Source organism: Shewanella sediminis HAW-EB3 (assembly GCF_000018025.1).
GTDB classification, from domain to species: Bacteria; Pseudomonadota; Gammaproteobacteria; order Enterobacterales; family Shewanellaceae; genus Shewanella; species Shewanella sediminis.
Genome location: NC_009831.1, coordinates 2,422,200 through 2,537,542, shown reverse-complemented (window position 1 = coordinate 2,537,542; position 115,343 = coordinate 2,422,200). Strand labels below are relative to the sequence as shown.

At 45.6% G+C, this 115,343-nt stretch carries 97 protein-coding genes, 11 tRNA genes and 3 riboswitches (2 of these 111 cut by a window edge); of the genes, 49 read left to right on the top strand and 59 right to left on the bottom strand.

Annotated features, from left to right (window positions below; genetic code table 11):
- The 17 genes from SSED_RS10920 to SSED_RS10840 form a co-directional block, all read right to left on the bottom strand.
- On the bottom strand, positions 1-624 hold the 5' portion of the coding sequence (locus SSED_RS10920; RefSeq protein ID WP_012142440.1) for an energy-coupling factor ABC transporter ATP-binding protein. It extends 42 nt beyond the left edge of the window; only the first 624 of its 666 coding nucleotides appear in the window; it begins with the start codon at positions 622-624; its stop codon lies beyond the left edge, outside the window.
- Positions 625-670: 46 nt separating this feature from the next.
- Positions 671-1,438 carry a cobalt ECF transporter T component CbiQ gene (gene cbiQ, locus SSED_RS10915; RefSeq protein ID WP_012142439.1) on the bottom strand — a complete coding sequence of 256 codons (768 nt, stop codon included), beginning with the start codon at positions 1,436-1,438 and terminating at the stop codon, positions 671-673.
- Positions 1,435-1,995, bottom strand: a complete 561-nt coding sequence (locus SSED_RS10910; RefSeq protein WP_012142438.1) for a NikL family nickel/cobalt ECF transporter subunit — start codon at positions 1,993-1,995, stop codon at positions 1,435-1,437. The genes cbiQ and SSED_RS10910 overlap by 4 nt, the downstream gene beginning before the upstream one ends.
- A complete protein-coding gene (gene cbiM, locus SSED_RS10905) occupies positions 1,988-2,593 on the bottom strand; it encodes a cobalt transporter CbiM (protein WP_012142437.1) in 606 nt (201 codons plus the stop codon). The genes SSED_RS10910 and cbiM overlap by 8 nt, the downstream gene beginning before the upstream one ends.
- Positions 2,594-2,602: 9 nt before the next feature.
- Complete coding sequence (locus SSED_RS10900; RefSeq protein ID WP_012142436.1) at positions 2,603-3,373, bottom strand: DUF4198 domain-containing protein; 771 nt, start codon at positions 3,371-3,373, stop codon at positions 2,603-2,605.
- Positions 3,374-3,470: 97 nt separating this feature from the next.
- A riboswitch (cobalamin riboswitch) is annotated at positions 3,471-3,650 on the bottom strand.
- 209 nt (positions 3,651-3,859) lie between these two features.
- Entirely contained in the window at positions 3,860-4,597 is a 738-nt protein-coding gene (locus SSED_RS10895) for a LuxR C-terminal-related transcriptional regulator (protein WP_012142435.1), read from the bottom strand.
- A gap of 350 nt (positions 4,598-4,947) precedes the next feature.
- On the bottom strand, positions 4,948-6,066 hold the full coding sequence (cobD, locus tag SSED_RS10890) for a threonine-phosphate decarboxylase CobD (RefSeq protein WP_012142434.1): 1,119 nt from the start codon (positions 6,064-6,066) through the stop codon (positions 4,948-4,950).
- On the bottom strand, positions 6,063-6,968 hold the full coding sequence (gene cbiB / locus SSED_RS10885) for an adenosylcobinamide-phosphate synthase CbiB (RefSeq protein WP_012142433.1): 906 nt from the start codon (positions 6,966-6,968) through the stop codon (positions 6,063-6,065). The genes cobD and cbiB overlap by 4 nt, the downstream gene beginning before the upstream one ends.
- Positions 6,958-8,325, bottom strand: a complete 1,368-nt coding sequence (gene cobA / locus SSED_RS23635; protein ID WP_012142432.1) for a uroporphyrinogen-III C-methyltransferase — start codon at positions 8,323-8,325, stop codon at positions 6,958-6,960. Before cobA ends, cbiB begins: the two co-directional genes overlap by 11 nt.
- On the bottom strand, positions 8,322-9,095 hold the full coding sequence (gene cobM / locus SSED_RS10875; RefSeq protein WP_012142431.1) for a precorrin-4 C(11)-methyltransferase: 774 nt from the start codon (positions 9,093-9,095) through the stop codon (positions 8,322-8,324). Before cobM ends, cobA begins: the two co-directional genes overlap by 4 nt.
- Entirely contained in the window at positions 9,092-9,955 is an 864-nt protein-coding gene (gene cobJ / locus SSED_RS10870; protein ID WP_012142430.1) for a precorrin-3B C(17)-methyltransferase, read from the bottom strand. The genes cobM and cobJ overlap by 4 nt, the downstream gene beginning before the upstream one ends.
- Positions 9,952-10,767 carry a sirohydrochlorin cobaltochelatase gene (locus tag SSED_RS10865; RefSeq protein ID WP_012142429.1) on the bottom strand — a complete coding sequence of 272 codons (816 nt, stop codon included), beginning with the start codon at positions 10,765-10,767 and terminating at the stop codon, positions 9,952-9,954. Before SSED_RS10865 ends, cobJ begins: the two co-directional genes overlap by 4 nt.
- A 110-nt stretch (positions 10,768-10,877) precedes the next feature.
- On the bottom strand, positions 10,878-12,404 hold the full coding sequence (locus SSED_RS10860) for a cobalamin biosynthesis protein (RefSeq protein ID WP_012142428.1): 1,527 nt from the start codon (positions 12,402-12,404) through the stop codon (positions 10,878-10,880).
- Positions 12,404-13,162 (bottom strand): precorrin-2 C(20)-methyltransferase, encoded by a 759-nt coding sequence (gene cobI, locus SSED_RS10855; protein ID WP_012142427.1) that lies wholly within the window; start codon positions 13,160-13,162, stop codon positions 12,404-12,406. Before cobI ends, SSED_RS10860 begins: the two co-directional genes overlap by 1 nt.
- The gene (locus SSED_RS10850) at positions 13,159-14,415 is read right to left on the bottom strand and encodes a bifunctional cobalt-precorrin-7 (C(5))-methyltransferase/cobalt-precorrin-6B (C(15))-methyltransferase (protein WP_012142426.1); all 1,257 of its coding nucleotides are present in this window, start codon (positions 14,413-14,415) and stop codon (positions 13,159-13,161) included. Before SSED_RS10850 ends, cobI begins: the two co-directional genes overlap by 4 nt.
- The gene (locus SSED_RS10845) at positions 14,412-15,068 is read right to left on the bottom strand and encodes a precorrin-8X methylmutase (protein ID WP_012142425.1); all 657 of its coding nucleotides are present in this window, start codon (positions 15,066-15,068) and stop codon (positions 14,412-14,414) included. Before SSED_RS10845 ends, SSED_RS10850 begins: the two co-directional genes overlap by 4 nt.
- Positions 15,068-16,183, bottom strand: coding sequence for a cobalt-precorrin-5B (C(1))-methyltransferase (locus tag SSED_RS10840; protein ID WP_012142424.1), 1,116 nt, complete (start codon positions 16,181-16,183; stop codon positions 15,068-15,070). Before SSED_RS10840 ends, SSED_RS10845 begins: the two co-directional genes overlap by 1 nt.
- Before the next feature lie 161 nt (positions 16,184-16,344).
- Positions 16,345-16,518, bottom strand: a riboswitch (cobalamin riboswitch).
- 264 nt (positions 16,519-16,782) lie between these two features.
- On the opposite strand from SSED_RS10840, the gene yegS reads away from it, so the two are divergent.
- Together yegS and SSED_RS10830 are read left to right on the top strand one after the other, a co-directional pair.
- Entirely contained in the window at positions 16,783-17,724 is a 942-nt protein-coding gene (gene yegS / locus SSED_RS10835; protein WP_012142423.1) for a lipid kinase YegS, read from the top strand.
- Positions 17,725-18,155: 431 nt separating this feature from the next.
- Positions 18,156-20,846, top strand: coding sequence for a bifunctional acetate--CoA ligase family protein/GNAT family N-acetyltransferase (locus SSED_RS10830; protein WP_012142422.1), 2,691 nt, complete (start codon positions 18,156-18,158; stop codon positions 20,844-20,846).
- 78 nt (positions 20,847-20,924) lie between these two features.
- On the opposite strand, the gene SSED_RS10825 is transcribed toward SSED_RS10830, so the two are convergent.
- From SSED_RS10825 to dmeF, 3 genes are all read right to left on the bottom strand, one after another.
- Positions 20,925-21,956: a diguanylate cyclase gene (locus tag SSED_RS10825; RefSeq protein ID WP_012142421.1), complete on the bottom strand. Its 1,032-nt coding sequence runs from the start codon at positions 21,954-21,956 to the stop codon at positions 20,925-20,927.
- A 380-nt stretch (positions 21,957-22,336) separates the two neighbouring features.
- A complete protein-coding gene (locus SSED_RS10820; RefSeq protein ID WP_012142420.1) occupies positions 22,337-22,756 on the bottom strand; it encodes a MarR family winged helix-turn-helix transcriptional regulator in 420 nt (139 codons plus the stop codon).
- A 30-nt stretch (positions 22,757-22,786) separates the two neighbouring features.
- A complete protein-coding gene (dmeF, locus tag SSED_RS10815; RefSeq protein ID WP_012142419.1) occupies positions 22,787-23,812 on the bottom strand; it encodes a CDF family Co(II)/Ni(II) efflux transporter DmeF in 1,026 nt (341 codons plus the stop codon).
- Positions 23,813-24,178: 366 nt separating this feature from the next.
- On the opposite strand from dmeF, the gene eco reads away from it, so the two are divergent.
- Positions 24,179-24,748: a serine protease inhibitor ecotin gene (eco, locus tag SSED_RS10810; RefSeq protein ID WP_012142418.1), complete on the top strand. Its 570-nt coding sequence runs from the start codon at positions 24,179-24,181 to the stop codon at positions 24,746-24,748.
- Positions 24,749-24,838: 90 nt separating this feature from the next.
- Here the strand turns inward: eco and SSED_RS10805 are convergent, their stop codons facing one another.
- The 4 genes from SSED_RS10805 to zwf are packed head-to-tail and all read right to left on the bottom strand — an operon-like array spanning position 24,839 to position 29,517.
- Positions 24,839-25,480: a bifunctional 4-hydroxy-2-oxoglutarate aldolase/2-dehydro-3-deoxy-phosphogluconate aldolase gene (locus SSED_RS10805; RefSeq protein WP_012142417.1), complete on the bottom strand. Its 642-nt coding sequence runs from the start codon at positions 25,478-25,480 to the stop codon at positions 24,839-24,841.
- 17 nt (positions 25,481-25,497) lie between these two features.
- On the bottom strand, positions 25,498-27,324 hold the full coding sequence (edd, locus tag SSED_RS10800; protein WP_012142416.1) for a phosphogluconate dehydratase: 1,827 nt from the start codon (positions 27,322-27,324) through the stop codon (positions 25,498-25,500).
- 9 nt (positions 27,325-27,333) lie between these two features.
- The gene (pgl, locus tag SSED_RS10795) at positions 27,334-28,032 is read right to left on the bottom strand and encodes a 6-phosphogluconolactonase (RefSeq protein WP_012142415.1); all 699 of its coding nucleotides are present in this window, start codon (positions 28,030-28,032) and stop codon (positions 27,334-27,336) included.
- Positions 28,033-28,044: 12 nt separating this feature from the next.
- The gene (zwf, locus tag SSED_RS10790; protein WP_012142414.1) at positions 28,045-29,517 is read right to left on the bottom strand and encodes a glucose-6-phosphate dehydrogenase; all 1,473 of its coding nucleotides are present in this window, start codon (positions 29,515-29,517) and stop codon (positions 28,045-28,047) included.
- Positions 29,518-29,826: 309 nt separating this feature from the next.
- Between zwf and SSED_RS10785 the strand changes: the two genes are divergently transcribed.
- Both SSED_RS10785 and pyk read left to right on the top strand, forming a co-directional pair.
- Positions 29,827-30,681, top strand: coding sequence for a MurR/RpiR family transcriptional regulator (locus SSED_RS10785; RefSeq protein ID WP_012142413.1), 855 nt, complete (start codon positions 29,827-29,829; stop codon positions 30,679-30,681).
- A 184-nt stretch (positions 30,682-30,865) separates the two neighbouring features.
- A complete protein-coding gene (gene pyk / locus SSED_RS10780; RefSeq protein WP_012142412.1) occupies positions 30,866-32,305 on the top strand; it encodes a pyruvate kinase in 1,440 nt (479 codons plus the stop codon).
- Positions 32,306-32,638: 333 nt separating this feature from the next.
- Here the strand turns inward: pyk and SSED_RS10775 are convergent, their stop codons facing one another.
- Complete coding sequence (locus SSED_RS10775; protein ID WP_012142411.1) at positions 32,639-34,915, bottom strand: acyl-CoA dehydrogenase; 2,277 nt, start codon at positions 34,913-34,915, stop codon at positions 32,639-32,641.
- A 23-nt stretch (positions 34,916-34,938) separates the two neighbouring features.
- Positions 34,939-35,574: a TetR family transcriptional repressor PsrA gene (psrA, locus tag SSED_RS10770; RefSeq protein ID WP_012142410.1), complete on the bottom strand. Its 636-nt coding sequence runs from the start codon at positions 35,572-35,574 to the stop codon at positions 34,939-34,941.
- A 746-nt stretch (positions 35,575-36,320) separates the two neighbouring features.
- Between psrA and SSED_RS10765 the strand changes: the two genes are divergently transcribed.
- Positions 36,321-37,694: an SLC13 family permease gene (locus tag SSED_RS10765; RefSeq protein ID WP_012142409.1), complete on the top strand. Its 1,374-nt coding sequence runs from the start codon at positions 36,321-36,323 to the stop codon at positions 37,692-37,694.
- 108 nt (positions 37,695-37,802) lie between these two features.
- On the opposite strand, the gene SSED_RS10760 is transcribed toward SSED_RS10765, so the two are convergent.
- From SSED_RS10760 to SSED_RS10740, 5 genes are all read right to left on the bottom strand, one after another.
- A complete protein-coding gene (locus SSED_RS10760; RefSeq protein ID WP_012142408.1) occupies positions 37,803-38,654 on the bottom strand; it encodes an alpha/beta hydrolase in 852 nt (283 codons plus the stop codon).
- Positions 38,654-39,121, bottom strand: a complete 468-nt coding sequence (locus SSED_RS10755; protein WP_012142407.1) for an OsmC family protein — start codon at positions 39,119-39,121, stop codon at positions 38,654-38,656. The genes SSED_RS10760 and SSED_RS10755 overlap by 1 nt, the downstream gene beginning before the upstream one ends.
- A gap of 69 nt (positions 39,122-39,190) precedes the next feature.
- Positions 39,191-40,111 (bottom strand): cation transporter, encoded by a 921-nt coding sequence (locus tag SSED_RS10750; protein ID WP_223295973.1) that lies wholly within the window; start codon positions 40,109-40,111, stop codon positions 39,191-39,193.
- Positions 40,112-40,217: 106 nt separating this feature from the next.
- Positions 40,218-40,442 (bottom strand): hypothetical protein, encoded by a 225-nt coding sequence (locus tag SSED_RS10745; RefSeq protein WP_012142405.1) that lies wholly within the window; start codon positions 40,440-40,442, stop codon positions 40,218-40,220.
- A gap of 326 nt (positions 40,443-40,768) precedes the next feature.
- Positions 40,769-41,368 carry a protein disulfide-isomerase gene (locus tag SSED_RS10740; protein WP_012142404.1) on the bottom strand — a complete coding sequence of 200 codons (600 nt, stop codon included), beginning with the start codon at positions 41,366-41,368 and terminating at the stop codon, positions 40,769-40,771.
- Between the two features lie 289 nt (positions 41,369-41,657).
- On the opposite strand from SSED_RS10740, the gene SSED_RS10735 reads away from it, so the two are divergent.
- The 3 genes from SSED_RS10735 to SSED_RS10725 all read left to right on the top strand — a co-directional run bounded on the left by SSED_RS10735 (position 41,658) and on the right by SSED_RS10725 (position 46,472).
- Positions 41,658-43,187 carry a phytoene desaturase family protein gene (locus tag SSED_RS10735; RefSeq protein ID WP_012142403.1) on the top strand — a complete coding sequence of 510 codons (1,530 nt, stop codon included), beginning with the start codon at positions 41,658-41,660 and terminating at the stop codon, positions 43,185-43,187.
- A gap of 37 nt (positions 43,188-43,224) precedes the next feature.
- The gene (locus SSED_RS10730; protein ID WP_012142402.1) at positions 43,225-44,451 is read left to right on the top strand and encodes an FAD-dependent oxidoreductase; all 1,227 of its coding nucleotides are present in this window, start codon (positions 43,225-43,227) and stop codon (positions 44,449-44,451) included.
- A gap of 185 nt (positions 44,452-44,636) precedes the next feature.
- On the top strand, positions 44,637-46,472 hold the full coding sequence (locus SSED_RS10725) for a M2 family metallopeptidase (RefSeq protein WP_012142401.1): 1,836 nt from the start codon (positions 44,637-44,639) through the stop codon (positions 46,470-46,472).
- A 100-nt stretch (positions 46,473-46,572) separates the two neighbouring features.
- On the opposite strand, the gene smrA is transcribed toward SSED_RS10725, so the two are convergent.
- The gene (gene smrA, locus SSED_RS10720; protein ID WP_012142400.1) at positions 46,573-47,163 is read right to left on the bottom strand and encodes a DNA endonuclease SmrA; all 591 of its coding nucleotides are present in this window, start codon (positions 47,161-47,163) and stop codon (positions 46,573-46,575) included.
- A gap of 100 nt (positions 47,164-47,263) precedes the next feature.
- Here smrA and SSED_RS10715 point away from each other — a divergent pair, with 100 nt between their 5' ends.
- On the top strand, positions 47,264-47,833 hold the full coding sequence (locus tag SSED_RS10715) for a YybH family protein (protein WP_012142399.1): 570 nt from the start codon (positions 47,264-47,266) through the stop codon (positions 47,831-47,833).
- A complete protein-coding gene (locus SSED_RS10710; protein ID WP_012142398.1) occupies positions 47,823-48,308 on the top strand; it encodes a YchJ family protein in 486 nt (161 codons plus the stop codon). Before SSED_RS10715 ends, SSED_RS10710 begins: the two co-directional genes overlap by 11 nt.
- A gap of 54 nt (positions 48,309-48,362) precedes the next feature.
- Here the strand turns inward: SSED_RS10710 and SSED_RS10705 are convergent, their stop codons facing one another.
- The 3 genes from SSED_RS10705 to SSED_RS10695 all read right to left on the bottom strand — a co-directional run bounded on the left by SSED_RS10705 (position 48,363) and on the right by SSED_RS10695 (position 51,774).
- Entirely contained in the window at positions 48,363-50,531 is a 2,169-nt protein-coding gene (locus tag SSED_RS10705) for a sensor domain-containing phosphodiesterase (protein WP_012142397.1), read from the bottom strand.
- A gap of 173 nt (positions 50,532-50,704) precedes the next feature.
- Positions 50,705-50,992 carry a DUF406 family protein gene (locus SSED_RS10700; RefSeq protein ID WP_012142396.1) on the bottom strand — a complete coding sequence of 96 codons (288 nt, stop codon included), beginning with the start codon at positions 50,990-50,992 and terminating at the stop codon, positions 50,705-50,707.
- Between the two features lie 278 nt (positions 50,993-51,270).
- Complete coding sequence (locus SSED_RS10695; RefSeq protein ID WP_012142395.1) at positions 51,271-51,774, bottom strand: VC2046/SO_2500 family protein; 504 nt, start codon at positions 51,772-51,774, stop codon at positions 51,271-51,273.
- 124 nt (positions 51,775-51,898) lie between these two features.
- Between SSED_RS10695 and SSED_RS10690 the strand changes: the two genes are divergently transcribed.
- The 5 genes from SSED_RS10690 (at position 51,899) to SSED_RS10670 (ending at position 54,057) form a co-directional block, all read left to right on the top strand.
- Positions 51,899-51,983 (top strand) — tRNA-Tyr (locus SSED_RS10690).
- Between the two features lie 60 nt (positions 51,984-52,043).
- A tRNA-Tyr gene (locus tag SSED_RS10685) sits at positions 52,044-52,128 on the top strand.
- Between the two features lie 70 nt (positions 52,129-52,198).
- A tRNA-Tyr gene (locus SSED_RS10680) sits at positions 52,199-52,283 on the top strand.
- 67 nt (positions 52,284-52,350) lie between these two features.
- Positions 52,351-52,435: transfer RNA gene (locus tag SSED_RS10675), tRNA-Tyr, on the top strand.
- A gap of 560 nt (positions 52,436-52,995) precedes the next feature.
- Positions 52,996-54,057 (top strand): PLP-dependent cysteine synthase family protein, encoded by a 1,062-nt coding sequence (locus tag SSED_RS10670; RefSeq protein WP_012142394.1) that lies wholly within the window; start codon positions 52,996-52,998, stop codon positions 54,055-54,057.
- Here the strand turns inward: SSED_RS10670 and queE are convergent.
- On the bottom strand, positions 54,054-54,722 hold the full coding sequence (queE, locus tag SSED_RS10665; protein ID WP_012142393.1) for a 7-carboxy-7-deazaguanine synthase QueE: 669 nt from the start codon (positions 54,720-54,722) through the stop codon (positions 54,054-54,056). The two genes, SSED_RS10670 and queE, sit on opposite strands and share 4 nt — an antisense overlap.
- Before the next feature lie 187 nt (positions 54,723-54,909).
- On the opposite strand from queE, the gene queC reads away from it, so the two are divergent.
- Entirely contained in the window at positions 54,910-55,608 is a 699-nt protein-coding gene (gene queC, locus SSED_RS10660; RefSeq protein ID WP_012142392.1) for a 7-cyano-7-deazaguanine synthase QueC, read from the top strand.
- Positions 55,609-55,623: 15 nt separating this feature from the next.
- Positions 55,624-56,220, top strand: coding sequence for a rhombosortase (gene rrtA, locus SSED_RS10655; RefSeq protein WP_223295971.1), 597 nt, complete (start codon positions 55,624-55,626; stop codon positions 56,218-56,220).
- 39 nt (positions 56,221-56,259) lie between these two features.
- Here rrtA and uvrB read toward each other — a convergent pair whose 3' ends face one another.
- Positions 56,260-58,272 (bottom strand): excinuclease ABC subunit UvrB, encoded by a 2,013-nt coding sequence (gene uvrB, locus SSED_RS10650; RefSeq protein WP_041422101.1) that lies wholly within the window; start codon positions 58,270-58,272, stop codon positions 56,260-56,262.
- Between the two features lie 1,262 nt (positions 58,273-59,534).
- Here uvrB and SSED_RS10645 point away from each other — a divergent pair.
- The 16 genes from SSED_RS10645 to gloA all read left to right on the top strand — a co-directional run bounded on the left by SSED_RS10645 (position 59,535) and on the right by gloA (position 70,256).
- Positions 59,535-59,610 (top strand) — tRNA-Asn (locus SSED_RS10645).
- Positions 59,611-59,662: 52 nt separating this feature from the next.
- Positions 59,663-59,738 (top strand) — tRNA-Asn (locus tag SSED_RS10640).
- Positions 59,739-59,778: 40 nt separating this feature from the next.
- Positions 59,779-59,854: transfer RNA gene (locus SSED_RS10635), tRNA-Asn, on the top strand.
- Positions 59,855-59,891: 37 nt separating this feature from the next.
- Positions 59,892-59,967 (top strand) — tRNA-Asn (locus SSED_RS10630).
- A 24-nt stretch (positions 59,968-59,991) separates the two neighbouring features.
- Positions 59,992-60,067: transfer RNA gene (locus tag SSED_RS10625), tRNA-Asn, on the top strand.
- Between the two features lie 28 nt (positions 60,068-60,095).
- Positions 60,096-60,171, top strand: a tRNA-Asn gene (locus SSED_RS10620).
- A gap of 35 nt (positions 60,172-60,206) precedes the next feature.
- A tRNA-Asn gene (locus SSED_RS10615) sits at positions 60,207-60,282 on the top strand.
- 132 nt (positions 60,283-60,414) lie between these two features.
- On the top strand, positions 60,415-62,313 hold the full coding sequence (locus SSED_RS10610; protein WP_012142389.1) for an EAL domain-containing protein: 1,899 nt from the start codon (positions 60,415-60,417) through the stop codon (positions 62,311-62,313).
- A 108-nt stretch (positions 62,314-62,421) separates the two neighbouring features.
- The gene (gene rsxA / locus SSED_RS10605) at positions 62,422-63,000 is read left to right on the top strand and encodes an electron transport complex subunit RsxA (RefSeq protein ID WP_012142388.1); all 579 of its coding nucleotides are present in this window, start codon (positions 62,422-62,424) and stop codon (positions 62,998-63,000) included.
- A gap of 2 nt (positions 63,001-63,002) precedes the next feature.
- Positions 63,003-63,572 (top strand): electron transport complex subunit RsxB, encoded by a 570-nt coding sequence (gene rsxB / locus SSED_RS10600; RefSeq protein WP_012142387.1) that lies wholly within the window; start codon positions 63,003-63,005, stop codon positions 63,570-63,572.
- Positions 63,566-66,094: an electron transport complex subunit RsxC gene (gene rsxC, locus SSED_RS10595; protein ID WP_012142386.1), complete on the top strand. Its 2,529-nt coding sequence runs from the start codon at positions 63,566-63,568 to the stop codon at positions 66,092-66,094. Before rsxB ends, rsxC begins: the two co-directional genes overlap by 7 nt.
- A gap of 3 nt (positions 66,095-66,097) precedes the next feature.
- On the top strand, positions 66,098-67,150 hold the full coding sequence (gene rsxD, locus SSED_RS10590) for an electron transport complex subunit RsxD (RefSeq protein WP_012142385.1): 1,053 nt from the start codon (positions 66,098-66,100) through the stop codon (positions 67,148-67,150).
- 17 nt (positions 67,151-67,167) lie between these two features.
- Positions 67,168-67,806, top strand: coding sequence for an electron transport complex subunit RsxG (gene rsxG, locus SSED_RS10585; protein WP_190273201.1), 639 nt, complete (start codon positions 67,168-67,170; stop codon positions 67,804-67,806).
- Entirely contained in the window at positions 67,803-68,513 is a 711-nt protein-coding gene (locus SSED_RS10580) for an electron transport complex subunit E (protein WP_012142383.1), read from the top strand. Before rsxG ends, SSED_RS10580 begins: the two co-directional genes overlap by 4 nt.
- Before the next feature lie 32 nt (positions 68,514-68,545).
- Positions 68,546-69,184, top strand: coding sequence for an endonuclease III (gene nth / locus SSED_RS10575; RefSeq protein ID WP_012142382.1), 639 nt, complete (start codon positions 68,546-68,548; stop codon positions 69,182-69,184).
- Positions 69,185-69,845: 661 nt separating this feature from the next.
- Entirely contained in the window at positions 69,846-70,256 is a 411-nt protein-coding gene (gene gloA, locus SSED_RS10570) for a lactoylglutathione lyase (RefSeq protein ID WP_012142381.1), read from the top strand.
- A 342-nt stretch (positions 70,257-70,598) separates the two neighbouring features.
- On the opposite strand, the gene SSED_RS10565 is transcribed toward gloA, so the two are convergent.
- From SSED_RS10565 to SSED_RS10530, 8 genes are all read right to left on the bottom strand, one after another.
- Entirely contained in the window at positions 70,599-73,124 is a 2,526-nt protein-coding gene (locus SSED_RS10565; protein WP_012142380.1) for a TonB-dependent receptor, read from the bottom strand.
- Positions 73,125-73,932: 808 nt separating this feature from the next.
- Positions 73,933-74,949 carry a formylglycine-generating enzyme family protein gene (locus tag SSED_RS10560; RefSeq protein ID WP_012142379.1) on the bottom strand — a complete coding sequence of 339 codons (1,017 nt, stop codon included), beginning with the start codon at positions 74,947-74,949 and terminating at the stop codon, positions 73,933-73,935.
- Positions 74,950-75,188: 239 nt separating this feature from the next.
- The gene (gene ruvB / locus SSED_RS10555; protein WP_012142378.1) at positions 75,189-76,205 is read right to left on the bottom strand and encodes a Holliday junction branch migration DNA helicase RuvB; all 1,017 of its coding nucleotides are present in this window, start codon (positions 76,203-76,205) and stop codon (positions 75,189-75,191) included.
- A 23-nt stretch (positions 76,206-76,228) separates the two neighbouring features.
- A complete protein-coding gene (gene ruvA / locus SSED_RS10550) occupies positions 76,229-76,846 on the bottom strand; it encodes a Holliday junction branch migration protein RuvA (RefSeq protein WP_012142377.1) in 618 nt (205 codons plus the stop codon).
- Entirely contained in the window at positions 76,843-77,364 is a 522-nt protein-coding gene (ruvC, locus tag SSED_RS10545; protein ID WP_012142376.1) for a crossover junction endodeoxyribonuclease RuvC, read from the bottom strand. The genes ruvA and ruvC overlap by 4 nt, the downstream gene beginning before the upstream one ends.
- A gap of 3 nt (positions 77,365-77,367) precedes the next feature.
- Positions 77,368-78,114 carry a YebC/PmpR family DNA-binding transcriptional regulator gene (locus SSED_RS10540; protein WP_012142375.1) on the bottom strand — a complete coding sequence of 249 codons (747 nt, stop codon included), beginning with the start codon at positions 78,112-78,114 and terminating at the stop codon, positions 77,368-77,370.
- An 87-nt stretch (positions 78,115-78,201) separates the two neighbouring features.
- Positions 78,202-79,989, bottom strand: a complete 1,788-nt coding sequence (gene aspS / locus SSED_RS10535) for an aspartate--tRNA ligase (protein ID WP_012142374.1) — start codon at positions 79,987-79,989, stop codon at positions 78,202-78,204.
- Between the two features lie 171 nt (positions 79,990-80,160).
- The gene (locus SSED_RS10530) at positions 80,161-82,959 is read right to left on the bottom strand and encodes a transporter substrate-binding domain-containing protein (protein ID WP_012142373.1); all 2,799 of its coding nucleotides are present in this window, start codon (positions 82,957-82,959) and stop codon (positions 80,161-80,163) included.
- 146 nt (positions 82,960-83,105) lie between these two features.
- On the opposite strand from SSED_RS10530, the gene cmoA reads away from it, so the two are divergent.
- The 8 genes from cmoA to SSED_RS10490 all read left to right on the top strand — a co-directional run bounded on the left by cmoA (position 83,106) and on the right by SSED_RS10490 (position 92,229).
- Positions 83,106-83,837, top strand: a complete 732-nt coding sequence (gene cmoA, locus SSED_RS10525; RefSeq protein WP_012142372.1) for a carboxy-S-adenosyl-L-methionine synthase CmoA — start codon at positions 83,106-83,108, stop codon at positions 83,835-83,837.
- 103 nt (positions 83,838-83,940) lie between these two features.
- The gene (gene cmoB, locus SSED_RS10520) at positions 83,941-84,933 is read left to right on the top strand and encodes a tRNA 5-methoxyuridine(34)/uridine 5-oxyacetic acid(34) synthase CmoB (RefSeq protein WP_012142371.1); all 993 of its coding nucleotides are present in this window, start codon (positions 83,941-83,943) and stop codon (positions 84,931-84,933) included.
- 98 nt (positions 84,934-85,031) lie between these two features.
- Positions 85,032-85,775, top strand: coding sequence for an ATP-dependent zinc protease family protein (locus SSED_RS10515; protein WP_012142370.1), 744 nt, complete (start codon positions 85,032-85,034; stop codon positions 85,773-85,775).
- An 11-nt stretch (positions 85,776-85,786) separates the two neighbouring features.
- A complete protein-coding gene (locus SSED_RS10510) occupies positions 85,787-87,298 on the top strand; it encodes a UUP1 family membrane protein (protein ID WP_012142369.1) in 1,512 nt (503 codons plus the stop codon).
- A 2-nt stretch (positions 87,299-87,300) separates the two neighbouring features.
- On the top strand, positions 87,301-88,263 hold the full coding sequence (locus tag SSED_RS10505; RefSeq protein ID WP_012142368.1) for an alpha-L-glutamate ligase-like protein: 963 nt from the start codon (positions 87,301-87,303) through the stop codon (positions 88,261-88,263).
- A complete protein-coding gene (locus tag SSED_RS10500; protein WP_012142367.1) occupies positions 88,226-89,974 on the top strand; it encodes a transcriptional regulator in 1,749 nt (582 codons plus the stop codon). The genes SSED_RS10505 and SSED_RS10500 overlap by 38 nt, the downstream gene beginning before the upstream one ends.
- Positions 89,928-91,022, top strand: a complete 1,095-nt coding sequence (locus SSED_RS10495; protein WP_012142366.1) for a DUF3541 domain-containing protein — start codon at positions 89,928-89,930, stop codon at positions 91,020-91,022. The genes SSED_RS10500 and SSED_RS10495 overlap by 47 nt, the downstream gene beginning before the upstream one ends.
- Positions 91,023-91,329: 307 nt before the next feature.
- Positions 91,330-92,229 (top strand): LysR family transcriptional regulator, encoded by a 900-nt coding sequence (locus tag SSED_RS10490; RefSeq protein WP_012142365.1) that lies wholly within the window; start codon positions 91,330-91,332, stop codon positions 92,227-92,229.
- A gap of 27 nt (positions 92,230-92,256) precedes the next feature.
- On the opposite strand, the gene SSED_RS23630 is transcribed toward SSED_RS10490, so the two are convergent.
- The 8 genes from SSED_RS23630 to thiC form a co-directional block, all read right to left on the bottom strand.
- Positions 92,257-93,696, bottom strand: a complete 1,440-nt coding sequence (locus tag SSED_RS23630) for a putative metalloprotease CJM1_0395 family protein (protein WP_012142364.1) — start codon at positions 93,694-93,696, stop codon at positions 92,257-92,259.
- Positions 93,697-93,701: 5 nt separating this feature from the next.
- Positions 93,702-93,971 carry a flagellar basal body rod C-terminal domain-containing protein gene (locus SSED_RS10480; RefSeq protein WP_012142363.1) on the bottom strand — a complete coding sequence of 90 codons (270 nt, stop codon included), beginning with the start codon at positions 93,969-93,971 and terminating at the stop codon, positions 93,702-93,704.
- 224 nt (positions 93,972-94,195) lie between these two features.
- Complete coding sequence (gene thiH / locus SSED_RS10475; protein ID WP_012142362.1) at positions 94,196-95,320, bottom strand: 2-iminoacetate synthase ThiH; 1,125 nt, start codon at positions 95,318-95,320, stop codon at positions 94,196-94,198.
- A gap of 36 nt (positions 95,321-95,356) precedes the next feature.
- Complete coding sequence (locus tag SSED_RS10470) at positions 95,357-96,121, bottom strand: thiazole synthase (protein WP_012142361.1); 765 nt, start codon at positions 96,119-96,121, stop codon at positions 95,357-95,359.
- Position 96,122: 1 nt separating this feature from the next.
- Positions 96,123-96,368, bottom strand: coding sequence for a sulfur carrier protein ThiS (gene thiS, locus SSED_RS10465; protein ID WP_012142360.1), 246 nt, complete (start codon positions 96,366-96,368; stop codon positions 96,123-96,125).
- Positions 96,355-97,233 (bottom strand): HesA/MoeB/ThiF family protein, encoded by an 879-nt coding sequence (locus SSED_RS10460; protein ID WP_012142359.1) that lies wholly within the window; start codon positions 97,231-97,233, stop codon positions 96,355-96,357. Before SSED_RS10460 ends, thiS begins: the two co-directional genes overlap by 14 nt.
- Positions 97,226-98,899, bottom strand: a complete 1,674-nt coding sequence (thiE, locus tag SSED_RS10455; protein WP_012142358.1) for a thiamine phosphate synthase — start codon at positions 98,897-98,899, stop codon at positions 97,226-97,228. Before thiE ends, SSED_RS10460 begins: the two co-directional genes overlap by 8 nt.
- Before the next feature lie 3 nt (positions 98,900-98,902).
- Complete coding sequence (gene thiC / locus SSED_RS10450) at positions 98,903-100,861, bottom strand: phosphomethylpyrimidine synthase ThiC (RefSeq protein ID WP_012142357.1); 1,959 nt, start codon at positions 100,859-100,861, stop codon at positions 98,903-98,905.
- Between the two features lie 200 nt (positions 100,862-101,061).
- Positions 101,062-101,160, bottom strand: a riboswitch (TPP riboswitch).
- 466 nt (positions 101,161-101,626) lie between these two features.
- Between thiC and trhA the strand changes: the two genes are divergently transcribed.
- Complete coding sequence (trhA, locus tag SSED_RS10445) at positions 101,627-102,307, top strand: PAQR family membrane homeostasis protein TrhA (protein ID WP_012142356.1); 681 nt, start codon at positions 101,627-101,629, stop codon at positions 102,305-102,307.
- A gap of 212 nt (positions 102,308-102,519) precedes the next feature.
- Here the strand turns inward: trhA and SSED_RS24830 are convergent, their stop codons facing one another.
- Positions 102,520-102,657, bottom strand: coding sequence for a hypothetical protein (locus SSED_RS24830; protein ID WP_190273200.1), 138 nt, complete (start codon positions 102,655-102,657; stop codon positions 102,520-102,522).
- 747 nt (positions 102,658-103,404) lie between these two features.
- On the opposite strand from SSED_RS24830, the gene SSED_RS10440 reads away from it, so the two are divergent.
- A complete protein-coding gene (locus SSED_RS10440) occupies positions 103,405-104,274 on the top strand; it encodes a hypothetical protein (RefSeq protein WP_041421637.1) in 870 nt (289 codons plus the stop codon).
- 26 nt (positions 104,275-104,300) lie between these two features.
- Complete coding sequence (locus SSED_RS10435) at positions 104,301-107,765, top strand: zinc-dependent metalloprotease (protein WP_012142353.1); 3,465 nt, start codon at positions 104,301-104,303, stop codon at positions 107,763-107,765.
- Positions 107,766-107,929: 164 nt separating this feature from the next.
- Here the strand turns inward: SSED_RS10435 and SSED_RS10430 are convergent, their stop codons facing one another.
- Complete coding sequence (locus tag SSED_RS10430; RefSeq protein WP_012142352.1) at positions 107,930-108,454, bottom strand: tRNA-uridine aminocarboxypropyltransferase; 525 nt, start codon at positions 108,452-108,454, stop codon at positions 107,930-107,932.
- Positions 108,455-108,620: 166 nt separating this feature from the next.
- Here SSED_RS10430 and SSED_RS10425 point away from each other — a divergent pair, with 166 nt between their 5' ends.
- Positions 108,621-110,027 carry a HAMP domain-containing sensor histidine kinase gene (locus SSED_RS10425; protein ID WP_223295970.1) on the top strand — a complete coding sequence of 469 codons (1,407 nt, stop codon included), beginning with the start codon at positions 108,621-108,623 and terminating at the stop codon, positions 110,025-110,027.
- 113 nt (positions 110,028-110,140) lie between these two features.
- On the opposite strand, the gene def is transcribed toward SSED_RS10425, so the two are convergent.
- The gene (gene def, locus SSED_RS10420; protein WP_012142350.1) at positions 110,141-110,632 is read right to left on the bottom strand and encodes a peptide deformylase; all 492 of its coding nucleotides are present in this window, start codon (positions 110,630-110,632) and stop codon (positions 110,141-110,143) included.
- Positions 110,633-110,871: 239 nt separating this feature from the next.
- On the opposite strand from def, the gene SSED_RS10415 reads away from it, so the two are divergent.
- The gene (locus tag SSED_RS10415) at positions 110,872-112,593 is read left to right on the top strand and encodes an MFS transporter (protein ID WP_012142349.1); all 1,722 of its coding nucleotides are present in this window, start codon (positions 110,872-110,874) and stop codon (positions 112,591-112,593) included.
- A 47-nt stretch (positions 112,594-112,640) separates the two neighbouring features.
- Here the strand turns inward: SSED_RS10415 and SSED_RS10410 are convergent, their stop codons facing one another.
- Positions 112,641-113,327 carry a hypothetical protein gene (locus SSED_RS10410; RefSeq protein ID WP_012142348.1) on the bottom strand — a complete coding sequence of 229 codons (687 nt, stop codon included), beginning with the start codon at positions 113,325-113,327 and terminating at the stop codon, positions 112,641-112,643.
- Positions 113,328-113,513: 186 nt separating this feature from the next.
- Here SSED_RS10410 and SSED_RS10405 point away from each other — a divergent pair, with 186 nt between their 5' ends.
- Positions 113,514-113,894 (top strand): MGMT family protein, encoded by a 381-nt coding sequence (locus SSED_RS10405; RefSeq protein ID WP_012142347.1) that lies wholly within the window; start codon positions 113,514-113,516, stop codon positions 113,892-113,894.
- 203 nt (positions 113,895-114,097) lie between these two features.
- Entirely contained in the window at positions 114,098-114,865 is a 768-nt protein-coding gene (locus SSED_RS10400; RefSeq protein WP_012142346.1) for a DUF3108 domain-containing protein, read from the top strand.
- Between the two features lie 89 nt (positions 114,866-114,954).
- Here the strand turns inward: SSED_RS10400 and SSED_RS10395 are convergent, their stop codons facing one another.
- The gene (locus tag SSED_RS10395; protein ID WP_012142345.1) at positions 114,955-115,197 is read right to left on the bottom strand and encodes a hypothetical protein; all 243 of its coding nucleotides are present in this window, start codon (positions 115,195-115,197) and stop codon (positions 114,955-114,957) included.
- Positions 115,198-115,234: 37 nt separating this feature from the next.
- A protein-coding gene (locus SSED_RS10390; protein WP_012142344.1) for a class II glutamine amidotransferase crosses the window boundary here: on the bottom strand, positions 115,235-115,343 show its 3' end. The gene runs 671 nt beyond the window's last position; only the last 109 of its 780 coding nucleotides appear in the window; its start codon lies beyond the right edge, outside the window — the gene reads right to left on this strand; its stop codon occupies positions 115,235-115,237.

Sequence of the window (115,343 nt, the reverse complement as noted above, 5' to 3'; positions counted from 1 at the left end):
TTTATTTACCAGTTGCGCACAAATATTGGCATCATGGCAGATCAAAATCATAGGCAGCGACAGCTCCCTTAAAATATCAATCAGCCGCCGTGTATTTTCCGGGTCTAAATCGTTTGTCGGCTCGTCTAACAACAATATCTCAGGTTTCATCGCGAGGACACTTGCCAACGCCACTACCCTTTTCTGGCCACCGGACAATTGATAAGTAATTTTGTTCTCAAGATGGCTAACATTAAGCTGCTTAAGTATTTTTCTGGCTCTAACTATTGCATCCGTTCGCGTTAACCCCTGATTGAGCGGGCCAAAGCAAACATCTTCAATTACGGTCGGACAAAAAAGCTGATCGTCAGGATCTTGAAAGACCATACCGATACGGGTTCTGAAGCGACTGAAATCAGCCTCTGTACGGCAAGAGTGGCCAAACAGGTACACTTCACCTGAACTGACGCTTCTCAGCCCCATAATAAGGGAGAGTAAGGTACTTTTTCCGCTACCATTTATTCCCGATATCGCCACACTCTGGCCACTGTAGAGCTCAAAATCCAGCTTGTTGGCAGTAACACTTTCATCCGCGTGTTGGAAACTGACGCCCTTAAGCGCGATAAGAGGTGTTGATGACGACATAGATACCTTATTTTAAGTGACTGATTTTATATTAAAACAAGTCACTTTATACGTTAAAAGAGCTAAGTGAGGTGCAAAAGATTAAACTGATAAGGGAGAGGTATGCGGCAAAGTGAGCATACTCACGTTTGGTTACCGGTAAGCGCTCATGAGAGAGAAAATGCCCCCGAAACCCTCTGCACTTCATCGCCTGTGAAATTCTATCGGCTCTGTCGAAGGATCGCACCAGCAGCATACCGAACAGATAACCATAGCTGCGCCAGGTATGCATGGAATTTCTGGCCTTAAACCCACGGACCCTCATTGATTGGCGTAATCGATGAAACTCCAGATACAAAAGCCCGATATACCGAACGGTAAATTGCATCAAGAGCGCGAAACGTCTCGACACTCCCAGTTCCACCAATGCCTTGCCTAAAGTGAGAGCATCGACTCCTTCACAGAGCGCCATGACAGTTACCATTACAATGTTGGCTTTTAATAAGATCATCATAGCCATCAGCCCACCTTCCTTAGTCGCCGTAAAACTCAAGATACTAAAGAGAGGCTCCCCCGGCACACTGAAAGGGATTAAGGCAACAGTGAATAATATCAAGCAGTCCATTGCCAACAAGCGTTTAATCGTTTGTTTCGCACTCAAGTCACTACGCCGCCACAGGTAAACCACCAATGCCATGAATAACCATAAGGTTAGCCAGCATGAGGTCAACACCGTTGCCATTGCCAGGCATACGATCAGCACGACCCTAAGCTTCGGGGGGATTGGTATAGACTTCTCACCGGTAATTTGAGGGGCTAGCAGGGTCTCAATCATCCGCGTCTGGCTCTCATCAGCGACCAGAGCCCAAACACCCCTAAGATATAGCCAATACCGCCCAAAATATCGTGCCAGCGAATATTAGCTTCATATTGATCCAACTGATTACGAAGCGGCTGAATGACTTTAACTAATGCGGCTTCATCTAACGCAGTACAAGTTTCACGATTCTTATACCCTGCCTCATCTTCCAGCTCCACCTCTTGCGTCTCAATAGTTCCGGCCGCAGACCCACTTAAACCTAGAAACTCATCCGCGCTAATGACGAAAGTCGCGACATGACCCTGTCCGGCATTAGCTTTGAGTTGATAATCGCCGGGCTGAGGTCTTTCGAATCTGAATTCGCCCTGTTCGTCTGCATTTGTGCTCTCCACAAGCTGTTCGCCCACCAATAATTCAACCTTTGATCCCTTGGCCCGATCCCCCCCACCGAAGTAGACTTCCCCGACGACGTTTGTGCCATCCACCCAGGCAAAGACCTTAGTACGATGCGCCTGCGCCGTATTAACCAGACAGCAAGAGAGGATAAAAGTTAAGCAAATATGTTTATACATTGGAGTGGACTCCCTTGAGAATTTCAGGCTTAACCTGATTAATGAGTACGATAATAAAACCGGATATCACGCCTTCCAGTAAAGACAGTGGAAGATTGCCCCAAAATACGACGTTTGCCGTTTTACTAAATGCCTCTCCAGAGAGATAAAGAGATGACGACACCATAATGCCGGTTAATAATACCGCCCCACTACCGGCCAAAAAACCCAGTAACTGAGCAGGGATATGATGTCTCATTGGCCTTAACAGAGCACCAACCATTACCGCCGGCAAGGCGATATTCAGGCAATTAACCCCAAGTACGACAATGCCTCCAAAACCGAAAAACATCGCCTGCAGTATCAGGGCGATCAGCATGACAGGAAAAGCCAGCCAGCCTAATAACAGTCCGATTAACCCATTGAATATCAAGTGCACACTCGAAGGCCCAAGGGGCAAATGAATAAGTGATGCGACAAAGAAGCAAGCCGAGAGTACGGCCGCAAAAGGAATTTTGTCATCATCGAGTTTTTTTAACCCCAGTGTCGTTCCGGCTAAGGTCATGGCGATTCCGGCCACTAATACCGGCGTTGCTAATACTCCGTCAGCTATATGCATCTTGTTTCCTTATTTCATATCCCGAACTTGCAACCAAATGACGCCTGCCTGCTCGTGCTGATATTGTTTACCTTCCAGCGTAAATGGCTCTTCATCGGATACAAGAGCTGCAATCCCCCACCAGCCTTCACGAGGTAAGGAGACGGAAAACTCTCCTGCGGCATTGGTACGAACCTCTATCGATGCCCATGCATCGGAAGGTAATGTCACGCCGGAGTCATTGTAATATTCCACTTCAACCGAGACATTTGCTGCCGGTCGACCTTCAGTCAATACCCGCCCCGTGAATACACTATTGGTCCACAATGCAAACGGACGCGTCAGGGGAATGATCTCAACCGGTGTGCCTAACCTATGCTGCCACTCGCCCAGCGCCGCAAATGCATCGACAATAACTTTGGCGAATAGGGTGATCACCACCCCTTCAGTCTTATCCAGATAGGGCGACTGATTGGTAAAGAAGGTGTATGTTCCTGGCCTCTGAAGCTTCATATTTAATTGCCAACTCGTTTCCCCCCCATAGGTAATGGCTTTGAGGCGTTCGGAGAGATCCACACGAGTCTCATTAACCATATAACCCGTCGATACCGGACGTGCTATCGACATGGTGGGTCCTAGGGTCGATGGGTGAGTAAAATGAATGGGAAAGTGAAGCTGACGCGAGTCTCCTGCATCAATCACCTGTTTTTCCGGGAACAAAGCCAGGAAATGTGCTGATACATTACACGAATAGAGGTAAATACTGATAAGAATGAAGCTTAAGGACAAGGTTGATTTCATCAATGATAACCATAACGTTAATCTAAAAAAATCTGAAATCTAACCTGAACATTCATCGATTGAATGTTAGCTGCCGACTGAGTGCTCCCGCCCAGATTCCAGTGTTGACATTAAGGTGGGTTTCCTGACTTCTGGATCATCGCTCACCACACCTTCCCAGCCTGAGCCAGTGGTTATGCGGTTTGCTCCTCAGTTACAGTTGCGGGTACAGTCCGAAAATTTCATCCGGTTCCCCCAATACCAAGTTCACCAGATAGCCCTCTTTCAAAGAGTAAAAACAGTTATCTGACAATGGTATAAGCCTTACGGCTCCTCAATGGGATCATTTTATGGCAGATGCATTTCTCCTTCACTGTGAGTTTTCACAGTAAATTTTGCGCCAAGTATAAAGTGAGAGCTGTATCACTGGTAAAGGGATAAGTACTATCATCTGATCCCGGAACGAACTGTTAGCCTTATTCAGACTTTAACAGTATGGAAGGTCATTCAGATAAGATAGCTGGTATTAGCCAGTTTTATCAGGTGGGCCATATTTCTTGCCGCGAGAGTCTCTTTTAACACATCGATATGATAGTCGATGCCACGCTCGGTAAGATGGCATGATTCGGCAATTTCGGCTCTGCTATATCCATTTGAGAGTAGTGAAAGGATATTTCTGGATACGGGTTTCACGATATTAAAATCAACCAGAGGGTTGATCTCTCTTCCATGAACACTCGCGATTTTCATATGCAGGTATTCCAACTCCTCCACCAGACTCGAGTGGTTGTTCAGTAATTCATCCTTTATCATGTCGCTGTCGAGTAACAGTGAAAAGCGCCCGATCATTTCAGGTGAAAATGGACAAGGGACCGTAAAGGTCAATCTATGCTGGTAGCCAAACTTAATCATATCGATCAGCGGAGATGGCTTGCCCTTGATGTCACAATCATATTCCCAAAGGTGACAATCATTTTCTAACACTTGTTCAAAATTTTTGTCTTTTACGATCCAACGATTTCCCCAACAGCGCCAGTAACTCAGCGCATTAGCGGAGCTTGCATAGATGTGTTTTCTGCCGGCGACTTTTTGATGAACAATGGTTTTAGAGCTGTAATGCGAAAATCGGGGTTTATGGTCAACCAAATCGATACAATAGGCGATATCTGATATGTGATATTTCTGACAAAAAAGCGTTAACCTGTCGGCAATATCTTCCCGGCAATGATCATCAAGTTTATTCAAGAGTTATCTCCTTAAAATACCCGGAAGATTAGACATAATGTAAAACTTCATGCCCCAGGCGGGATTGCCAAACATATCGAGAGTAACCATTTATTGTCACAAGATAGTCGAAAGCTCGAATAGATCCGTTTTAACGGCCTTAACCGTACACGATTATGACCTCAGTTATACAGATGTGAACTCTCGTAAAACAGTTATTAATAATATAAAGCACTCGTGTTAGAGATCATACTCATCACTGTGCATTTTGTGACTCATGGCGTCATATTTATCTTCGCCAGCCCCCGACAGGCATAGAGTTGGGGCTGGCGTGCTTTTATCGGGGATATAGTTAGAGGCAGCTATGAATATTATGCCTGTTCAAACTTGATTTCAGCTAAAACTGTTTGCAAAACATCGGTTAGCCTGACCCACTGTTTTTCATCTGCAGGAAGACCAAAGCGTAGGGCATCGCGCTCATCGGTTAACCGCGTCAATATCCCATGTTGACACAGTCGTTCGTGCCACAGAGGCGCCTTCGACAGATGGACGCATTGAAATAGCGAAGTACCGACAACCGGCGCCTCTAGACTTGATAACAACTGACACAAACGCTCACTCGATTGGTTTAGCCGATTAATCTGCATCTGCTGCCACTCTATATCGGTAAAAGCCCGGGTACAGACAAATCTGGCGGGGCCATTGAGGCACCAGGGACCTAATCGTTCCAGCATGGCTAGCCTCACCCTCTGTGATGCAAAGACGAATCCAGCTCTGATTCCCGCCAGGCCAAAAAACTTTCCTATCGATCGCAAGATGACCAAATTTGGGCTAACGACTGAGTTCAGGCTTGCGTCTGGTGTCATATCCATAAACGCCTCATCGACAACCAGAAAGCCACCTTTTTCCGACAACACCTCTAACCAGACCTTGAGTTGAGCTGCAGGGATTAGACCTGCGGCCGGATTATTGGGGTTAATAACCAGCAAGACATCACATCGGTCTATCTGCTTTGGCGTTGGCCGTTGGTCAGATTCAGGGACTCTCACATCATTACTCTCGCAAGTATTAACGCCACCATTCTCACCTGTATGACCCTTCTTGCATTCTCCATGCTCACAATTATTACCATAGTATTCTATCTGCCATCCCCGCAGTCGCCATGCCCTTTCATGTTCCTTATACCCCACCTTAGGCAGCAATACTCTGCCGGGACCTTCGCGCATGTCTGCAAGCACTTGGGGCAGACACTGAATTGCCGCCTGAGAGCCGGCGACAGGCAAGGCATTGTGGCCGCCATAATAACGGTCGGCCGCCGGAATTAAGCCATCTTCCTCCTCCGGTAATCGATTCCAGCACGACGGCGGAACATCCGGCACAGGGTAGTGCCATGGACTCACGCCGGTAGACAGGTCCAGCCAGTCTGACTCGTCGATTCCATACTTTTCAGCCACATCCCGAAGGCAGCCACCATGATGCAATAAGGTCATAACACTCTCTCAAATAAAGCCAATATCAATAACAGTGCAAGCCAATAGACAGCACTTAACCATACGAGACGACACGCTCGTGGAATATCGCCGGCTTGAACCGGTCTGCCTGAACCAAGCAGAGGTTTATCACAGCGATAACCATCATATTCGGCCGCGCCTCCCATAGTAATATTCAGGCTGCCAGCTCCGGCGGCCATCACGACACCACCGTTGGGACTGGCACATTGAGGTGCCTGCTCACGCCAGCAACTCAGTGCGAGTGTGACGTTACCTCCCAGTGCATAAGCCAATGCACATAGGCGTGCAGGGATATAATTTAACAGGTCGTCAAATTTTGCCGCTCCCCACCCAAAGTGAAGATAGGTCTGGTTTTTATAACCCCACATGGCGTCTAAGGTATTACTAAACCGATACACCAGCGCACCGGGTAATCCGGCGACACAAAACCAAAATAGTGCGCCGAACAGTGCATCGTTGCCATTTTCCAGTACCGATTCAAGGGTCGCATTGACAACCTGTTGTTCGGTCAAGTTTTCAGTCTTACGGCTGACAATCATACCGACCTTCTTCCTTGCCAAATCTAGATCGCCATGTTGTAGCGCCTGCCCCACGGCATTGCCATGCTCAGACAGGCTGCGACCACCGATAACCAGATAGAGGACAAGGGCATCGAGCCACCAAAGACGCGAAGCCCAGAGGAAAGGTAATATCGGTAATAACACCAATATCACCGCCAATACCCCCCTCACCTTTGTCGGACGCCAGAGAGTACGCTTAACCCATCCCGCATAACGCCCCAGCCCAACTAAAGGATGAAAACGAGTCATCTCACCCAATACTCTGTCGAGCACTAAAGCCAGTGCGACGATACCGGCACTATAGAGGGGATCAGGCCACATGGCGGTTCTGCTCCACCGTCAACATAGACAACTGCTGGCCGATATCATCGAATGCCACCAGATGATGCGCTATCCCTTGTTGGCGCAACACTTGCGCAAGCTCAGGCCTTGTCGTCACCAGATATCGCCAGTTAAAGAGATCGGGCCGCGCTAAAATCATCTCCATGACGGCACTATCATCCACCCAACAGATATCCAGCTGCCCCATAGAAAATTTGGGCGCCGTGACGTTCAGCTGACAGCCACATAATCCGGCATCCTGTTCACTGGATACTAAGGACAATGAGGAGCCAGGTGCCTCTTCATTTTCATCGATAAAAATGCCGTAGCGGGCCAAATAACACTGAGCGGATCGCTTACCCGATATTTGCCATGGCCAGAGGCGGATATCCATCTTATGCTCCCCTGCCGTGGCCATCAGAGCCTTGGCTGCATCTTCATCGGCAAGCCAGAGTGTCGTGGATGCCATAATGCGATTCCAATCGAAGGGATTAAAGCCGCATTCCATCTCGACTCCCGGCCCCCTTATCACCTCGGCGCCGATAACGCGCAAGGTTTCAGCCATCTCTTCGTGTTGACTTGGTACCATCACCGAACGCCCGGCCAAAAGTAACTTGCTGCGCCAATCCAGCTCCGATGAGAGCTCGACCACCTGGCCCATGATCACCAATACAGGACTGCCGTCGCTGTGAATATCGGCATCCATCACCTCATCGACCTTACCTAAGGTCGTGGTGAGTAACTTCTGTTTATAGCTGGTTGCCGATGAGACCAGCGCCACCGGCGTGTCCGGATCGCGTCCTTCGGCAATCAACTTCGCCGCATGAAGAGCCAACTTCTTAGCCCCCATATACAGCACTAAGGTGCCGGAGCTCTTGCCCATAGAGGCCCAACTGGTCAGAGTTTTAGAGGGCCTGTGACCACTCACGAACGTCACATCCGATGCCATACCATTGCTGGTCAACGGGAACCCTGCATAGGCGGCTGCCCCCAAGGCGGAAGTGATCCCGGGAACTATCTCATAATCGATACCGTGATGACTCAGACTACGACACTCTTCGGTAGCTCGCCCGAAGATAAAGGGATCGCCGGACTTAAGGCGCAATACCGTCTTACCCGCCAAAGCCTCGGCAACGACATCCGGGTGCATGCCATACTCGATGCTGCTGCCACAATACCCACGGTAGCCCACGGGCATCATCTCCTTTTCGGCTGGCACCAAAGATAGAATAGCCGGACTGACAAGCAGGTCATAACAGACCACATCACAGGAGGACATCAACTTTATCGCACGCCAGGTCAGAAGACCGGGATCTCCCGGGCCAGCTCCAACCAGAAACACTTTTCCTGGATTCATGAGTTCGCCTCCACATTTCTGGCACGACGAAAACCATGAGAAAATGTGTTGTCATAGAGTTTTGAATCGTTAAAGTCTTTTTCTTGCAAAACTTTACTGACAATGATCATGGCCGTCGCTTTTATACCCGCGGCCTCTACTTTCTCGGTAATATCATCTAAAGTGCCACGAATGATCCGCTGCTCAGGGTGAGAGGCTTTCTCGACGACGGCGATAGGCCAATCATCTGAATAGACCTCTTTTAGCTCACGTACCACTTTGCGGATAAGACTAATAGAGAGAAATAGGCATAGTGTCGCTTCATGTTTTGCTAATGACTTAAGATTCTCTTTGTCCGGCACGGGCGTTCGACCGGAGGCACGGCTCAAGATGATGGTTTGGCATACCTCTGGCAAGGTTAATTCCTGGCCCAATGCAGCGGCACTTGCCTGAAAGCTGCTGACCCCCGGAACGACTTGCCAGTCAATATCCAGATCATCGAGCCTGCGAGTGGTTTCGGCAAGGGAGCTATAGATAGAGAGATCGCCCGTCTGTACTCGTGCCACATCTTGATTATTATCATCTGCCTGCTTACATACAGAGACGATCTCATCGAGATCCATAGCTTCAGAGCTTAAAACCAGTGCATCTTCGTTTGCACGGGCCACGACCTCGGCCGGGACCAAAGATCCCGTATAAAGAACAACCGGACAGCGCTCGACTAATTTAGCCCCTTTAACTGTGATCAGATCTGGATCTCCTGGGCCTGCACCAATAAAGTATACGGTCATGCTAATTCTCCTACTTCTGTATTAAGGCTTCTGCCACGTTTCTGGCCCGGTTTTACGGATCCATTTTCGAAATCATATTTTCGGCTGTAGCCGCGAGGGGTGATGATCTTGTCACCAAATCGGTAACTTTGACTGTTGCCTATGATCACCGCAGCTGTCATACCAAATTCACACTCTATAAAGTCGCCAAGTGTCGAAATAGTGATAGTTTGTTCCTCACGATAAGCATCTTTCACAATGGCGACCGGCGTCGCGGCATCACGGTGCTTGAGTAAGATATCCCTAGCGATGCGAATGTGTTCCTGACGACGACGTGAACGAGGGTTATAAAAAGTGATCGCGAAATCCGCCACGGCGGCCGCGGCGACCCGACGCTCGATCAATTCCCAAGGGGTCAGTAGATCAGAAAGTGAAATAGTGCAGCTATCATGACCTAAAGGGGTGCCTACCAAAGATGCACAGGATGTAGCCGCCGTCACACCGGGGATCATATGAACCTTTAACGCAGCCCCTTCATTCCAACCATTATGCTGAAGCAGTTCATAAACCAAAGACCCCATGGCATAGATACCGGCATCTCCCGATGACACGACCGCAACTTTACGTCCGCTTAATGCTTGTTCCACGGCAACTCTTGCTCGTTCCACTTCACTGGTCATACCGTTAGCAGTGATATCTTGATCGGTAATCACAAAATGCAGAGAGTCGATATAGGGCTTATAACCCACGACGGAGTCCGCGGCCTCGATAGCTTCACGCGCCATCGGGGTCAGTAATTTTTCACTGCCGGGACCAATACCCACGATACTCAAGGTGCCGTTCATTATTGGCTTGTCGTTCATAGTTAACTTGTCGCTCATGCTCGAGAGGCTCCTAATTTAAGTAAACATTCAGAGGTTTGCTCTATGAGGGCCTCTTTAACTTCCGGTAGGTCTAACAGGCAGAACCTGTCTCCGCTTATGGCCTGAGCCGTCTCAACTTGTGTACATTGGCGCAGATCATCGGCGATATTCTTCACATCATTCTCGAAGTGATTGCCCGAGACCAGCAGCAGGGGAATGAGCCGGACTTTACCGGCACCGGTAAATTTAGCCTTGAGGGTATTGGCGATCAGCGGGTAGGGATTTGCCCCTTCCAGAGAGCAGGTCAAATTGCGCTCAGATAAGTTTTTCAATAAAGATTCGGCATACCAGATACTGCTATAACCCGGTGCATCCAGATTAGGCGCGCCATGGTAAATAAACAGGTTGTATTCGTCCTCCTTGGAGGGAAATCGGTCATTGAGCGCCGCTAATATCCGGTTGGCGTATTTGACTTGATTGATTATTGCCGAAGTGTGCTCGATTTTTGACAGACTGAAAGCCTTAAACCCTTCGATGGTTTTAGTCACCTGTTGGTGCTCTTCTGTCGGAAACAGGTAACAGGAGACTACGCAGATGCGTTGATACCCGGCGCGGTCGAGAGCGGCGAGTTGCTCTGGAAGCGTCTTAAGTTCAGGGCTTGCCAGTTTCTTTAGCACGCTGCGTGAGCTCAACGCCATAAACAGATCGGTATCGAGAAATTGAGCCGTATACAGCTTACGCAGTGCTTCATATTTTGCCTGCTGATTGACAGAGCCAAAGCAACACAAGACTATAGCCGTGCCCTTGTTATAATGTCGCAATCTTTTCATCTATTTCTTTATCCTTAAACATTAACGTAGTGCGCTTTGCACTTTGATCAGCCCGGCCTTACCTGCACCGATCACCAGTACTCGTAGTGGTGTCGTCAAAATAAGCGGCATCATGCTGCCACCTCTTGCTCACTCAGGTATTGGCTCGGCAACAATGTTTTTAGAGGCATGTTTGTGACTAATGCCTGAAACACCTCTTTCCACTGTTCATCCGTTAGCTTGTCGACTTTTTGCAGCCATAAGGCATGATTTACACTCAGCTCTGTCTGACTCTTGCCTTGATAAATCACCATAGGAACCAGCTTGCGACAACAACCCAAACAGTGACTACGGCTCACCTTTATTCGTTCGGCTCCCCTCGCGAATCCAAACTGCTTTAATAAGGTACGAAGGTGATGAGCTAACCCCGTCTGGCCTGGCACATCGCAGCGCCCCCCTTCACACACAATCAGATGATACAGATAGTGTTTTATGGGGCGATTAGGACAGGCCTTCATGGGTTTGTGGCTGGAATGGAGCTTGTCAGCTTGATGAGATTGCGACAGCGGGAAGTCACGGCGGCAGGCGGCTAAGGTCATATTGAAGCCATCGAATTTAAACTTACTCTTAGGGATCAAGAGCTCGCTTCGCCCGGATGCATGCAGGCACGCCGCCTCAGCAACCGAAGATACACCGATACATCGCTTAACAGTTTCAGACGGGGTCTCAACCCCCACCACCTTCTCAAGTGTCTGTGGATTAAAGGTATTGAAGGGACGATTTAATCGATTCGCCGCTGCAATTATCCCGGCTTCATCAGCTTTCAGATCGATAGAGGCCAGTTCGGCGATAGCATCGATCGCAAGCGAGTTGTCAGCCATAAATTTGGCCAGGCCTCGTTCAATCACGCTTTGTGGGGTGTTGCGATCACAGCCAATACCGATAAACAGCGACCTGGGACGCCATACCACCAGCGCCAGCTCGGCACTATCGGCTAACTTTGGCTCAAGATCAGTCTTGTCAGAGATAAGGATCCCAGCCTTCACATCTTCTTGTTGCAGGCGCTGCGGATCTTCGGTCAGTTCCAGATGCTCGGGTAAAGGCCGCGCCTGCCTCCACCAGCTGCGTTCACCGCTCAGCTGACAGATAAGGACGGGTTTAGCGTTGACGATGGCCGCACTGACTGAAGTAATCGATTTCTCGTAACTCGGGTCCAGGGTCCAACCAAGATGCGCTCCCATCATGTCTGCCGATAGGGTCTGCGCACAATCTGATGCAGTTGTGACAACCGACTCACCACCTAAGAGATATGCCACGCGCTCGCTTAGCACGTTAGCACCGCCGCGGTGGCCTCCACAAAATGCAACCGCGTGAAGCCCCCGCTCATCGACGCAGACGACGGCCGGATCGGTGCGTTTGTCGACCAGACGAGGAGCAATGCTCCTGGCGGCGATACCGACACTAAACAGGCAAATATGATGGCTATAGCGGTGAAATTGTCGGTCAAAGTGAGCTGACAACGGCAGGCTGAACCCGGTCTCAGAGTCCTCTATCGCAAATTGGTCGCCGATAAAGAGCTCTACCTCCGGCATCACTTCAGCCAGCTGACGGGCAAGCGCTACGCCATTTTTAGTAATGGCATGTACCGCAACTGACATTAGGCCAGCCCACCGTGGCGTAACACCCCTTTACGTACCCGAACCGATAGCTGCACGGTGGCGAAGTAGCAAAACTCTTCGGGAACCTCTCTCAAGTCCGTAAACACCCGCTGACGAGGGTCAGTCGCATAGGAGACATAGGTTGCACACTCCAGCAGTCCCAGTGGTTCCAATACCTTGATCAGCTCCGGCACCATGCGGCCACATTTAAGCAGCAAAATGGTATCGAACTCTTTGACCAGCTCAGTCAGGATGCTGACTCCATAAGTCGCCGGAACAACACAGAAACGCTCTTCCCCATCACAGAGCGGGATCTGAGTCGCCGCGGGTACCGCAGTTAATGAGGTGACACCCGGAACAATTTCAACCTCAAGTTCTTTGAAATGCTCGCTTAATTCCTCCTGCAGATAGGCCCAGGTGCTAAAAACAGATGGATCGCCCTCGGTGATGAAGGCCACATCTTTGCCCGCCTTGAGGTGCTCGGCAATGGTAGCCGCGCCCTCTCGCCAAGCCGGAACGGTGATCGTGTGGTCTTTACTCATCGGGAACCACAAATAGCTACGCTGTCCCTGCATTTGATCTTCATCGATGGCGCCGCGTACGATTGACCAGGCAAATGAGTCCTGCTGGCCCCGGTTCTTCTCGGGAATGGCGATAACATCGATGGTTTTCAATAACTCTACCGAACGAAGTGTCATCAATGAGCTGTCGCCAGGCCCAACACCTATGGCATAGAGTTTTCCGATTTTCTGGGTCATGTGTTATTGCCTTCTTTAGTGATCACAAACAGGTGAATAGGATTTTCAGCCTGATAACGCTGGTAATGCGCTAATGGCTGCGAGACTGAACTTTGCAACATCATGACTTCATACTGATATTGCTTCGATTTACATAGTTGAAAGAACTCGCTGACGCTGTCTAAAGTGATGGCAGAGAGGATCAATTTTCCGCCAATGCTCAGTCGACTCATGGCATGTTCGACTATGGCGTCAATCTGCCCGCGACTGCCGCCGACAAATACGGCATCTGGGGCGGGTAATTCATCTAACCCTAAAGGCGCCTTACTCTTAACTAGTGTGAGATTATCGACTCTGTGACGCTTCTGGTTTTGCCCGATCACGTCGAAACATTGGGGGTTACATTCCAGGGCATAGACATGGCCATTCCAGGCCTGCTTCGCTGCTTCTATGGCGATGGAGCCTGAGCCTGAACCTATATCCCAGACAACGCTGCAGGGGGTTAACCCTAAACGCGCCACAACTAGCGCACGAGTAATTGCCTTAGTTATCAAACCATTTAATGGGGTAAGCACCTGATAAGCACTATCCGGGCAATGCGTTGCCAAGCCCCCCCAATACGCTTGCCCCTGACGCTGCAGGAGTAATACGTTGAGAGACTCAATATCATCTGTAGATGTCGCGGCTAACTCCTGGACAGTGAACTCCCTGATACGCTCTTTACTGCCTCCCAGGTGCTCACACAGAACCAGACGCCAGAGGGTTTCATCATAGCTAAGCAGATGTCTGGCTATGGCCACTGGATTGTGATCATTGTCGGTAAGCAGCGCAAAATGATCTCCCTGCTGCATGCGGGCTACCATCCCCGTAATAGCGCGGCCATGCAGAGAGATAACCTTGACGTTATCCGATGGGATCAAGGCTTTGGCGCAGGCCAGTTGCACACTGCTGGGCGAGGTGATCACCTCTACATTTATCGCGGCATCTACAGCTGCAACCATGGCAAGTAGCCGTTTACCTATCCCGAAAAACAGGGGGTCTCCGGAGGCTAGCACGCAGATATCTTTATCTTTTGCCGCCTCTACGATTTGAGTAAGGTATCCATTGAGGCCACTGACAAACGATAATTTTTCACCACAGAACTGAGGGAAGAACTCAAGATGACGTGTGGCGCCGGCCAGTAACTCTGTTTGAGCTACCGCGTTAATGGCGCGACTGGTTAAACTAACGCAACCATCATCGCCGATTCCAATTAAGGTAATACTGCCCGTCATCTCGCCGCCTCAACCATGAGGGCATGCAAGCTGGATACGATTAACGGGCTGCCCCCCTTACGTCCCACTGACGCAATATATGGCACCTTGTCTTGTCCAACCAGGGCCTCTTTCGACTCGATGGCTTTCACGAACCCTACCGGTATACCGATAATCAGTGCGGGTTTGACCTCTCCGGCCTCGACCATTCTGAGCAGTTCAAATAGCGCAGTGGGCGCATTACCGACGCCAACGATCCCACCATCGAGCAAGCCCAGATCTCTGGCCTTACGCATGGCCTCCACGGCTCGGGTGCCACCGGATGCTATCGCGCGGGTAACCACATCTTCATCGCTGATAAAGCAGTGGGCCTGGTTACCAAATTGATCCATTCTTCGACCGCTCAAGCCGGCGGTGATCATCGAGACATCGGCCACGATAGGGCAGCCATTTTTAATCGCCTGCAATGCAGAATCGATAGCGTCAGCACTGAATTGAAACAGCTTGGCGAACTCGAAGTCTCCACTGGTATGAATGGCGCGCCGCACCACAGACCATTGCTGAGAGGTAAATTGATGACCGCTGTAGTGGTCGGCGATCTCGGCATCGATGATCGAGAATGAACTGGCTTCGATATCTCTGCCCTTCGTGGTTATCTGCTTCATAGGGTCCATCAGTAGTCTCCGTGTGTAGCCTGAGCTAATGTCGCGCCGTCAAAATCTATAAGACGTACAGATACGGCTAATTTTTTATGGGCATAATTGAAACTGTGAATTGCGGCTTGCTGACAGATGTCTGTCAGGAAAGCTTGTCTGAACTCTTGGTGCTCGACGATGGACAGAAGCTGGCGCCCTGTACGAGCCTGCGTTACCGACCGTAATAAAGATGAGTCATCACAATGCGTAGTCAGTAAACCGCCCAGCCTTTCAAAATCGACCTGCCTGCCCGTGACGTGGGTCATCATGGTTCCGCAGGCTAATTTACAAAGCTTGCCAATCATCACCACTAACTCGACGCGGTTCATGGCATATTTGGCACTGGCACGCAGTCCCACGCCGATAAAATCACCCGCCTGGATAAATGATGTTTGCGGCAGTTCTGAGTGAATAATCATCGCCTGCTTCTCGGTGCGACTTCCTGTCGTTAACACCATATGTCTCAGGTTCTGATTGGCTGCAACTTGAACTCCCTGTCGCACCGAGGCGGCGTAGGCAGAGGTCGAATAGGGATGAACCGTGCCTCGGGTACCCAAAATCGAAATACCACCTTTCAAGCCCAGCCTCTCACCTATTGTCTGTTTCGCGAGCGCTTCTCCACCGGGTACACTTATGGTGACGTCGGCCCCACTGAAGCCGTGATGAATAAGTAAGGGAATCAGGTGTGATTCGATCATCTGCCGTGGGATTGGGTTGATGGCAGGCTCTCCGACACCGAGTTCCAGGCCCGCTAAGGTGATGGTTGCAACCCCAGGCCCTGCAATGAAACGCACGCCGGGTCTATGGCTGACACAGACTCTGGCAATAATTTCTGCACCATGGGTACAATCGGGATCGTCGCCGGCATCTTTGACCACGCCGGCTGTGGCAAAGTCCTTCCCCGCCTGGTGATGCAATAACCTGAATTTAGCCCGCTCACCAATAGGTAACAGGATAGAAACCTCGGCAGCTGAAGTGGGATCGAATAATCGCGTTAAGGCTCCCAACGCTGCAGCAGTTGCGCAGGCGCCGGTGGTATAGCCCTTTCGAAGCTCACTGCCATGCTGACTACGACGAATTTTAGTTACCGTCACACCATGACTCCACCGATGGGATCGGCAGCAATATTAAGATTTAAAGTGTTAAGGTTTGAAATGTTCCACATCTTAATTTGTCCCAAAGGATAAAAGATGCTGAAAACCAGGTAGGTAAAAACACGAATGAATTCACAAAACCGAGAGCGCCCGCCCAGTTTTACAGCTGCAATATCAAGGCGGGTATCCTGACTCCTGGATCTATGCTTGCTGCGCCTTCCCGACTACCGTCAGTGGCTTTGCAGCTAGCTCCTCAGTTACAGTTGCGGGTACAGTCCGGAATTTACATCCGGTTCCCCTTTAAGCCGTGCGGCTCCCTGATAATGTTAAAATTTTATAATGAAACTGATCTGAGCTTCACTGTGACTTTTCACAGTAAAATCAGCAGAGGGAGTAAAGTGGGATCTTGCTCTAATTAATTGCAGCATCGATGAGTACGCTTATCAACCAAGTTATTCGATAGCAGCAAAGATAATCATCCAATAAACATAAGCTTATTAACAATTAAAGCATTTATCAGTTCAGAAGTAGTTCGCGACTGTAAAATCCCTTCGCTTGTAGTAGGCTTTAATACACCAGTTAAAAGTGATGAAACCACTATGAAAATGTTGATCTTGAACGGTAAGAAAGCCGGCCTTGCAGAGATCCGCCAATCTGTTTATCAGTTACGTTCACTGGGACACGATCTCTTAGTGCGCTGTACCTGGGAAGAGGGTGATGTCGCCAGGTTCGTCGATGAAGCGATAAACCTGAATGTGACTCGTATCATTGCCGGAGGCGGTGACGGTACGGTCAATGAGTTAGCCGATACACTCGCTAAACGTTCCAGGCGATTCGACAACGCCAACTCAGAGGACGTTCTACTTCCAGAAATAGCGATACTGCCTCTGGGGACCGCCAATGATTTTGCTACGGCGTGCGGGATCCCAACTCAAATTGATGCGGCACTGGAACTGGCTGTTAATGGCACGGCTCAGAGTATCGATCTGGCTATGGCCAACGGCAGGTATTTCATCAACGTCGCCTCGGCAGGCTTTGGTGCACAGATAACTGTTGAAACCCCTGTCGAGTTAAAAAACTTGTTAGGCGGACAAGCCTATTTCATCTCAGGTTTACTCCAGGCAATGAAGTTCACCCCTTACGAGGGAAAAGTCACCGCCAGGGGAGTGGATGGAAACTTGCTCTCTGTGCAGGGAGCAGGCTTGATGGGAGCGATTTGTAACGGTCGTATGGCCGGCGGCGGGCAGCAGCTAGCCCCTCATGCCTATCTCAATGATGGTCTGCTGGATGTATTACTGCTTGAGCACTTCCCGCCAACCGCGCTGAAACAGGTTGTCGATGAGTTATTGGACCCGACCCTGGATGGTGAGTATGTACAACGTTTTCAGGCAACGGAAGTGGAGATACAATCGACACAGCCTCTTCCCGTCAATCTGGACGGTGAACCTACCAGTGATATAAAACACAAATTTTCTATTCTGCCGGCGGCGATAAAGCTTGTCTTACCCGATGACACTCCAATCTTAATGACAAGCGTATAGTAATGCCAGGCCGTTAAGCTTAGCCCAGAGTTAGATAACTCGATGACTAATACACCCGGTACGCCCGGCGCCTGCCAAAGATAATGATTGTCTTGATGGCAATTATTATTTGCGGCCCACAGGCGCAACCGGACTGACACATTTGTAAAATCATTTTATTTCACACAAGAGTCATTAAGATGTCACTCAGTGACAGATCTTAACTCTAAGACCCCCCGCAAAATATAGGGCTCAGCCTTGATCTCGGCTATCAATTTATTTCAACACCCTGAATATTTGCGATTATACAGACCCGGTATGAGGGCTAGGCGATTCGGCGGCACTTAACGCGGCACATGAGTGTAAACAGTCTAATTATCCTACTAAATTTAAGGAGATTTATTCTACATATCAGGTACACTCATAGCTATGCCTATCGATGGGGAAAGTGAATGAGTCAACGTACACTGCATACTTTGTTTAAACCAAAATCTGTCGCCATTATCGGAGCCTCCAATACCGAAAAACGTGCAGGTAACGTGGTGATGAAAAACTTGCTTGCAGGTGGCTTTTCTGGCCCCATCATGCCGGTAACCCCTAAGTATGAAGCGGTACTCGGCGTACTCGCCTACCCCAATATCGAAGCCCTCCCCCTAAAACCCGATCTGGCCATCATCTGTACAGCCGCTTTTCGTGTACCCGGTGTCGTGGAAACCTTGGCTCAGTTTGGCTGTAAAGTGGCCATCATAATGGCCTCCGGCATGGCCAGCCATTTCAACGATGAAGGAGTAAGTTTCCTGGAGGAGGCGCGGCTCAATGCGAAGCGCTATGGCATGCGTATACTGGGTCCTAACAGCCTGGGAATGATGCTGCCAAACCTCGGCTTAAACGCGAGCCTAGCTCATGCCAGTGCCCTGCCCGGCAAAATTGCATTTGTGTCCCAATCGGCGGCGATATGCACAACCGTACTCGATTGGGCCAATAATAAGGGGATCGGCTTCTCTTCGTTTATCTCATTAGGCGATGCGACCGATATCGATTTCGACGAGCTGCTGGACTATCTGGGCCGGGACTCGAGAACCAACGCAATCATGCTCTATGTCGATTCCATTAATGAAAAACGTCACTTCCTGTCGGCGGCTCGGGCCGCCTCACGCAATAAACCCATCTTGGTGATCAAATCGGGTCGTAGCTTAGAGGGCACAAACGCCGCTAAACTCCACACAGGTGGTGTAACGGGTAACGATGCCGTTTATGAAGCCGCTTTCAGGCGTGCCGGAATGCTCAGAGTCAACGATCTTATCGAACTGTTTGCCGCCGTCGAAACCCTCGCCCACTCCTCCCCTCTGCTTGGTGAGCGACTCGCTATCGTCACCAACGGCGGCGGACCCGCAGTACTCGCCCTGGATCAACTCATGCTTGGTGGTGGAAAATCTGCCAGCCTCAACAGCAATACTTTAAACTTACTCGATGAGCTACTTCCCTCAACCTGGTCCGGTCAAAACCCGATAGATATTGGCGGGGATGCCGATGCTAAGCGCTACACCAAAGCGGTTGAGATAATGATGGACAGCGATGACGCCGATGCGATCCTGGTGCTACATTCCCCTTCGGCGCTGGGGGACAGTGTCGAAATAGCCAATGCACTCGTAGAGATGGTTGCCAAGCATCCTAAGAGGAACAAGGTCAACGTGCTCACCAACTGGAGTGGTGAAGATTCGGCGTATCCGGCCAGAAAACATTTTAACCGAACAGGGATCCCGACCTATAGAACACCCGAAGGTGCCGTCGGTGCATTTATGCATATGGTCGAGTACCGCAGAAACCAGAAATTACTGCAAGAGGTCCCCCAATCTATACCGGATAATATTCCTACCAATGCAGAACAAGCCAGAGCACGACTCGCTAAGGCGCTTGGACTAGGTAAGAGGATTCTTGAGACACATGAGTCTCAGGAGATCCTCAGTGCCTATGGACTCAATACTATCGACACCTATGTCGCCAACACCCCGGAAGATGCGGTGACTGTGGCCAATAAGATTGGCTATCCGGTGGCAGTCAAGGTTCAGTCGCCAGACATACACCATAAATCAGATGTGCATGGCGTAATGCTCAACCTGACGTGCGAAGATGAAGTGATCCAGGCGGCAACGGCTATCCGATCACGGGTACTATTAACCAACCCCGATGCCAAACTTGAGGGGCTGATAGTACAGAAGATGGCATTAACCGCGGGTGCACAGGAGATCCGGGTTGCAGTCATTAACGATCCCGTCTTTGGACCGGCGATCTTACTGGGTGAAGGCGGCTCAGAATGGGAACCGACTAAAGATGCGGTGGTAGCACTTCCCCCATTGAATATGACGCTTGCCCGCTATATGGTGATCCAGGCGCTAAAAACACAGAAGTTACGAGACCGACATCTTCCATTAGGGTTAAACATGCACGCCCTGTGTGTCATGTTAACTCAGATTTCTCATTTGATAATTGACTGTCCCGAAATTTCCAGTCTCGACCTTAACCCTGTGCTGTGCGCAGGTGAAAACGTCACGCTTCTCGATGTCAATATTCAGCTCCACGACACACCAGTGGACAATGCATCCAGGCTAGCGATATCGCCCTACCCCAAAGAGCTGGAGCAAGCAGCCACCCTAAAGAATGGTCGGGATGTCATGCTCAGACCCATTTTGCCTGAGGATGAACCTAAACATTTGGCCTTCGATAACTCCCTATCCGACGAAGACAGATACAAGCGTTACTTTGGCGTTCGCTCTAAGATGACCCATGAAGAGATGGCGGTACTGACACAGATTGACTATGCACGCGAGATGGCCTTTATTGCTACCGCTAAAGGTGATGACGGCGAAGAGATAACACTGGGGGCGATCAGAGCCTCTATCGATCCTGATAATACCGAGGCCGAGTTTGCCATGGCAGTCAGAAGCGATCATCAGGGACAAGGACTGGGCAAGCTGCTGCTTGAAAAGTTAATCACCTACTACAAAGGCAATGATACCCAGGTACTTACCGGATTTACCATGTTCGAAAATCGTAGCATGGCTAACTTAGCCAAACGGTTAGGTTTTACGGTCACATTCGATATGGAAGAACATCTGATCAAGATGGATATGAAATTGAGATAAGCAAACTCAAACGTTAAAGTTTATTTGTTACTGTTATCAAACGAAGGCTCCGATGGAGCCTTCGTCTTAAAAAAGATGCTACTCACTTCTTACACAGTTTCTACCGCATGATTTAGCACGGTACAGGGCTTCGTCGGCTCTGACAAAGTAACTCTCTCTGTCATCACTGATATTAAGCGTCGCTGCGCCTATAGACACAGTAATCGAGCCTAAGGAGAGCTTTTTATCTTTTCCTACCGTCAATTTTCGATCGGCAATTTTACTGCGCAACTGCTCGGCAACGATCAAGGCATCGGCCAATTCAGTATCGGGGAGCAGAACAACAAACTCTTCCCCCCCGTATCTGGCTACGAAGTCGCTTCCCTTAACAGCTTGATTTAAGGCTAAGGCGATATACGTCAACACCTTATCACCAATAACATGACCATGATTATCATTGAACTGCTTAAAGTGATCGATATCGATGACCAATAAACAGCTGGATTCTTGAGTCTTGGTTAAACGCTGCATGTGTATCAGCACTTCCTCTTCGAAAGCACGACGATTATGTAAAGAGGTCAGTTGATCTGTCAGAGCCAGGACATTGAGGCTTTCCATCTCAGATTTCAATGAGTTTACCTCACTGCTCATCGCATTAAGGCTCGCCTCCATCTGCTTGTTACTGCTAATGACATTGTCCATCTCATCGACCAGGCTATCGACAAGTTTCTGTAACACATCGGCGTCAGGGCTCTGTTTTAGATCTTGATGAAATTCGGAAAGAGTATCATTCAAACTGGCGGTGCCGCTGTTCATCTGACTGATTTTCGTCAATAGATTATTAATCAGGATCTGAGTTTCAATCTGAACATTTTCAATAATTTCAGACGACTGCTCTTGAATAAAATTCTTATATAACCCTGCATTAACCTCTGTGCTAAAGGAGATGCCGTTTGAGATCAAACCGTCTATCGCCCGCTTCAAGTCCAGATTAATTCCAAGGTAATATTCATACCATACGGCGTAATTATCTGGTGTTACGGGAATATTGTGTTCAGACATCTTAGGCACCGCATGCCTGAGAATTTTTGCCGATACTTCAGTATCTGAGAGATGTTTAGCTAAGTTCATGCTTCACCGCCAAAGGGATGTTGTTATTGTTTTAACTCACCGATAGGTAACTGCGCTGTTACCTGTTCACTATACCCATGAGTTTTTTGAATTAATTTCCTTTATTTACTCTTCTCACCCTGAATAAAAAATCGCCTCCACCACCCACATCAATCATATTTAGTTACAAATCAACCAACAATTCATAACAATATAGCACATTCTTTTGTATACCTATGATAGTAAAGTGGTTAAATCAAGAATTTTTCTTAAGCAAGAGGATGGCAGCCAAATTTAGCTTCTGCGGCAAAAAACTGGAGGAGTTATGGATGAACTGTCGGTAACCTATTTGAGTGAAGGCCGATACCTTTGGGGAGTATCGGCCCGAAAAATGAAACAGGTTAAAACTCAGCATTGACCCGTTGCAAAAAACTGAGAAACTGGGCACGTTCCTCATCGGAAAACTTAGCCGTCAGTTCGCCGGTAAGCTGAAGATGAAGCGCATCATGTTCCTCATACAGCTCATGGCCTTGACTCGTAAGTTCAACAAGAATTGAGCGCCTGTCTGACTCGTGAGGTTTTCGGGTAACAAGTTCCAACTTAACCATCTTGTCTATCTGCACGGTTAAAGTACCGGTTGTCACCCCGATCTTCTCTGCCAGCTCCTTCATTCTCATCGGACCGTGTCCTCCGAGAATTTCCACCGTATGCACCAAGGGTAATGAATAGCCTTTGTCTTTAACTACCGCCTGTTCCCAGGAAGATAGTTTTTCATAAAACTCAACCATCACATGGTTAAGTTTATCTTCTGTAGACTTCATCACACTCTCTTATTTCTAATGACATACTCGTTAAGTGCATTCTGCCTGACGACAGGTATTGAGTTCAATGGTCAAATGGCTCAAGCGATCAAATTTCTTAAGTTTAGACTTAAAATAGTCGGCGTCTTTAGGCTTATGGGACACTAACGATAACGCAACCGCATAATGATCTGCACTGACACGCCAGATGTGCAGATCGGCAATCTGATGATCCTCCACCGACTCTATCTCTGCCACTATCTTGTTTTTATACTTATCTTCGATGCTGGTGTCTAACAAGATAGGTGCAGTCTGCCTTAACAGGTTCCACGCCCAACGACTGATAATCACCGAACCGACTATACCCATCACGGGATCCAACCAATTCAAGCCGTAAAGTTTACCCAACAAGAGTGCACAGATCGCCAATATTGAGGTTAACGCATCGGCGAGGACATGAAAGTAAGCCGCACGCAAGTTATGATCATGATGCCCCTCTTTCGATGAATCATTCTCATGATCTGAGTGTGCTTCAGTATGCTCATGATGGCAGTGAGAATGCTCATGATGACTATGAGAGTGTCCATGATCGTGGCCATGTCCATGGTCGTGACTATGGTGATCTTTTAGCAGAAATACACTGATCACATTGACAGTCAATCCTATCAGGGCAACCATGATCGCTTCATTAAATTGGATCTGCTGCGGATTAAATATTCGTACACCAGACTCTACCAACATGATCAGAGCCACGAGTCCTAAGGCGATAGCGCTGGTAAAGCCACCGAGGACGCTGACCTTTCCGGTACCAAAAGTAAAATTCGGATTGTTGGCGTGTTTTTTGGCATAACGATACGCAAATAGCGTGATCATAAATGCCGCCGCATGTGTCCCCATATGCCAGCCGTCGGCCAGTAACGCCATTGAACCATAGATTGTACCGGCCGCGATCTCCGCAATCATAGTGATCAAGGTGAGGTACAGCACATAGCGGGTATTACGCTCGCCATCATTGTTGATATTGGCAAACTGGTGCTGGTGTTGCCAGGCCTGAATGGAGTGAGACTTGCTGTTCATATCATCCCTATAGATCTTTTAGTTAATTAGTTTTTTCGTCGCCAGGCTCAAATTGAGTCTGAAGTTGAGCCAGAAGTGGTATGTAAAACTTCGAACTCCAAATAGTCTCGAATCAATATATCTCGAACATCAAATAGTTTGAATGCCAAACTTAACTAATAGTAATATACTTTGATAATCAAAGTATATTGTTAAATAGAAATAATCCTCATTACGTGTCTGACTTCTCAAAAAAACTTAACCCTTTTCTCAAACTGAACCGTTTATAGGGTTAACTGATTCAATTTACCTGTAATCATTTTGGCTTAATGCTATTTTGGCTTAATGATACTTAAGCAGCTATCTGCTCTTTTGGAGAACTTAATAATGACAATAATCAGACAAACGATAAAACATGCAATCACCACTTCGGCCTTAGCTGTATCACTTCTCTCATTTAGCGTACTAGCGACGAGTCCGGCGCATCCGAGCGGTCTTAATCAAAATATGATCACGTCGCAAACCTATAACGCGGCCAATTATCAGGTTCACGAAGATTCTAAGATGTTCCCGGCTCCCGCTGAAGGCATGGAGCAACATATCCTCACGCTACCACCACTCGATGATGAAGAAAATTATATGGTAGAGATACAGATAGGGCAGACCAGAATGGTTGACTGCAATAAACATGGATTATCGGGAGAACTGACACAGGATTCAGTTAAGGGCTGGGGGTATCAATTCTATAGGGTCAATCAAATCACCGATGGACCTAGTACCATGATGGCATGCTTAGACATCGCGAAGAAAGAGGCTTTCTTACAGATCCCCGGTAACCTGAAAATAAGATATGACAGCCGTTTACCTGAGGTTTTTTATCTTCCACAGGGGAGTGAAATCAGATATAGAGTCTGGCGTGTTGAGTCTGGTTTCAACACCTCTAAGCTAATCGATTAGCAATAAGCAATAAAAAGGCTATCCGAATGGATAGCCTTTCTGTACGCAATGGAAACCGAAAGATGATTCCGGATCAAGACTGTGCGCTATTTAAATACCGCTGATCGCTTCTTTACACAACTGTGTAATGCGCTCCCAATCACCCTGCTCCATCGCATCCGATGGGGCTATCCAGCTGCCACCGATACAATCGACATTTTTAAGCGCCAGGTAATCTCTGTAACTGCTAGGTGTAATGCCACCCGTTGGACAGAAGCGAATATCCGCAAGAGGACCTGAGAATGCCTTAAGAGCATTTACGCCACCCGATGCTTCGGCCGGGAAAAACTTAAAATTGGTATACCCCAATGCCATACCAGTCATCACTTCAGATATACTGGCAACACCAGGAATCAAAGGGATTTTTCCCGCCATAGCGGCCTTCAATAGACTCGGTGTTGCACCAGGTGTGATAACAAATTGAGCGCCGGCTTCTTCCGCCTGCTTCAACTGTGTTTCATTCAGAATCGTACCGGCACCGACTAAGGCATCGGGCACCTCTTTGGCAATTTTGGTTATCGCTTCCAGAGCGCAAGGTGTACGCAGCGTCACCTCGAGTACGCTAATTCCACCTGCAACGAGTGCATTGGCTAATGGCACGGCATCTTCAATCTTATTGATAACCATAACAGGAACAATAGGGCTTCGATTAAAAATATCTTGTGGTTGTAACGACCAGTTATTCTCAAGCATTGCGTAATTCTTCCTTATTAATAGTTTTCATCGATAGCGCTGGTGCAGCGTGCACCAGTTTCCGGACTACTTAAGTTTGATCTTAATGCGCCAAACAACTCTCGACCCATTCCATAACTCGTACTTCTCAGGTCTACTTTCTCAGCTTCTCGTGCTGCAATTTCTTCATCGGCGACTAACAATGTCAGCTCACCGGTTAAGGCATCGACTCTGATTAAATCACCATTTTGAACCTTAGCGATTAAACCACCGTCCAGCGCTTCCGGCGTCAGATGGATAGCCGCAGGGACCTTTCCTGACGCACCAGACATACGTCCGTCGGTTAAAAGCGCGACCTTGAAACCGCGGTCTTGCAGGGTTCCCAAAATAGGGGTGAGCTTATGCAGTTCCGGCATACCAATGGCTTTCGGACCTTGGCCCTTGACCACAACGACACAATCTTTTTCTAAATCACCGGCTTGGAAGATAGCCTCAAGCTTATTTTGATCGTCGATGACAACCGCTGGGGCTTCGACAAAACGATGAGCCTCTTGAACCGCTGACACTTTGATCACTGCACGGCCTAAGTTACCTTTAAGTAACTTGAGACCCCCGTTCGCCTGAAATGGAGTCTCAACTTTAGTCAACACTTCACTGTCCAGACTTTCGCCCAGACCGTCGACCCATTTGATTTCGCCATCAATTAATCTTGGCTCTTGGGTATAACGTCTCAATCCGTAGCCCGCGACAGTGTTGACATCTTCATGTAGCAGCCCACCATCAAGCAGTTCTTTGACCAAAAACGCCATCCCGCCTGCGGCATGGAAATGGTTGATATCGGCATGTCCATTAGGATAAACCCGAGCCAGTAATGGCACAGCATCTGATAACTCAGAGAAATCATCCCAATTGACAATCACGCCTGCAGCGCGAGCAGCGGCAACAATATGCATAGTGAGATTTGTAGAACCACCGGTCGCAAGCAATGCCACGATACCGTTTACAATCGACTTTTCGTTAACCAGTTCACCGATAGGCGTATATTGGGTGCCCATCTCGGTTAAACGACAAACCTGTTTAGCGGCAGTTTTATTGAGTACTTCTCTGAGCGGATCATCAGGATTAACAAAGGATGAACCAGGCAGTTGCAGTCCCATCACTTCCAGCATTAGCTGGTTGCTGTTAGCTGTCCCATAGAAAGTACAAGTTCCGGCGCTGTGGTAAGACTGAGATTCAGCTTCGAGCAGGGCTTTACGATCGATCTTACCTTGCGCAAATTGCTGTCTGATCCTAGCCTTTTCCTTATTCGGGATCCCTGATTTCATCGGGCCCGCAGGAACAAACAACATCGGAAGATGACCAAAACTTAAGGCGCCAATCAATAGGCCTGGGACGATCTTGTCACAGATCCCCAGTAACAAGGCACCATCAAACATGTTATGAGATAAGCCCACCGCCGTAGACATGGCGATAACTTCACGACTTAACAGGCTGAGCTCCATGCCTGGCTGACCTTGTGTCACGCCATCACACATTGCGGGAACGCCACCGGCAACCTGAGCGACACTTCCCACTTCGGCGCAAGCCTGCTTAAGCAGTGCAGGATAAGCTTCATAAGGTTGATGAGCCGACAGCATGTCATTGAATGACGTCACAATGCCAATATTGGCTTTAGTCAGTGCTTTAATCGACTGTTTATCATCGGGCTGACAGGCTGCGAAACCATGGGCCAAATTTCCGCAACTCAGTGAACTACGGTGTACCCCATTAAGCTTAGCCTCATCGAGTGCGGCCAGGTATTTAGCCCGAGTTTCTTTACTGCGAGCGATAATTCTGTCGGTAACAGATTGTACGACTGCGTGCATAATATCTCCTTAAGCGCTCCAGTAAACGTCGACCGGTGTCTTATGCTGAGCTAAGACGGCTCTGATCGGCATGCTGTTAGCATCTTCATTTTCAAGCGCTTGACGATAAACAGAGAGTTTCTGCTCACCTACAATGTGTAAATAAATTTGACGACTGGCTAATATCGCGGTTTTCGATAACGACAATCGAGGGTTCGGAGCACTGACAGGATTGACCGCCACACACACATCTTCTGTATTTAAGGCTGTATCTATCTCTTCAGAGCAAGGGAACCAAGAACATGTGTGTCCGTCGTTGCCCATACCCAGAATCACTACGTCGAATGGACGTGGGAAATGGGCCAACTGTTCGCTAGCCATGAGGCATCCCTCTTCTGGAGAGGAAAACATATTTTTTAAGCCACGAAACTTGGCATTGGAAGCTCTGTTTTGTAACAGGTGCTCCCTGACTAACTTTTCATTTGAAGCATCTGCGTCATTATCAACCCAACGCTCATCGGCAAGGGTGATATAGACTTCAGACCAATCGATGCTTTTCTTACTCAGTAACTGAAACAGCTTAAGCGGTGTCGAACCGCCGGAGACAATCAGACTCGCCTTGCCGCGGGTATCAACGGCTTCCTGTAGTTGCTTAGCAATTCGCTCTGCAAGCTGGATTTCCAGTGATGATTTATCATCAAAAGATTTGAACACACTTTCTTTAATCATAGTCATGTTCCTCTACTCGTCCCACGAACGGCCGTCTTTGGCTATCAATGCAACTGATGCCACTGGTCCCCAACTTCCGGCAGGGTAAGCCTTTGGCTTCTCGTTGCTATCTTCCCAAGCTTCAATAATACCGTCGACCCATCTCCATGAATGTTCAACTTCATCACGACGAACAAACAAGGCTTGATTTCCTAACATGGCTTCGAGTAACAGACGCTCATAGGCATCGGCAATACGTTCGCTCTTGAAGGTATCGGAGAAACTTAAATCGAGTTTGGTTGTTTGCAGACGTTGTTTCTGCTCCAGACCCGGCACCTTGTTCATCATCTGAATTTCAACACCTTCATGTGGTTGAAGACGAATGGTGAGTTTATTCGGCGGCAAGTTACGATAGTTTGAGCGGTAAAGGTTATGAGGTGGGTTTTTGAAGTAAACCACAATCTCAGAACTCTTAGTCGGCATGCGTTTACCACTTCGAAGGTAAAAAGGTACGCCAGACCAACGCCAGTTATCGATGTCGACACGCAAGGCGACAAATGTTTCCGCATTAGACTGGGTATTGGCCCCCTCTTCTTCGAGGTAACCAGGAACCGGAGAGCCCTGTAGGAAACCTGAGGAGTATTGGCCTCTAACGGTATTTTCGTAAATATTATCTGAATTGATTGGACGCAGTGACTTAAGCACTTTTACTTTCTCGTCACGAATACTATCGGCATCCAGGTTAACTGGTGGATCCATTGCGACTAAAGTGAGTACTTGTAGCAGGTGGTTTTGGATCATGTCACGCATTTGACCCGCTTTATCGAAGTAACCCCAACGGCCCTCGATACCCACCTCTTCGGCCACCGTGATCTGTACATGATCGATGGTGCGATTATCCCATTTAGAAGCAAACAGTGAATTGGCAAAGCGAAGCGCAATAAGATTCTGTACAGTCTCTTTACCTAAATAGTGGTCGATACGGTATACCTGACTCTCTTTATAGTAAGCTGAGACTTGGTCATTAATCACTTTAGAAGATTCGAGATCGGAGCCGATTGGTTTTTCAAGAACAACACGTGAATCAGGATAGATAAGATTTTGTTCGTGGAGGCAGCGACAAATATCACCGAAGATGGCTGGAGGAGTGGCAAAGTAACTCACCATGACACGTTTACTGGGTTCTAAAATGTCATGAAAAGTCTTGTAACCTTCAGACTCAGTGAAATTAGTACCAACATAATGACAACGTGCTAAGAAGCGTTCGAGTGTCAGTTCACACAACTCCTCTTTTACAAACCCCCGCAAAGCTTTTACGACTAACTCTTGATACTCTTCTTGGGTGAATGCATCTTTTGCAACGCCGAGCACTTTTGTCTCTTCGTTTAAAAGACCAGCTTTGTCGAGTTGGTATAATGAGGGAAGTAACTTACGGCGAGCCAAGTCCCCTTTAGTACCAAACAATACAAAATCACAAGCTTTGGCTTCTGGTGTTGTTATGCCCATAGCTCCTAAATCTCCTTTTGTCACAGTGCCACATCGATTCGATGAATATTTCACATGTTTGTTGTAATATAACAACAGAATTTGTTAATTGCATCTAAATTTTGCAAAAAAGCGGGACTTAGTACCCTAGGCATTCACACACAAAATCTGATATGCTTTTCGTGATTAAATTACTATATATAGTAGAAAGTTTTACCAGTGCCTGAATTATAATTCTCCATAAAGGCCGGGTTTCTCAATTTTAGATACTCTCTAAAATGACGGAAAAGAATAAATATAATTACATTACTTTCGAGTGGACGTACGCATATGAATACCCTTGAAAAGGTTCAAAAAAGCCTTGCACATTTTAGTAAATCAGAGCGCAAAGTTGCTGAGGTTATTCTAGCCTCCCCCCAAACGGCGATCCACTCTAGTATCGCCACTTTGGCAAAGATGGCAGATGTCAGTGAACCTACCGTCAATCGCTTCTGCCGACGATTAGATACTAAAGGCTTTCCTGACTTTAAACTTCATCGAGCTCAAAGCTTAGCTAATGGCACGCCGTATGTCAGCCGACATGTAGAAGAAGATGACAGTCCTGATTCCTATACGACAAAAATCTTCGAATCTTCAATGGCTTCGCTCGATACTGCTCGTCAGAGTATGGATACCGCCGCGATAAATAAAGCCGTTGATATATTGACTCAAGCTAAGAAGATCTCTTTCTTCGGCCTTGGAGCCTCGGCTTCTGTGGCCCATGATGCGCAAAATAAATTTTTCCGCTTCAATGTACCTGTTATCTGTTTCGATGACGTTTTAATGCAGCGTATGAGCTGCATCAATAGTGGTGAGGGTGACGTTATCGTACTGATCTCCCATACAGGCCGAACTAAGTCTATGATAGATATCGCCCGTATTGCTCGCGAGAATGGTGCTGCAGTCATTGGTCTCACGGCAAGAAACTCGCCTCTATCTAGCGAATGTACCCTGCCCGTCACCATGGAAGTACCAGAAGATACCGACATGTACCTCCCTATGGCGTCCCGTCTGGCACAATTAGTGGTTATCGATGTGTTAGCTACCGGATTCACCTTGCGACGAGGACCACGCTTTAGAGAGAGTCTGAAGCGAGTTAAAGAGGTATTGAAGGAATCTAGAATTGATAAAGATCCCATACTGTAATTGACTTTCTACTCCATTCTGGCAGTACAACATTCACCGTACTGCCAAATTTAGACTAATATTTAGTGGCACTTCACAAAAATTAGAACTTGCGCTAGATCATTTTGTTTGTAATTTTCCTACAAAAGTAGGTATTGTCTGTTAATATAGTGTCAGAATTTTTTTAAACTTAACGGAGTATCTCATGTTCCGCAGAACCAAAATCGTAACAACTTTGGGTCCAGCTACCGATCGCGATGACAACCTACGCCGCATTATCAAGGCCGGCGCTAACGTTGTTCGTCTAAACTTCTCACACGGCTCTCCTGAAGACCACCTTAAGCGTGCTACCGATACACGCAATATAGCAAAAGAACTTGGTGTTCATGTTGCTATCTTAGGTGATCTACAGGGTCCTAAAATTCGTGTTTCTACTTTCAAAGACAACAAAAAAGTTCAGCTAGACCTAGGTCGAAGCTTTATCTTAGATGCTGATCTTCAGAAAGGTGAAGGCGATGAGAACCAGGTTGGTATTGACTATAAAGAGTTACCGAATGATGTAAGCATCGGTGATATCCTTATGCTGGATGACGGTCGCGTACAACTAAGAGTTGAAAGTGTAGACGGTAATAAAGTCCACACTACAGTTACTGTTGCCGGACCTCTGTCTAACAACAAGGGCATCAACAAGCAAGGTGGTGGCTTATCGGCTGCTGCATTGACTGAAAAAGATAAGCGTGACATCGTCACTGCCGCTGAAATTCAGGTCGACTACTTAGCCGTCTCTTTCCCTCGCAGTGGTGCAGATCTTGACTATGCACGTGAGCTTGCTCAACAAGCGGGAAGCAATGCACTAATCGTTGCTAAAGTAGAAAGAGCAGAAGCCGTTGCGACTGACGAAGCAATGGATGATGTGATCCGTGCTTCTGATGTTGTCATGGTTGCCCGTGGTGACTTAGGTGTTGAAATCGGCGACCCAGCGTTAGTTGCTGTTCAGAAGAAACTGATCAGTCGCTCACGTCAACTCAACAAGAGTGTCATCACTGCAACGCAGATGATGGAGTCTATGATAACAAGCCCGATGCCTACTCGTGCAGAAGTTATGGACGTTGCAAACGCAGTACTCGATGGTACTGACGCTGTAATGCTTTCAGCCGAAACCGCTGCCGGTGACTTCCCTGAAGAAACTGTACAGGCCATGTCAGGTGTTTGTCTTGGTGCTGAAGAGCATCCTAGTGTACAAGTATCTAAGCACAGACTAGATGAAAGTTTTGTTACTGCTGAAGAGACAATTGCACTTTCAACTATGTATGCAGCTAACCACTTGAAAAGTGTTAAAGCGATTGTTGCCTTGACTGAATCTGGTGCTACACCACAGTTAATGTCACGCATCAGTTCAGCACTGCCTATCTTTGCTTTGTCTCGTCATGACGTGACTCTGGCTAAAATGGCGCTTTACCGTGGTGTTCAGCCTGTACATTTTGATTCTACGCAGTTCGGTGCTGAAGAGCTTGCCTCAAAAGCATTAGAATCACTATCTCAAGCGGGTTACCTGAAGAGTGGTGATATGGTCTTGATGACTAAGGGTGACACTATGGAAACTATCGGCGGAACAAATACTTGTAAAGTATTAATCGTCGCTTAATTTCGATATTCATTCTAAGAAAGGTACGCTCAGGCGTACCTTTTTTTTTGCCTGCTTAACCCAGGCATCAATTACGCTTTTATCCCGACACAGAACCATCACCGTTAGCCAGCCCCTTGCTCAAGCTCAAGCATAATCCTTACATTTCAGCCACTATTAACAAACTGGCATATGAATCTGCTTTTTTAGTAGGTGTCGATACCATCTCTTGACCTATTTCAGTCAGTTCCAGTTATACCGTTCGGTATTAAATACAGATAAAAAAAAGGTACCCAACGGGTACCTTTCTCAATCTAGTCTGTGTGCTATAACATTATTGTTTTAGCTTAACTGTTACAGCGTTTCAAACTCATCAACATGAATCGCGATTAAACGTAATTTGTCTGCGTTCATAATAGCTTCAAACTCACCTTTATTGATGATTGATACCTCAAGAGCCATCTCAAAGAGTGCCATGTTGCTCATTTTCTTAGGTAAGGTTCCCGCACGCTGAGCTTTTTTGATCTTCTTATAAGTGTTGCGGCATTCAAATTGAGCAAGAAATGCATCTTCAACCTCGGCAATACCACCTTTATCACCGTCAAACTCGGGACAAAGGAATGTAAGCCTGTCTCTGGCAGGTCCAGGTTGCAACATTCCCTTAGCTAAATCTGTCGTCATTTTATCCGTAGGACCATTAAAATGATTACCTATAGGGAAAATCAAGGCTCTCATTACCCAAGCAACAGGGCGATTCGGGAAGTTACGCAACGCACCATCCAAGGCTTTTGCCGCTTTCTGTAATCGGGTTGCCATCACAAATCGTACGGCAGGGAGATCATCTTGCTGACGGCCATTATCTTCGAACAGCTTTAAGGTCGCAGAACCTAAGTATAATTCGCTGAGCACATCACCCAATCTTGCTGACAACATCTCTTTGCGCTTAAGGTCACCGCCCATGATCAACATAGAAAGATCTGTGATGAAGGCCAGACCCGACGAAAGCCTGGTCATATCCTTATAATATTGCTGTGTTTCACCGCTAACCGGCGATTGATTGAATCGGCTGCCGGTTAATGCGCAAAATAGCGAACTAAACGCATTTCGGGCACCGTAGCCAATATGGCCTAACAGTAGAGAATCAAACCTTTCCAATGCCGCGCTGGAATCTTCCATGGCGGCAGTTTCCATCTCAGCAAGTACATAAGGGTGACAACGTGTCGCGCCCTGGCCAAAGATCATCAAACTGCGGGTCAAAATATTTGCCCCTTCGACCGTAATCGAAATAGGGTTGGCCATATAAGGATGACCTAAATAGTTTTTCGGTCCAAGTTGGATCCCTTTGCCTGACTGAATATCCATCGCATCATTAAGCACATCACGGCTCATCTCTGTCATATGATACTTTGCGATCGCAGTGACAACCGATGGCTTCACCTTCAGGTCAATACCTGTAGTCGTCAGACGCCTTGCCGCTTCAAGCTGATAAGTATTGGCAACGATTCTGGCCAATGCCTCTTGAACACCTTCAAACTGACCAATTGATAAACCAAATTGATGACGTACATAGCTGTAGGCGGTAGTGGTCTTAGTGGCTGTGTGACCGCAAGCCGTTGCCAGTGCAGGCAATGAGATCCCTCGGCCGGCAGAGAGACACTCAACCAGCATTCTCCAACCTCTGCCCGCGTATTGTGGACCACCGATGATCCAATCCAGCGGGATAAAGACATCTTCTCCGTATGTGGTGCCATTCATAAATGCCATGCCCAGTGGGTTATGTCGCTGACCCACTTTCACACCCGGATGATCCGTTGGGATCAGGGCACATGTGATACCAAGGGCTTCTTTATCACCCAGTAGGCCGTCGGGATCGCGCATTTGAAAGGCGAGCCCCAATACTGTAGCAACCGGCGCCAGCGTAATGTAACGCTTATCCCAGTTAAGTTTTAATCCTAATACCTCTTCACCTTCAAACTCCTGTCGACAGACGATGCCTTCATCCGGAATCGCGCCAGCATCAGAGCCCGCTTCGGGACCCGTTAATGCAAAGCAAGGCACCGCTTCACCAGAGGCGAGTTTAGGTAACCAATTTTCGCGCTGCTCTTGTGTACCATAATGGGTAAGAAGTTCGCCCGGTCCTAAAGAATTAGGCACCATTACCGTCACGGCCGCACTTACACTTCGGCTGGCTAATTTAGCAACAATAGTTGAGTTAGCATAAGCCGAGAATGCCTTACCTCCATATTGCTTTGGGATGATAAGAGCAAAGAAGCCTTCTTTCTTAAAGTATTCCCAAAGCTCTGGTGGCAGGTCTTTACGGTTGTGAACAATATCGAAATCATCAATCATGGTCAGTGCCGTCATGACCTGATTGTCGATAAAATCTTGTTCCTCATTGGTCAGCTTAGGCTTACCGTAGCTATGTAGTGTTTCCCAGTTAGGCTTACCCCTGAAAAGTTCACCTTCCCACCAAACATCGCCGGCTTCCATCGCCTCTTTTTCTGTATCGGACAAAGGCGGAAGTAACTTCTTAAAAAATGAAAAAATCGGACGAGTGATAAACTGCATCCTGATGTTTTTGACACCAAAAAGCACAATGATTACGAGTAGTGCAAGTATGAGTAGAGTCATAGTATTACCTTTTGTTTTGCGCCTTAATTAACAGGAACTGACACACCGGCAGAGAGGTATGGGATCACTTTACGAATAACCGTTTCTATATTGTTTTGCTCACCAAAATCGGCTCCGGCTATCTCAATCAGAGCATCTGCCGAAGCCATAGTGAATACGACCGTACCTAAGGTAAAGTGTAAACGCCAAAACATCTCAGCGGGGGGAATATGGGGTGCGCTTGCGGCAACCGCTTTCACGAACTGATCTAAATGTTCGCCATAATGAGTCGTGATAAACCAGCGCAGATGGCCCTGACTCTCAATGTAGCCACGGCCCAAAAGCTGCAAGAAGGTGCTTGTACCTTCGGCTCTTACTTTATTCAGATCCAGAAGAGGCTCAACTAAGATAGAAAAGATATCATTGAGTGAGGCATTTTTATCCGATGCCTGCAGTCTGACGATTTCGGCCGAAGCAACCGGCATAAAGACATCGAGATACCGGGCCAATACGGCACGTATCAACTCTTTTTTTGAACCAAAATGGTAATTAACTGAAGCCAAATTGACCTCGGCTTTACTGGTAATCAGACGTAATGAGGTTTCAGAAAAGCCTCTTTCTGCAAATAACTTTTCTGCAGCATCCAGTATTCTTGTTTTAGTATCGGATCTATTTGCCATTCCGTGACCTTATCACTCTATTTTAAACACCCGTTTAAATTAAACATTGGTTCACTTTTTGTCAAATGAAATTAGCTATCAATTGCACTCTATGTGTACTATTTCATAGAAAGTCAGGTATTAATGCGACTATCGTTTGAAACTCACAGAAGTTTACACATGTTCGCCCAGATAGAACCTTTCCATATGAGATTAACATTTTTAACCATTTCTGAGTCAAGCAGTGGACCTATACCAATCGGTATAAAGGTGTGGTCACTCAGCGATAGTTTAGCGTTTGTGAGGCAAGGCAACGAGTGAGGAACATAGTTATTCTACGTTTAAGCTCGTTAACGCCGTATCACAAGTGCTAAAACTCGCCTTTCAGGAGTGTTTTTGGCTGCCTACTTCCGTGTTGAATGAGTTCAAAAGGGATCACCATTCCCTCACTCCTTCGCCTTGAATTATGCAGCCAAAAATAACTCTGAGTTGACCACTTTCTTATACCGATTGGTATTATTGGCTTTGCCATGAGGTAAATGACTGATAGACGACAGAGCGTAAACGGATATAACAATCAACGCCTACCGAATCTCTGCCCTCGTTAATTATTTATTTTAACCAACTGTTTTATGTCTATTAAATTACCAGTAAAAACGCTCAACTGTGCAATAATAGTACTATCCGTAAAATCTATACAGACGACCCTATGAGCTTCTCTCACGTAGGTCATTAGCCAAAGAAAAGACCGGTGCTAAGGAAAGCATATGAATAGTCTCTCTCTCGCCATAAAAGATTGGTTGTTACACCGCAAGAGTTTGATCTTTCTTGTCGATGCACTCCTGTTTTTGGTCATGTTAAATACACTGCCATTTCAAGACGATATAGTGATAGGTCTCAGCCTGCTCACCTTTATTGCCATATTATGGCTGACTGAGGCCATTCACGTATCGATCACCGCCATATTCGTTCCTCTGCTTGCTGCGGGACTCGGTGTCCTAGACACTCCTCAGGCCCTTAGCAACTTCGCCAACCCCATCATATTCCTGTTTCTTGGCGGCTTTGCTCTTGCAGCCGCCCTGCACCGACAGCGATTAGATAAAGTCATAGCCGACAAAGTGCTGCAACTCGCAAACGGACAGATGAATATTGCAGTCATGATGCTATTCGCAGTGACAGCCATTCTCTCTATGTGGATCAGTAACACGGCGACAACGGCTATGATGTTGCCATTAGTGCTGGGTATTCTCGCTAAAGTCGATGACAAGAGTGATCATAACACCTATGTTTTTGTACTGCTGGGAATCGCTTATTGTGCCAGTATCGGTGGAATTGCCACTATCGTTGGCAGTCCACCCAATGCAATCGCCGCTGCCGAGGTTGGACTGAGTTTCACCGAGTGGATGATGCTGGGCTTACCGATAACTTTGATTCTGCTCCCTATCGCAGTCAGCCTGCTTTACCTGATGTTAAAGCCAAATCTTCGTCACACCTTCAACATTCCCCGTGAACAGGTCAAATGGAGCAGTGCAAAAATTATCACTTTTATCATCTTCGGCATAACCGTAACTTTGTGGATATTCAGTAAGCCACTCAATGCCTACCTTGGTGGCTATAGCAGATTTGATAGTCTGGTCGCCCTCTTTGCTATCATCATGCTGAGCCTTGCCAGAGTCGTAAAATGGCAAGACATAGATAACACGACAGACTGGGGAGTATTACTGCTATTTGGTGGAGGGATCTGCCTCAGTAATGTACTAAAAGAGACCGGCACCAGTGTATTTCTGGCCCAAAGCTTAAGTGAATACCTGCAGCAGGCTGATCTGTTTGTGATCCTTTTAATGGTAGTGACCTTTGTCGTTTTCCTGACAGAATTTGCCAGCAACACCGCAAGTACGGCACTATTAGTCCCTATATTTGCCTCAATAGCGGAAGTGCTGGGGGTATCACCTGTGATCCTGTCGGCACTGATAGGTATCAGTGCCTCATGTGCCTTTATGCTACCGGTCGCCACGCCGCCGAACGCGATAGTATTTGGCTCAGGTCATATCAAACAGCGAGAGATGATGAGAGTGGGGGTTATTCTTAATCTTATCTGTATCGTGACCCTATCCACCTTTGTCTGGTTATTTTGGCAGTAACGCTTTTATTAACTAAGGGAGAATTAAACATGCCTCCTTTCGGCGCTTAGTTAAACTCTGGTCGAGATCTAATCAAGTGCCTAGCCATAGCTCCATATAAGCTGTTCATCATTTGCCGTATAACCAATCCAATCCTTGAATCACAGTAGTAGGAAAAGCAGTAGCATGCCTGGCACCTTCGATAACTGAAAATTTCAGGTCAAGATTTGGATACTTATGATCTTTAAGCTTATCTGCCAAGGCGTTGGCCCCGGCAACCAAGTCTTGGTTTTGACCGTATTCAGGCCTCTCCAGACTGCCTACAGACAAATATAACCGAACTGGGCTAGCGGGCGTTTTTACTGACTCTGACAATAGGTAACTATCGTTATACCAGAGCGAGGGGCTGCCAATAATGTAACTTGAAAACATATCAGGTTGTGTAAATAGAATATAGGTTCCAAGCAAACCACCCAGAGAGTTACCGACAAATGTCCTCTGTGTTGAGCTTGCTCTATAATGACTCTCAATGTGAGGGAAAACTGTATTTTTAAAGAACGATATATGCCCATCGGCATTACCCGTTTCAAGTTTCCAGCTATCGGCTTTTATCGGTGTGTAATCTCGTATTCGACTCGCAGATCCCCTTGAACCTTTAGCGTATGAAATTCCGACAATAATGGCCTCTTCCATTACACCACTATTCATCGGAAAACGAGTCGCTCCGGAAACGATTTGAAAACTGTACCAGGCATCGGTTAAATAGATAACCGGATACTTTCGCTTAACTTCTGAATAATAGGATCGTGGTAACTTGATAAACAGCGGATAAACTCTTTCAGTCTTAGTCTCTTGTAATTCAACAACTGTACTTCTTGGGATCTCAAAGACGGTATCGGCCAATAACGGCGTACTACATAGAAAAACAAAAACAAATGTGATTAGTTTCAATGCAACTTCCTTTGGTAAATAACAGATCATCAGACAATAATTTCAGTTGAAACCTCTGTCTTTACCGAATTCGCTATGAAGCAATTCTCGTGTGACATGTGATGCATTTTTTCCAACTGCTCCATCGTTGGCTTGCGTTCACCCGAAAACAAGATGTGAGGCCGTAACTTTACTTTGGTAACGGATGTTTTCCCATCGACATCCTTTTCCATTAGACCGATGGCATTATCAACATAGCTCTCTATGATGTACTTACGCTTGGAAGCAATAGAGAGAAACACCAGCATATGACAGCTGGACAAGGCAGCGATAAACGCTTCCTCAGGGTCAACGTTCGCCTCGACAGAATAAGGTAGTGGAACAACATGGGGAGAGGATGACGCCGGGACTGTAACGCCTCCGTCAAATTCCCATGTATGCCCTCGACTATATTGGTTATCACTAAAGCTCTCATCTTCACCACGGGTCCATCGAATTACGGCTGTATATTCAGACATCCTTGCTCCTAACTCTATAAGTTCTTATTGTTATTTACGGTGACACAATACCAACAAGCTTTGGGGCCGTTAAATCAGCACCAATTCGACATCGACAAAGGTGAGTTCACCTGCAAGCTCTGCTGTCAGTGATTCCTTAAACCCCATGATGGCACTGCTGTTATGCCCTGCCAACTTACTAAAAGACAGGCTGATAATCACCAGGTAACTGCTCCCCGTCTTACCTATATTCAGCGCCTCTGAGGTTATTCCTCGCAGCTCGAGTTGGCGGTTTACCGTATCTTCGATAACTTGATGTTGTACTTCATCCTGTAACTTGCCACCCGCCAATTCAATGAATGCGTCTTTAATGATGCCGAACGGCTGACCAAGCATCGCAATAGCGAGCAGTATCACTAACAAGGCATCGCCAATATAGAGCAGAAAATCGAGTTGAGTACCGGGTTGAACATAACCAATCACCACCAAGATCGTACCGGTGGAAGCGGAAAGCATGCCGTCGATAAATGAGGCCTTCTGGTCAACCTTAAGCATTGAGCTGCCCATCTTGATACGTCTGTTTTGCATTCGATAAAATGCCGATAATCCCCAACAGATCGATACCATGGCTATGGCATAGTAAACGATTGGTCCGGTTTTTATCATGTTAATCGGCTCTCCTTCCAGGTATTGGAAGATCTTACTGGCGTTAGAGGTGATAGCCGAGATGATAACGCCGAGCAGCAACAAGCCTTTCATCAGTGAATACAGCGCTTCGGTCACGTACAAACCAAAGGGGAATTTCTCCGAGCGAATAGTCTTAATTTTCGATATTTTCAGCGCCACTATCGAAGATAAAAACAGAATAAATGACATGTTACCGTCGAGCAGTAAAGCCTGAGAGCCAGAAAGATAAAAGGTAGCCCACCCACTCAATGCCATCACCAAGTTAGCCACAATACCGATAGAAATCGATTGGCGCTCAATAGATCCAATTTTATCTTTCATCATTCCCTACACATATATATGCCGATTAATTTCAACGGTTAATCAGATGGTTTATTAGATACCGGATTAAGAATTCACTTCTCGGTTCAATGGCTCGTTATATCGCTTATTAAAAGTTTGAACGGGCCCAGTCACTCAGCTCCGCAATTGGTTTGGGAAAACCAAGAGAATAAACAAAGCGATTTTCACTGTCTTCAAACACGCTAGAATTTACCCCCAGTAAAACAAACCCCTCCTCTAATAATGCACATGCATCCTGAGGGCACTCAGTTTCAACAATTTTTGTTATTTTAAGCAGGATCTCTTGAGATTTTGTAATTTCATCGTTATCCATGGTAATCCTTGTGTAGTGACTATAATGTGGATTCATAGGAGAGTTACTTCATTAATATGAGTAACTTATCACTAGTATAATCCAGAGATCAATCTAAGGCAGCGTTAAGAGAGCGAGAAAGGTGTTTAACGAGAATGATTAGGCGCAGTATCATAGCTTCACAGCCAAGAAATATAATCAGCCCTCATTCCAAGGCTACATACTTTGTGGGGAAAGCCATCTAATCCGAATTAAAAATTGAAATAAAAAGGTCGGTGCAACCTGCGCTGACCCCTTTACTCTTAACCAAGGAGTACCACTACATCTTAGTCTGTAAAGTACATCTCCTAGCTTAGCTCTTGTTTTACCGCTTCAACAACTGCTTGAGGTTTGCCTAAATACAAGGAGTGATCGATGAAGACGCCTTTGTCTTCGGTTGACAACAAGAGCACTGGAAATGCCACAGTTCCAATCATCTCTTGGATCTCACCGATATCTTCAAGAATATATTCTGCGTCACTGCTTAACTCATCTCTGAAGACTTTATTCGATGGTGACAATTTAAACTGTTCAAGAATATTAGTGAAATCATGCTTACAATCCAGAGGGTTACCTTCGATAAAATGTGCTTTTTGTAATGCATTGAGTACGGGTAACATTTTGTCAGGTTGCTTATTTTGCATCCAAGCCATTAAATTGGCAGTTTTAATGGCATTCTTGGGGCTATTTACATAGCGAATATGTTCTCTGCCAAACTTAACCGCACTCAATTTCAACACTGCGTCCACTTGCTCCTGACCCGCACTGTCACTGCCGTTGAAATGGGCACAATGAAGCGTGTGAATATTCATTTCAGGGTAAGCTTCACTGAGTGCATTAACCACAGGTGTGGCCGCGTAACTCCAAGGACAATGGGAGTCGTAGATAAAATATAGATCTGAAGTCATTAGCTTGATTCTTTATCGGAAAAATACTGAAGTGATCCTAAATAGTTTACGCCCAATATACAATTATCAATTGTCTTTAATACCATCATTTGAACCTGTTTTCAGACAAGGACAGATCAATCAACGACATTTTTTCTTCTTAGTGAGCGTTTCCTATTTTTTAAAGGGATTCTCCTCATTTGCTGGCTATCGCGTTGGGCACTACACTCAATATTACAGGGGATAAAAACTCAAAGAGATCAGGGCATCAGCCTCGAGTCTTGCCCTCACTAGCCAGACGGAGTCGATAATGGATGTGGACTACTTGATTGTCGGTAGTGGATTATCAGCATTAGTGTTCGGCGCACTCAGCGCAAAAGCAGGCAGTAAAGTGATAATGCTTGAAGCACATCAGTACCCCGGAGGTTTCGGCCATACCTTCCCAATGGGCAAGCATTACAAATTCAACGCACAGCTTCATTATGTCTGGAATTGTGGAGAGGGGGAAACGGTTAACAAGGTTCTCAAGAAACTCGAACTCGATAAACAGGTGACCTTCGAGTCATTCGATCCTCAAGGGTTCGATCATATGCGTATGCCTGGATACCAACTCGATATTCCCTATGACATAGATCTACTGCTCACTCGTCTATGGGCGCTGTTTCCTGAGCATGTTAAACAGTGCACCGCCTTTATCGATGAAGTCAGGCGTACTGCCGACGGATTAGAGGTGCTATCCGGCGATGAACGGTATAGGAATATCTTCAAAAACTTCGGTCAAACAGTCACTGCGTTTAACAACATCAGATCTACCCTGCAGGAGGTCTTTGACAAACATCAGTTACCTCTGGAGGCGCAAACACTGCTTGCTCTGCAATGGCCGGACTTTTTACTGCCACCCAATCAGCTTTCATTTTGTGCCTGGGTTCTGCTTTTCACCGGTTATCAAAGGGGCGCCTATTACCCTACCCTGCATTTCGAGCATGTCATTAACTCCTTGGCGAAGACCATTGAAGATAATGACGGGCAGATAATCTATGAGACTCATGTAGACAAATTTATCGTTGAAAACAATCGGGTGCTTGGGGTTGAAGCAAGAGATCTAAATAGCCAAGAGGCCGCACACTATGAGGCAAAATACACCATCTGTAATATGGATCCCAAGAAAGCCGCACACTTGATTGGCATCGAAAAGTTCTCTTTGAAGTTACGCAGGCAGTTGGACTATGCCTATTCGCCCTCGAATTTTATGGCTTACTGTTCGGTAAAGGATATCAATTTACAAGACTATGGTTTTGGTAGATGGAATATCTTCCATACCTGTGAGCCCGATCTTAACGTCGCGTTCGATGCCATGTATAACCAACATGATTACTCGGCCCCAAGTTTTGCCATCTCCACCCCAGGCTTTTTAACTGATGACCATTCAGACCGGCCTGAGGGCCAACAGATCATAGAATTTTTGACCGTCGCCGATTATCAATATTTTAAAGATCTGAAGGAGGACGATTCCAGAGCTTACCGGAAGAGAAAAAGAGGCATCTTAGATAAAATATTAGATATCGTCGAAGAGACTTACATCCCTGATTTCAGAGAACATTTAGCCTATAAGAATACAGGTAGCCCGACGACAAACGAAAATTTCTGTTGGTGCCCTCAAGGTAACTCATATGGTTCGGCGATGACGCCCAACTATTTCAATCTGTTCAGATTAAATCATAACAGCTCATTGAAAGGTCTCTATTTTTGTAATGCCTCATCCGGATTTGCAGGTTTCGCCGGTACATTTTGGACCGGGGCTAAGCTTTACCAGAATCTGACAGGAGAGCGCATTCTATAATCTGTCCAGTACGACGGATACTATTAGGAGGGAAGCGATGAGGTTTGCGATCATTGGTGGGGGTAGCAGTGGCATGGTGACAGCCTACTATCTGAGTAAGAAAGGCCACTCGGTTACCGTATATGAGAAGCAAGCCATCTTAGGCGGCCATATACGCACCGTAAACAAAAATGTCGAAATAGCCAGCATCGCTCCCGGCATGGTTTTGGAAGGTGGAGTCGTCGAGTTTTCGAGTAACTTTAAGCACTTCCTTGCACTGATGGATGAACTTGACGTTGAACTGGAACCCTTGAAAGTCGGTTCTGCCCTGTTCCGCCGTAATAAGAAGCGCTTTCTTTCACCTAGGGTGATCACGGGAAATATTCGGGGAATGAGCTTCATATTGGAGTTTATTAAGCTCGCTTTTGTTTACCTGTCTGCAAACTGGCTCTTGTTGCAGATATATTTAAAACCCTCCTCTTTGCTCAGGGATAAGCCTTTTTCAGACTACGTAAGTAAAAAACAGGTAAAAAATACCTGGTTAAAACTATTTACTATGTATTGTTTCTCTATTCCCTATAAAACCATCATGAAAATTCCAGCGGAATTGGCGTTTAATATTTTCCGGCGATATTTTTGGGCTGATTGGAAACGAATAGATGGCGGTGTCTACACCTACATCGAGAAAATTGAGCACCTGTTAAATGGTAAAGTGATACGCAATGCGGACATTGAGGGAATAAGCCGTTCAGATGCCGGGATAGTATTGAGGTTCAGGGATAACACTGAAGTAGATTTCGATAAACTGGTTTTAGCCGTCCCTCCTGATCAGGTTCTGGCACTTTTATCCGATCCTACTGAGCGCGAGTTACAATTTTTCGGTCCATGGAAAAAGAATATTGCCAGAACCGTCCTGCATAGGGATCCTCTGGTTTACCAACGCTATGGCATAGCCCATCCATCTGAGTTTGATTTTTTCCAGACCAAAGACGGATGGGGCTACAACGCCAGCCTAAGCCGGATCTGCGGCTTATCCTCACAGCAGCACTATAGCTTGGCCTACAATATTGATAGTTTGATCGCAAAAGAAAATATCATTCAATCCTTTGAACATCACACCCCTCTCTATAGCGTCGACGCGTTTCATTATCGTCGAAATATCATCGACAACAACGGCGATAATCACACTTTTCATGTCGGCGCTTACCTCTATGACGGTCTACAGGAAGGTGCCGTTCTCTCGGCAAAAAAAGTAGCCGAACTAGTAGGAAAAATTAACACTTAAAGAGGTGAATAAACTTAGCCGCTCACAAACCTCAAGCTCTGACGGCCCCTTCAAGACAGCCCCGAGTCAGGGAGAGGAAACCCTTTGGTTTTCAACAATTATTTCCACTTTTTTAATCTTGTGCTACTAAACAGATGATTTTGGGGTAAAATACGCAACACAAAAATAACAAGGGATATGATTCGATGACACGTTTATCTCCAAAGCTTTCAAAGCTTTCATTTCTAGTCGCTCTGTCTATCGGTGCCACGGCATGTAACAGCGCACAAACCTCTGATGCAGCTGCTCAATCTAAGACTGATGAAGCCAAGCAATTTATTCAGGGTTCAGAGAAACAACTTAGCGAACTTTCTATAGAAATAAATCGCGCAGAGTGGATCTACAGTAACTTCATTACCCAGGATACGGCAGCCCTTTCTGCTGCCGTAGGTGAGAAACAGACTGCCACAGCTGTAAAACTGGCCACCATGGCAGCCAACTATACTCAGCTTCCTCTAGATGAGGTAAGTCTGCGTAAACTTAATATTTTACGCAGCTCTTTGGTGCTACCGGCCCCTCTCGATCCTAAGAAAAATGCCGAACTTGCAAACATAAGCGCCGAGTTGAACGGACTTTACGGAAAAGGAAAGTACTGCTTTGACGATGGACGTTGTTTAACTCAACCCGAACTGTCAGCCATCATGGCTGAATCACAAAACCCGGCGGAGCTGCTAGAAGTCTGGAAAGGATGGCGAGAAATTGCCAAACCTATGCGCCCTCTGTTTAAACGTGAAGTCGAGCTGGCAAATGAAGGGGCAAAAGATCTTGGCTACGCCAACCTATCTGAGTTATGGCGTAGTCAGTACGACATGAAGCCCGACGAGTTTTCTAACGAACTCGACCGTCTATGGGGACAAGTTAAGCCACTTTATGACTCACTTCATTGTTATGTTCGTGGCGAGTTAAATGATGAGTACGGCGATGATGTTGTCTCGAAAGATGGACCCATACCTGCGCATCTGCTGGGTAATATGTGGGCACAGAGTTGGGGTAATATTTACGCTAAAGTCGCGCCACAGGATGCCGATCCCGGATATGACGTTACAGAGCTTCTCGCACAACATAACTATGATGAACTAAAGATGGTAAAACAGGCTGAAGGCTTCTTCAGCTCCCTGGGTTTTGCCGAGTTACCCGACACATTCTGGGAACGTTCTCTGTTTGTTCAACCTAAAGACAGAGATGTGGTCTGTCATGCCTCAGCCTGGGATCTCGATGATTTAGACGATATCCGCATCAAGATGTGTATTCAAAAAACGGCCGAAGATTTTACCGTTATTCATCACGAACTTGGCCATAACTATTATCAACGCGCCTACAAAGAGCAGCCGTTTATCTTTAAAAATAGTGCCAATGATGGCTTCCATGAAGCGATTGGTGACACCATCGCTCTATCCATCACCCCAAGCTATCTTAAACAGATAGGTTTACTGGACGAAGTACCCGACGCATCGAAAGATATCGGCCTGCTACTTAAACAGGCATTAGATAAAGTCGCCTTTATGCCATTTGGCTTGATGATCGACCAATGGCGCTGGAAGGTATTCAGTGGTGAGATCACGCCGGAACAATATAATCAGGCATGGTGGGATCTAAGGGAGCAATACCAAGGCGTGAAGGCGCCAATTGCGCGAGGTGAAGAGAACTTTGATCCCGGCGCTAAGTATCATGTGCCAGGTAACGTTCCCTATACTCGCTATTTCTTAGCCCATATCCTACAGTTCCAGTTCCACAAGGCACTTTGTGACATTGCCGGTGACAAGGGCCCGGTTCATCGTTGTAGTATCTACGGCAACAGGGAAGCGGGCGCTAAACTTAACGCTATGTTAGAGATGGGACAGAGTCGCCCATGGCCTGAAGCATTGGAAGTGGTCACAGGTAGTCAGGAGATGGACGCCCGCGCCGTTCTCGATTACTTCGCGCCATTACAGGTCTGGTTAGATAAGCAAAACAGTGAAGCGAATCGTCAGTGTGGTTGGTAGACTGAAACTGTCTGACTGGTAATGTAAAAAACGCTCAACATTTACTGTTGAGCGTTTTTTTAAAAGCTATTTTTATATAGTTAATGCCAATCGATATAACCTATCTGAAACCGCTACCCTTATGATTTTGCTCTCTCGACTCGATACGTTTATTTTCAGACTTACTCAACATCACATATAAAGCGCCCGTTCCTCCGTGCTCTCTTTTGGCGCTATGAAAAGCTAACACTTTATCTAAGTGCGCCAGCCAATTGACCACACATGATTTAATCAGTGCATTTATCGGTTTACTCTTAAAGCCTTTACCGTGAATGACCAGAACGCACCGCTCGCCTTTCTCGTATCTGTCCTCGATATAGTGATATAACGCCTCCCTTGCCTGACGCATATTTAAAGCATGAAGGTCCAACTCCGAGAGAAATGTATATTTTCCTGCACTCAGGTGCTTGAAAACAGGCGTTTGAACACCGTCCCGACAGACACTTATCACCTCTTCGGGCTCTACAGGGTTGATAAGGTTAATATCTGTAGTTAGCAGCAGTAACGCTTCTGATAATTGTGCCGCTTTTTTTCGGGCTAATTGGGATGCCGAGATATCACTGTTGCAGATAGGCCTGATTTGCTCACTTCCACTTAGAGGCTTAACCCCTGCCATCTCGTCCAGAAAGGATGAAACATCATCATTCACCACTGAATTCTCCTCTTAGACACACTTTGTTAAGAACTAAAACTTTAGATCGGTTACACCTTCTATTATAGTGACATCAGTATTAGTAGAATTGAAATCATTAATGACACTTTTTAAATTTATCGCAGCTTCTCTCCTTTCTTTTGTCTGTGTTTTACAGCCAGCAGTAGCTATGCCAGAAGATAACGTGGCACTCAATCAATTTTATACCCAATTTTCTCAGGCATTTGAGCATCTCGATGCCGATCTGGTAAAGAGTATTTACGCCGAAGACGCTTGCTATATACCTGAAAATCAGAGTAAAGAGATCACGATGGGGCGAAAAAACATTATCGCTCTGTACAAGAAGTTTTTTGGCAAGATCAAACACAAAGAAGCACGAATTGAGGTCGATTTCAGAGTCGTAGAGCGTCAGATGGAGACGACTAATGCAACCGATATTGGCTACTATCTGATTCGTTTTTACCCTCCTGTAGATGCTGAAGAACCTGTCAGCGAATTTGCCGGAAAATTTGTCACCGTCTCCAAGAAAAATGAGGACGGAAAATGGTATTTGACCGTCGATACCAATAACCGTGCTGAACCTCCCTTTTACTACAATGCAAAACCTTCTCCAAATCTGTATTATGGCCGTCAATTTACGCCGTTAGCTACAGAGAACGATGACAACTAACCCTGACACTATCTGCCCATGTGGTAACACTAAAGATGATACACCACTTACCTATACACGTTGCTGTGAGCCGTTTCATAAAGGCTTAGCCCTCGCTCCTACACCAGAAGCATTAATGAGAAGTCGTTATAGCGCATTTGTTCTCAAAGAGTATGAATACTTAATAGCGACTCATCACCCTGAATATTTGGATGGTCTTACTGCACAGAAATTATCTCAGGGCGGAGAAGCAAGCTGGCTATCTCTCGATATTTTATCAGCAAGGAGTAGCGGACAGTCCGGAGAGGTCTGCTTTCAGGCTTGGTATCGAGATGAGTCAGAGATCGATGCAATCCATGAATGCTCTCAGTTTGAGTGTGTCGATGGGCGCTGGCTTTATACTCAAGGCGAGCAAAAAGCGGCAGTTCTCCCAAAGAGAAATGAGCCTTGCGTCTGCAATAGCGGCAAGAAATTTAAACAATGTTGTATGAGATAGGCCATGCAAGTCCTGTCATTCACCGAGATATGTCATCAGTAAACAGAGCTGTATCTAGTGGATCAACTCGGGTTCCGCTTGAAATAAAAATCGACTAAATTCAGATTCTCTTAACGCAGGACTATAGAGGAAACCTTGAGCCTGATGGCATTTATGATCGGACAAGAAACTCTCCTGCTCCTGAGTTTCCACTCCTTCGGCCGTCAAGGAGATATTTAGCGCAGATGCCATTGCAATAATCGCACTCACAATCTCCCTACTCTCACGACTTATCGTTAAATCAGATATGAAAGAGCGGTCAATTTTGAGCTTACTGATGGGAAATTGTTTCAGATATCGCATAGAGCTATAACCGGTGCCGAAGTCATCGATTGCAAGACCGACACCGAGCTCAGAAAGCTCCTGACACAATTTCGTGGCATTTTTGATATCTTCCATCAACTCTGTTTCGGTGATCTCCAAAATCAAAGTTCCCGGTTTCAAGCGATAACGAGTGACTAACTGCCATACCTGTTCATACAAATTGCCGCTAAAAAACTGCCTTGCGGACACATTAACGTGCATAGATATATCAATTTTATGGTGTTGCCATAGGTTAAGCTGTCTGCAGGCCGCCTCGAGTACCCAGGAACCGATGGCATTGATCATGCCTGTCTGTTCCGCTATATCGATAAACGCACCAGGGTACAACACCCCTTTCTTAGGGTGATGCCAACGAATAAGGGCCTCGGCGCCAATATAGGCCTTCTTCTGGAGATCTTTCAGTGGCTGATAATAGAGTTCAAACTCCCTGCCTCGCAACGCAGTTTGCAGATCCCGTTCAATTTGAGAGTTATCTTTAAAGGCATTGAGTAATGCATTATTGAAGATCTGAATCGTATCACCCTGTTTCTTTTTCGCATATTGTAGTGCGATATCGGCACATGCCAAGGGCAAAAACAGCTCTTCGACTGAATTAATATCGACAATAGCCAGAGCGGGTTTTGGGTCGATATGCTCTCGACCTATGGTCACAGGCATGATCAGCTGGCGATATAACCTAGCGATAATGTATTCCATATCGGCTTCGCTCTGCTCTGGCAGGATAATGGCGAACTCGTCACTACCGACACGCGCGATTTGATCGGTATGGTTTACATTGGCAAAATGTTTCAGCCTACGTGCGACTTCGATAAGCAGAATATCGCCACTCTCGTGTCCATAGGTATCGTTAAATCGCTTAAAGCCACAAAGGTCGATCAAAATGAGCTGACCCTTCGTCGTTTTTTCAAGTTCTCGATTAAAATAGGTACGATTGTATAAGCCTGTTAAACCACAATGCCATGCCAAACGTTCTAACTCAGATTGGTACCTTACTTCTTCGGAGCAATCTTCGGCATTAACTAACGCAAAATGGTTGCCTCTTTCTGTAATAAATTGCTTAACCGAATACCTTAACCAATAGGTGGACCCATCCTTGCGGGTAATTTTACAGTCGCCTTTAGCAAACTTACCCTCTCGAACTTTTGCCAATGTCACCATGGCCTGTTCGGGATGTTGCTTAACAAAATCGAGATGTTTGAACGAGCGGCCAATGACCTGTTTTTTAGAGGCTCCCGATATCTCTTCATGAGCCTGATTTACATATTCAATAATATCGGTATGAAGATTGACTAACATACTGATCTGTTCCGATTGTTCGGCCGCACTTAAAAATAACGTGAGCTTTTCATCTTTTTCATAGGCATTGCGCGTCGCTAACGTTAATGCCAATTGATCGGCAACTTGAGATGCGATATGGATTTCGGAGTCTGACCAGTGAAAATGATCTTTTCTCTCGAGAAAGAGCACGCCTTCCAGATGCCCGTTAATTCTGATTGCTATATCTAATGTGGACTTGATCCCCTTGGGGGCAAAATAGACCGAAGCTAGCTCATCGAGCCTTACATCGGTATCAATATCGGTCGCATCGATGAGACGCTGATTTTTAAGCTCGCTGATATAGTGAGGACAATCGAGGGGGGCAGGTCGTAAAAAAATGTCGGACAGCAAGGAGCCATAATTAGCTATGTTACTAATTTCGTTGTTATCACAAGAGAGGATGCATACACCGACGTGCGTGACATGGAGCTGCTGACACAGAAGCTCTGTGGCTAGTTCGGCCGTCTTTTGAAAATCACCTTCTTGTTTGGCTTTGGAATTAACGATCAATTCCAATAAGTGTTGATACTTACGTTTCTTCACTAAATGTCCTTGAAGTAGCAAGCCAAATGGCTTGCTGGTTGTCTCAAATTAACTTTGGTTTGCGAGCCAAGAGATAATGAAACCAATGTATAAATATACAAACAGATTTTAAATATAATTTTTCTTTAGGAGACTACACGAGAAAGTCACGAGTCGGCAACACACTGGTTAATTTAAATACCGTTTTCGAGCTGAAAAATCATTTTTTCGGCACTAAATGCGAAGTTGAGCAATAAAGTGACCTCTGAATTTTCTGATTTAATCTCGGTTTTTATCTCCTCGAATCGTTCTTTTGCTTTCGCAGACATAGCTTCGGCTTCTGCCTGAGCTGCATCTCCGGTAAAACTTACCACTAGCTGGGTATCATGTTCATCAATCACAGCCCCAATATCGGCATAGCTACCACAGTCGCTGCAAGTATCGTTGACTAGATCTGATTGGGCATTCTTAATATTTTTCATGTTTTAAAGACTCTAAAATAAACTATGTCATTTATTATACGTCAACTTCTTAAATCCTACGCGACATAGCTCAGGGTTAGATCACAAAACCTTATAATTTCGCATATTTAGTCATAGTATTATTTAGAGTATGAACTCACTCAGGCCAATACTTCGCTCATCTGGCGTTGCTGAGACAGTTAATGCGACAAAATGTATCGATTCAGGCTGCTCTCTAACAAGATAATTCCTATCGACATTGCTCAAGGTAGAGTGTGGGGCTCACTGACTTAACTGATTCAGGCCAATACTTCACTCATCTGACGTTGCAGGGATAGCTGATCGACAAAATGCATCACTTCGGGTCTATACGGTTCACCTTGGTTTTCACCTTGAGTACTGGAGCGATATTTTTGCCTGACATTTAAGTCACAGTTAGCCAAAACCTGCTGCATATCTAACGATTCTTCACCTCTGGTAACGATAGCCTCCGGCTTTAGGGCCTGCATAAGTTGGAATGCTCTGGCACCGCCCAGATGAAACTGTTCACTGTTGTCTACCGGTGATGGCTCGACTGTTAAGTCAGTAATTAATGTCTCTTCAATCGGAAGGTCAAACTTAGCTCTGAGCTCAGCTTCCAGAGTTAAGGCATTATCTTTAATGTGAAACTGAGCCATATCTCTTGCATCTGTCGACAATAAAGCAAGCAATAGCGCAAACTCCCCCCTTCTATCGCTATCTACTGCGCGATTGAGGCGAGAGCCTAATTGTGTCTCATTAACTAATATCTTACCTGGCTGCATAAAAAAACATCAACAAATCAACTCGTTGATAGTTAATCGACCGCTTGAACAAGAACTTTAGAATTAATTTCAATATTGGCTTTACTCCGCAAACGTTTGTGACTATTATTGCCGCCGCAAGTGAGGAGGGGTTCCCGAGTGGCCAAAGGGATCAGATTGTAAATCTGACGGCTCAGCCTTCGAAGGTTCGAATCCTTCTCCCTCCACCATTTGTGTACTCTGCTTTTTCAAGAGAGAGAAAGTGTAGAAAGTAAGATAAAGATATATGTGGAGGGGTTCCCGAGTGGCCAAAGGGATCAGATTGTAAATCTGACGGCTCAGCCTTCGAAGGTTCGAATCCTTCTCCCTCCACCATCTTTAATTTATCGACAACATAAGTAACTTGATTTAAAAAAGTAAGAAGTAAAAATAAGTTGAAAAATGTGGAGGGGTTCCCGAGTGGCCAAAGGGATCAGATTGTAAATCTGACGGCTCAGCCTTCGAAGGTTCGAATCCTTCTCCCTCCACCATCTTCAATTTATTCGCTATAAGGTTTATCTGTAGTAAAAAGTTCGAAAGTAAAAAAGTAGAAAATGTGGAGGGGTTCCCGAGTGGCCAAAGGGATCAGATTGTAAATCTGACGGCTCAGCCTTCGAAGGTTCGAATCCTTCTCCCTCCACCACTTCTATCTATCCTTAATCTCCCTCTCTCGAAAGTCTGTTAAACCTCGTCTTATTAAAGCTCATTCCTGTTAGCGTTATTAGCACACTAGCCTGCTAGCACAGCAAATATTGCTCATCATTCGTTACACAAAAGCCAATTTTTTTATAAAAAAGCTATTACCTCCATTTGTCCCCAGCTCCATATCCTCTAGATTCCAGATACTCCATATATAATCTTCTGCTTTCGCTGTCATCACTAATGCATTTTAGCTATTATTTAGAACATTAAGTAACAATACCAATCAGTATAAGAAAGTGATCTACTCAGCGTGTTTTTTGGCAACTAATTCAAGGCGAATGTATGATGGAATGGTTGTTCCCTTGTAAGGCCATTCAACGCAGAAGTAGGCAGCCAAAAACACGCCTAACAGGCGAGTTTTAGTGCATCCGATGCTGTGTTAACGAACTTGAACGTAGAACAACTATGTTCTTCCCTCGTTGCCTTGCCTCAGAAGCACTAAATTCTCGCTGAGCGATCACATCTTTATACTGATTGGTATCACCTGAAATAAGAGAGAGCATGTCAAATTCATGGATTAATCAGGCTATCGCCACCATTGAGGCCGATTATCAACGTAGTGCAGACACCCATCTGATCAAGCTTGATATTCCGGCACTCGAAGGGATAGATATCTACCTTAAAGATGAGAGTACCCATCCAACGGGAAGCCTCAAACACCGATTGGCTCGTTCTCTTTTTCTTTATGCACTCTGCAATGGCTGGATTAAGAGTGACACGACCATTATTGAGTCATCATCGGGAAGTACTGCGGTATCAGAGGCCTACTTTGCACGACTGTTAGGTTTAGCCTTTATCGCAGTCATGCCACGTTCGACGGCAAAGAAGAAAGTCCAGCAAATTGAATTCTATGGTGGAACGTGTCACTTCGTCGAGCACTCCAGTGAGATCTATGCAGAGTCTGAGCGGTTAGCCAATAGCTTAAACGGCCACTATATGGATCAGTTCACCTTTGCTGAGCGGGCAACAGATTGGCGTGGCAATAATAATATTGCCAACTCCATTTTTGATCAGATGAGTCGCGAGCCGCACCCAATCCCGGATTGGATCGTGATGAGCCCGGGTACAGGGGGAACCTCAGCCACTATAGGGCGGTATATACGTTATCAACAGCTCGAAACAAAACTCTGTGTTGTTGACCCTGAAAACTCAGTTTTCTTCGACTACTACCAAAGCGGAGATAAGAGTGTTACCTCCTCAAAGGGCAGCAAGATTGAGGGTATAGGTAGGCCTCGAGCCGAACCTTCATTTATACCCGGCGTCGTCGATGCCATGGTTAAAATTCCGGATGCAGCCTCGATTGCGACCATATTTTGGTTGGAAAAAATGATAGGTCGAAAGGTGGGAGCCTCAACGGGTACTAACCTTTACGGCATTTTGCAGATTGCGACTCAAATGATCGCTGAGGGGAAAAAAGGATCCTTGGTAACCCTGTTATGTGACTCAGGAGATCGCTACCTTGACACCTATTACAACCCACAATGGGTAGAGGCTAACATAGGCGATCTTTCTCACTATGAGGCTAAACTGCAACAGGTTAGCCTCACCGGGAAGCTTGATTAGTCAATTTCTAAATATTTATGTGTCTGTATTGAGAGGCGCCAGTTACGCTCAATACAGACGCGCATCGCCAGTTCGGTCGCCCTACTCTTCTGACTGATAGGTTGTAAGCAGATGGTCTTCTCATCGAGGGAGATCCCTTTAAGTAAACAATCCAGATCATCGATATGCGCTTGGGTCGCAACCGGATGCTTGATCTCATTCGCTCTGATCAAGGCCTGATTTAAAATGGGGAGACCCGCCTTCATATTAATTTTTGGTGAAACCGTTACCCAGGTTTTATCTGAACATATCACCTCAAATGTGCCACTGGTCTCAATTTGAGTCGCGTAACCCGAAAGGTTCAGTGATTCAGTCAACGGGATCAGATCATGTAAACAGGGTTCTCCCCCCGTGATAACGACATGTTTTGCAGTAAAACCTTTTGCTTTGAAGTTGCTGATCAGCTCTTCAGCCGTAAGTTCGGCCCAACGCCCGATAGTGCCATCGACTTGAATCACCAATTCAGGCGCGACTCTATTTTCTTCTATCACATCCCATGTGTGTTTAGTGTCACACCAAGAGCAGCCAACCGGACACCCTTGAAGTCGAACAAAGATAGCTGGAACGCCGGTAAAAAAGCCTTCCCCTTGAATCGTCTCGAACACTTCATTTACAGGATATTTCATGATAAACCTCAAAAAGAACGGGCGGCATTTATAGAGTATTTTTTGCTTGCAGGCAAGTATTGATTAGCCTTTCAGGTTTTGCTCGGATTAAATCCCCAATGATTAAGCCATTATTCCGCCTCGAAGAGTTGCAAGCTAACCCTCGTCAGTTAAAATAGTCACAGTTTAATTCAGTAAGAAATCATTTATGTCAAAAGTGTCAAAAGCGGTAGTTGTATTTAGTGGCGGACAAGATTCGACCACCTGTCTGATCCAAGCACTCAATCAATATGATGAAGTACATGGTATTACGTTCGACTACGGACAGCGCCATAGTCAGGAGATTGAGGTAGCCAGATCTCTGGGTCAACGCCTCGGGTTGGTCAGTCATAAGATATTGGATGTCTCTATGCTCAATGAGTTAGCCATATCAGCCCTAACTCGAGATTCAATTGAAGTATCCAATGAGCTTATGGAAAATGGATTACCCAATACTTTTGTACCCGGCAGAAATATTCTGTTTCTCACTCTGGCAGGGATCTACGCGTACCAATTAGGCGCCGACTCCGTCATTACCGGCGTCTGTGAAACCGATTTTTCAGGCTACCCGGATTGCAGAAATGACTTCGTTAAGACGATGGAGTCGGCATTGAATCAAGGAATGGATCGACAATGTAAAATCGTCACCCCCTTAATGTGGTTAAATAAAGCCGAGACCTGGGCTTTAGCCGACCAATATAAGAGCCTCGAGTTAGTCAGAGATGAAACATTAACCTGTTATAACGGCATCATTGGCAATGGGTGCGGGACCTGCCCTGCTTGTCTTCTCAGACAAAGTGGCTTAGAGGACTACAGTAATAACAGGGAGCAAGTTCAATCGGACTTAGCATCTAAATGTCACAAATAAAGTGTAAAAAATAAAGTGTCAAAATCAAAGCCGTTTATACGCAGTAGTTATCTCATTGCAGCACTGATCAGCCTGTGCTGCATTCTCCTGTATGCTATGGAAACTGACTCATTACTGGCATTTCGCCGTAGTGCGATCACTAATGGTGAATATTGGCGACTCTTCACCGGCAACCTACTGCATACTAATCAATGGCACCTGCTGATGAACCTGGCTGGCCTTTGGGTGCTCCTGTTACTCTTTAAACCTCATTTTAAAGCGCTTACTTTCACCTTGATATTTTCGGCATTATGCTTACTTCAAGGCCTTGGGTTATATCTCTTCTATCCGGGCCTGCTGGGCTATGTCGGTTTGAGTGGGATGTTACATGGCCTGTTTACTTACGGGGCGATAAGAGATATCTCAACGGGGCTTAAGTCGGGTTACTTGCTGCTGTTAGGAGTCATTATCAAGGTCGCCTATGAGCAGATATTTGGTGCGAGCGAGCAGGTAACAGAGATGATTGGTGCCCGGGTCGCCACCGAGGCTCACTTAATCGGCGTCATCACAGGCATTTTGGTCGTGGCTTTGGTCAGTTTTACCACCAAGCTGAAACCTAAAGTCAATATCTGAAAATATGGGGCCTAAGCTAAGCCCCACAACCTTCAACTCTTATGCTTTAATCAGTGCCTCTCGCAATTTTGCAACCTGATCGCGAAGTGCAGCCGCCTGTTCAAACTCAAGGTTCTTAGCATGCTCATGCATCTGTTTCTCTAATGCGTCCATTTGATGGCTGAGTGTCGCAATGTCGGGCCCGCCGTAAGGCGCCCTGGACTCAGCAACCTTGTTATTGTCAACATCTTGTCCATCTGCGCTCTTGTCACCCACATCCATAACGTCGGTGATCTTCTTAGATACTCCCTTAGGAACGATGCCATTATCGAGATTAAATTGATGCTGTAGTTTACGACGTCGCTCGGTCTCCCCCATCGCACGGGACATCGAATCCGTTATCTTATCGGCATAGAGGATAACCTTGCCGTTAATATTTCGCGCGGCGCGGCCAATGGTTTGAATGAGTGAACGTTCTGAGCGTAAGAAGCCCTCTTTATCGGCATCGAGTATGCATACCAGCGAAACCTCAGGTAGATCCAACCCTTCTCTTAACAAGTTAATTCCAACCAGCACATCGAACACACCTAAACGTAGGTCTCTGATGATCTCCACTCGTTCAACCGTATCGATATCAGAGTGCAGATATCTGACCTTTATCCCGTGCTCATCGAGGTATTCAGACAGGTCTTCTGACATACGTTTAGTCAAGGTTGTCACGAGTACACGCTCATTTACCTTTACTCGTTGAGCAACTTCAGAAAGTAAGTCATCAACTTGAATAGCGATCGGACGAACTTCCAGCACAGGATCCAGTAGCCCTGTTGGTCTGATGACCTGCTGGGCGACCTCACCATCACTCTTATCTACCTCGTATTGACTGGGTGTTGCCGACACATAGATTGTTTGCGGCATCAGTCTTTCAAACTCTTCAAACTTCAATGGCCGGTTATCCAATGCAGATGGTAATCGAAACCCATACTCGACCAGATTAGATTTTCTGGATCTATCCCCTTTGTACATAGCACCTATTTGCGGAACGGTCACATGTGACTCATCTATGATCAACAGTCCGTCATCGGGAAGATAATCAAGTAGAGTCGGCGGACCATCACCCTCAGCTCTACCGGATAGGTATCTGGAATAGTTCTCAATACCGGAGCAGTAACCCAGCTCGGTCATCATCTCGATATCATATTGCACACGTTCGTTAATTCTTTGCGCCTCTATCAGCTTATTATTATCTAATAGTTGCTTCTTCCTTATCCTTAACTCCTCCTTGATCTCTTCGGTCGCAGCTAGAATTTTCTCACGTGGTGTGACGTAATGGCTCTTAGGGTATATGGTGGTTCTGGCAATGCGCTTACTGATATGACCCGTTAGCGGATCGAATAAACTTAAACGTTCTATCTCTACATCAAACAGCTCAACACGAATAGCCTCTTTATCCGAATCGGCAGGGAAAATATCGATGACTTCCCCTCTGACTCGATAAGTCCCCCGCTTCAATTCGATATCATTACGGGTATATTGCAACTCGCTTAACCGCTTTAAGATATCTCTCTGATCCATGAAATCACCTTGTCTCAGGTGTAATAACATCTTCAAGTAAGAATCGGGATCGCCCAGACCGTAGATGGCCGATACTGACGCGATGAGAACCACATCTTTGCGTTCTAACAGGGCTTTTGTTGCTGAGAGTCTCATCTGTTCTATATGTGCATTAACCGAAGCATCTTTTTCTATAAAGGTATTTGTCGATGGCACATAGGCTTCGGGTTGGTAATAATCGTAATAGGAGACAAAATACTCAACCGCATTGTGTGGAAAAAACTCCTTCATCTCACCATATAATTGAGCGGCCAAGGTTTTATTAGGCGCCATGATAATAGTAGGCCTGGCTAGCTGCTTGATCACATTAGCAATAGTAAACGTCTTACCTGAGCCGGTTACACCGAGTAAAGTTTGGCACGCAACTCCGGACTCTATACCATCAACCAGCTTTTCAATTGCTTTAGGTTGATCCCCTGCCGGACTGTATTGAGATTCAAGTTGAAACGTAGATTCTGTCACAGAGTTCTTCCCCATATAATTAGCCCTCCATTTTATACTAATCCTCATGAATATGTGATCATTGTTCGTTAATGAAACATTAACTAAGATAAGAAGCTTCATCTGACACTCATTACTTAAGTTCATGAGTCTAATTTTATTCACTAGAGGCATGATGAGAAACGAAAATATCAATCTTCTCCCTTGATTGTTCGGTTCTTAACATAACAAACGTGACATATTTTTGTTTTAAGCATGAAATTTTATAACATGGAAAACTCAGGCCAAAAATGGTTAATATATCGCCGCAAACCCAATGAAAATGCCAAATTAATACACAAGATAGAGCATTCATTCAGTTACATTTAAGCAACAGGCCAATATAAGATTTAAAGAAGTTCTTGATTTTCGTATCACACTGTAAACAAAGGGTTTTATTTACATACAAAAATGATGTGCATTTTAAGCTCAAGTCCCTATTTATGAGGCTTTGAAACACATTTTTCGGCTTAACTCACAGGTTTATCCACAGATTTAGTGGATAAGTCAATCTAACCCTGATTACACGTGGCTTTTGGAGGATTCAGCCTGATGGGACATGTCATAAGAAATGTATGTAATTTTGCTACATTTGAAACTGAATTAACCTTTCTTCGGTTCTACATCTTATAATGGCGATGCTAAAAACATATCACCTTGTATATGTCACCTTGTATATGTCACCTTGTATAGAGTGCCCTAATTAATGACTGCTAAGCCATGACATCTTCACTAATTATAATTGGCATTTAACCGTAGACAAACACACTCTCTCACAACCAGTCTCCAGTTTGCACCGCTAATGCGTAAGACTAATACCAATCGGTATAAAGCAAAGGAAAAGGTTTAGGTAAAGAAGCCTTAAGCATCCCCGCTCAAAAGTCGCTTACTACAAGTAAACGACTTTATCTCACGACTTAGAAGTGACTACCCGCTTACGCGGCAAACTTCTAACCTCATCCCTATAGATACTGCATATCTAATTACTAAGCATTTTTTCTCGAACTGAATAAGAGATAAAAATCACCTTTCTATCAGCCTTTTATTGAAATGCCCGCATCCGAATAAAATTTGTCCCCATCAAAATGGCCAGACAAGCATCAAAACGATGGAATCTACATCATGATGGACGTTAGATGAGCACTTAACAGCTTAATTACACTTTTTTTTGTTACTCGAGTTGACTCATCATGAAGAGCGATTTAATATGCGCTCCGTCTTCAACGACGAATAGCTTAAACGTTTCCCCTGTAGTTCAGTTGGTAGAACGGCGGACTGTTAATCCGTATGTCACTGGTTCGAGTCCAGTCTGGGGAGCCAAAGTTATTTTAAAGTGAAGCACAACAGGTGTTTACCTGTTTAATAATGATGTTCCCCTGTAGTTCAGTTGGTAGAACGGCGGACTGTTAATCCGTATGTCACTGGTTCGAGTCCAGTCCGGGGAGCCAAATTATTAAACTCACTTGTTAATGATAAAGTAAAATCGATTCCCCTGTAGTTCAGTTGGTAGAACGGCGGACTGTTAATCCGTATGTCACTGGTTCGAGTCCAGTCTGGGGAGCCACTTTATTATTTACAATAAACATCGTTGAAAAATCGATTCCCCTGTAGTTCAGTTGGTAGAACGGCGGACTGTTAATCCGTATGTCACTGGTTCGAGTCCAGTCTGGGGAGCCACTTTTTCAAAAATAAACTAGTCATTCCCCTGTAGTTCAGTTGGTAGAACGGCGGACTGTTAATCCGTATGTCACTGGTTCGAGTCCAGTCTGGGGAGCCATTAGTTTATTAGTAATATTTAATTCGATTCCCCTGTAGTTCAGTTGGTAGAACGGCGGACTGTTAATCCGTATGTCACTGGTTCGAGTCCAGTCCGGGGAGCCAAATTAAAAACACTTGTTTAATAGATATAAATCGATTCCCCTGTAGTTCAGTTGGTAGAACGGCGGACTGTTAATCCGTATGTCACTGGTTCGAGTCCAGTCTGGGGAGCCATATATTTCATTCTTTTGCTCTATTCCCTCCAAAATCAGCATTAAATTTTCGCTCTGCCTAGTTTTCAGATAGAATAACCTCCAGAATTTACTAAAATTAATATAAATTTTCATTTCTGCGTATGGATTCTTTATGAGCTTAACAAAAATATTTCAAAGCTTTTTATTTGTCCTCTTTGTCGGTATCTGTTTCCTCGTATACGTAGAACAAACCCATTTACTCTCAGAAAAAGCCCATTCCAGACTCGCACTTTATCAAAATAGCTTTAATACCGAACAAACCTTGCCGTCCCATGGCAATGAACTCTTAGCCGAATTAGAAAAACAGGACAAATTTCAATTCTTTCAATATATCCATAGTACGGATAGCAGCTATAACCTTACCCAAGGCGAGTTAATTTCGGTTTCTAATCACCCTCTGGCTCCACTATTTCCAATAGAGATGTCTGATACCCGCACTTTCGAAGAGGGCAGACTACAGATAAAGCTTTTCAAAGAAGATATCGTCGATGCTGCAATAGCTAATTTTCAAAATGCAATAATCATCTTGGGAACGGCGTACCTGCTTGTTGCCGTCACTTTTTTTCTCTTGATGTTAAGGCTTAAGCGGGCGATCAGATACTCGGCTAACTATATTGCAGGCCTTTCAAATCACTCATTTGTCGCTTTTGAAGCCTCAAAACTCGGCTCAGAGTTAAAACCTATTGGACTGGCGCTGGAAAAGTTAAAAGTAAAGCTCAAGACGAACTTAGAACAAGCCGCCGATGAGAATGAAAAGTTGGCAAAAGTCGCTTATCAAGACCCTGTTACCGGCTTAGCCACACGCACCGTATTTACACAAAAATTAGAATCTTTTTCAGAACTGAGTAAAGAGCACATTGGTCTGATGGCGATTGTAAAAGCCTCTGAATTGGCACAAGTAAATGATAACTTTGGTCGTACTGCCGGTGACGACTATTTATTAGAAGTCGCCAACTGCATTCGCAAATCTCTGAGTGATTTTCCGGACTCAGAATGCTACAGAATTTCGACAGCCGATTTTGCTGTGTTCATTCCAGGTCTTATCCTTAAAGATGGCATACCCTTTCTTGAATCATTAAAATCGCTATTTGACGAATACCAACAATCCCTGAATACCGAATCCGTCGCTCATGTTGGGCTTGTGCCTTATCAACACGACAGTGACACGGTCAAATTACTCACATTGGCAGATACGGCGGTAAGCATTGCCCAAACATTGGGACCAAACTGTTTTTATATGCAGGATAAGTTTAATGGCGATGAGGTATACGGGGACACACGCTGGAAAGAGGCCATCGATGACCTTATTCACAGACAAGCTCTTAAATTTTATCAGCAACCGATCCACCCCTGTAGAACCGAGGTATTAGTTTATAAAGAGTTGCTGACCCGTTTCTATAACAGTGAAGGGAAGTTTCTACCAACCACTACGGTTATCGCAATGGCTGAGCGCCACGGCATGATGTTAGATCTCGATAAACTCATCATCATAAACACGATTAAGATGCTGATTAATACCCCTGCCATGTCCGGAGCCTACGGCATAAATATTAGTGCCTCTTCTATTATGCAAGATGATTTTGTCGCCTGGATTAAAGATCTACTCGCAAAACAACGTCATATCGCAGCCAGATTAGTATTTGAAGTCAATGAATCTGGCATGCAATCCAATTTATCTGCCAGCCATAAGTTTGTTCGAATTATGCATAGCGTTGGTGCCAGGGTTTCAGTCGAACACTTTGGTATGGGCTTTACCTCCTTTAAATTTTTTAAAGAGGTGAGACCCGACTATATCAAACTCGACGGAAGCTACACCGATGGGATTGTTGAGGACACTAACAATAAGTTTTTCATTAAGATGATCGTCGATATAGCCAGAAGGCTCGGTATCAGGGTTATTGCGACGAGTGTTGAACGTCAGGAAGAGAAGCTGGTATTGGAGAGAATGCACGTCGATGGTTTACAAGGTTACTATATTTCACAACCCCAAGCTGCACAGACGATAGAGTAATAACGAAGCAAAAGAACAATTTCAGTAAAACCTTGTATTCTATGTGTTGTTTATAGACACAGAAAAGTCGATAATAGAGTGATAATTGCCTTCAAAAATGAATAAGAGATGAGTGAATATCTCCTGCTATTGATCAGCACTGTGTTGGTCAACAACTTTGTATTAGTCAAATTCCTTGGTTTATGCCCTTTCATGGGAGTGTCCAGCAAGCTCGAATCAGCCATTGGGATGTCGATGGCCACGACGTTTGTCCTTACTCTCGCGTCCGTATTGAGCTACTTGGTTAACCAATATCTGTTACTGCCTTTTGAGCTGGGCTACCTGAGAACGATGAGCTTTATTTTAGTCATTGCCGTCGTTGTTCAATTTACCGAAATGCTTGTCCAAAAAACCAGTGCCTCTCTCTACAGGGCTCTGGGGATATACCTTCCTCTTATCACAACTAACTGTGCCGTGCTCGGTGTTGCCTTACTGAATATCAGTGAGAAACATAACTTTATCGAGTCAGCTATCTATGGGTTTGGGGCTGCTGTCGGTTTTTCTCTGGTGTTGATCCTATTTTCGGCCATGCGTGAGCGCCTTGCCGCAGCCGATGTGCCTCTTCCGTTCAGAGGAGGAGCCATTGCGATGATCACAGCGGGTCTGATGTCTCTTGCATTTATGGGTTTTACAGGATTGGTTAAATAAGTATGTCCGGAATTTTTATCGCAATAATTTTACTGACAATTCTGGCACTCTTGTTTGGTATTTTACTCGGTTTTGCCGCAGAGAAATTTAAAGTGGAGGGCGATCCACTTGTCGACCAGTTAGAAGCTCTCCTGCCTCAGACTCAATGTGGTCAGTGTGGATATCCTGGCTGCCGTCCCTACGCCGAGGCGATTGCCAACGGCGAAAAAATCAATTTGTGCCCGCCCGGTGGCAGTGCCACGATGGAAAAGTTAGCCGAGATGGCAGGGGTTGAACCTGAGCCCCTTTCGGCCACCGAAGAGGTACAAGTCAAGAAAGTCGCTTATATCCGTGAAGAGGAATGTATAGGCTGCACTAAGTGCATTCAAGCCTGTCCTGTCGATGCCATCTTAGGCAGCGGTAAGTTGATGCACACAGTTATCACCGACTACTGCACCGGCTGTGACCTTTGCGTAGCGCCCTGCCCGGTTGATTGCATAGATATGCTCCCCGTTGAACAAACCGTGAAAAATTGGGATTGGAAGCTTAATGCTATTCCCGTAAAAACCTTGGATGAGGATTGCCAGTGCTAACTTTATTTGAACAGATTGATAAAGGAACACTTTGGCGTTCAATTGGCGGTATCCACCCCCCGGAGAGAAAGACCCTCTCAAACAGAACTTCCATTGCATCATTGGCCTTAGCCGATGAGTATATCGTCCCGCTGAACCAAGTCGGTGAATCGTCAGTCCTCGCTATCTCAGAGGGCGATTATGTCACTAAGGGCATGCTTTTAACACGCGGCACCCACTTTGGTCACCTGCCTGTTCATGCACCGACATCGGGTCATGTGACTAAGATTGAACAGCGTCCCAGTAACCATGCATCCGGGCTTCCGGTGCTAAGTTGTGTCATTACCCCTGATGGGCAGGATACACTTACACCTGATATACATGCCCCACTCTCATGGAGCGACATTGCATCTTGGTCAAACCAAGAGATCTTAAGAAAAATTCAGGATGCCGGTATCGCAGGTCTCGGCGGCGCGGCATTTCCTACCCATATCAAGCTCAACCCTGCCAGTGACATTGAACTGCTGATCATCAACGCCATTGAATGTGAGCCATACATCACAGCCGATGACATGCTCATGCGCGAGCATAGTGATGCGATATGCTTAGGGATCGCCATTATCCACCGTCTGCTTCAGCCTAAACGGCTGATAATCGCAGTTGAAGATAACAAGCCTGAAGCTATCGAAGAGATGCACCACGCGTTAAACCGCAGTCAACTCCCCAAAGAGGGAGTCAGGATAACCAGTGTCCCTACACTTTATCCTTCCGGCGGCGAGAAACAGTTAATACAGATTTTAACCGGTGAAGAGGTGCCTTCAGGTTCTATTCCGGCACAACTCGGGATAGTCGTCCAAAACATAGCGACCAGCTACGCTATCACAGATGCGGTCTTAAGAAGCTACCCGCTTATTGAACGGGTTGTCACTGTCACCGGCAATAACACATCCAGTCCCGGTAATTATTGGGTACCTATTGGTACACCAATATCTCACCTGTTAACTCAGACAGGGTTCAGAGGCAATGAGACCGATAAGGTTATTATCGGTGGCCCCATGATGGGTTATGCCCTATACAATGACAGCGCACCCATCATAAAGGGCAGTAACTGTCTACTCTTGCCCGATAGTAATGAGCTGGCCCCGGCCGCAAAAGAACTAGCCTGTATACGCTGTGGAGAGTGTGCTCAAGTATGCCCGGCTCAACTCTTGCCACAACAACTGTTTTGGCATGCAAAAGCCAAAGAATACGATAAAGCCGTCAATTTCAATCTTGCAGATTGCATCGAATGTGGATGTTGTACCTACGTTTGTCCCAGTAATATTCCACTGGTCGAGTATTACAGGATCGCCAAATCTGCGGTAAAGACGGAAGCTGAAGAGAAGAAACAAGCCGAACTGGCTAAGCAAAGATTTGAATTGAGAACTCAGCGGTTAGAGGATGAACGACTCGCCCGTGAAGCGAAGCAAAAAGAAGCCGCCGAACGACGTAAATCAAATATGTCCACTACAGATAAAGATGCCGTAGCTGAGGCCATGGCCAGAATTAAAGCCAAAAAGGCTGCTTCGGGCTCAAATGTCCCCACTAATGCACCAGACACTCCCGATAATAAGCGCAAGGATGTCTCTGCAGCAATTGCTCGTGCTAAGGCTACGAAGGCCGCGCAAAATAAACCTGATGACGCCTCAGGCCATTCACAGCCTACAGAGGCCAATTCGGGCGATGATAAGAAGGCTCAAATTGCTGCAGCAGTTGCCAGAGCAAAGGCTAAAAAGGCAGCGCAGCAAGATTCTGAAACTGATAGCAATGAACAGCTGGCGGCTTCTGTAGACGTAAGTAAGCCGTCACAAGAGGTGGTCACCCCCGTCGATGATAAGAAAGCTAAGATTGCCGCAGCGGTTGCCAGGGCTAAGGCTAAAAAGGCCGCGCAGCAAGCCTCTGAAACTGATAGCAATGATATGCTGGCGGCTTCTGTAGACACAAGCAAGCCATCACAAGAGGTAGCCCCCCCCGTCGATGATAAGAAAGCTAAGATTGCTGCAGCCGTTGCCAGGGCTAAGGCTAAAAAGGCCGCGCAGAAAGCCTCTGAAACTGGTAGCGGTGATGAACTTGTGACTTCTGTAGACATAAGCAATCCATCACAAGAGGTAGCCCTCCCCGTCGATGATAAAAAAGCTAAGATTGCTGCAGCCGTTGCCAGGGCTAAGGCTAAAAAGGCCGCGCAGAAAGCCTCTGAAACTGGTAGCGGTGATGAACTTGTGGCTTCTGTAGACATAAGCAATCCATCACAAGAGGTAGCCCTCCCCGTCGATGATAAAAAAGCTAAGATTGCTGCAGCCGTTGCCAGAGCAAAGGCTAAAAAGGCCGCGCAGAAAGCCTCTGAAACTGGTAGCAGTGATGAGCTTGTGGCTTCTGTAGACGCAAGCGACGCACCACAAGAGGTAGCTTCCCCGGTCGATGATAAGAAAGCACGGATAGCCGCAGCGGTCGCCAAGGCAAAGGCTAAAAAAGCAATGTTAAAAACAGAAAGTGAAAAGGAATAACTGATGGCGTTTAAGATTGCCTCTTCGCCTCATTTGAGTCGTAGTTTTCAGACCAGCTCTTTAATGCAGCGTGTCATCTTATGTGCCCTACCCGGTGTCGCGGTGCAGTGTTTCTTTTTTGGCTGGGGTACTGTTATACAAGCCCTGCTCGCCATGAGCGTTGCATTATTAAGTGAAGCAGTTGTACTTAAACTCAGAGCACGCAACGTCACTGATACACTCAGAGATAACAGCGCGCTACTAACAGGATTGCTCATAGGTATCGCAATTCCCCCCCTCGCACCTTGGTGGGTAACTGTGATAGGAACCCTGTTTGCGATAGTGATAGTCAAACAACTTTACGGCGGTCTTGGGCATAATATTTTTAACCCTGCCATGGCGGCCTATGTCATGTTACTGATCTCATTTCCTGTACAGATGACGAGTTGGGTTGCCCCCTCAGTGATAGCGAGTCAGCCGGTAGACTTTATTCATAGTCTACAGATGATTTTCACCGGCGCCTCTTCGTCTGAGATCAATGCCTATAAACTCGGGTTTGATGGCATATCGATGGCAACCCCACTCGATACCATCAAAACGGATTTGGCCATGGGTCTGACTACAACCGAGAGTCTTTCAAAAGCTATCTTTTCAGATGGATTTGGTGTGGGTTGGTTTTGGGTCAACCTGGCATATCTTGCCGGTGGCTTAGTCATGTTGAAACTCAAGGTCATTCGTTGGCATATCACTGCCGGCATATTAGCTGCCCTGTTTATCTGTTCCGGTGTTGGCTACCTGCTTAACCCCGATACATTTACTGGTCCCCTGTTGCATCTGTTTTCTGGTGCAACCATGTTGGCAGCCTTCTTCATTGCTACCGATCCTGTAACGGCGGCAACCAGCGTAAGAGGACGCTTAGTCTTTGGCGCCTTGATCGGTATCCTGGTTTATATCATTCGAACGTTTGGTGGCTATCCGGATGCCTTTGCATTTGCCATTTTATTAGCCAACCTCTGTGCTCCTTTTATCGATCATTACATGAAACCTAGGGCCTACGGCCATAGATCAGCGACTTAAGCAGACCGGAGTTTTACTTGAAAAAATCTATGATAAAAAACGGTTTGCTACTGGGTGTATTCGCACTTTTTTGTACTGCACTCGTGGCTGTCGTCAACCAGCAAACCTTCGACAAGATAAAGCAGCAGCAGCGACTCGAGTTAAAACGGGTGTTACATCAAATCGTCCCCGATGAACTTCATGATAATGAACTCACTGAATACTGTATTCTTATTCATGATGAAGATGCATTAGGTATCGATGAGCCCTTGTCTTCATACATAGCGACTAAGCAGAGTCTTCCCGTTGCTATCGCAATAGAAGCTGTTGCGCCTGACGGATATAACGGTAATATCAGACTCATCATAGGCATCAATACCGCGGGTGAAGTACTGGGTGTAAGAACCCTGAATCACTCAGAGACGCCAGGCCTTGGTGACAAGATTGATTTAAGAAAATCAGATTGGGTATTGGGCTTTAATAATAGAAGCATACAAGATGAAAAGGATAGACTCTGGCTGGTCAAAAAAGATGGCGGAGATTTCGATCAATTTACCGGTGCAACCATTACTCCCAGAGCCTACGTTAAAGCGGTAAAGAATGCCCTGCTGTATTTCAATTCAAATAAAGATACCTTGCTAACAAGGCCTGCAAATTGCGAGGTTAACTACCAATGAATAGTGTGCTGAATGAATACAAGACGATTGCAATACAAGGGTTATGGAAAAATAACCCTGGTTTAGTGCAACTGCTAGGACTTTGCCCTCTGCTTGCTGTCACGGCGACACTGACCAATGCTCTGGGGCTAGGCCTTGCGACTATGGCCGTGCTCATTGGTTCGAATGTGCTGGTCTCACTGGTGAAATTTTATGTTCCGCGAGAGATCCGTATCCCTGTATTTGTCATGATAATCGCTGCCCTGGTCACCTGTGTGCAACTGCTGATTAATGCTTATGCTTACGGCCTATACCTCTCACTGGGCATTTTCCTGCCGCTGATCGTCACCAACTGCGTGATCATTGGACGTGCCGAGGCTTTTGCATCACGCAACTCTTTGCTTAAGTCCGCTTTCGATGGCTTCATGATGGGCTTAGGCTTTCTGCTTGTCCTTGCCGTACTCGGAGCGTCTCGTGAGATCTTAGGGCAAGGGACGCTATTTGAAGGCGCAGATCTGCTGCTTGGCGATTGGGCGGCCAGCCTCACGATTCACCTTTGGCAGGTCGATACCAACTTCTTGCTCGCCATGTTACCACCAGGGGCATTTATCGGTATGGGCTTCCTGATAGCATTCAAAAATATTGTCGATAAGCAAATTGCTGACCGCTCAACGACGCCCGCTGTAACCGAAACGGTTACTCGTGCCAGAATAACGAAAGTTAGCTAATCTGCATTCATTAAAAGAGTAAAGAAAAAGAGATGAACAAGTCTAAACGAATACAGATCCTTGAGATCTTAAGAGAGAATAACCCTCACCCCGAAACTGAGCTTAATTTCTCCAGTCCGTTTGAGTTGCTCGTTGCGGTCACACTCTCGGCTCAGGCAACTGACGTCAGTGTCAATAAAGCCACCGATAAGCTATTCCCCGTTGCCAATACGGCCCACGCCATCCACGCTCTGGGTGTTGATGGTCTAAAAGAGTATATAAAGACAATTGGTCTTTATAACAACAAGGCAATTAATGTTATTAAGGCCTGTGAAATACTCATCGAAAAGTTTAATGGTGAAGTGCCGGAGGATCGCGAAGCGCTCGAATCACTACCGGGTGTAGGCAGAAAAACCGCCAATGTGGTACTCAATACCGCATTTGGATGGCCTACCATTGCCATCGACACGCATATTTTCCGAGTCGCTAACAGAACAAAATTTGCAATGGGCAAGAATGTTGTCGATGTCGAGGATAAGATGCTGAAAGTGGTCCCCAGTGAGTTTATGGTCGACGTACATCACTGGTTCATCCTTCACGGACGCTACACCTGCATAGCAAGAAAGCCCCGCTGTGGCAGTTGCCTGATTGAAGAACTTTGTGAATTCAAAGACAAAGTCTATCCTGAGTAAGCATTATCCGAAACAAAAAAAGCCGCATAGCGGCTTTTTATTTATCTGCATTTTCGCTTTACGCTTAGAACAAGCAAACGAAGAAAACCGATAAAAACACGCCAATGATAACTGTGGTACTGACGGCCATTTTTAATTCTGTGTTCATTTAAGACTCTCATTAGATGGTAGTGATAGTTCCCTATCGCATTATCTAAAGAAATAACATAGATTCAAACCGATAAATATTGAAAGTGTGATCTAATACCAACCGGTATAAGAAAGTGATCTACTCAGAGTTTTTTTGGCAAACTAATTCAAGGCGAATGGATGAGGGAATGGTGATCCCTTCTGAAGTTATTCAACGCAGAAGTAGGCCGCCAAAAACACTCCTGAAAGGCGAGTTTTAGTGCATCCGATGCTGTGTTAACGAGCTTAAACGTAGAATAACTAGGTTCTTCACTCGTTGCGAGCAACATGGATGTTGCAAATGCCATTTATGCAGGAGCAATTAATGGCCTTGCCTCTGAAGCGCTAAACTCTCGCTGAGCGATCACATCTTTATTCCGATTGGTATCAACTCAAGTTAATAAATAACGATATTTTCTGATCATCACGCGGACCTAATCTAAAGTATTCGGCTATAATCGCAGCCATAAATAATAAATCACTCGAGGTAACCATGTCTCAACTTCTACACACCATGATCCGTGTCGCTAACTTAGAAAAAAGCATACATTTTTATACCCAAATCATGGGAATGAAGCTACTGCGAAAATCTGAAAATAGTGAGTACCGCTACACACTCGCCTTTGTCGGATTCGATGATGAGTCAACGGGTAGTGCCGTGATCGAACTCACCCATAACTGGGACACTGATAGCTATGATCAAGGAAATGCCTTTGGCCACCTAGCCATTGGAGAAGAGGATATCTATGCCCGCTGTAAGGCCATCGAAAATGCCGGCGGTAAGATTGTTAGGGCACCGGGCCCTGTGGCTGGCGGGAGTACAGAAATAGCCTTCGTTGAAGATCCAGACGGTTATAAGATCGAATTAATTCAGATGAGCTCGGCAACCCAAGGATTAGGTTAACGTTATTTATACCAATCGGTATAAGAAAGTGGTCAACTCAGAGTTATTTTTGGCTGCATAATTCAAGGCGAAAGAGTGAGGAATGGTGATCCCTTTTGAACTCATTCAACACAGAAGTAGGCTGCCAAAAATACTCCTGAATGGCGAGTTTTAGCACTTGTGATACGGCGTTAACGAGCTTAAACGTAGAATAACTATGTTCCTCACTCGTTGCCTTGCCTCACAAGCGCTAAACTCTCGCTGAGTGACCACACCTTTATACCGATTGGTATTACTGTTTCAACAAGCATAAAAAAAGCGCCTTACGGCGCTTTTCTCCATCGAGTTAACGATGTTTTTTCACTAGAACTTGACGGTTACGCCAGCGTAATATTGGCGACCAATGGTGTCATACACTTCTGGTACAGTACCACCGGCACTACCGTTAGACACATTTGATGGCTCTTCGTCAGTCAGGTTCTTAACGCCCGCACTCACCATCCAAGTATCATTGAAGTAATAAGATGCTGATACGTTGTGATATAGAATAGCATCAACCTTAGTACCTTCACCTAAGTCATCCATTTCACCAATATAACGGTTGAAGTACATGACGCTCCAATCATCTTGACCCGCTTTAATGCTGAAGTTGTTACGAACTTGAGCATAAGCACCGAAATTACCATCGATGGTATTTGTGTAATCAACGCCATCTTGCTCAAAGTTCAGCAAATAGGTGGTATCATTGCTTATTGTCCAATCTAAGCTCAACGCTTCAAAGCTATAGGCTAAGTTAAAATCGATACCGCTTGTATCTTGGTAGCCTACGTTAGTTAGCGAGTTTGTTAGGTTATCTAGATCGCCGTTTGGTCCAATGTTGAACGCTTCACATGCCGCCTGATCACCTGCAAAACAGTTGTTTAGGCCATTTTGTGTATCCATGCGAGCAATCGCGTTTTTAACTTTAAAGCGCCAGTAATCTACAGTTAACGACATGCCATCCACATAGCTAGGCGAATACACTAAGCCCGCAGTATATGACTCAGACTCTTCAGGTTTAAGATCTTCATCAGAGGTACGAATCACTAAGATCTGTGGGTCTTGCTCATTACCCCATGGATCATCCAGGTAATCGAATGAACCTGAGTTTCCGCCGTATAGCTCGCTAACGCTAGGAGCACGGAAGCCCGTCGCTGCTACGGTGCGGATCATCAAATCATCTGTCGCTTCGTATGTTAGACCAATTTTCCAGGTTGACGCATTACCAAATGTTGAGTAATCGTCAAAACGAAGTGCGAATTCACCGGTCAGCTTATCCGTAAATGGCACGCTGACTTCCTGGAATACAGAAATTACATTGTAGTTACCATCTGTTGGATCTTGCTGTGCAGCAGTACTTTCACCCGCAACCACAATAGGGTCTGGGTTGTAGTAACCGCTTTCGTAACGGTATTCAGCACCGATTGCATATGCCACAGCACCGGCATCAAGGTCAAATAACTCACCCGTTAGACCCGCAGAGAATACATGTTGCTCATTACCACCATCAGCTTCTTCAGTGTAAGCAACACTGTTCAGCAAATCCTGGTCTGTCATCGGCTGACCTGTCAACCAAGGATCTTGATCTGCATAGATTGCATCCGTCATGATTGATGCATTGATTGAGTTTTCTACCGCTGTTTTAGCTTTGTTTTTACCGTAAGTGTACGCAAGATCCCAATCCATACCGGTATTAACATCAATTGAACCTGCTAGACCTGCAGAGACGCGTAATGTATCAGTGTCCTGAGTATAGATACGAGGACCAACGTCACTCATGCGTTTTCTGTAGTTAACTTGGCCTTTGTCGTTTGGCGTGATGCCTGCATCGATCATATCTTGGTCAAGCTCTACACACTTAGTAGGATCGTCACCTGCTTCACAAACATCAAGGTCGAGATTAGCTGGTTGTGGCGCCAACTGCTGGTTTGACTTACGCTTGGTGTAAAGGATATCACCCGTTAGCACCAGATCATCGCCAAGTTCTTGCGTCATGTTAGCGAACAAGCTATAACGCTTACTCGGCGTTTGATAAAAGCTGTCTTGTGTATAATCGTAGCCTTCTTCACGGTCAACCCAGTTACCATTCTCATCTTTAACCATTCCGCCCAATGACCCGTTTGGAATGAATGAGCTGGCACCAGGATCTGTCCAGTCACGGTCAGACTGAACCACACCACGACGCTCGGAGTAAGCCGCACCGAATGTGTAGTTACCCGTATCAGTATTAAAACCGTAAAGGGCACTGATTTCGCCGTTTTCACCGTCGCTCTTATCAGTCATGCCACCAGTAACATCAATCTGGAAGCCTTCAAAATCTTTCTTAGTGATAATGTTTACAACACCGGCAATGGCGTCTGAACCATATACCGCTGAAGCGCCGTCTTTAAGGATCTCGACACGTGCAATCATAGCGACAGGAATAGAGTTCAGATCCACAGCGCTGTCAGCACCAGAACCTGAGTTCACCATGCGGCGACCATTTAACAATACCAGCGTACGCTGCGAGCCCATACCACGAAGGTCAACCTGAGCAACACCGTCTGAGCCATTGTTGGTGCTTGAACCCATTGCGGCACCAGCCATAGAAGTTTGTGCTTGTAGCATTTGGTCTACTGAAGTGAAACCTTCAGCTTTGATAGTCGCAGCATCAATCACTGTTACAGGAGATGCTGTTTCCATATCTTGTCGTTGAATACGGGAGCCGGTTACTGCAATACGTTCGACTTTAGCTTCTTCTGCCACCGCACTTGTTGATACGGTAAATGCTGTGGTTGATACTGAAGCAATTAAACCAAATTTAATTGCTGAGGCTAATTTACTACGAGAATGCTGCGATGTTCTTATCATTAAGACTTACTCCCTAACTTATGCTTATTTATTTTTATTACGCCTTTTGGATTTATTTATTGGCGTTGAAATTGATACTGAAGTTTCACCTTAATACAGTCAATCACTCAAACAATTAACTTATTAAAAATAACTGTTAAACAAAGCAACCTACATTGTAAGGAAAGCGTTAAATCAATCTAATCAGTTATTAATAAACCCGCTTATTTAGTTTTTATAACTGGCAAGAGTTAAATTTAACAGTTTTTAAAACTGCACAAGCTGCAACCTTTCACTAACCATGCAAAATACCAAAACTGTGACGCGCGTCACGAAAGTGGATTTTATTAATGGGCAGGACAAGTTCCTTGAAACAGTATTTTACACTCTTACAAGCTCAACTTTCTTGAATTGATAAAATTGTAAGCCTCCATACAGTTAGTTATCCTGTAAAATGCCAAAATATTATGCATTTGTAACAAAACGATGCAGTTACACCTCGATACTTTTGAGACGTAAATATTACCAACTTAGCGCACCAGTAAACATCTGAGCGCACAGGGCTATGCGCATTAATATCTTTGACATAATCAATAAATACCAATTAAGTTGTTAACAGATGAAATGGCGCAAAACAAAACAGATTTGAATTAATATATTTACATGCAGAACTGACTTGCTGAACAAAATAAACATTCATGGCTTTTGGGTATGTTTTTAATTCGGGTTTGGCGACGTAACCAGATAATACCAAGAACCTTTTTCTATCCTTTGCCTATATCGACACTAAAAATCCTGCCTATGATGAGGTGCTGGTACTTTTAAGAAATTATTCAATTGGATTTTGAACAATTCGAAAACCAAAGTGGTTATTGCCTCGGCTTTCAAAATCATACGCTCTTGCATAGCTTAAAAGCGTTGCTGCATGATAGTTCCATGAGCCTCCACGACGAACACGTGTCTCTTCTGGATTAGCCGAGTTGTTTACAGGATCTATGGTGCCGTCAGCATAAAAATTAGCATCATAGTAATCCGCACACCACTCCCAAACATTGCCTCCCATATCATATAAGCCGAAAGGATTTGGAGCATATGAACGAACTGCAATCGAGTGTCCATCAGGATTATAGAAACCTGGTTTATCACCATTGTAATTGGCTTTTAATTCATCTAAAGTTCCGTCATCTGTTGGATATTCATAGTCATAACTTCCTTTTGCTGCGTACTCCCATTGAGCTTCTGTAGGAAGAGATACTCCATAATATAGAGCATATGCATCGGCGCCATACCACTTAACCCAATTAACCGGCCAATCTGCTTTGGCTTCATCAATCAGTTCAAAGGACTCACTGTTGAATGATATCCAACTTTTATTATTAATATTTTCTTCCTCGCCTCCACTAGTACAACCACCAGTTTCGCCTAGTTGTAAGTAAATTTCGCCACTATGTGGGGCTACACCTGTTGCTACAACCATATACTCTTCATATTTTCCACATGGATCATTTGTGGTTTGAAGCTCAACGCTAATCCATCCATCGATATAAGCGGAATTTAAAAACTCAGTATACTGAGCATTCGTGACTTCAGTGTCAGAAATGGCAAAATCGGATACTGTTACACTAACAACAGGAGAATCACCCGACATAGAATAGCCTCCCATTTCGAAAACACCTCCGGAAATATCAACAAGATCAATATCAGCAGGGAGTTCGATTCCGGTAGGGTCATCACTTGGCTCTTCAATAACTGTTTTTTCTTCAGAAGCCGTGTCATCTCCCAAATTACAACCAGATAAATTTAAGATTGAGGCGCAAGCGAGTAGAGTAATTGATATTTTGTTCATAAAGTACCTTGGTATTGAATGCTCATAAAAGCTTAATAACGCTGTTTATACTGATTGGTATTACCAAGAACTTTACAAAAACAATGTGCAAGAAATGTGAATGATTTTTCAATTACTTAAAACAGAACGGGTCTATGTGGATCTGCCAGGCCAGGAGAGTGGATGGCTTATTAGGGGAATGTGACTTATTAACCAAAGGCCTGATACTAATAACTTAAGGCCTCTGGCAAATTTCAGTGCTATTTTTCAGGTTGAATGATGTCGAAATGGCGGTAAGCACGGTCTGTGGCAATACGCCCTCTTGGTGTACGTTGGATAAATCCCTGTTGGATCAAAAAGGGCTCTAACACATCTTCGATGGTCTCTCTCTCTTCGCCAATCGCAGCGGCTAAGTTATCGAGGCCTACGGGTCCCCCCATAAACTTATCTATGATGGCCAGCAATAGCTTCCTATCCATATAGTCGAAACCTTCGGAATCGATATCCAACATATCTAATGCCAGATCTGCCACAGCTTTATTGATTTCGCCATCGTGCTTTACCTCAGCAAAATCTCGTACTCGTCGTAACAAACGATTGGCGATCCGCGGCGTTCCACGAGAGCGCTTGGCCAGCTCTATTGCACCTTCATCATCGATGGGCAACTCGAGGACATTAGCCGAACGCGATACAATTGAACTGAGATCTTTCGTGTTATAAAACTCTAACCTGAGAGGAATACCAAATCTTGCGCGCAGTGGCGAAGTTAACGCCCCAGCTCTCGTAGTAGCGCCAATAAGCGTAAAGGGAGGCAGATCCAATTTGATTGAACGAGCTGCCGGGCCTTCACCAATCATGATATCTAGTTGGTAATCCTCCATAGCCGGATAAAGGATCTCCTCGACTACCGAACTAAGGCGGTGGATCTCATCGATAAACAGGACATCACCAGGCTCAAGATTAGTCAGGAGTGCAGCAAGATCGCCGGCTTTTTCCAGCACAGGTCCCGAGGTAGATTTAATATTTACCCCCATCTCATTGGCGACAATCATCGCCAATGTAGTCTTTCCAAGCCCCGGAGGGCCATAGATCAGCATATGATCGAGAGCCTCACCGCGATTTTGCGCCGCTTTAATAAATATCTTTAACTGAGCTCTGGTATCATCTTGACCCGTATACTCATCGAGCAACTTAGGGCGCATCGCCCTGTCTATCTGCTCATCACGCTCTTCGGGCCCTTGAGGCTCAGCATGGATTAAACGATCGGCTTCTATCATCAGTATCTCTTCATTCACTCAGTTTATAACATCGATTTCAGTGACGATTTAATCAATGTCTCTGAGTCCATGCCATCTTGATATACCGCTGAGACGGCCTTACTTGCCTGTGCAGGCTTATACCCGAGAGACAATAGTGCGGCAATGGCATCTTCTTCTGCGGTATTAATCACAGGTGCGGGTGTGTAATTAGACTTAAGCATAAATTCACGCTCAGAGCCTGCCGATGCCTCCATCAGACTCTTAAGCTTATCACGCATCTCTACTAGCAATCTCTCGGCTGTTTTCTTACCCACACCGGGCAACTTAACTAAGGTCGCAATATCATCACGTTCGACGCAGGCAACAAATTCACTTGCGGTCATTCCTGAGAGTATGGTCAGAGCCAGCTTTGGCCCGACACCATTGGTTTTTATCAGTAACCGAAAAAGTGCGCGTTCCTGTTTGGTGATAAAACCGTAAAGTAGTTGAGCATCTTCACGCACTACGAAATGGGTATATACAATGGCTTCCTGATTGAGCTCAGGGAGTTCATAAAAGCTGGTTAACGGCATCTGAACTTCGTAACCTAACCCCTGCACTTCAAGTAAAATTTCAGGTGCTTGCTTCTCAACAAGTAACCCTCTTAAGCGACCAATCATCTGTAACGTCCATAAGTTCTTGCGTTAGCTCTTCCCCCCAAAGCGATTAAACTTTGGCTGGTATGAAAATGGCAGATAGCGACGCCTAATGCGTCGGCAGCATCGGCCTGGGGAGCGGCGGGTAATTTGAGGATCTGTTGAACCATATGTTGAACTTGAGATTTCTGCGCTTTACCCGTTCCAACAACCGCACTTTTTATCTGAGTTGCGGAGTATTCGGCTACCGGCAGATCGGCATTGGTTGCAGCAACAATTGCAGCGCCGCGAGCCTGGCCAAGTTTAAGTGCCGAATCGGCATTCTTCGCCATAAAGACGCGTTCAATGGCAAACTCATCGGGCTGATATTGACGTATGATTTCAGAAACGCCATCAAAAATCTGTTTAAGTCGATAAGGTAGGTCATCGGAAGCGGTGCGAATACAACCACTTCCTAAATATGTCTGGTGCCTACCAATACACTGGATCACACCATAACCGGTGATCCTTGAACCTGGATCCACACCGAGAATAATTGACATGTTTTAATCTAAGGATTCCATGATCTCATCGGAGATATCTGCATTATGGTATACCTCTTGAACATCATCATGATCTTCGAGGTTATCGATTAAGCGAATAAATTTGGGTGCGGTGCTGGCATCGAGTTCGGCTTTCGTCGATGGGATCATCGTCACTTCGGCATTGATAGCCACAAGCTCGGTCGCATCCAGCGCATCTTTAACCGCGCCAAAGTCCTCGGGTGTGGTAAACACATCAATCGAGCCATCTTCATGAGTGACTACATCATCGGCACCGGCATCGAGCGCTGCATCCATAATGGTGTCTTCATCTGCGCCTTCAGCGTAGGAGATAACGCCTCGTTTCTCGAAGAGATAAGATACTGAACCATCTGTACCTAAATTGCCCCCCGACTTACTGAATGCATTACGAACACCCGATACAGTACGGTTTTTGTTGTCTGTCATGGTTTCAACCATCACAGCTGTACCGCCTGGGCCATAGCCTTCATACATAATGGTTTCCAATACTTGGCCATCGAGTTCGCCGGCACCACGTTTAATCGCACGCTCAACGGTGTCACGCGTCATGTTATTAGATAAGGCTTTATCAATAGCGGCACGAAGGCGAGGGTTAGAATCGACATCCGATCCACCTTCACGGGCAGCAACAGTAAGTTCACGGATGAATTTTGTAAAAAGCTTGCCGCGTTTTGCATCTTGCGCCGCTTTGCGATGCTTGATGTTGTCCCATTTACTATGACCTGCCATATCTCACTCTCCTTAATTCGAGCCTAATTAAAACGATAAATACAATGGGCTCGAAACAGCCGGGAATTCACCCGGCCGATCTGGTTATTACTCTTGTTCTTCTTTGTTATCTTCGCTTTCGATAACATTGACGCCTAACTCAACAAGTTGAGCAGGATTAGCGAAGCCAGGAGCATTGGTTAATGGACATGCAGCAGTTGTCGTTTTCGGGAATGCCATTACATCGCGAATAGATGTCGCACCCGTCATCAACATAACGATACGGTCTAAGCCAAATGCCAAACCTGCATGTGGCGGTGTTCCATAACGTAGCGCCTCGAGTAGGAAACCAAATTTTTCATTAGCCTCTTCCTCTTCGATACCCAAAATACGGAATACAGCAGATTGCATTTCACTGTTATGAATACGTACTGAACCACCACCGAGTTCGCAACCATTGAGTACCATGTCATAGGCATCAGAGATAGCGGCTGTTGGATCAGCTTCAAGCTGTTCAGGCGTGATCCCCATAGGTGCAGTGAATGGATGATGCATCGCATGCAATCCACCATCAGATGTAGGTTCAAACATTGGGAAGTCTACAACCCATAGCGGTTTCCACTCACCATTGAGCAAGTCAAAATCTTCACCGGCTTTAAGACGAAGTGCGCCCATAGCCTCGGCTACAATGTTCGCTTTATCGGCACCGAACAAGATCAGATCGCCAGTTTTAGCGTTAGTACGCTCAAGCAAACCGTTAACAACATCTTCGTTCAGGAACTTAAGTACCGGAGATTGAATGCCTTCCAGACCCTTATCAAGATCATTTACCTTCATCCATGCTAAACCTTTAGCACCGTAGATAGTGGCATATTTCGCATATTCATCGAGCTGTTTACGTGACAGTTTTGCACCACCTGGGATACAAAGAACGGCCACTCGGCCTGCAGGATCGTTAGCCGGCTCCTGGAAGACTTTAAACTCGACATCTTTCAGGATATCGGCAACATCAATCAGTTCGAGAGGGTTACGCAGATCCGGTTTGTCAGAACCAAAACGACGCATCGCCTCGGCAAAGGTCATCTTAGGAAACTCGCCCAGATCGACGTTTAACAGATCTTTAAATAAACCACGAGTCATCTCTTCAGTCTTAGCCATCACTTCGGCAGAGCTCATGAAAGAGGTCTCGATATCAATCTGAGTAAATTCAGGTTGACGATCGGCGCGCAGATCTTCATCTCGGAAGCATTTTACGATTTGATAATAACGGTCAAATCCTGACATCATCAGAAGTTGCTTAAACAGCTGTGGTGACTGAGGAAGTGCAAAGAACTGCCCTTTGTATGTGCGACTCGGAACTAAGTAGTCACGAGCACCTTCCGGGGTAGCCTTGGTCAATATCGGCGTTTCGATGTCCAGGAACCCACTATCATCCAGGAAACGGCGAACGGCACTGGTCACTTTCGAACGAAATACAATTCTATCTGCCATCTCGGGACGACGTAGATCCAGGTAACGATATTTCAATCGCTGCTCTTCGGTGTTGTGCTGGTTCTTATCCATGTTGATAGGCAAAGGAGCAGCGCTATTTAAAATTGTCAGGCCCTTGCCTAGAATTTCAATTTCACCGGTGCGCATATCTTTATTAACTTGACTATCAGGACGTGCACGGACCAAACCCGTTACTTGTACACAAAACTCACTGCGCAGCGTGCTAGCGACATCGAATACTTCCGGTAAATCAGGATCATAAACTACTTGAACAATACCTTCTCTATCACGAAGATCGAGAAAGACAACGCCGCCTAAGTCACGACTACGATTTACCCAACCCACTAGGGTCACTTCTTGTCCAACGTGAGACTTATTGACGTCTCCACAATATTGACTGCGCATCTAACTCTTTCCTTTATCCGCAAACCTATGGCTGAGGAATATTCTAAACAAGACAAAAGCGGCATTATAGTTAAATATTGCCGATTACAAAACCACTACGCCACTAGTTGGCGAAGTATCAATCAGTTCTTTTCCCGAGCAATCTGGGCCCGTACAAATTAACATGCATTATCACGATGATTTATAGCAATTTCCACCACTTTTTTTCGCGCGGTACATTAACTTGTCAGCTGTTTTTAATAACTCGACAGCCGTATCACCATCCGCGGGGTAAATAGCAATTCCAATACTTGGCTTCACATCTTGGGCTGGTATGTCGCCAACGAGATCTTTTGCTAAATTAGTTAAGATTGTTTCGGCGACCTGGCAGACGATGTCCAGATCTTTGGTTCGGTTCAATATAATAACAAATTCATCTGCGCCGAACCTTGCCACAGTATCAGATTTTCTAACCGACTGTTGCAACTCTTGTGTGATACTGATGAGCAAGTTATCACCCATCTTGTGACCTTGCTTTTTATTCACCTCTTTGAGACAACCGATATTAACAAAGAGTACAGCAAATGCACTTAAGTCCCGGCTATGATGAAGCACAGCCTGCTCTAATCTATCATCTAACAGTGAGCGGTTAGGTAACTGGGTAAGGCTATCATGGTTAGCAAGATGATTAAGTTTATCTTCTAACACTAATCTTTTGCTGATCTCTTGTCCCATTCGATACTTGAATAAAACGAGGAACATTATCGAAGCGAGTGTAAGGAAGCAGATAAAAAACCACCAAGTCTCAGCTAGCGATGCTTTTGGTGCAAGAGGTAGTTGTTTAACCCAATTTTGATAGATCTCTTGCTGTTTTTGCTGATTTACCGTGCCGATTGCCATATTTATCATAGGAACTAATTTTGCTTTATCAGGATGGATCCCAAAGTGACTGTGCTGGTCAGAAAAATCTGCCAATACGGACATCTTGAGTTGTCCATAATCACCCTGTTTAAGTTCAGCGGCCATATTGATGACTTTTTCGACGAAAACGTCGGCTTTCCCTTCTGATACGGCCTTCAGGCCAGCACGTGTATCGGCAACAATCAACAAATCCAGGCCATAATCGGCGCTCATTAGATCGGATACAAGTTGGTAACCTTCGACGATGGCCAGCCTTTGACCCGCTAACTGTTGCATATGAAATACAGATACTCGATCTATTGGTGTCGCCAAGGCCCATGGCGATGGCCAGTAAGGATCACTGAAGAGTAGTTTCTTCTTTCGCTCCTCAGTCTCAGCCACACTGCCGGCAATATCAACATCACCATTGAGTAGTGCTGTGATCAAATCCTGCCATTCATCATAAACGACAGCTTCTAACTTCAAATTAAGCTTATCTGAGATAAGCTTTACAACTTCACTGTTAATTCCGGAAAACTCACCGTTTGAGTCGGCATATTCCATTGGTTTCCAATTATTCAGATAACCCACTTTTAATACACCTACAGATGCCAGATAGTCTCGTTGTGGTAGCGAGAATTCCAATCGCGAATTTTCAACATCGAATACCCGATTTTTACTGTTAAGCATCCATTTTTGTTCAATTTCAGCCAATTCATTTTGACCAATTAACTCGAAGCCCGCCTTGATACGTTTATCTAACCCCACATTCTCGGGTCGGGTTAACACAAAGATATCGGTTTCAAATTCAAGGTCATCAAACTGATGAAACTCAGACCAGGCATGATTCAAAACGAGATAATGTTGGGTCCATGCAGACGATGCGACGAAGCTGCTGATATGCCCCTCTCTCGCCGCTTGGATCATAGACGCTACAGAATCATATAGTTTGAGTTGTGTATTCGGAACGGCCTGTTTTAACTTCCCAAGGTAAGGAGACGTCGGTACCGCACCTATAAGTGTCCCGGCGAGTGCATCTAAGTTATCTATTGAATGACCGAAACTAAATAATCGACTTTTTACCTTGTACAATAATTGGCTTCTCAGTAGGCCACTCTTAAGCGCGTCACTCTCTGGATAGCCAATATGGACATCGGCGCTGCCCATTCGAACATCATCGAGTGAGCTGTTCATATCTCCTGTCGAGAAGAAGACCGGGATCCCCGTTTTTTCAGACCACAGATGCCAAATATCCACATACAAACCATGGGGCAGCCCATCACCTCCTAGAGAGACGAAAGGTTCAATATTGAGTGTTGTCGCAACCGTTATCCCTCTTTTTTGCTGATTAATGCCAAGCCAACGTTCCTCTATCGCAGCAAAACGCTTACTGGAAATTGCCGCAAATCCTAAGTTTATCTTATCTACAGTCTTTAAATCTGACTTGATAACAGCCGGATGCAGAGGCGACTCTTTTATCAAGAGTCGGTTCTTTATGGGAAAAAGGCTGACGACCTGTCGATTCAGGTTATTGTCTTTAAGGTAGCCTTCCATTCCAGCAAAAACATGCACCTCTCCTTCAATTACCCCTTTTAATAAGCTGTGACGGCTGTTGTAGCGTTTAAAGGATAATCTAGGCTCAAGAGCAAGCAATTCGGCTTCGTGAGAGGAACCTGACACTATACCAATTTGATAGGGGATAAGATCTGAAAATGATGTTCTGTCGGAGAGGCTTTTATGCAGATAAAGGTAGGTTCTGACTTGGGATATCTGTCCAGCGAAATCAAATATCTCTGAACGCACTGAAGTCTGAGCTAAACCAACATGAGCATCGGCATCTCCCTGAGAGAGTTGTTTGAGTGAGTCATGCCAATGCCGTGATACAAAAACGACTTCAGTATCCGTTTGTTGGCTCCAGGCTTTCCACAAGTCAATAAGAATTCCGTGGGGCTCACCTTTCTCATCCACAAACTGGTAAGGGTAACTATCTTCTCCCATTACTAAGACCAACGGTTTGCCCTCATCGGCATAGAGTCCGGAGGCAAAAAAGCAGACAAGCAAAAATGACAGAAGCTTAATAAATGATTTCAAATGCTATTCCCAAACGTCGCTCATGTAAAAATCTTGTTATAGGTAAGCTATTAGACAAAATTTTATGATAAATTTCCAGTACTAGACTTGCTGGTTGCAACTATCATTCGTTAGAATAAAACGTTGAAATTACCCATGTTAATCAAATGAACACATCCCAAGACACGATATATGCTCAAGCATATGAAAACATAAGCGATTTTCAATTCGATGAGAAAGTAGCCGGCGTTTTCAACGACATGATCCGACGCTCAGTCCCTGGTTATGGTCAAATAATCAACACGCTCGGTGATTTTGCTAACCAATATGTCACCACAGACAGCAATATATATGATCTCGGCTGTTCGCTTGGCGCTGCGACACTCAGTATCCGCAGACACATAGATAATCGTAATTGCAAAATTATTGCCGTCGATAACAGTGAGTCGATGATCCAGCGTTGCAGAGAAAATCTTAGTGCCTATGTTAGTGAAACACCAGTCGATCTCGTCTGCGGTGACATAAGGGACATCAAGATTGAAAACGCCTCTATGGTCGTTCTTAATTTCACGATGCAGTTTCTGGCCCCTAAAGATAGAGATAGCCTATTAAGTAACATCTATAAAGGACTCAGACCCGGTGGGATCTTAGTTCTCTCAGAGAAGCTAAACTTTGAAGATGAGTCTATACAGTCATTACTGGTGGATCTGCACCTGGATTTCAAAAGGGCCAATGGCTACAGTGAATTAGAGATCAGCCAAAAACGCAGTTCTTTAGAGCACGTCATGAAACCAGATACCTTGGAGCAGCATGGAGCTCGTCTAAAAAAACAAGGCTTCAAACATTTTAACGTGTGGTTTCAATGCTTTAATTTTGCATCCATGGTTGCCATTAAGTAATTGGTAGTCATAGAATCATGCCATGAGATGAATTAAAATCATTCATCGAATATCAACCAAATACCATTGCTTCAATTTTGCAGCTACCTAGGGTGACAATAAAGTGATCAGTTTCAGCTCCTTCTATAAACAAATTGCAGATTCCAGCCTACAACATTGGTTAGAAACCCTTCCCGCCATTTTAGGGCAATGGCAACGTGAGCATAAGCATGGCACCCTACCTAAATGGGAAAAAGTGCTGAACAAGTTACATTATCCAACCCCTGATATCATCGACCTGAAAAACAGCGTCTCTATTGGTTCCGGACAGCAGCTGGCTAAAGGTGAACGGGAAAAACTCGAAAACCTATTACGTATTTTTCAACCCTGGCGCAAAGGGCCTTTCTCAGTACATGGTATCGATATCGATACTGAATGGCGCTCAGACTGGAAATGGGAGCGCATCCTTCCACACCTCTCTCCATTAAACAATCGCACCGTATTAGATGTGGGTTGTGGCAGTGGCTACCATATGTGGCGTATGTTGGGTGAAGGAGCCAAACATGTCGTAGGCATCGATCCCTCCACGCTTTTCCTTTGTCAGTTTGAAGCAATCAAACGCCTAGCCGGCGATCACCACCCGGTTCATCTACTACCATTAGGAATCGAAGAGCTTCCGCCACTGGATGCATTCGATACCGTATTCTCAATGGGGGTCTTGTACCACCGTCGCTCACCTATTGATCATTTGTTACAACTAAGAGACCAATTGCGAACAGGTGGTGAATTAGTTTTAGAGACCTTAGTCATTGATGGTGATGAAAATACTGTTCTGGTGCCGGAAGATAGATATGGCAAGATGAATAATGTATGGTTTCTTCCTTCGGCAGCCGCATTAGAACTTTGGCTAAAAAAAGCAGACTTTATTGATATTAAATGTGTAGATATCGATGTCACCTCACTGGCAGAACAGAGAAGCACAGATTGGATGCCCAATGAGTCATTAGTCGATTACCTGGATCCTACCAACGTAGATCTGACCGTCGAAGGTTATCCGGCGCCTAAACGAGCGACGTTTATCGCGACGAAGAATCAACCCAATAAAGATTTAACTTAAAATTAATTTGGCACATTTTTGGTAATGATTACCATTGAATCGATTAAGTAAGAGATCGATATCACACGTACTGAATACAATAGTAAATGGGAAGCACTATGTTAAAGCAGATAATCTGTATTGCCGTGATTTCAACCTTAGCGGGTTGTGCAGCAACTAAAACAGCAGAAAATGCACCTCAGCCTATCGATGCTGTGGCTTTAGAGTCTGGTCTGGCGAAACAACAGGCAGATCTTGTCAACGCAATCGATGAGTCTAAACAAGCTCAAACTACAGGTTTTACAGCGTTATCTGCGCAAATAAAAGCACTCGAGACTCAGATTTCGACGATAAGTATCGAACCTAAGGAGACCATTGTTCCAGTCCCAATGGATTGTCCTCCCTCCCCCCTAGGCGGTAAATTCCTGCTCGGAGCGGAAGAGAATGTCTATATTGACGAGGTTAAAGCTAATTTTAATACCCGTATAGACACAGGTGCCGAATCATCTTCACTCGACGCACGAAATATCATCCTTTTCGAGAGAGATGGAAAACAGTGGGTCCGCTTCGATGTATTCACCGATGGAGCCGAGGCTCCAGCGCAAACATTCGAATCAAAAGTCGAACGTTTTGTACGAATAAAACAAGACTCTGATGAAAAAAGCGATCGCCGTCCGGTTATTCATGCTCACCTGAAGATAGGAAAGTATAAAGCCGAAACCGATCTAAACCTGGTTGATCGCAGTCACTTAGAATTTCCACTCTTACTCGGTCGTAAATTTATGCAAGACATTGCAGTTGTCGATGTAGGGCAAACCTATGTTCATGGAAAAAAGAAGACGGCCACGGTCGTAAACAAATAGGAATTTAGTTGATGCATTCTAAGAAACCCTTTTACATACTCGTTGCACTGCTATTTATTTTGGGGATCACTGCGAGCGTTTATCGTGGCGTAGAACATAAAGTGCCTTTCCTGCCCGGTAAGCAAGTTCAAAGTTGGGCTGTCGATGCCAAGGTGCAATTTCAAGGCACTGGCGACCCTGCCGAGGTCTCTTTTTCACTGCCTAACGATCCTGCATTCGAAATTCTTGTCGAAAATGCAACATCACCGGGCTATGGCTTATCAATTACAGATACTAACGACCAATCTGACCGGCGTGCAATTTGGTCTGTCCGTTCGGCGCAGGGGCAGCAAGACCTTTACTACAAGGTGACCCTCATTCCGACCGGGTCAACTAAGGTCATCGCTAGCACAGAACCTTCTGAACCAAAACCTTATATCTGGCCTGCAACTGAACAGGCCGCGGCGGAGCAGGCGACACAAGAGGTCTGGGCAAAGAGTGCAACTAATCTATCTTTTGCTCAACAGCTGAACAAAGCCTTGAATGCCCAGGAGAGAAGCCAGAATATTGAACTTCTGTTAAGCAGCAACTCTCCCAATAAGCTATTTTTGCATATGCTCCAAAGCAAAGGGATACCCGCTCAGGAAGTGAGTGGTCTGTTTCTTGAAGATCAACGTCGCAGACAGCAGTTGAGCAACTTTGTCGAAGTCTATAATGATGGAGAATGGCACCTGTTCGACCCAACTAATGGTACTCAGGGTCGTGATGAAAATCTGTTACTTTGGGACCGCTCGGGTAAATCGGTACTCGATGTCATTGGTGGCGTAAACTCCCAAGTCAACTTTTCGATGCTTCAAGATACCCGCTCGGCACTGGCAACCTCTCTGGATGTGATGAATAACCAGGATGCGCTAGACTTCTCACTCTATCAATTGCCTCTGGAAGAGCAAAGCCTGTTCAAGGGGATTTTATTGATCCCTATTGGCGTGCTAATGGTGGTTTTCTTGCGTGTCATCGTCGGACTAAAAACGTCAGGGACGTTTATGCCGGTATTGATTGCATTAGCGTTTATCCAGACAACCTTACTAACCGGTCTTGTTGGCTTCATCTTGATCGTTGCCTGTGGCCTGATGATACGCTCATACCTATCGGATCTTAACTTACTGCTGATATCACGAATATCGGCTGTCATTATCGTCGTCATAGGAATTATTGGCGTATTTACCTTGCTCGCTTATAAGATAGGTCTGAGTGAGGGCTTAACCATCACCTTCTTCCCTATGATTATTCTCGCATGGACCATAGAAAGAATGTCTATATTATGGGAAGAGGAAGGTCCTAAAGAGGTGGTTTTACAAGGTGGCGGCAGTCTATTCGTTGCAACACTTGCTTATCTGGCAATGAGTGCGACTTGGGTACAACACTGGGTATTTAACTTCTTAGGCATTCACCTGGTAATTTTGGCCGTGGTCTTGTTGATGGGTCAATATACAGGTTACCGCTTGCTAGAGCTTAGACGCTTTAAGCCATTGGCCGGAGAGTAGTCATGAGACTGTCATTTACCAAACCCTCAGCACTTCGTAAAAAAGGCGTGCTGTGTATGAATAAGCGTAATATTGACTATATTGGACGCTGTAACCCTCGTAAGTTTTATAAGCGGGTAGACGACAAATTAACGACTAAACAACTTGCAATTGCTAATGATATTGCCGTTCCGGCATTAATTGGCGTGGTGCGTGAGCAACATGAAATCGAAGAGATCCCCACAATGGTTCTCGAAGAGGATGGTTTCGTTATCAAGCCCTCTAAAGGCTCTGGCGGCAAAGGGATCTTGGTTATAACCAAGGTCGAAGAGGGTCGTTACTATAAGCCTAACGGCCAAGAAGTGGGGCCAAGTGAGGTGTACCGCCACGTCTCAAATGTTCTCAGCGGCTTGTTCTCATTAGGTGGTTCACCGGATGTGGCCATCGTCGAAGGACTCATTCAATTCGATCCGGTTTTCGATGGCTACTCCTATGAAGGTGTGCCGGATATCAGGTTGATCGTGTATAAGGGATTTCCTGTCATGGGAATGCTCAGACTGTCCACCGCGGCTTCCGATGGTAAGGCTAACCTTCACCAAGGTGCAGTAGGCGTCGGTGTCGATATTGGAACAGGAAAGGGGCTGCATGCGGTTCAGTTTGACACGCCGGTCGAGCTACACCCTGATACCAATAAGATATTAACCGATATACAGGTCCCCCATTGGGACTTCCTGCTTCACACGGCTTCTAAAGCCTATGAAATGAGTGAGATGGGTTATTTAGGTACCGATATGGTACTCGATAAAGTCAAGGGACCACTTCTGTTAGAGCTTAATGCCAGACCGGGTCTTGCGATTCAGATCGCCAATAACCGGGGGATTTTACCCTACCTGGATCATGTCGATTCTTTGGGTAACCATAATATGACTGTGGATGAACGTGTCGAATATGCCAAAAAGCATTTTGCTCATAGCGCTCAGCTTTAGTCTCTACCTAAGTGTCAATTCGGCGGCTCTGTCCGCCGTATCTCCTCTCCCCTTGCTCGTTGAGCAGTGCCTGCAGCTGCAACCACCTGAACCAGTTCTTATCTCGTCGCCGAATCCCTTGCGTGATATTGAAGATGCCGTAGCCAAGAGCCGTGCATTAGAGGCCTCAATGTTGGGGCTGTTTAATGTCAAAGATCGCCTGCGATACTATAAAAGCATGGCCATATCACCCAAATACCAGGAAAGTTTACTGCAATGCCAACTTCACCTGGCCGATCTGATGGCAGAGACATTAGCGTCACCCGCATTAGCTCAGCTACTCAGCTTCAATAACCAAGAAAACCAAGACAACCAAGAGCTGCTTCAATTAAGTTTACGCTGGAGTGATCTTGTCGATGATAACGCCAATTTACCCCACAAATCTCAACTTCATACGTCACAAGCCGCGGTGAAGCTAGGCTTACGCTCCCAAGCGTTAACATTGCAGTTCGGCAATACTCACTGTGATATAAACCAGGGAAAAGAAACGAAAGCGGTACTGCAAACTAAAAGCAAATCCTTCGACAAAAATATCGCGGCTTATTTGATACAACAAAAAGACTCACGTTGCCAACAGCTTGTTTGGAATGCCTACCAGGGCCGTGCCCGTGAAAAGAACGCAGAAGCATTAACCCGTATCGCTCGATTAAGAAACGAGAGCGCGGCTCAAGCAGGCTTCAGGGATCACACCGGCTACTCACTATCAAAACAGTTTCTTTCAAAACCGGAACTTGTAAAAGCCTATTTGGATTCTGTGACTAGACGAGTAGACTCGCCGCCCTGGCAGTTTGGTACCAGCCTCAGCCAAAGCAGGATAACCGAGGTAGCGCCATTAGATTCGGTTTCGATGCTAACCCGTTTGTATAAGGCCGCTGAACCACTCGGCTTTCACGTTGAAATAGTGACAGATAATATTCATCGAGTGTGGCACAGGCGCAGATTATTAGGTGACATATTCTTAGGTGAAGCCCCCTATATTCGTGCACAGACTCTGCGATTTCCAGTTGTTGGGAACCAATTTGGACAGATGCAAATATCATCTAAGCCTCTGCTCAATAGCTACAGAGAGCAGCAAGCCTTGATTAAAGCTACGGCAACAGTCTTAGCTACGTTATCGTCCAGCAGCCACCATTACCTTATCAATGCGTTAGGTGAAACGGGAGATACTTCTAAATTAGGTAGGCTTTGGTTAGAGTATTACCTTACAGATGCTATTTCCCTCTCTTTAGATGACAACAGTCGTGAGCAGAAATTAGCGTCGTACGGTCGACAGCTAAAGGTCTTTAGAGCGAAGGTCGCACTCAATTTTTACTCCGATACAGAACCAACACTCTATCCCAATCTGAGCGATGAGTTTATTCGCGCATTCGGGCAAGCCTGGAGTGAATCACAAAATTATGCTTACAACTTCTTTGCCATTGCCGAAGAAGGCCCAATTTATTATCAAGATGTTTGGCAAGAGTCTCTGGCCAACTTTGTTTATCAAACAACCAAAAACTGTCAGGAACAATACAAAGTTTTTGACATACTTATGATTAATGAACCCTCCTCGCGTCTGGAGCAGAGACTTGAGACACTCTTAGGTTCACCCATCGATGCCAACTCTCTAATTAAAAGGATACATGATGCCACCCTTCCTAAAAATCAGCGTCCTATCACTTGCTCTCTTTAGCTTTGGTACTCTTGCTAATTCAGAAGTAACCACCAGCAAGACGAGCCCTACACCTCAAGATGAAGTGTTTTATGGGATCAAAAATAACTTAGAGCAACACCTGTACCAACTTCCCCCCAGAATACAGGGGCACTATGGTATTAGAATGTATCGCATGACTGGCGACGAAAAGTATGCCAATGCCGCGCTTGTCGACCTTTACGCGGTCAGCGACTCCCAGAATTTTTACGCCTGCAACTTAGACAAGGCAAACTTTATTCAGTCTGAAGCAGAAAAAGCCATCTCTGTACTGGGAAAAGGCCCGAGAGCAAAGGCACGAAAAAAAGCCCTCGAACCTTTTCCTGAGTTTTTATTTTATACGGACGTCCTTCTACGTTTCTCGAGTCGTATCGATGAGTTTGGTTTAACCGGCCCCTGTCATGACAAATTAATCAAGACCCTTAAGAAAGCGGAACTTGAAGCGGGATTGACCGATAAGGCGATGATAAAATCTTGGGCGGCTCAACTTATTAACTATGTCTATTGGGCTAAACAACTGGGCGTTGGTGATTATTTAGAGCCCTATAAACAAGCATTTATATCTGTCTACCCGGATAACAAAGACAATAAGCTAAATAAGAAACAGTATCGTAATAAACTCTACGGCATGACTCACTTCATTTTTGCTGCCAGTGAATACTATCAGCATGACGTCAGTCCTAAGGAGTTCGCCTGGATCCTTGACTATTTTGAAGCCAATATCGACCGAATATTGAAAGATGCCACAGATGATATTATTGCCGAAGTCGGTATTAGCTTTCATCTTGCAGGGCTTTCAGATAATCCTGTTGTCGCCTTGACTCAACAACATATCATTAATGCATTCGATAAAGAGGAGCAGATCATTCCCTCCCCGATGGGAAATCCCGCTCTAGCGATGGGGGAACACAGAAATGTATTAGCCATGATGTTGCTCAAGTGGCCCGAAAAACTGCATAAAGGTCCCTACTTCGGTCAACTTAAGGCAACGAAAAAATACTTGCCTAAACAGGTCAAAGAAAAGTCGTGATCACCTTTGCCTGCAAGATGATTTTACTCCCAAGAGCATAACAACGATGGCCTGATGGATATCAGGTCATTGTTATACGCTTGAATTTTTACCCATTAGGACTTCCTATGAAATTCAACCACTTAAGCATTCCGACAACGGCTAGGTTTGAAGGCTTGATGGTTGCTTTTATTGAGGTTAATGAGGTTAATGAGGTTCCGGTAGAGTTAATGGAGTATTCCAAATAGTTGGCACAGAACAAAACCTTATTGTAGACATTATAAGCACCGAAATCAGATGATATTTAGAGAAGTGGATTGAGTTAATTATGGATAGAGCCAAATCAACACTCGAACAATGGCGTACATTACAAGCGGTCGTCGATTATGGCGGCTATTCGCAAGCAGCAGCTAAACTCAATAAGAGTCAATCCTCGCTGAATCATGCAGTGGCAAAACTCCAGGCGCAATTAGGTATAGAACTGCTAGAAGTCAAAGGTCGAAAAGCCTATCTCACCGAACAAGGCGAAGTACTCTTGAGACGGTCACGCCACATCACTAAATCAGTGGCAGAACTCGAATTACTCGCAAATAATTTGGAGAATGGCTGGGAGCCGAGTCTCACCATTGCAAGAGAGATCATCTATCCGATGGACAAGCTGGTCGATGCATTATCGGACTTCCTGCCAGAGAGCCGGGGGACACGCATAACGATTGTCGACTCCGTTATCACAGGCACACATGAGCTGATTAAAGATCAACTCGTCGATATTGCAATCTCTGGCGGTGTTGCACCTAAAGGCGTTCTCAGTGAACCCTTATGCGAGTTAGATTTTTTATTAGTCTGCCACCCGGAACATCCATTGGCCAGTGAACCTAATATTGAAGATGATCTGACATTAGCCCAGCACCTTCAAATCGTGATTAAAGACACCGGGCAGGGATCTAATATCGATCTTGGCTGGCTAAAGGCTGAACAGAGGTGGACCGTCTCAAATTTCCATGAAGCGTTAGCCATACTAAACCGCAATATCGGTTTTTGCTGGGTCCCGAAGCACTTAGTGGACTCATTAATCGAAACAGGAGAATTAAGTCAACTCAGCCTCAAGGGAAGTAGCCATAAAAAGGTCATGATGAGTCTGATCATCCCCAACAGAGACAGGCAAGGTCCGGCAAGTGAGCGGCTAGAGCAATTGATTATGGAACAGCATTGCAAGAATGAAAATTAATGGGCTTAGGTCTAGACGCTAAAGGGTTTAAACGCTAAAGCTCAAGGAGCCGGAGGCGTTATTAACGGGCAGGTATTTTTCGAGTAAGGTCTTAGTGAGATAACCTTCAATCTGATCTTTACTGGTCAATAGCTCAAATACGGGTTCAGACGAAGCCGTTAACTGCCCGTTTATCGTCTCTATGGTTTGATTCACCACATTATCTTCTTCGGGCTGCGGTCTTCGAATGGCTCCCGTGTCATCGACCTCTCCAGCTATCGTCATCTCTGGAGGCTCTGGCGGGGTAAAACCATCTATGATGGTTTGCGCATCTATCAGAGGGGCCATATCTTTAATTGACATGACTTCACTCTGCCTCTTCTCAGCCAGTTCCGATTGTGCCTGATTCATCTTCCTTATCGCATCGGCTGCAACTCTGATATCGGCCATCGACGGATTAGCCGGAGCCATAGCCGCCGCATATACCTGCCTCATCTTGTTTATCGTCGCTTGAGGATCACCGGGCACAATAGAGATATCTATGGACACTTCACCATCGACGGCATATCTCTTACCATCACTCCCCTGCTCGTAACTGAACTGTGGACTCTGAGCCAAATTCCCTCCCACAGAGGAGTGAGCCTGCTCATGAGCCTTGACTTGCGCATCTCTTTTTGACAATTCTGCCAAAATTTGTTGCTCGACAACCGCATTACTATCGCTGCCCTGCTCCTCGAATGCTTTCTTACTAATATCGGAGGGTTCAAAAATTGAACCCGTCACTTTCTCTTCCGGAGCTGGAGGCTCTTTTGCAAAAATGTTTTGCGCAACACTTTCAGGCTTATCTGATGGCTTACCGCTTGCGTCGCCAGCTGTCGGTGTGGCTTGGGTATCTGTAGCGACATTGCTGTCGGTATTAGTAACTGGCGTTGCATAAATATCGTTGAAAATCGGATGACTCTCAGAACCTTCAGCCGATTGAGAGCTTGATTGTGGGTTAAAGACAGGCTCGCTTAACCCAACAACCGAGGCGGAGGTTTGCGCATTGACTAAACCCGCGACTGACAAGGGGCCGAGCGCAAGACTAAACACAGCCTGAGACTGGCTCGTATTGACGCTTAATGCATTAGCACCTATAGAGGCTAAATCTGTATCGGTTACTGCTAACGGTCTGGAATATTCAGGCGATGTGACATCAGAAGTGAGCACCGCTGAGCTTGTCACCGGGGCAAAAACATTGGGGGAGAGACCAACGGTATCTGGCGACATTTGAATACTGAAAGGTTTGACTGGCTTGGGTCCGACGGATGAGCGGGTTACCGTAGAGGATGCAATCGTTGAGCTATTTGAAGAGCTAGCCGATGAGTGAGTCGCTGAATCACTCTTTAATGATACTGAGGTAAGCGAAGCTGAAGTAACAGAAGGCGAAGCAGGTAACGATTGTTCCTGCCTTCGCTGAATATCAGGCGAAGAGATGACGCCTAACATAATGACTACACCTCAAGGTTGATAATCGTGCCGATAGTCTCAGAAGAGGTTTCTAACACTTCAACCGCGGCTTCACCTTGGTTTTTCGCTTCAATTGCTGAAACTAACGCTTCTGTCTTATCTACATTTTCAACGGGTCTGGTAGCATCAGCCTCCAGGTTTGCGTCAGGCTGAGGCTGTGCAGGCTTGGCCACATCTACCGTAGCTTGAGTCAGACCAGACTGCGCATTTTGTAATCCTGATAGTCCAGAGGATAAACTGGGGGGGATTTGCATAACTATTGCTCCAAAAAACTGAGTCCTATGGTCAATTATTAACCATTGACAGTAAAAAGTACAGTACCCTCTGTTACTGAAGATAAGGTAAGCAAAGATATTTACTGTAACCATGATCAGTATTATATTTGAAGCCAATGACCTCTGCCTTTATACCTCCCTGTCACACGCACAGAATATGGAGAGAGCTCTCTACTTTCATAACTATGAAAAACCCCCACATGTCACGCAGAATGAGTTGGGACCCACGCCGACTCCCAGTCCTTCCAAACCGGGTTCAAGCCTTTGGCCTTGATCGCAGCACCCACCTCTTGCGCCGATCGTTCATCGCTAATATCGAACTGGTTTAACTGAGTATCCGGCTTAACATAACCACCGGGTTGAGTCGAACTTCCTGCACTGATATTGGTGATCCCAAGTTCAAACAAATTATCGCGTAATTGTGCAGACTCACGTGTAGAAAGACTGATCTCAAGCTGTTGATTAAACAGTCTGAACGCACAAATCAACTGAACCAGGCCTTTGTCTGTCAACTCTACTTTGGGAGTGATACCTCCCGTGCAGGGCCTTAACCTGGGCAATGAGACACTGTAACGAGAACGCCAAAACCTGGACTCGAGATAAGAGAGGTGATGGCCCAATAGCAGTGCATCTAAGCGCCAATCATCTAAACCCAGTAGCACGCCGATACCTATTTTATCGACGCCGGCTCTGGCCACTCTTTCCGGGGTACCCAATCGATAGCCAAAATCCCGCTTTTTACCTCTGGTGTGATGTTTTGCGTAGGTATTCGGGTTATAAGTCTCTTGATAGATCATCACCGCATCTAACCCTAAGCCGACCAAATCAGAGTATTCGCTCTCCTTAAGCGGTTGAACTTCCATCGCAAGGTAACTGAAATTTTGTTTTACTCTCGGTAGGACAGTTTTAAAATAATCTATTCCGACTTTTGTTTCGTGTTCTCCCGAAACCAGCAGTATCGAGTCGTAGCCAGATTTTTTAATCACGGCCATCTCGGCATCGATACCTTTAAGACTCAGGGTCTCTCTTTTCAGTTTGTTACTCATGCTAAAACCGCAATAATCACACTCATTAGCACATAAATTTGACAGGTATAGAGGCAGATACATACCGACATTAGCGCCAAACCTTTGCCTTGTCAGGGCCTTTGATCGCTGCGCCATCTCTTCTAGAAAATCTTCTGCCGCAGGGGAAAGTAAGGCCAATAGGCTGTCGAGTGAACCTACAGGTGATATGAGTGCCCTTTCAACGTCATCTCTGGTTGTCGAATAGAGCCTGAGCTTCAGCTTCTCCCGATCAAGGTTTTGCAGATAAGAGAAGAAGCTCATGACCGACTCCCGTGTAATGAATCTAAACTGATCACCTTATTCATTGAGGAACCCCGTTAACGGACTCGTGTGCTCGGCGCGAACACTGACTTGGCCGAGTCCCGCCCGATACGCCGCTCTACCGGTTTCTACCGCTTGAGAAAAGCAGCGAGCCATGGCGATGGGATCTCGACTGCTGGCGATAGCGGTGTTGACCAATACTGCATCGGCGCCTAACTCCATGGCATGTGTCGCCTGAGACGGCGTACCGATCCCGGCATCGACCACGACAGGCACACTAGCTTGCTCGATGATTATTTTGAGAAAGGTTTCGGTCGCTAAGCCCTGATTTGAACCTATGGGGCTCGCCAGTGGCATAACGGCGGCGCAGCCCACCTCCTCGAGACGACGACATAGAACCGGATCGGCATGAACATAAGGCAAGACTACGAAGCCTTTATCACAGAGAGTCTTTGCGGCAGCTAACGTCTCAATTGGATCGGGCATCAGATATTTGGGGTCGGGGTGGATCTCAAGTTTGACCCAATTGGTGTTCAGTACCTCTCTTGCTAATTCTGCGGCAAATACTGCCTCTTTGGCATTTCTTGCACCCGACGTATTGGGAAGTAGCTTGATGCCACTTTGCTGTAAGGGTAATAAGATCTCATCGCTACCACTGCTAAGATCTAACCGTTTCATCGCCATAGTCACAAGTTGGGATTGCGAAGCCTGGATCGCCTCCAGCATCAAGTTAGCCGATGAAAACTTTCCGGTACCGGTAAACAATCTGGAGTTAAACTCATGTTCTGCAATTTTTAACATTCTAACCTCCTGCCACTACGGCAAAGACTTCAAAGCTATCGCCTTCGACACATGCTTGCTCTTTCCACAGCCCTTTCGTCACGACCTTGGAATTACAGACGACCGCAACGGAATTAATCGCAATGTTTTGCGCCAGTAAAAGCCCCTCTATGGAGAGCGTTTCGGGAATGATATGGGGCAGGTCATTGATAGAGACAGTGATGGTGCTGACATGTTTAGACTCAAGGACAGGTTTAGTCGGGTTCATGACAAGACTCCTCATTAAAAGGCTGTTTACTACAAGATTGGTCATTAAAAGGCTGATTATTACGAGACAGGTCATGACAAGAGTGTTCATGACTAGGTTGGTGGCGACTTGAACCGTTATCTTCCAGACTACAGACATGGCACAGTGGGTCTCGGCTCAATGAGGCCTCTCTCCACTTAAGATTTAAACCATCAAATCTCATCAACTTTCCTGAACATTGCACGATACCGAGCAGGTAATTGATGGCCATTAATGCCTGCATAGAGGCCATGACCCCAACCATAGGGCCTAGTACTCCCACGTTGCGGCAAGTTTCTGATACCTGTGAATCATCAGGAAACAGACAGTGATAACAGCCGGACTCGGGCGCAGAGTTCGTATCGACCGTGAATATCTGGCCGTGAAAATGTGCCACAGAAGCCGTGACTAAGGGACGTAGCGCTTCGACGCAATATCTGTTCACTTGCTGACGAGAGATAAAATTATCGGTGCAATCTATGACCATATCGGCCATTTTTACTAAAGATGCACCATTGTCTGGACCAAATTTATCGGTGACCGACTCGATTTTGCATTGGCTGTACGCCAAAGCCAGCTTATCTCTCGCCGTAATCGCTTTATTCTTGCCGATGTCACTCTCATTAAACAAGAGTTGTCTGGGTAGATTAGATAATTCGACGCAGTCATGATCAACTAAGGTCAACCTGCCTACACCGGCGGCCGCGAGCTGTTGACTCACCAGCGAGCCTAATCCACCCACTCCGATGACAACAACATGACGTACCAATAGTGAAGCCTGACCCGACTCCCCCACCTCATCGAGCAGGATCTGCCTGGAATATCGGATAAAATCTAAATCATTCATCCTCGATACTCCATGCTGCGACCAGTGTTTGATACGCGACTGCCGGTTCATCGGCTTCAGTCACCGCACGAACCACGGCAATGTCATCGACATTCGTTTTCTTCACAGCGGGGAGTCGATTGAGATCGATGCCGCCAATCGCAACCAAGGGAAAATGCCCTTTTAACAGGTCAACATAATGTTTAAGCTTATGGAGTCCCTGAGGCAAAGACGGCATGACCTTGGTCGTTGTCGGAAAAATATGTCCAAGCGCAATATAGGAGGGCTTAAATTGCGAGGCGAGTAACAGCTCAAAATAGCTATGACTCGATACCCCTAGTGCTAATCCGGATTGTGCAATTTGGGTCAGATCTGCATCATAGAGATCCTCCTGGCCCAGGTGTACACCAAAGGCCTGATGTTTAACCGCAAGTTGCCAATAATCGTTGATAAAGACCTTCGCCCGATAATCCCGGCCTAGCTGAATTGCCGTGATGATCTTCGCCTCGAGTTCAGGGTCGTCAGCATCCTTTATTCTCAGCTGAATGGTCTTAGCCCCGGCGCCTAGCAATGCTTGTAACATGGACAGTTCGGTCACTACCGGATAAACACCGAGTCGGTCATCGAGGACCTTAAAAGTTAATTCGTCAGGAAGTGCAGCGCCGCCATCTAATGAAGTTATGTGTGCAAATCCGCTTAGTTCGTCAGACCAGCCTGTACGAGCGAGAGGGCCTGGCCCCTTCCCTACTCGATAGCTCTGCTTTATCCCCTCTGTGACATAGGCCTTTGCGACCACTACGGCGTCTTGCAGTACGAAACCCCACGCCATAACGCTGGCAATAGCCGAGCTTAAGGTACAACCACTACCATGGTTATTAGTACTGTCCACTCTCGGGCTCGAGAGTAAGAAGCTCCTTTGTTGGTGAATTACGGCGCTACCGGGCGCCTGAACACAGACAAATATATCTTGTGCAGTTTTGGCTTCCCATGCAGCGCCCTTATCCCCTCCCTTGGCCAATACATTACATTCAAATGTCTTAGACAGCGCTTTGGCCGCCCGGTGACAGTCGCTCAAATCTGTGAGCCTGCGCCCGGACAATACACTAAGCTCAGCCGTGTTGGGTGTAATTAGAGTGATCAGCCCTTTCAGGGGGAGAAAATTCAGATGACTGATAGTCCCATCACGGACGGATCCTCCAGAACCATTAGCTGAGTCACTATCTAAACCAGGACCTGAGTCGTTATCTAATTTTTTAGTGTTTGATTCAGCTCTTGATTGAGCAGTAAAGTGGGCTCCACAGCTGGCAACCATCACAGGATCGAGTATGACGCTCACATCCATTGCATTCGTTTGTGTAAACTCACGCAAAGAGGTATTGAGCCATTTGCCGAGCAAATTTAACTGCGCTTGACTCGCTAAGAGTCCAATCTTAATCGCCATGGGCGGTAGGTCAGTTAGTAGCACATCAAGCTGAGCCAGTAACATCGCCTCAGACACAGGTTCTACCAGGGTTACACTCACCGAGTTCTGAGCCGTCAAGCAAGTGATCGCACTACAGGCGTGACAACCAAGATCTTGTATTGTCGCGAGATCGGCCTGTATGCCGGCGCCTCCCCCGCTATCTGAGCCTGCAATTGTCCAAACCACAGGCTTTAAAGCTGACGACGTCAGCTCTAAATTGGTCATGGTCTAGCCCTCGGTTTCTACAAGTTCAACATCTTCCACCAACGCGCCGCTTTCATGGTAAAGCGCCGCCCCCTTAGCCTTAAATTCTGCAGACATCTGAGCCATACCCGACTCTTTGACACTCTTAGCCTTAAACTCCGTGTCTGTATGCAGCTTAACCTCTTGCGCCGCCGCATATTCTCTGACCTCTTGGCTTATCTTCATCGAACAGAACTTGGGCCCGCACATGGAGCAGAAATGAGCAACTTTCGCCGATTCCTGCGGAAGCGATTCATCGTGATAGGCTCTGGCGGTGTCAGGATCCAGTCCTAAGTTATATTGATCTTCCCAGCGAAACTCAAACCTTGCCTTGGACAGGGCATTGTCTCGAATTTGTGCTGTCGGATGACCCTTAGCCACATCACCGGCATGAGCGGCAATCTTATAGGTGATCAAGCCTTGCTTGACGTCTTCCTTGTTCGGTAAACCTAAGTGCTCTTTTGGCGTCACATAGCAGAGCATGGCACAGCCATACCAGGCAATCATTGCCGCGCCGATCCCCGAAGTGAAATGATCATAACCCGGTGCGATATCGGTAGTCTGAGGGCCTAAGGTATAAAATGGCGCTTCATCACACACCTCAAGCTGCTTATCCATGTTCTCTTTAATCAGATTCATGGGGATATGACCCGGCCCCTCGATGATCGTTTGCACATCGTACTCCCAGGCAATCTTAACTAACTCACCTAAGGTTTCGAGTTCAGAAAATTGTGCTTCATCGTTAGCATCGGCAATTGATCCCGGTCGCATTCCATCACCGAGTGACAATGAAACGTCATAGGCGGCGCAAAGCTCACAGATATCCCGGAAGTGTTCATACAAGAAGTTTTCAAGATGGTGAGAGAGACACCACTTTGCCATAATTGATCCGCCCCGTGAGACGATGCCGGTCAAACGCTTGGCCGTCATCGGGACGTAGCGAAGCAACACACCTGCGTGGATAGTAAAGTAATCGACGCCTTGCTCTGCCTGTTCAAGCAGAGTATCTCTGAATATCTCCCATGTGAGGTCTTCCGCCACGCCATTGACCTTCTCCAGAGCTTGGTAGATGGGCACGGTACCAATAGGCACTGGCGAGTTTCGTATGATCCATTCCCTTGTTTCATGAATATATCGACCCGTCGATAGATCCATTACCGTATCGGCTCCCCAACGCGTCGACCAAACCAGTTTTTCAACTTCCTCTTCGATTGAAGAGGTCACCGCAGAGTTACCTATATTGGCGTTCACTTTAACCAGAAAGTTACGACCGATAATCATAGGTTCGGCTTCGGGATGGTTAATATTCAGCGGAATAATGGCACGTCCCCGTGCCACCTCTTGCCGGACAAACTCAGGGGTAATAGGCTGACTTATCGCCGCGCCGAAACTTTCACCTTCTGCTTTCTGAGTTAACGCTTCATCGGTCACTTCACTCAAAGCCATATTCTCTCTGATGGCAATGTACTCCATTTCCGGGGTAACTATCCCCTGTCTGGCATAATGAAGTTGAGTCACACACTGACCTTGTTTGGCCTTTCTGGGTGAAAGAAGCGAGTCGAAACGCAGATGGTCGAGTCCGTAATCGGCTAACCTTTGCTGTGTAAAACCAGAACTGGCAGCGATCAATTGCTCGGTATCATTGCGCTCAAGGATCCAATTTGCCCTGAACTTATCCAGACCTTCACGGACGTTAATCTTGGCGTTGGGATCGGAATATGGACCGGCACAATCGTACACTTTCAATGGCGGATTTGATTCTAAAACGGGATGAGATTCGGTGCCGCCAATCATGGTCTCTGATTGGTGTATTTGACGCATACCTACCCGAATATCATCACGGCTACCGACTAAGTAAACTTTCTCAGAATTTGGATGTTGAAGTGGTTTTAGATTATCAATAAATTGTTGAGCTTGAGCTCGGGTTTCACGACGTGTTGACATAAGCAATCTCACTTTAAATAAAAGAATGAAGTTGCTTGCCAGGAGAGTTGAATAGCGAATGCATCAACACAAATAATGAAGATGCATCAAATAATTACCAAAGTGTACGACTGTAACGTATCGATAATAAACCTTAATTTGAGCTAAGCTTTATTGGTACAAATGTACTCGACTAATAAACGTTATCGTACAGGTTTACTGTAATTATCATGCTTGTTTCCTTCGCGAGTATTAACACGATCAGGTTCAACGGATCCCGAATAAACGGTCTCAGCCAATAGGCACTCCGACAAGATGTTGAGAAGTATAGACTTAATGCATTAAATTAAACAAGGGATTTATTTTTTATTCTCACCTGGTAGTGCGAGCAATATCAAACCCAACCAAAACCCTTTAAAAACAAGCAGCTAACTCAATGCGCGCCCATTTTTATCAGGCATTTCAATTCTAACTATGAATTAAAATCATCTTTTGCATGCTTGTTTTACAATCAATCACCTTATCTGTTTTCTTAGATAAGATGAATTATCCGAGGTTTTGGTAGACCAAATAGTCGCGTTCAACAGTAATAGATAGTGGTATTTCGATTTTCCTCTTACTGTTTGTGACCCGCGTAACCCAAAAATAGTTGATTTTAAATCCAGTCATCTTTTGGCTGTAAGGCAGTCAACAAAACAAGCGTACACGTGTACGCTCAATCATGGTGTTTTGAATTAATTGCTGTTACACTCACCTCAATTGGTCTTACCAGAAGTTGACTTTACTATGCCTGTACAGGAACTATATTCCACTCCCTCGCCGTCGATAAGTGTTAATTCAAGTGGTTACACAAGGAGTGAAGAAACGGCAAATAGCATGAGCCATGCTCTGGGTGTAATAGCCGGGATAATCGGTCTTATTTTTTCCCTGATCAAAGGGCAAGAGACACTAACAAATATTCAGTTAATCGGTGTTGTCATTTATTGTGCCAGCATCATACTGCTTTTCGCCTGTTCGACTCTGTACCACTCAGTGTCAGATCCAGCATTAAAACATAAACTTAAAATCGCAGACCATTGCGCAATCTATTTCTTGATTGCAGGAACCTATACCCCCTTGATGTTAATCGCCCTCACGGGCACTCAAGCAAAGGTGATCTTAATTTCAATTTGGTCTTTAGCCTTGGGTGGTGTGCTTTTTAAAACCCTATTTATCCATCGTTTCAAGAAGTTTAGTGTCGCTCTTTATCTGATTATGGGATGGTTATGCATGACCGTCATCAATGATCTGATTTCAGCCATGTCTCCACTTGGTTTCCAGCTATTGTTAACCGGCGGAATTTTTTACAGTCTGGGGGTAGTCTTTTATGTAGGTAAAAGAATACCTTATAACCATGCTATCTGGCACCTGTTCGTATTAGGTGGCGCAATAAGCCATTTCCTTTGTGTGTATCTGACACTCATCTAATAGGCCGATAAGATAACTATGCTTCTCGACAAGGAATGTCGAAAAGGGCCTCTATCGGACGATTTGTCATCTCATTAATACGCGCTTAGCAATTCACAACATCGCTTTATTAAGCTTCCTACCTCTCCACTTCACTTCACTAAGCTTGCACTCTTCAAATCCATCGACTCTCCATGCATGATTTCGTCACGCAACATCTATCTCCATAGATATCACCTATTTGCCACTTCCACTTCCACTTCTACTTCTACTTCCACTTCTACTTCTACTTCCACTTCCACTTCCACTTCCACTTCCACTTCCACTTCCACTTCCACTTCCACTGCTATCAAAACAGATTGTTTTCCCATATACGAATTAATTGCTTTCTTTTATACGAATAAATTGAATTTAGAACACCTCTAATTGTATCAACATTTAAGAATCGCCCATAAAAACACCAAAACAATTAACATCCAAGACCACAAAAAACAAACAAAGCCGACACATAACCACCTACAAGTTTAATTTATTTATTTGAACCAATGCAGAGTTTTTATAACTCGAGTACATATAAGACTAAATTAAGTGTTGACGAGACATTTAATATAAACATATTATCAAATAAATGTATCAACATGTAACATTGCGAATCACCTTTTTCTAATTTAAGTCGAAGTGTTATTTATATGATTATCAGCATGGCGTACAGTTTATTACATCAAGTTAAACATTACTCTCTTGTCTATATTTAACTTTTTCATTTATGTCTGATCAGGATTACATTAGCCATAAATACCGATTGACAAAGTAAGCCCAAATGCATTGATATCTCTAACGTTTTACGCGCTCACCAGCCAGTAACTGTTGAGGGTTTGTCACCTTTATAATTGCAAACGTTGTTAAGAACAACTGAACCACCACATTTATACCATACGGCATAATGTAAAGGTTCGGCGTTCAATAAAATTTGTTACAAATAATAAATCGAGATTTACAGATTAATATTCACTAATCGTTCATCTCCATAAAACTTAATTAGAAAATCCTCATCAGACTTCACATCTGAGTTTCTGAGCATTTTTATATTGTTAATGACACATATATTGGATTGGAATATGCCAACAACACCCGTTCTTTCTTCTATACCTATAAATCATGGCTCAAATAAGTTTAATTACTTATATTGCATCGCCATCACTGGGTTTGCCTTGTTAGGCTCAACATCAGCTTATGCCGTTAACGAGTATGAGATCACCCGTAAAGAAGTAGAAACCAATTGGTCAGGTTATATCAATGTAGGGTTTACCCGTAACTCCTATGATTCTGACACTTTTAGCGCCTATCAGGCGTATAACTTTAGTAGCCGTGTTAGCTATAAATCTGATTGGGGCAGCTTGTTACTGACTCTCGGTGGTGAAAAGCAAACTCTTCATGGAAAAGAGTCGAGTTTCTACGATCCTCTATTGGATTATCGAACGCCTTTTCACGTGTTTTCCGACACCCTTTTTCTTAGGGGAAGTGTCGGTGTCTATCTTCCGGGAAATCATTATTCCAAACTCGATCGTCTGCAATATGCGCCACGTGTCGCCGGCTACCTGTATTGGACGCCTACGGATTCAATGAGTTTTTACCTGTCCCCTCGCTATCGCTATAACGCCTACCAGTATAAGACGGCGGGTCAGAGAGTATTGATTGAGCACCAGTTCGATACCCTGGCCGATGCTCAGTGGCAAATTACCGACAGCCTCTATTTTGATGTTACCGGTCGCTACCGGATGTCAAAAAACTATTACGGCAGACGTATGGATGACCAGTTTACTTTTGCTCAAGAGCTGGGCTGGGAATTCAGTTCCGATTGGGTTGTGGCTATCGGACACAACAACAGCGGCAAATTCTATGACCCAGAAATCGGCCCTTCTCAAGGCTTTGAAGTCTACGACAAGAAAAGCTCAACCTTCTACTTGTCACTAACAACATATTTATAAGTAAGACATTTAATCAAGAGGTATAAATGAACAAGTCAATGCTTTGCTTGGCCATAACAGGAGCTTGGGCTCTTACCGGCTGTGGCGCTGGAGAAGAACCCTATAAGGAACTTCCCAAAGATGAAAAACAGATCACCACAGCTGATATAGACAAGGCCGGCGAACGCCAGTATCTCTATATTCGCAGTGTAGGAAAGGCACCGCGTTATGCCGCATCAATTCGCGGTTTCTCTCAGGGTACACCAAAATTGGTCACGCTACGCAAGACTGCAAATGGTATTCAGGTGCGCCAAATCGATCGTGATGCCATTGGACTGGATCATGACTCTCGTTATGACGATGAATACAACGAAGCTCCTGTGCTGACCATTCCCGGTAAGTATATCGATTACAAGTGTACCGAAGACAGATGGCGCGAATGTATCAACGTCGAAGAGGAAAACAGGGACGCCGATCTAAAGTGGCAGGACAAAAACTATTTTATTCCGGACTTTGCCGAGACTAAGATTGCCGAGCTGGGCATTAACGATCTATTTATGTTCGGTCAATGCGTTACCGAAACCGAAGATCCACGCCTGGTCAACAGCGGTGACTGGAAAGGCTATGAGATGGATCTGGCCAAGGGTGTCATCAACATCGAAATCGAGCACACCTATCAAGCCGAGCCACAGTGTCTCAATAAGTTCTATAATGGCAGCCTGGATAACCTCTCATTTACCAGCACAGAATATATCTCTATCGTTGCCATCGATGAACTGGCAAATAAAGAATATCAGGCGATCCCATACAGCCCGAACGAAAATGGAACCTACGGATTCTTCACCTCGGATCACAGCTATCGCGATGCCACTGACAGCGCCGGTGTCGATGGATATGTTCGTACCTACATGAACCGGGTCGATCCAACCAAGAAGAGCTTAACTTACTATCTGAGTAATAACTTCTTCTTGCCAAAAAACAAGCCATATTTAGACGCTGCACATCAAACGATCACAGCGCTTAATATCGAAAATAAGCTCTACAAGACAGGCTTCCCGGAGCTTATTATCGAACAAGCCCATGATAAGCGTCATGGTGACTTGCGCTACAGTAACATTACGCTGTTCGATGAGCCTCTCGATAATGGTTTAGCAGGCTATGGTCCCTCTGCCGCTAACCCTGCAACGGGTGAAATCGTCAGTGCCCGAGTGAATCAGTACAGCTCTAACCTGAAACAAGGCGCAGTGCGTTATTATCGCCAGGTTCGCCTCGATTATAATCGTGGCAAGTTAGACGCATCATCTGCGGCAGAGCTCACTGGTGTACCTTACTCATCAACCGCTACAGCGGAAGTTGTAAAAGTTACCGACACAACTGCAGATACAAGCATGTTTGCTAAGCCTGAAACCACTCTTGAGGTTGCGGCCAGCACGCTTCCAAAATTACCGGTAGACAACACTTTCGAAAATTTAGTCGAATTTGATGCCGATACACAGGCATTCTGGTCAGAAAACAGCATGATGCATGTTGATACGGTATTTGCCGAAGGTGGTCAAAACCGTGAGCTCCCAAGGGGTGTTAAAGATCACGAGATCAACTGGAAAAATCCATCCTTGTGGGTCGATGGCAGCATAGGCAATAAACTTATTGCCTTCGAAGAGATGCCAATCGCTTTGCAAGATGAACTAACGACTCAACTTGCGGCTCAGGCTTTCGCCGGAACCCTAAGTCACGAGCTTGGTCATACTTTCGGTTTGAGACATAATTTCTCCGGTAGTACCGATGCCGATAACACCTTCAGTGAAGCTGAGCTAAAAGCACTCAATGATCAGTTTTCTGCAGCGGGTTACCCGAACCTGACGGCTAAAGCAGAATTCTCAAGCCAGATGGACTATAACGTCAACCGTTTCGCGACTATGCTGCAGCCCTACGACTTAGCCGCGCTTCGTTTCGGTTATGCCCGTGAGGTCGAGCTTAAAGGCGAGCCTGAAACAGCCACTAAGTTTGTATCTCTTAAAGAGGAAGATGAGAAGCGTCGTCAGGAACTTATTGATGGTAACGTCAATGGAGACACGCGTTTTGGTGCGCTATATAACATTGCTCAACAGCACGACTTACGTAGTTACTCTTTCTGTACCGATGGTCATGTATCATTGAACAGCAACTGTAACCGTGGTGATGCAGGCGAAAACTTAAATGATATTGCCCAGTTCTATATAGATAAGTATAACGATAGCTATGAAACCGCGAACCTGAGACATAACCGTCAGACCCTGTTCGAAGATCATACCCTAAGCTATACCGTAGGCCGTAAGCGTCGTTTCGATGAAATTCGCCAATTTGTCGAAGACATCAGTAGCCTGGAGAATATTTTCGGATTACCTGAAAACTACTTCGTCGAGCCATGTAAAGATGATTCTGCAACGGCCTGGTATTGTAGCAATCAACGAGCCTTGAATGATGCCGCTCAGTTCTTTTTAACGCTCGCCGGTGAAAATGATGCAAGCGTCGATGTGACTTTCAAGATGGTCGAAGATGGCTCTGTTGCCATGAGAAAGTCCTATAACTTCGCCGAACTGCTGGCCCAGTACCGTTTCAAGAGCGGTGATATGAAAGCTCAGTTCGAGCCGGGTGAAGTTATCAGTAAGTTCTCTGACTCACCGGAAGCCCTTAAAGATCTGATCCTTAACTACGCGATTAACCCAAGCTTCCATGACAAGCTGGATATGGATGTGACCTTCTCGGGTCGACTACTTAACGGTATTAAGGTACCAGCATCGTCACCCAACCACCCTTATGTCAACGAACGTGATGTATTAGGTGTTTGGCCTGACAAATTACTTGCGGTTCGTGCCTTAGTCTCCAGAACGACTGCTCGCAGTACGACCGGACGTGGCTATAAGGCACTGGTTGATCTTCCTGAAGTTGGTAATGACTTCAAGGATATGCTGTGTAAGATGGTAATGGGAGACGGTCCGGGACTCACAAATGGCGGCACAGCGCTATTTGTCGAGTCTTGTGGTGCAAGCGGCAAACTTAATGAGTTATTGCCTAACTACGTCGACTTTGCTACTCAGAGTATCGAGCCACTGCCTAACTACGATCGCATGGTGTCACGCTATTTTGGTTTCGATACCGTCAATGGTCAGCCTAAAGGTAAGAGCAATCTTCTGGAGCTGATGTTACGTCAAGTCGTTCTCGCCTCCGTAGATAGTGACTATCAGGGAGAGCAAAAAGCAAGGATCTGGCGTGAATATGTGAGCATCCACCTGGCGGGACCGGCACTTGACTCGCAAGCAGAGATTAAGCTGAACGGTCTTATTTACGTTGCTACATCTGAAAATACACTGGCGATGAATCTAATCACCCGTATCCAGAGTGTTGAAGCGTTCATAGAAAGCAACCCTGATTCGATGGACATTAAACTTACCGCGGGTACGGTTGGCGAGATATTGAATGGCCAGCTCGAACGTGACCGTTTAGTGCTCACTTATCTACCGGTTACCTATTGAGAAAAGGTCGCAATCACCTACCCGTCCATATTTTACGTTAAGTGATTGGTAAATAGAGATAAGCGTAAAATTAAAAATGCCGTCAGGAATAGTCTTCCCGGCGGCATTTTTTATGAAATATAAGTATTTCAATCACAGCTTACTACAGCACGCTGCACAACCCCTTACTGGCGATGAGTATCGTTCATCGACACAAACGCTTGTTCTAAATATTCAGCCTCTGCACACAAGCCCTTGAGTGAACACAGCCTGATGATGCACTCCAGTGTACACAAGCCTCCGTCGACCTGATTACGCCGCAATTTGAACTGAGAAGTATTAACCTCGGGAAGCGCAAATTTATTCGCCTGCTGCAGGTAGGGGCTTTGACGGAGCATTTTTCTGGCCTCTTGCCAGGTCGCATCGATAATGACCAAGGTTTCGGGCAGTTCTGTCAAGTATGAAGCTGAAAGCTGTGGCTCAATGCTTTGTGTATCGCCACTTTTCCCGTCAACAGGAGCCTCTATAGTCACAGCCGGATACAGGACCGCCGCACCGGGTTGATGCAGGATCTGCAATAACGCTTTATCGGTACGAACCCGAGACCAGATAATTCGGCGACACCACTGAGGATAGGCCCTCAGTGCCAAGGCGCCGGTATTGGTTAGGCGTTCGACTTCTCTTTCATGGGTTAACAGGATCACATTCATCGATATTTCTTAAGTTTTTGTCTAACTGGCTACAGATCCAAGCATTATCTAACGAATAGCCGTTAGGGTTCAAATTTATCAAATATGAGCCTAGAACATAGCCAGCGACTAAGATAACATGGTGAGAACGATTATTATTACCACTCATTCAAAATGAATGACTGTCATGAAGTCACCCAATATGTTTCTACCTTTTACAGGACGCTTCTCACGCCTTCAGGTTAAGCTGTTTAGTTACTTCGCCGTCTCACTGTTGGCCATTTTACTCATAGCGACTGCAATTGAGAGCGTTGTACTCAATCAACTGCTCACTCTGCCCACATCGACCCAGGAGCACCTTCAAAAGCTTGCGAATGAAGCCAAAGCACTTTTGGAAAAAAATGATATTGAAGGGCTTGCAAAATGGGAAGAGCAGCAAGATTTCACGCTCTATATATTGGATAAAAACCAGAACACTGTGAGCCACAGAGAGATGCACCCCCACTTTGTCTTTAAATTGCAATACATGAGGCAGTTACAACAGCCAATGGGAGATCGCGTTAGAAAGCCCCTGATCGGCATACCTCTGTTCGATAGCTTTAATTCTGACTCTCCCTTGACTCTGGTCGTTCAGCTCAATGCCGATCTCCATCCGGCACAGCAGCTCAGCAGCAGCCTTTGGCTCATCAGAACATTAGTCGGCATTACCGTCTTGTTTCTCTTCTCCTCCCTGTTGGGACGCTACCTGATCCGACCTTTGACTCACCTTCAAACGGGAACAAAGGCACTAGCGGGGGGAGCGTTAACCACACGGATCGCCCATCATTTTTCTGTAAAAGAGCCTGAGTTTTATCATCTTGCGACTGAGTTTGACCATATGGCCGAGCAGTTACAAAACAGTATGCAAAATCAGGAGAGGTTATTGAGGGATGTCTCCCATGAGTTGAGGACTCCATTGGCCAGACAAGAGATTGCACTTCACCTGTTAGAGAAACAAGCCACAGCTCAGCAGATGCCATTGATATCGAGGTTCAAAGATCAAAATGAACAGATGGCAAAGCTTATCGACAGTATTCTTAATTTTAGCCGCCTTAATAATGCCAATATCAGTCTTAATCCAAGTCCATCGTCAATCAGTTCATTAAGAGATCGAATACTCAGAGATATTGAATTTGAAGCCGGGGATAAGCAGACAATCAACTGGACTGAACCGGGCGAGGATATCCCTTTATACACAGATACGAGTTACCTCATCAGCGCCATAGAGAATGTACTTCGAAATGCCCTTAAATATGCGGGCCGGGAGTGTCACATCGAGGTAAGCTGTTTGGCCCTTGATGAGACACTCAAGCTAGAATTTCAAGACGATGGTCCCGGAATTAGTGAAGAGGAGCTCATCACTCTGTTTAATCCATTTACAAGAATGGATGAGGCACGTCACTCGAGTCAGGGCGGTTACGGCTTAGGGCTTGCCATAGTGAAGCAGAGCATCTGGTTACTCGGCGGTGAAGTCAGCGCTCGAAACAGCAAAGATGGCGGTCTTTGCATCAGCATGAATCTGCCTCTTAAACTGAAATCCCCATTGCCCGTTTAGGCACTTAAATTTAGCGATTTCAGTAGAGACTTGAGTTTTGCGCCCATAGTTTAAAGCCTAGGCGCATTTCAAGATAGAACGACTAATTCACGCCTCAACAGACAAAATCGAAGTTACTTATACTTGCTAACCTTCTTTAAGGCTATCTGTTGTTTAAGTTTAGACAGGTGATCGGTAAATACGACGCCTTGAAGATGCTCCATCTCATGCTGTATCACTATGGCCAGGAAGGTATCGGTTTCGATCTCGAAGGGTGTTCCGGTACGGTCTAATGCTTTTATCTTAACTTTTTCACTTCGGGTGACTTTTGCTCTGTAGCCGGGAATAGACAAACACCCCTCTTCACCGACAAAGTCCCCTTCTGCTTCGATAATTTCAGGGTTGATAAGCACTTGAGGCTGATCTCGCTCTGGTGACAAGTCTATGACTAAGATGGCATGTAGACTGCCCACCTGAGTCGCTGCCAAGCCGATACCGTCTTCGGTGTCATACATGGTGTCCAGCAGATCATCAATAAAACCTTGTACCGACTCGATATCCTTAACAGGTTGAGCTTTTCTTTTTAAACGTTCATCGGGGATTGTCAGAATATCCAGTACAGCCATTTCAAGATCACATATTGGGAAAATTTGGCGTCATTATGACCGAATTATCCTTAAAGGCAACTCCGACTCAATGAATTAACCAGATAGTCGCTATCGATATTATCCATCCATATCAAAGTCGTCATTGTATTCGTCCACTAATCAAGCGACCCAATCAAGCCGAAGAGAAAGGCATAACTTGTAATAATAGCGTTAAATCGCTAGCATAAGAATGAGTGTATACAATATACGGATTATATATGTCACAAGTAAAACGTACGCCTTTGCCGAAAACTTTCTTCGTTGCTAATACGATGGAGATATTTGAACGTCTTGCCTGGTATGGATTTTTTACCCTGTCGTCACTCTATATGACCTCTCCGGCTCGTCAGGGAGGATTAGGTTTCACTGAACAGGAACGTGGACTTCTTCAGGGAATGATCCCATTTTTCCTCTACCTCTTCCCGGTATTAACTGGCGCGTTGGCCGACCGCTATGGTTACCGCAAGATGTTTTTGACCGCCTACCTCATCATGTGTCCAAGCTATTTTATTCTGGGACAGGTCGACTCATTCGCCGGCTTCTTTATCGCTTTTATGGGCGTCGCATTAGGCGCAGCCTGTTTTAAGCCCGTTGTCACGGGCACGATTGCACGCACGACCGATGAAACCAACCGAGGACTGGGTTTCGGGATATTCTATATGATGGTTAACATAGGTGGGTTTCTGGGCCCCTTTATTGCCGGATACGTTCGGGCTATCAGCTGGGATTGGGTATTTATCATGTCGTCATTCTGGATAGCGGTAAACTTCATCCCTGCTTTGCTTTTTTATAAGGAGCCTACCGATCCTAAAGCACAAAAAGGAAAACCATTAAGCGCGGTATTTGCAGACATTCAGCAAGTGTTGGGGAATGTACGTTTTGCTATGCTATTTTTTGGCACCTTAGTCATACTGATGTCTTATGGCGCAAAGTGGATAACGGGAGAAACAACGTTAATCATCTATTTCGTCTGGTTTATCGGGCATTTCCTGTGGGATCTGACGGCCAAAACAAACCTGAAATCCCCCTGGTACAGACAGAAGATCAGCTTAGGAAACAAACCCTTCGTTATCTACCTTCTGATCTTGTCAGGCTTTTGGATGGTGTATCAACAGATATTTATCACCCTGCCAATCTTCATTCGTGATTTTGTCGATACTTCGGATCTGGTGATGATGTTGGGCCAATATCCTGATCTTTTATCTTTTTTAGCTCCTGTAGACACTCACACACTACAGACTGAGCTCGTCAGACTCTCTCAGGCGGTTGCCGCCAATGAGGTTGACATTAATCAGGCCTATTTCGAACTGGTCCACTCCAAGGTAATGGTTCCCTTAACCGAATTGAATATCGGTCTAGCTGCCATCTCGCAAGATCCATCAACTGCCGTCGACTATTCACAAACCTGGACTGCGCAACACAGACAGATAAATCCTGAGTACCTGATTGGGTTGAACTTCCTCTCAATTGTTCTACTTCAAGTGATGATCAGTCGCTTTATCGAACGCTTTCAAGCACTACCCATTTTAGTTGCCGGTACCATTATTATATCTTTGGGTACAGCACTCGGTGGGGTTGCTCACGGAATGATAATGGGCGGCTTTATGGTGCTGACATCCATTTTGGTCTTCTCTGTCGGCGAAATGGTTGCCTCACCAAAGAGTCAGGAGTACGTGGCAAGTTTTGCACCCAACGACAAGAAAGCCATGTTTATGGGTTATTACTTTGTCTCCTCAGCGATCGGTTTTTTACTTGCAGGTCCTCTATCGGGTTACCTTTATTCGGAAGTGGCAAAGAATGCCCATCGCCCCGATCTTATGTGGTACATCATAGGCGGCTTTGGCTTAGTCACCGCTTTAGGTTTAGTCCTGTTTCATAAATTTGGTGCAACTCAATCGCAAGATATTGAGCTGCAACAGGAGACAATAGAGGTGACATAGATAAGTAATACCGATTGGTATTATTACAATGAATTACCATACTTCAATCAAAATTGAGATTGTATGGCGAAGCCCCACTTAGTCTCCTCTTCGCTGAAACTCTCATATTGATTAGACTCATAACGATATCGGATCTCCCAGGACCAGCGCTCTGTCACACGGTAACCAAGTGATAGCCACGCATGAGTTTCATAACGTTCACTGCCATCGATCGCCGCGCTGCCCTGAGCAACCAAGGTGTTATACCACCTGTCACTCCAAGGTTTGAGAGCCGTCACACTGGCATTTGCCGTAATACTGTCACTGCCTGGATTATCTTTTACACTCAGGTAATTTGCTCCAAATTCAGTAAACACAGCGGTATCCATCCAGCCATTAAACTCGCTGATAATGCCAAGCTGATATTGGTAATGGTTAAAACGGCCAATTTCCGTATCCGTTTTCCCATGTTTAATAGAAGCACTTAAATTCCAGTTACTTAATGCGCTTTGAGGAGAATAGAGATAAGACAAGCTCCATTTATCGCCCCCAAGGTTCGAATTTAATTCAATTTTTTGATTCTCCCCCCCCAAGCGCCCCGCGACTTTTAGTACATCGGCGTCGAAACCCGCTCCTAAGGTGGTGGTTAAATTGAGTGGGTCGGCAATATGACGAGCAGTTTGCGCGTTCACGGCACCGGAGAGGCAGAGAAGAATGAGGGTTACGGGAAGTCCCCCCTTATTATTGAAATACATTTGTAACACCGGAAAAAATATCATTATCACTGTCAAATCAGGTCTATTCAACACACTTTACCTACTATTACAAAGCCTTTAAAACTGCTCAACATGCAGACCTGAGTCCAACAAAAGTATCAAGGAGTATCGTATTTTGCCGCGTATTCTGGTCTGTATCACGATTAGGGGATATGATGGGTAGGTATGTTGCAGAAGGAAACTGGAGATCAGGTGTCAGTACAGCAAACACACTCACCGATGGAAAAGATCTGGTTTATTGTAGGAATGATCCCAGAAGGCACCGTCACTTCATACGGAAAAGTTGCCGATCTGGCAGGTTTACCGGGAAGAGCCCGATATGTATCGAAGGCGCTAAAATCTGCACCGCAAGAGATGAATTTACCTTGGTTCAGAGTCATTAACAGTCAAGGGCGAATATCTTTTAAAGAAAACTCGCAACCCTATCAGGCGCAGATGGAACTGCTTAGGCTCGAAGGCGTTGAGGTTATTCGTGGGAAAATTAAATTGCAAGACTACGAGTGGCAGCCTGATATCGCAACCTTAGTACTGGAGATTCCATTTTAAATCTATAAATCAAAAAGATAAATTAGCTTATCAGATGAGTTGAATATACAGCATTGTTTACATCAGGCTCGATATGCATCAGCATGCCTCCGGTTCTGTGAACTGAAAAGGAATAAACTTGTCTGAATATCAAGGTTAGTAAAATATTGCTATGATCATACTTGAATGAGTGTGTTGAAAATATCTGTTTTAAGGAGATCTCATTGTCTATCGGTAAACGACTCGTACTGGCAACGAATTTATTATGCTTTAGCTTTTTCCTAAGCGCTGAGCCCGGGCCCCTGACGCCACACACGGCCGAATATCAGGTCAATTATGGAAGCATAGAACTTGGGAAAGCCAGGTACCAGCTGCCAAACGCCGAGGGAAACCTTTATCATTATCGTTTTGACAGTGATGTCAGCTTATTAGTTCTATCCGATAGAAGAAATGTAGTCAGTGACTTCACCCTAAAAAATCAACAGCTTACTCCTATGCGTTATATCCATAACCGTAAAGGCACAGGCCCCAGTTATCAGGAACAAGCTGCCTTTGCCAAGGGGCAAGAGGTGGTTCACAGTCGCTATAAAGATGAGAGAGCAAAACTGCCCTACACCGATATTTTATATGATCCCTTAATGGTACAACTGCAATTTCGTCTCGACTTAGCTCAGGGTAAGAAAGAGTTGCACTACGTCATGGTGAAAAGCGGAGAACTCGATGAGTACGATTTTAAAGTGGTCGGAAAAGAGAGAATGAACATTGAAAGTGGCAGTTATGAGACCATCAAGATCGAGGTGATCAGGGATAACACAAAGAGGCAGACCTTTTTTTGGATGGCGCCCAAATTAGGCTACCTTCCGATTCGTCTGACTCACTTCGAAAAGGGTAGCAAGCAACTCGATATTAAATTACTCAGTTATCAATTCGCTCAAGAACAGCAAACCGTCAACGCCGAGCCATTGAGCTCCAAGGTTATCACGCCACTATAATTCATCAAGTTGCACCGCCAGCAAATAATTAGCGGTGCAATTGGTAAGCTTAACAATATCCCATTTAACTTGAATTAATTCACTTCGTGTCAGATAGATACGAATTCAATCTCTTCAGGCCAGAGAAACAGGGTATGACAAAATTTGTCATCACCACTGCCAAACCACTTATTTATTTCAACGCATTCATATTCAATCGACTCAACAGTAAAGCATTCTCCTACCATGGTAGATACATCTTTAAGCTCATGCTTGTCATAGCCGACATCGGGTAACTGAAGTAGCCTTACGACGTTACCAACAATGACCTCATCTCCATTTTTATCTCTCATGACTCAAACAGACCTTTGATAAGACTTAATCCCCTAATCACTGAGCACCTATCAGCAGTCCTTTACAAAACAGCTTCCATTCCCCGGCGGATAATATGTGCCAATGCTCATTATTAGTTAATGGCCTGGTGGCTATCACAGTGACT

Coding starts and splice junctions, on each gene's coding strand:
- cbiQ (WP_012142439.1), bottom strand. CDS start 1,438: ATGATTGAGACCCTGCTAGCCCCTCAAATTACCGGTGAGAAGTCTATA.
- SSED_RS10910 (WP_012142438.1), bottom strand. CDS start 1,995: ATGTATAAACATATTTGCTTAACTTTTATCCTCTCTTGCTGTCTGGTT.
- cbiM (WP_012142437.1), bottom strand. CDS start 2,593: ATGCATATAGCTGACGGAGTATTAGCAACGCCGGTATTAGTGGCCGGA.
- SSED_RS10900 (WP_012142436.1), bottom strand. CDS start 3,373: ATGAAATCAACCTTGTCCTTAAGCTTCATTCTTATCAGTATTTACCTC.
- cobD (WP_012142434.1), bottom strand. CDS start 6,066: ATGACCTTATTGCATCATGGTGGCTGCCTTCGGGATGTGGCTGAAAAG.
- cbiB (WP_012142433.1), bottom strand. CDS start 6,968: ATGTGGCCTGATCCCCTCTATAGTGCCGGTATCGTCGCACTGGCTTTA.
- cobA (WP_012142432.1), bottom strand. CDS start 8,325: ATGAATCCAGGAAAAGTGTTTCTGGTTGGAGCTGGCCCGGGAGATCCC.
- cobM (WP_012142431.1), bottom strand. CDS start 9,095: ATGACCGTATACTTTATTGGTGCAGGCCCAGGAGATCCAGATCTGATC.
- cobJ (WP_012142430.1), bottom strand. CDS start 9,955: ATGAGCGACAAGTTAACTATGAACGACAAGCCAATAATGAACGGCACC.
- SSED_RS10865 (WP_012142429.1), bottom strand. CDS start 10,767: ATGAAAAGATTGCGACATTATAACAAGGGCACGGCTATAGTCTTGTGT.
- SSED_RS10860 (WP_012142428.1), bottom strand. CDS start 12,404: ATGTCAGTTGCGGTACATGCCATTACTAAAAATGGCGTAGCGCTTGCC.
- cobI (WP_012142427.1), bottom strand. CDS start 13,162: ATGACCCAGAAAATCGGAAAACTCTATGCCATAGGTGTTGGGCCTGGC.
- SSED_RS10850 (WP_012142426.1), bottom strand. CDS start 14,415: ATGACGGGCAGTATTACCTTAATTGGAATCGGCGATGATGGTTGCGTT.
- SSED_RS10845 (WP_012142425.1), bottom strand. CDS start 15,068: ATGGACCCTATGAAGCAGATAACCACGAAGGGCAGAGATATCGAAGCC.
- yegS (WP_012142423.1), top strand. CDS start 16,783: ATGAAAATGTTGATCTTGAACGGTAAGAAAGCCGGCCTTGCAGAGATC.
- SSED_RS10830 (WP_012142422.1), top strand. CDS start 18,156: ATGAGTCAACGTACACTGCATACTTTGTTTAAACCAAAATCTGTCGCC.
- SSED_RS10825 (WP_012142421.1), bottom strand. CDS start 21,956: ATGAACTTAGCTAAACATCTCTCAGATACTGAAGTATCGGCAAAAATT.
- SSED_RS10820 (WP_012142420.1), bottom strand. CDS start 22,756: ATGAAGTCTACAGAAGATAAACTTAACCATGTGATGGTTGAGTTTTAT.
- dmeF (WP_012142419.1), bottom strand. CDS start 23,812: ATGAACAGCAAGTCTCACTCCATTCAGGCCTGGCAACACCAGCACCAG.
- eco (WP_012142418.1), top strand. CDS start 24,179: ATGACAATAATCAGACAAACGATAAAACATGCAATCACCACTTCGGCC.
- SSED_RS10805 (WP_012142417.1), bottom strand. CDS start 25,480: ATGCTTGAGAATAACTGGTCGTTACAACCACAAGATATTTTTAATCGA.
- edd (WP_012142416.1), bottom strand. CDS start 27,324: ATGCACGCAGTCGTACAATCTGTTACCGACAGAATTATCGCTCGCAGT.
- pgl (WP_012142415.1), bottom strand. CDS start 28,032: ATGATTAAAGAAAGTGTGTTCAAATCTTTTGATGATAAATCATCACTG.
- zwf (WP_012142414.1), bottom strand. CDS start 29,517: ATGGGCATAACAACACCAGAAGCCAAAGCTTGTGATTTTGTATTGTTT.
- SSED_RS10785 (WP_012142413.1), top strand. CDS start 29,827: ATGAATACCCTTGAAAAGGTTCAAAAAAGCCTTGCACATTTTAGTAAA.
- pyk (WP_012142412.1), top strand. CDS start 30,866: ATGTTCCGCAGAACCAAAATCGTAACAACTTTGGGTCCAGCTACCGAT.
- SSED_RS10775 (WP_012142411.1), bottom strand. CDS start 34,915: ATGACTCTACTCATACTTGCACTACTCGTAATCATTGTGCTTTTTGGT.
- psrA (WP_012142410.1), bottom strand. CDS start 35,574: ATGGCAAATAGATCCGATACTAAAACAAGAATACTGGATGCTGCAGAA.
- SSED_RS10765 (WP_012142409.1), top strand. CDS start 36,321: ATGAATAGTCTCTCTCTCGCCATAAAAGATTGGTTGTTACACCGCAAG.
- SSED_RS10760 (WP_012142408.1), bottom strand. CDS start 38,654: ATGATCTGTTATTTACCAAAGGAAGTTGCATTGAAACTAATCACATTT.
- SSED_RS10755 (WP_012142407.1), bottom strand. CDS start 39,121: ATGTCTGAATATACAGCCGTAATTCGATGGACCCGTGGTGAAGATGAG.
- SSED_RS10750 (WP_223295973.1), bottom strand. CDS start 40,111: ATGATGAAAGATAAAATTGGATCTATTGAGCGCCAATCGATTTCTATC.
- SSED_RS10745 (WP_012142405.1), bottom strand. CDS start 40,442: ATGGATAACGATGAAATTACAAAATCTCAAGAGATCCTGCTTAAAATA.
- SSED_RS10740 (WP_012142404.1), bottom strand. CDS start 41,368: ATGACTTCAGATCTATATTTTATCTACGACTCCCATTGTCCTTGGAGT.
- SSED_RS10735 (WP_012142403.1), top strand. CDS start 41,658: ATGGATGTGGACTACTTGATTGTCGGTAGTGGATTATCAGCATTAGTG.
- SSED_RS10730 (WP_012142402.1), top strand. CDS start 43,225: ATGAGGTTTGCGATCATTGGTGGGGGTAGCAGTGGCATGGTGACAGCC.
- SSED_RS10725 (WP_012142401.1), top strand. CDS start 44,637: ATGACACGTTTATCTCCAAAGCTTTCAAAGCTTTCATTTCTAGTCGCT.
- SSED_RS10715 (WP_012142399.1), top strand. CDS start 47,264: ATGACACTTTTTAAATTTATCGCAGCTTCTCTCCTTTCTTTTGTCTGT.
- SSED_RS10710 (WP_012142398.1), top strand. CDS start 47,823: ATGACAACTAACCCTGACACTATCTGCCCATGTGGTAACACTAAAGAT.
- SSED_RS10700 (WP_012142396.1), bottom strand. CDS start 50,992: ATGAAAAATATTAAGAATGCCCAATCAGATCTAGTCAACGATACTTGC.
- SSED_RS10695 (WP_012142395.1), bottom strand. CDS start 51,774: ATGCAGCCAGGTAAGATATTAGTTAATGAGACACAATTAGGCTCTCGC.
- SSED_RS10670 (WP_012142394.1), top strand. CDS start 52,996: ATGTCAAATTCATGGATTAATCAGGCTATCGCCACCATTGAGGCCGAT.
- queE (WP_012142393.1), bottom strand. CDS start 54,722: ATGAAATATCCTGTAAATGAAGTGTTCGAGACGATTCAAGGGGAAGGC.
- queC (WP_012142392.1), top strand. CDS start 54,910: ATGTCAAAAGTGTCAAAAGCGGTAGTTGTATTTAGTGGCGGACAAGAT.
- SSED_RS10610 (WP_012142389.1), top strand. CDS start 60,415: ATGAGCTTAACAAAAATATTTCAAAGCTTTTTATTTGTCCTCTTTGTC.
- rsxA (WP_012142388.1), top strand. CDS start 62,422: ATGAGTGAATATCTCCTGCTATTGATCAGCACTGTGTTGGTCAACAAC.
- rsxB (WP_012142387.1), top strand. CDS start 63,003: ATGTCCGGAATTTTTATCGCAATAATTTTACTGACAATTCTGGCACTC.
- rsxD (WP_012142385.1), top strand. CDS start 66,098: ATGGCGTTTAAGATTGCCTCTTCGCCTCATTTGAGTCGTAGTTTTCAG.
- SSED_RS10580 (WP_012142383.1), top strand. CDS start 67,803: ATGAATAGTGTGCTGAATGAATACAAGACGATTGCAATACAAGGGTTA.
- nth (WP_012142382.1), top strand. CDS start 68,546: ATGAACAAGTCTAAACGAATACAGATCCTTGAGATCTTAAGAGAGAAT.
- gloA (WP_012142381.1), top strand. CDS start 69,846: ATGTCTCAACTTCTACACACCATGATCCGTGTCGCTAACTTAGAAAAA.
- SSED_RS10565 (WP_012142380.1), bottom strand. CDS start 73,124: ATGATAAGAACATCGCAGCATTCTCGTAGTAAATTAGCCTCAGCAATT.
- SSED_RS10560 (WP_012142379.1), bottom strand. CDS start 74,949: ATGAACAAAATATCAATTACTCTACTCGCTTGCGCCTCAATCTTAAAT.
- ruvB (WP_012142378.1), bottom strand. CDS start 76,205: ATGATAGAAGCCGATCGTTTAATCCATGCTGAGCCTCAAGGGCCCGAA.
- ruvA (WP_012142377.1), bottom strand. CDS start 76,846: ATGATTGGTCGCTTAAGAGGGTTACTTGTTGAGAAGCAAGCACCTGAA.
- ruvC (WP_012142376.1), bottom strand. CDS start 77,364: ATGTCAATTATTCTCGGTGTGGATCCAGGTTCAAGGATCACCGGTTAT.
- SSED_RS10540 (WP_012142375.1), bottom strand. CDS start 78,114: ATGGCAGGTCATAGTAAATGGGACAACATCAAGCATCGCAAAGCGGCG.
- aspS (WP_012142374.1), bottom strand. CDS start 79,989: ATGCGCAGTCAATATTGTGGAGACGTCAATAAGTCTCACGTTGGACAA.
- cmoA (WP_012142372.1), top strand. CDS start 83,106: ATGAACACATCCCAAGACACGATATATGCTCAAGCATATGAAAACATA.
- SSED_RS10515 (WP_012142370.1), top strand. CDS start 85,032: ATGTTAAAGCAGATAATCTGTATTGCCGTGATTTCAACCTTAGCGGGT.
- SSED_RS10510 (WP_012142369.1), top strand. CDS start 85,787: ATGCATTCTAAGAAACCCTTTTACATACTCGTTGCACTGCTATTTATT.
- SSED_RS10505 (WP_012142368.1), top strand. CDS start 87,301: ATGAGACTGTCATTTACCAAACCCTCAGCACTTCGTAAAAAAGGCGTG.
- SSED_RS10500 (WP_012142367.1), top strand. CDS start 88,226: ATGCCAAAAAGCATTTTGCTCATAGCGCTCAGCTTTAGTCTCTACCTA.
- SSED_RS10495 (WP_012142366.1), top strand. CDS start 89,928: ATGCCACCCTTCCTAAAAATCAGCGTCCTATCACTTGCTCTCTTTAGC.
- SSED_RS10490 (WP_012142365.1), top strand. CDS start 91,330: ATGGATAGAGCCAAATCAACACTCGAACAATGGCGTACATTACAAGCG.
- SSED_RS23630 (WP_012142364.1), bottom strand. CDS start 93,696: ATGTTAGGCGTCATCTCTTCGCCTGATATTCAGCGAAGGCAGGAACAA.
- SSED_RS10480 (WP_012142363.1), bottom strand. CDS start 93,971: ATGCAAATCCCCCCCAGTTTATCCTCTGGACTATCAGGATTACAAAAT.
- thiH (WP_012142362.1), bottom strand. CDS start 95,320: ATGAGCTTCTTCTCTTATCTGCAAAACCTTGATCGGGAGAAGCTGAAG.
- SSED_RS10470 (WP_012142361.1), bottom strand. CDS start 96,121: ATGTTAAAAATTGCAGAACATGAGTTTAACTCCAGATTGTTTACCGGT.
- thiS (WP_012142360.1), bottom strand. CDS start 96,368: ATGAACCCGACTAAACCTGTCCTTGAGTCTAAACATGTCAGCACCATC.
- SSED_RS10460 (WP_012142359.1), bottom strand. CDS start 97,233: ATGAATGATTTAGATTTTATCCGATATTCCAGGCAGATCCTGCTCGAT.
- thiE (WP_012142358.1), bottom strand. CDS start 98,899: ATGACCAATTTAGAGCTGACGTCGTCAGCTTTAAAGCCTGTGGTTTGG.
- thiC (WP_012142357.1), bottom strand. CDS start 100,861: ATGTCAACACGTCGTGAAACCCGAGCTCAAGCTCAACAATTTATTGAT.
- trhA (WP_012142356.1), top strand. CDS start 101,627: ATGCCTGTACAGGAACTATATTCCACTCCCTCGCCGTCGATAAGTGTT.
- SSED_RS24830 (WP_190273200.1), bottom strand. CDS start 102,657: ATGGGAAAACAATCTGTTTTGATAGCAGTGGAAGTGGAAGTGGAAGTG.
- SSED_RS10440 (WP_041421637.1), top strand. CDS start 103,405: ATGCCAACAACACCCGTTCTTTCTTCTATACCTATAAATCATGGCTCA.
- SSED_RS10435 (WP_012142353.1), top strand. CDS start 104,301: ATGAACAAGTCAATGCTTTGCTTGGCCATAACAGGAGCTTGGGCTCTT.
- SSED_RS10430 (WP_012142352.1), bottom strand. CDS start 108,454: ATGAATGTGATCCTGTTAACCCATGAAAGAGAAGTCGAACGCCTAACC.
- SSED_RS10425 (WP_223295970.1), top strand. CDS start 108,621: ATGAAGTCACCCAATATGTTTCTACCTTTTACAGGACGCTTCTCACGC.
- def (WP_012142350.1), bottom strand. CDS start 110,632: ATGGCTGTACTGGATATTCTGACAATCCCCGATGAACGTTTAAAAAGA.
- SSED_RS10415 (WP_012142349.1), top strand. CDS start 110,872: ATGTCACAAGTAAAACGTACGCCTTTGCCGAAAACTTTCTTCGTTGCT.
- SSED_RS10410 (WP_012142348.1), bottom strand. CDS start 113,327: ATGTATTTCAATAATAAGGGGGGACTTCCCGTAACCCTCATTCTTCTC.
- SSED_RS10405 (WP_012142347.1), top strand. CDS start 113,514: ATGTTGCAGAAGGAAACTGGAGATCAGGTGTCAGTACAGCAAACACAC.
- SSED_RS10395 (WP_012142345.1), bottom strand. CDS start 115,197: ATGAGAGATAAAAATGGAGATGAGGTCATTGTTGGTAACGTCGTAAGG.